The organism is Paenibacillus sp. 2003, assembly GCF_031455635.1.
GTDB lineage: Bacteria > Bacillota > Bacilli > Paenibacillales > Paenibacillaceae > Paenibacillus > Paenibacillus amylolyticus_B.
In genome coordinates, this window is the sequence record NZ_JAVDTB010000001.1 from 1,326,444 (window position 1) to 1,441,786 (window position 115,343).

At 44.8% G+C, this 115,343-nt stretch carries 100 protein-coding genes and 1 riboswitch (2 of these 101 cut by a window edge); of the genes, 85 read left to right on the forward strand and 15 right to left on the reverse strand.

What is annotated here, in order from left to right; all coding sequences use genetic code 11:
* Positions 1-74, forward strand: the 3' portion of a protein-coding gene (locus J2X75_RS05995; protein WP_310334988.1) for a bifunctional cytochrome P450/NADPH--P450 reductase. It extends 3,190 nt beyond the left edge of the window; the window shows 74 of its 3,264 coding nt (coding positions 3,191-3,264); its start codon lies off the left edge, out of view; its stop codon occupies positions 72-74.
* A gap of 303 nt (positions 75-377) precedes the next feature.
* On the opposite strand, the gene J2X75_RS06000 is transcribed toward J2X75_RS05995, so the two are convergent.
* A complete protein-coding gene (locus J2X75_RS06000) occupies positions 378-1,883 on the reverse strand; it encodes a right-handed parallel beta-helix repeat-containing protein (RefSeq protein ID WP_310334990.1) in 1,506 nt (501 codons plus the stop codon).
* A gap of 260 nt (positions 1,884-2,143) precedes the next feature.
* Here J2X75_RS06000 and J2X75_RS06005 point away from each other — a divergent pair, with 260 nt between their 5' ends.
* The 3 genes from J2X75_RS06005 (at position 2,144) to J2X75_RS06015 (ending at position 5,239) form a co-directional block, all read left to right on the forward strand.
* Entirely contained in the window at positions 2,144-2,731 is a 588-nt protein-coding gene (locus J2X75_RS06005) for a TetR/AcrR family transcriptional regulator (RefSeq protein ID WP_074094904.1), read from the forward strand.
* 68 nt (positions 2,732-2,799) lie between these two features.
* Complete coding sequence (locus tag J2X75_RS06010; RefSeq protein WP_307543165.1) at positions 2,800-4,281, forward strand: DHA2 family efflux MFS transporter permease subunit; 1,482 nt, start codon at positions 2,800-2,802, stop codon at positions 4,279-4,281.
* 310 nt (positions 4,282-4,591) lie between these two features.
* Positions 4,592-5,239: a protein kinase family protein gene (locus J2X75_RS06015; protein WP_307536964.1), complete on the forward strand. Its 648-nt coding sequence runs from the start codon at positions 4,592-4,594 to the stop codon at positions 5,237-5,239.
* 87 nt (positions 5,240-5,326) lie between these two features.
* On the opposite strand, the gene J2X75_RS06020 is transcribed toward J2X75_RS06015, so the two are convergent.
* Complete coding sequence (locus J2X75_RS06020) at positions 5,327-6,304, reverse strand: alpha/beta fold hydrolase (RefSeq protein WP_307536962.1); 978 nt, start codon at positions 6,302-6,304, stop codon at positions 5,327-5,329.
* 200 nt (positions 6,305-6,504) lie between these two features.
* On the opposite strand from J2X75_RS06020, the gene J2X75_RS06025 reads away from it, so the two are divergent.
* Complete coding sequence (locus J2X75_RS06025) at positions 6,505-7,482, forward strand: MBL fold metallo-hydrolase (RefSeq protein WP_091016640.1); 978 nt, start codon at positions 6,505-6,507, stop codon at positions 7,480-7,482.
* A 52-nt stretch (positions 7,483-7,534) separates the two neighbouring features.
* Here the strand turns inward: J2X75_RS06025 and J2X75_RS06030 are convergent, their stop codons facing one another.
* On the reverse strand, positions 7,535-8,116 hold the full coding sequence (locus J2X75_RS06030) for a LysE family transporter (RefSeq protein WP_310334995.1): 582 nt from the start codon (positions 8,114-8,116) through the stop codon (positions 7,535-7,537).
* 129 nt (positions 8,117-8,245) lie between these two features.
* Here J2X75_RS06030 and J2X75_RS06035 point away from each other — a divergent pair, with 129 nt between their 5' ends.
* Positions 8,246-8,800, forward strand: a complete 555-nt coding sequence (locus J2X75_RS06035; RefSeq protein ID WP_310334996.1) for a helix-turn-helix domain-containing protein — start codon at positions 8,246-8,248, stop codon at positions 8,798-8,800.
* Between the two features lie 131 nt (positions 8,801-8,931).
* Here J2X75_RS06035 and abnB read toward each other — a convergent pair whose 3' ends face one another.
* The gene (gene abnB / locus J2X75_RS06040; protein ID WP_310334998.1) at positions 8,932-11,349 is read right to left on the reverse strand and encodes an arabinan endo-1,5-alpha-L-arabinosidase AbnB; all 2,418 of its coding nucleotides are present in this window, start codon (positions 11,347-11,349) and stop codon (positions 8,932-8,934) included.
* Positions 11,350-11,734: 385 nt separating this feature from the next.
* On the opposite strand from abnB, the gene J2X75_RS06045 reads away from it, so the two are divergent.
* Positions 11,735-15,472, forward strand: a complete 3,738-nt coding sequence (locus J2X75_RS06045; RefSeq protein ID WP_310335000.1) for an alpha-L-arabinofuranosidase C-terminal domain-containing protein — start codon at positions 11,735-11,737, stop codon at positions 15,470-15,472.
* Positions 15,473-15,609: 137 nt separating this feature from the next.
* Here J2X75_RS06045 and J2X75_RS06050 read toward each other — a convergent pair whose 3' ends face one another.
* Positions 15,610-17,007 carry a TrkH family potassium uptake protein gene (locus tag J2X75_RS06050; protein WP_310335002.1) on the reverse strand — a complete coding sequence of 466 codons (1,398 nt, stop codon included), beginning with the start codon at positions 17,005-17,007 and terminating at the stop codon, positions 15,610-15,612.
* Positions 16,991-17,656 (reverse strand): potassium channel family protein, encoded by a 666-nt coding sequence (locus J2X75_RS06055; RefSeq protein WP_091016628.1) that lies wholly within the window; start codon positions 17,654-17,656, stop codon positions 16,991-16,993. Before J2X75_RS06055 ends, J2X75_RS06050 begins: the two co-directional genes overlap by 17 nt.
* Before the next feature lie 312 nt (positions 17,657-17,968).
* Here J2X75_RS06055 and J2X75_RS06060 point away from each other — a divergent pair, with 312 nt between their 5' ends.
* The 5 genes from J2X75_RS06060 (at position 17,969) to J2X75_RS06080 (ending at position 25,071) form a co-directional block, all read left to right on the forward strand.
* Positions 17,969-18,874 (forward strand): ABC transporter permease, encoded by a 906-nt coding sequence (locus tag J2X75_RS06060; RefSeq protein ID WP_310335005.1) that lies wholly within the window; start codon positions 17,969-17,971, stop codon positions 18,872-18,874.
* 15 nt (positions 18,875-18,889) lie between these two features.
* A complete protein-coding gene (locus J2X75_RS06065; RefSeq protein WP_091016624.1) occupies positions 18,890-19,780 on the forward strand; it encodes a carbohydrate ABC transporter permease in 891 nt (296 codons plus the stop codon).
* A 95-nt stretch (positions 19,781-19,875) separates the two neighbouring features.
* Positions 19,876-21,624, forward strand: a complete 1,749-nt coding sequence (locus tag J2X75_RS06070) for a sensor histidine kinase (protein ID WP_307536944.1) — start codon at positions 19,876-19,878, stop codon at positions 21,622-21,624.
* Positions 21,625-21,628: 4 nt separating this feature from the next.
* Positions 21,629-23,308 (forward strand): response regulator, encoded by a 1,680-nt coding sequence (locus J2X75_RS06075; protein WP_310335009.1) that lies wholly within the window; start codon positions 21,629-21,631, stop codon positions 23,306-23,308.
* Between the two features lie 119 nt (positions 23,309-23,427).
* A complete protein-coding gene (locus J2X75_RS06080) occupies positions 23,428-25,071 on the forward strand; it encodes an extracellular solute-binding protein (protein WP_310335010.1) in 1,644 nt (547 codons plus the stop codon).
* A gap of 81 nt (positions 25,072-25,152) precedes the next feature.
* On the opposite strand, the gene J2X75_RS06085 is transcribed toward J2X75_RS06080, so the two are convergent.
* Both J2X75_RS06085 and J2X75_RS06090 read right to left on the reverse strand, forming a co-directional pair.
* On the reverse strand, positions 25,153-25,413 hold the full coding sequence (locus J2X75_RS06085) for a hypothetical protein (protein ID WP_310335011.1): 261 nt from the start codon (positions 25,411-25,413) through the stop codon (positions 25,153-25,155).
* Between the two features lie 95 nt (positions 25,414-25,508).
* Positions 25,509-25,637, reverse strand: a complete 129-nt coding sequence (locus J2X75_RS06090) for a DUF4023 family protein (RefSeq protein WP_047842809.1) — start codon at positions 25,635-25,637, stop codon at positions 25,509-25,511.
* A 206-nt stretch (positions 25,638-25,843) separates the two neighbouring features.
* On the opposite strand from J2X75_RS06090, the gene J2X75_RS06095 reads away from it, so the two are divergent.
* From J2X75_RS06095 to J2X75_RS06110, 4 genes are all read left to right on the forward strand, one after another.
* Positions 25,844-26,596: a TrmB family transcriptional regulator gene (locus J2X75_RS06095; RefSeq protein WP_091030952.1), complete on the forward strand. Its 753-nt coding sequence runs from the start codon at positions 25,844-25,846 to the stop codon at positions 26,594-26,596.
* 126 nt (positions 26,597-26,722) lie between these two features.
* Positions 26,723-27,886 carry an MFS transporter gene (locus J2X75_RS06100; RefSeq protein ID WP_133384624.1) on the forward strand — a complete coding sequence of 388 codons (1,164 nt, stop codon included), beginning with the start codon at positions 26,723-26,725 and terminating at the stop codon, positions 27,884-27,886.
* Positions 27,887-28,105: 219 nt separating this feature from the next.
* Positions 28,106-28,672, forward strand: coding sequence for a sugar O-acetyltransferase (locus J2X75_RS06105; RefSeq protein WP_310335019.1), 567 nt, complete (start codon positions 28,106-28,108; stop codon positions 28,670-28,672).
* Positions 28,673-28,710: 38 nt separating this feature from the next.
* Positions 28,711-29,313, forward strand: a complete 603-nt coding sequence (locus J2X75_RS06110; protein WP_310336666.1) for a sugar O-acetyltransferase — start codon at positions 28,711-28,713, stop codon at positions 29,311-29,313.
* 189 nt (positions 29,314-29,502) lie between these two features.
* Here the strand turns inward: J2X75_RS06110 and J2X75_RS06115 are convergent, their stop codons facing one another.
* A complete protein-coding gene (locus J2X75_RS06115; RefSeq protein WP_150367382.1) occupies positions 29,503-30,936 on the reverse strand; it encodes a glycoside hydrolase family 1 protein in 1,434 nt (477 codons plus the stop codon).
* A 158-nt stretch (positions 30,937-31,094) separates the two neighbouring features.
* On the opposite strand from J2X75_RS06115, the gene J2X75_RS06120 reads away from it, so the two are divergent.
* Both J2X75_RS06120 and J2X75_RS06125 read left to right on the forward strand, forming a co-directional pair.
* Positions 31,095-32,063, forward strand: a complete 969-nt coding sequence (locus J2X75_RS06120; RefSeq protein ID WP_310335020.1) for a LacI family DNA-binding transcriptional regulator — start codon at positions 31,095-31,097, stop codon at positions 32,061-32,063.
* Positions 32,064-32,260: 197 nt separating this feature from the next.
* Positions 32,261-32,563, forward strand: coding sequence for a DUF3817 domain-containing protein (locus J2X75_RS06125; protein ID WP_306068467.1), 303 nt, complete (start codon positions 32,261-32,263; stop codon positions 32,561-32,563).
* Between the two features lie 79 nt (positions 32,564-32,642).
* Here J2X75_RS06125 and J2X75_RS06130 read toward each other — a convergent pair whose 3' ends face one another.
* The gene (locus J2X75_RS06130; protein WP_017688678.1) at positions 32,643-32,780 is read right to left on the reverse strand and encodes a hypothetical protein; all 138 of its coding nucleotides are present in this window, start codon (positions 32,778-32,780) and stop codon (positions 32,643-32,645) included.
* Between the two features lie 118 nt (positions 32,781-32,898).
* Between J2X75_RS06130 and J2X75_RS06135 the strand changes: the two genes are divergently transcribed.
* The 6 genes from J2X75_RS06135 (at position 32,899) to J2X75_RS06160 (ending at position 39,509) form a co-directional block, all read left to right on the forward strand.
* Positions 32,899-33,243, forward strand: coding sequence for a thioredoxin family protein (locus J2X75_RS06135; RefSeq protein ID WP_105598585.1), 345 nt, complete (start codon positions 32,899-32,901; stop codon positions 33,241-33,243).
* 180 nt (positions 33,244-33,423) lie between these two features.
* Positions 33,424-34,446 carry a LacI family DNA-binding transcriptional regulator gene (locus J2X75_RS06140; RefSeq protein WP_307536926.1) on the forward strand — a complete coding sequence of 341 codons (1,023 nt, stop codon included), beginning with the start codon at positions 33,424-33,426 and terminating at the stop codon, positions 34,444-34,446.
* 120 nt (positions 34,447-34,566) lie between these two features.
* On the forward strand, positions 34,567-35,556 hold the full coding sequence (locus tag J2X75_RS06145; protein ID WP_206099103.1) for an ABC transporter permease: 990 nt from the start codon (positions 34,567-34,569) through the stop codon (positions 35,554-35,556).
* A 15-nt stretch (positions 35,557-35,571) separates the two neighbouring features.
* Complete coding sequence (locus tag J2X75_RS06150) at positions 35,572-36,459, forward strand: carbohydrate ABC transporter permease (protein ID WP_076211802.1); 888 nt, start codon at positions 35,572-35,574, stop codon at positions 36,457-36,459.
* Positions 36,460-36,496: 37 nt separating this feature from the next.
* Positions 36,497-38,140, forward strand: coding sequence for a type 2 periplasmic-binding domain-containing protein (locus tag J2X75_RS06155; protein WP_307536923.1), 1,644 nt, complete (start codon positions 36,497-36,499; stop codon positions 38,138-38,140).
* 22 nt (positions 38,141-38,162) lie between these two features.
* Positions 38,163-39,509, forward strand: a complete 1,347-nt coding sequence (locus J2X75_RS06160; protein ID WP_310335023.1) for a glycoside hydrolase family 30 protein — start codon at positions 38,163-38,165, stop codon at positions 39,507-39,509.
* Positions 39,510-39,622: 113 nt separating this feature from the next.
* On the opposite strand, the gene J2X75_RS06165 is transcribed toward J2X75_RS06160, so the two are convergent.
* Complete coding sequence (locus J2X75_RS06165; RefSeq protein WP_310336670.1) at positions 39,623-40,027, reverse strand: hypothetical protein; 405 nt, start codon at positions 40,025-40,027, stop codon at positions 39,623-39,625.
* Positions 40,028-40,239: 212 nt separating this feature from the next.
* On the opposite strand from J2X75_RS06165, the gene J2X75_RS06170 reads away from it, so the two are divergent.
* Together J2X75_RS06170 and J2X75_RS06175 are read left to right on the forward strand one after the other, a co-directional pair.
* Positions 40,240-41,331 carry a CgeB family protein gene (locus J2X75_RS06170; protein WP_310335024.1) on the forward strand — a complete coding sequence of 364 codons (1,092 nt, stop codon included), beginning with the start codon at positions 40,240-40,242 and terminating at the stop codon, positions 41,329-41,331.
* A gap of 59 nt (positions 41,332-41,390) precedes the next feature.
* The gene (locus J2X75_RS06175; protein WP_310335025.1) at positions 41,391-42,476 is read left to right on the forward strand and encodes a glycosyltransferase WbsX family protein; all 1,086 of its coding nucleotides are present in this window, start codon (positions 41,391-41,393) and stop codon (positions 42,474-42,476) included.
* 26 nt (positions 42,477-42,502) lie between these two features.
* Here J2X75_RS06175 and J2X75_RS06180 read toward each other — a convergent pair whose 3' ends face one another.
* Entirely contained in the window at positions 42,503-43,348 is an 846-nt protein-coding gene (locus J2X75_RS06180; protein ID WP_310335027.1) for an AraC family transcriptional regulator, read from the reverse strand.
* Positions 43,349-43,470: 122 nt separating this feature from the next.
* Here J2X75_RS06180 and J2X75_RS06185 point away from each other — a divergent pair, with 122 nt between their 5' ends.
* The 35 genes from J2X75_RS06185 (at position 43,471) to J2X75_RS06355 (ending at position 87,849) form a co-directional block, all read left to right on the forward strand.
* Positions 43,471-44,928 carry an alpha-L-fucosidase gene (locus J2X75_RS06185; protein ID WP_310335028.1) on the forward strand — a complete coding sequence of 486 codons (1,458 nt, stop codon included), beginning with the start codon at positions 43,471-43,473 and terminating at the stop codon, positions 44,926-44,928.
* Positions 44,929-45,213: 285 nt separating this feature from the next.
* The gene (locus J2X75_RS06190) at positions 45,214-46,614 is read left to right on the forward strand and encodes an exosporium glycoprotein BclB-related protein (RefSeq protein ID WP_310335029.1); all 1,401 of its coding nucleotides are present in this window, start codon (positions 45,214-45,216) and stop codon (positions 46,612-46,614) included.
* A gap of 687 nt (positions 46,615-47,301) precedes the next feature.
* Positions 47,302-52,548 carry a S8 family serine peptidase gene (locus tag J2X75_RS06195; RefSeq protein WP_310335030.1) on the forward strand — a complete coding sequence of 1,749 codons (5,247 nt, stop codon included), beginning with the start codon at positions 47,302-47,304 and terminating at the stop codon, positions 52,546-52,548.
* 256 nt (positions 52,549-52,804) lie between these two features.
* Positions 52,805-53,977 carry a GntR family transcriptional regulator gene (locus J2X75_RS06200; protein ID WP_310336673.1) on the forward strand — a complete coding sequence of 391 codons (1,173 nt, stop codon included), beginning with the start codon at positions 52,805-52,807 and terminating at the stop codon, positions 53,975-53,977.
* 223 nt (positions 53,978-54,200) lie between these two features.
* Positions 54,201-55,502, forward strand: coding sequence for a glycoside hydrolase family 125 protein (locus tag J2X75_RS06205; RefSeq protein ID WP_310335031.1), 1,302 nt, complete (start codon positions 54,201-54,203; stop codon positions 55,500-55,502).
* Between the two features lie 78 nt (positions 55,503-55,580).
* Positions 55,581-56,960: an extracellular solute-binding protein gene (locus J2X75_RS06210; RefSeq protein ID WP_310335032.1), complete on the forward strand. Its 1,380-nt coding sequence runs from the start codon at positions 55,581-55,583 to the stop codon at positions 56,958-56,960.
* A 67-nt stretch (positions 56,961-57,027) separates the two neighbouring features.
* Positions 57,028-57,894, forward strand: a complete 867-nt coding sequence (locus tag J2X75_RS06215; RefSeq protein WP_101314027.1) for a carbohydrate ABC transporter permease — start codon at positions 57,028-57,030, stop codon at positions 57,892-57,894.
* A 22-nt stretch (positions 57,895-57,916) separates the two neighbouring features.
* A complete protein-coding gene (locus tag J2X75_RS06220) occupies positions 57,917-58,741 on the forward strand; it encodes a carbohydrate ABC transporter permease (protein WP_076211825.1) in 825 nt (274 codons plus the stop codon).
* Positions 58,742-58,759: 18 nt separating this feature from the next.
* Entirely contained in the window at positions 58,760-61,552 is a 2,793-nt protein-coding gene (locus tag J2X75_RS06225) for an alpha-mannosidase (RefSeq protein ID WP_310335035.1), read from the forward strand.
* 209 nt (positions 61,553-61,761) lie between these two features.
* Positions 61,762-62,409 carry a restriction endonuclease gene (locus J2X75_RS06230; protein WP_310335037.1) on the forward strand — a complete coding sequence of 216 codons (648 nt, stop codon included), beginning with the start codon at positions 61,762-61,764 and terminating at the stop codon, positions 62,407-62,409.
* Positions 62,410-62,508: 99 nt separating this feature from the next.
* Entirely contained in the window at positions 62,509-63,033 is a 525-nt protein-coding gene (locus tag J2X75_RS06235; RefSeq protein WP_310336676.1) for a DUF5412 family protein, read from the forward strand.
* 266 nt (positions 63,034-63,299) lie between these two features.
* Positions 63,300-64,304 carry a Gfo/Idh/MocA family protein gene (locus tag J2X75_RS06240; RefSeq protein ID WP_150367367.1) on the forward strand — a complete coding sequence of 335 codons (1,005 nt, stop codon included), beginning with the start codon at positions 63,300-63,302 and terminating at the stop codon, positions 64,302-64,304.
* A gap of 24 nt (positions 64,305-64,328) precedes the next feature.
* Complete coding sequence (locus J2X75_RS06245; protein ID WP_310335039.1) at positions 64,329-65,252, forward strand: helix-turn-helix domain-containing protein; 924 nt, start codon at positions 64,329-64,331, stop codon at positions 65,250-65,252.
* Positions 65,253-65,264: 12 nt separating this feature from the next.
* Positions 65,265-66,362 carry a Gfo/Idh/MocA family protein gene (locus tag J2X75_RS06250; protein ID WP_310335041.1) on the forward strand — a complete coding sequence of 366 codons (1,098 nt, stop codon included), beginning with the start codon at positions 65,265-65,267 and terminating at the stop codon, positions 66,360-66,362.
* Between the two features lie 151 nt (positions 66,363-66,513).
* Positions 66,514-67,227, forward strand: a complete 714-nt coding sequence (locus tag J2X75_RS06255) for a glycosyltransferase family 2 protein (protein WP_310335042.1) — start codon at positions 66,514-66,516, stop codon at positions 67,225-67,227.
* Between the two features lie 177 nt (positions 67,228-67,404).
* On the forward strand, positions 67,405-68,157 hold the full coding sequence (locus J2X75_RS06260; RefSeq protein WP_091016565.1) for a FadR/GntR family transcriptional regulator: 753 nt from the start codon (positions 67,405-67,407) through the stop codon (positions 68,155-68,157).
* Positions 68,154-69,365, forward strand: a complete 1,212-nt coding sequence (locus J2X75_RS06265; protein WP_091016564.1) for a M20 metallopeptidase family protein — start codon at positions 68,154-68,156, stop codon at positions 69,363-69,365. The genes J2X75_RS06260 and J2X75_RS06265 overlap by 4 nt, the downstream gene beginning before the upstream one ends.
* Positions 69,362-70,927, forward strand: coding sequence for an ABC transporter substrate-binding protein (locus J2X75_RS06270; RefSeq protein ID WP_310335047.1), 1,566 nt, complete (start codon positions 69,362-69,364; stop codon positions 70,925-70,927). Before J2X75_RS06265 ends, J2X75_RS06270 begins: the two co-directional genes overlap by 4 nt.
* Positions 70,928-71,030: 103 nt before the next feature.
* Positions 71,031-71,948: an ABC transporter permease gene (locus J2X75_RS06275; RefSeq protein ID WP_091016560.1), complete on the forward strand. Its 918-nt coding sequence runs from the start codon at positions 71,031-71,033 to the stop codon at positions 71,946-71,948.
* 16 nt (positions 71,949-71,964) lie between these two features.
* Complete coding sequence (locus J2X75_RS06280) at positions 71,965-72,894, forward strand: ABC transporter permease (protein WP_310335051.1); 930 nt, start codon at positions 71,965-71,967, stop codon at positions 72,892-72,894.
* Positions 72,895-72,915: 21 nt separating this feature from the next.
* A complete protein-coding gene (locus tag J2X75_RS06285) occupies positions 72,916-74,934 on the forward strand; it encodes a prolyl oligopeptidase family serine peptidase (RefSeq protein WP_310335053.1) in 2,019 nt (672 codons plus the stop codon).
* A complete protein-coding gene (locus J2X75_RS06290; RefSeq protein ID WP_310335055.1) occupies positions 74,931-75,407 on the forward strand; it encodes a hypothetical protein in 477 nt (158 codons plus the stop codon). The genes J2X75_RS06285 and J2X75_RS06290 overlap by 4 nt, the downstream gene beginning before the upstream one ends.
* Positions 75,408-75,570: 163 nt before the next feature.
* Positions 75,571-75,933 carry an Asp23/Gls24 family envelope stress response protein gene (locus tag J2X75_RS06295; protein WP_307536885.1) on the forward strand — a complete coding sequence of 121 codons (363 nt, stop codon included), beginning with the start codon at positions 75,571-75,573 and terminating at the stop codon, positions 75,931-75,933.
* A 32-nt stretch (positions 75,934-75,965) separates the two neighbouring features.
* Positions 75,966-76,574: a GNAT family N-acetyltransferase gene (locus J2X75_RS06300; protein ID WP_310335057.1), complete on the forward strand. Its 609-nt coding sequence runs from the start codon at positions 75,966-75,968 to the stop codon at positions 76,572-76,574.
* A 252-nt stretch (positions 76,575-76,826) separates the two neighbouring features.
* On the forward strand, positions 76,827-77,432 hold the full coding sequence (locus J2X75_RS06305; RefSeq protein WP_036608249.1) for a pentapeptide repeat-containing protein: 606 nt from the start codon (positions 76,827-76,829) through the stop codon (positions 77,430-77,432).
* 137 nt (positions 77,433-77,569) lie between these two features.
* Positions 77,570-77,953, forward strand: coding sequence for a hypothetical protein (locus tag J2X75_RS06310; RefSeq protein WP_310335061.1), 384 nt, complete (start codon positions 77,570-77,572; stop codon positions 77,951-77,953).
* A 122-nt stretch (positions 77,954-78,075) separates the two neighbouring features.
* Positions 78,076-78,588, forward strand: a complete 513-nt coding sequence (locus tag J2X75_RS06315) for a GNAT family N-acetyltransferase (RefSeq protein WP_310335062.1) — start codon at positions 78,076-78,078, stop codon at positions 78,586-78,588.
* A 376-nt stretch (positions 78,589-78,964) separates the two neighbouring features.
* Positions 78,965-80,443 (forward strand): Lsa family ABC-F type ribosomal protection protein, encoded by a 1,479-nt coding sequence (locus J2X75_RS06320; protein ID WP_310335064.1) that lies wholly within the window; start codon positions 78,965-78,967, stop codon positions 80,441-80,443.
* A 216-nt stretch (positions 80,444-80,659) separates the two neighbouring features.
* Positions 80,660-81,226 carry a TetR/AcrR family transcriptional regulator gene (locus J2X75_RS06325; protein ID WP_310335066.1) on the forward strand — a complete coding sequence of 189 codons (567 nt, stop codon included), beginning with the start codon at positions 80,660-80,662 and terminating at the stop codon, positions 81,224-81,226.
* A gap of 354 nt (positions 81,227-81,580) precedes the next feature.
* Entirely contained in the window at positions 81,581-82,735 is a 1,155-nt protein-coding gene (locus J2X75_RS06330; protein ID WP_124114559.1) for a glycosyltransferase family 2 protein, read from the forward strand.
* A gap of 37 nt (positions 82,736-82,772) precedes the next feature.
* Entirely contained in the window at positions 82,773-84,080 is a 1,308-nt protein-coding gene (locus J2X75_RS06335; RefSeq protein ID WP_310335072.1) for an aminotransferase class III-fold pyridoxal phosphate-dependent enzyme, read from the forward strand.
* A 42-nt stretch (positions 84,081-84,122) separates the two neighbouring features.
* Positions 84,123-85,154, forward strand: coding sequence for a zinc-dependent alcohol dehydrogenase (locus J2X75_RS06340; protein ID WP_091016533.1), 1,032 nt, complete (start codon positions 84,123-84,125; stop codon positions 85,152-85,154).
* Between the two features lie 80 nt (positions 85,155-85,234).
* The gene (locus J2X75_RS06345; protein WP_091030860.1) at positions 85,235-86,479 is read left to right on the forward strand and encodes an MFS transporter; all 1,245 of its coding nucleotides are present in this window, start codon (positions 85,235-85,237) and stop codon (positions 86,477-86,479) included.
* 95 nt (positions 86,480-86,574) lie between these two features.
* Positions 86,575-87,168 carry a DUF1349 domain-containing protein gene (locus J2X75_RS06350; RefSeq protein WP_149846595.1) on the forward strand — a complete coding sequence of 198 codons (594 nt, stop codon included), beginning with the start codon at positions 86,575-86,577 and terminating at the stop codon, positions 87,166-87,168.
* Between the two features lie 39 nt (positions 87,169-87,207).
* Positions 87,208-87,849 (forward strand): HAD family hydrolase, encoded by a 642-nt coding sequence (locus J2X75_RS06355; RefSeq protein ID WP_310335078.1) that lies wholly within the window; start codon positions 87,208-87,210, stop codon positions 87,847-87,849.
* Here J2X75_RS06355 and J2X75_RS06360 read toward each other — a convergent pair.
* Positions 87,846-88,661 carry an AraC family transcriptional regulator gene (locus J2X75_RS06360; protein ID WP_124114564.1) on the reverse strand — a complete coding sequence of 272 codons (816 nt, stop codon included), beginning with the start codon at positions 88,659-88,661 and terminating at the stop codon, positions 87,846-87,848. The genes J2X75_RS06355 and J2X75_RS06360 overlap by 4 nt on opposite strands.
* A 295-nt stretch (positions 88,662-88,956) precedes the next feature.
* Here J2X75_RS06360 and J2X75_RS06365 point away from each other — a divergent pair, with 295 nt between their 5' ends.
* The 3 genes from J2X75_RS06365 to J2X75_RS06375 all read left to right on the forward strand — a co-directional run bounded on the left by J2X75_RS06365 (position 88,957) and on the right by J2X75_RS06375 (position 91,832).
* Positions 88,957-90,099, forward strand: coding sequence for an NAD(P)/FAD-dependent oxidoreductase (locus tag J2X75_RS06365; protein WP_310335081.1), 1,143 nt, complete (start codon positions 88,957-88,959; stop codon positions 90,097-90,099).
* Positions 90,096-90,383: a hypothetical protein gene (locus J2X75_RS06370; RefSeq protein WP_124114566.1), complete on the forward strand. Its 288-nt coding sequence runs from the start codon at positions 90,096-90,098 to the stop codon at positions 90,381-90,383. The genes J2X75_RS06365 and J2X75_RS06370 overlap by 4 nt, the downstream gene beginning before the upstream one ends.
* A 213-nt stretch (positions 90,384-90,596) precedes the next feature.
* A complete protein-coding gene (locus tag J2X75_RS06375; protein WP_310335083.1) occupies positions 90,597-91,832 on the forward strand; it encodes a cytochrome P450 in 1,236 nt (411 codons plus the stop codon).
* Between the two features lie 97 nt (positions 91,833-91,929).
* Here the strand turns inward: J2X75_RS06375 and J2X75_RS06380 are convergent, their stop codons facing one another.
* A complete protein-coding gene (locus J2X75_RS06380) occupies positions 91,930-93,369 on the reverse strand; it encodes a DHA2 family efflux MFS transporter permease subunit (RefSeq protein ID WP_307543154.1) in 1,440 nt (479 codons plus the stop codon).
* Positions 93,370-93,651: 282 nt separating this feature from the next.
* Here J2X75_RS06380 and J2X75_RS06385 point away from each other — a divergent pair, with 282 nt between their 5' ends.
* From J2X75_RS06385 to J2X75_RS06440, 12 genes are all read left to right on the forward strand, one after another.
* The gene (locus J2X75_RS06385; protein WP_062834267.1) at positions 93,652-94,257 is read left to right on the forward strand and encodes a TetR/AcrR family transcriptional regulator; all 606 of its coding nucleotides are present in this window, start codon (positions 93,652-93,654) and stop codon (positions 94,255-94,257) included.
* Between the two features lie 212 nt (positions 94,258-94,469).
* A complete protein-coding gene (locus J2X75_RS06390; protein WP_347387416.1) occupies positions 94,470-94,763 on the forward strand; it encodes a GNAT family N-acetyltransferase in 294 nt (97 codons plus the stop codon).
* Positions 94,764-94,833: 70 nt separating this feature from the next.
* Positions 94,834-95,508, forward strand: coding sequence for a response regulator transcription factor (locus J2X75_RS06395; protein ID WP_124114570.1), 675 nt, complete (start codon positions 94,834-94,836; stop codon positions 95,506-95,508).
* Positions 95,505-96,875 carry a sensor histidine kinase gene (locus J2X75_RS06400; RefSeq protein ID WP_310335088.1) on the forward strand — a complete coding sequence of 457 codons (1,371 nt, stop codon included), beginning with the start codon at positions 95,505-95,507 and terminating at the stop codon, positions 96,873-96,875. Before J2X75_RS06395 ends, J2X75_RS06400 begins: the two co-directional genes overlap by 4 nt.
* Before the next feature lie 217 nt (positions 96,876-97,092).
* Entirely contained in the window at positions 97,093-98,103 is a 1,011-nt protein-coding gene (locus J2X75_RS06405; protein ID WP_397383171.1) for an alpha/beta hydrolase, read from the forward strand.
* Between the two features lie 193 nt (positions 98,104-98,296).
* A complete protein-coding gene (locus J2X75_RS06410; RefSeq protein ID WP_310336677.1) occupies positions 98,297-99,217 on the forward strand; it encodes an alpha/beta hydrolase in 921 nt (306 codons plus the stop codon).
* Positions 99,218-99,345: 128 nt separating this feature from the next.
* The gene (locus J2X75_RS06415) at positions 99,346-100,800 is read left to right on the forward strand and encodes an alpha/beta hydrolase family protein (RefSeq protein ID WP_310335093.1); all 1,455 of its coding nucleotides are present in this window, start codon (positions 99,346-99,348) and stop codon (positions 100,798-100,800) included.
* A gap of 35 nt (positions 100,801-100,835) precedes the next feature.
* On the forward strand, positions 100,836-102,926 hold the full coding sequence (locus J2X75_RS06420) for a serine hydrolase domain-containing protein (protein ID WP_310335094.1): 2,091 nt from the start codon (positions 100,836-100,838) through the stop codon (positions 102,924-102,926).
* A gap of 225 nt (positions 102,927-103,151) precedes the next feature.
* Positions 103,152-103,532: a hypothetical protein gene (locus J2X75_RS06425; RefSeq protein WP_310335096.1), complete on the forward strand. Its 381-nt coding sequence runs from the start codon at positions 103,152-103,154 to the stop codon at positions 103,530-103,532.
* A complete protein-coding gene (locus J2X75_RS06430; RefSeq protein ID WP_310335097.1) occupies positions 103,529-105,247 on the forward strand; it encodes an ABC transporter ATP-binding protein in 1,719 nt (572 codons plus the stop codon). The genes J2X75_RS06425 and J2X75_RS06430 overlap by 4 nt, the downstream gene beginning before the upstream one ends.
* Before the next feature lie 312 nt (positions 105,248-105,559).
* A complete protein-coding gene (locus tag J2X75_RS06435) occupies positions 105,560-105,982 on the forward strand; it encodes a MarR family winged helix-turn-helix transcriptional regulator (protein ID WP_310335099.1) in 423 nt (140 codons plus the stop codon).
* Positions 105,979-107,058: a threonine aldolase family protein gene (locus J2X75_RS06440; RefSeq protein WP_310335102.1), complete on the forward strand. Its 1,080-nt coding sequence runs from the start codon at positions 105,979-105,981 to the stop codon at positions 107,056-107,058. The genes J2X75_RS06435 and J2X75_RS06440 overlap by 4 nt, the downstream gene beginning before the upstream one ends.
* Before the next feature lie 168 nt (positions 107,059-107,226).
* Here J2X75_RS06440 and J2X75_RS06445 read toward each other — a convergent pair whose 3' ends face one another.
* Positions 107,227-108,144 (reverse strand): AraC family transcriptional regulator, encoded by a 918-nt coding sequence (locus J2X75_RS06445; protein ID WP_310335104.1) that lies wholly within the window; start codon positions 108,142-108,144, stop codon positions 107,227-107,229.
* A 371-nt stretch (positions 108,145-108,515) separates the two neighbouring features.
* Here J2X75_RS06445 and J2X75_RS06450 point away from each other — a divergent pair, with 371 nt between their 5' ends.
* The 9 genes from J2X75_RS06450 to J2X75_RS06490 all read left to right on the forward strand — a co-directional run.
* A complete protein-coding gene (locus J2X75_RS06450) occupies positions 108,516-109,502 on the forward strand; it encodes an aldo/keto reductase (RefSeq protein ID WP_310335106.1) in 987 nt (328 codons plus the stop codon).
* A 133-nt stretch (positions 109,503-109,635) separates the two neighbouring features.
* Complete coding sequence (locus J2X75_RS06455; protein ID WP_310335107.1) at positions 109,636-110,415, forward strand: class I SAM-dependent methyltransferase; 780 nt, start codon at positions 109,636-109,638, stop codon at positions 110,413-110,415.
* Complete coding sequence (locus J2X75_RS06460; RefSeq protein WP_307536819.1) at positions 110,412-111,041, forward strand: pentapeptide repeat-containing protein; 630 nt, start codon at positions 110,412-110,414, stop codon at positions 111,039-111,041. The genes J2X75_RS06455 and J2X75_RS06460 overlap by 4 nt, the downstream gene beginning before the upstream one ends.
* A 70-nt stretch (positions 111,042-111,111) precedes the next feature.
* A riboswitch (guanidine-I (ykkC/yxkD leader) is annotated at positions 111,112-111,212 on the forward strand.
* A 102-nt stretch (positions 111,213-111,314) separates the two neighbouring features.
* Positions 111,315-111,653, forward strand: coding sequence for a DMT family transporter (locus J2X75_RS06465; protein WP_150367338.1), 339 nt, complete (start codon positions 111,315-111,317; stop codon positions 111,651-111,653).
* Positions 111,653-111,967 carry a DMT family transporter gene (locus J2X75_RS06470; protein WP_105598630.1) on the forward strand — a complete coding sequence of 105 codons (315 nt, stop codon included), beginning with the start codon at positions 111,653-111,655 and terminating at the stop codon, positions 111,965-111,967. The genes J2X75_RS06465 and J2X75_RS06470 overlap by 1 nt, the downstream gene beginning before the upstream one ends.
* A gap of 117 nt (positions 111,968-112,084) precedes the next feature.
* Positions 112,085-113,491, forward strand: a complete 1,407-nt coding sequence (locus J2X75_RS06475; protein WP_310335112.1) for a DEAD/DEAH box helicase — start codon at positions 112,085-112,087, stop codon at positions 113,489-113,491.
* A gap of 142 nt (positions 113,492-113,633) precedes the next feature.
* Positions 113,634-113,993 (forward strand): MmcQ/YjbR family DNA-binding protein, encoded by a 360-nt coding sequence (locus J2X75_RS06480; protein ID WP_310335113.1) that lies wholly within the window; start codon positions 113,634-113,636, stop codon positions 113,991-113,993.
* A 62-nt stretch (positions 113,994-114,055) separates the two neighbouring features.
* The gene (locus J2X75_RS06485) at positions 114,056-114,748 is read left to right on the forward strand and encodes a hypothetical protein (RefSeq protein ID WP_307536809.1); all 693 of its coding nucleotides are present in this window, start codon (positions 114,056-114,058) and stop codon (positions 114,746-114,748) included.
* 163 nt (positions 114,749-114,911) lie between these two features.
* Positions 114,912-115,343: the beginning of an alpha/beta hydrolase gene (locus J2X75_RS06490; protein WP_307536807.1), read on the forward strand. 453 nt of this gene lie beyond the right edge of the window; only the first 432 of its 885 coding nucleotides appear in the window; it begins with the start codon at positions 114,912-114,914; the stop codon falls past the right edge of the window.

The window sequence follows — 115,343 nt, forward strand, 5'->3', positions numbered from 1 at the left end:
ACGTGTGGGCAGGTAAACGAACGGTTGAACCCTCTCAACTTCAATCAGTAGTTTACCAGAAAGTACACAAGTAGTACCTTACGCACAAAAGTATATAACTTGGCAAATCATTCTACCTAAGTCTCAATTTCCAACGCTTGGTGATATTCCGATGACAGCAAGTTATAATGTTGATCCATATCGGGGACAACTTACACTACAATCCGTTGATGGTCAGACAGGTTATACATGGACCGTGACCTACGGAGGTTATGTAACCTATTAATTAATAATGGAATAATGCTCTACTCATCCAAAAACAGCCGTTCGATCTGGAGTTCCACATCCAAATCGGCGGCTGTTTTGATTAGGCGCTTTGTAAGAACGAGTATTGATTCTTATCTGGAATCCTGAATCGTTGCTGTACTGTTGTTGGCGCTCAGGGCGGAAATCGGATCGAAAGGGGGCCCTGTTATTGTACCTACGAGCAGTGCAATATCCACCGCATTGACCGGGCTGCCCCATGAATTCCCAGAGAAGACCATGACGGCCCGGTCATTAACAAATCCTCGGGTATTATAAACAACATTGCTAATAACTTCTCCAGTCGTATTAGGGTTAAAGTAGGCAGGCTGACGTAAGGAATAAAAAATATTATTTTGTACAAGCAAACCAGTCATATTTCCAGTCTGAGTCACGAGACCACGATTGACAACCCAACCTGAAGAAGGGCCAGCTTGAGGAGGACCGAATATCGTATTATTTATTACGGTGTGGTTGGTTCCGCCTAATTGAATAAACTCAACAGCATAAGGATTATCACTCGTGATCGTTAATCCGTCTACAATTACTCCGCTTCCAATGATAGTGAAAGGGATAACAGCAGCTTGTAACAGGATGATTGTACTAGGATAGCCTTTTAGAGTTATTCCTGCTTTATTAATGGTAATGTTCGCAGTGATTGGGTATGTGCCACCAAGGATATGAACGGTTCCTGTTGGAGATACCGCGGTTACACCTTGTTGAATCGTTCCAAAAGGACTGGCCTGTGTTCCATTTCCGCCCACTGCGCCTTGTAAAACATATACATCAAAAGGATTTGGCTGGACTGTGCCCGTGGCTCCGGTTGCACCCGTGGTGCCAGTAACACCAGTCGCTCCAGTTGCTCCAGCGAGGCCAGTTGTTCCAGTGGCACCTGTATTGCCCGTAGTCCCCGTCGCACCTGTAGCTCCGGTAGGGCCCTCCGGACCGCCAGATGGTCCTGTGTCACCCGTGGTTCCTGTCGCGCCTGTGACTCCGGTAAGTCCAGTGGAGCCGGTAATGCCCGTAGCCCCGGTAGGACCTGTCGCGCCAGTGTCACCCGTGGCACCTGTCGTCCCAGTAATTCCACTGATGCCCGTAGCACCTGTAAATCCTGTAATGCCCGTGACTCCTGTATCGCCTGTAGAGCCGGTAATACCTGTAATGCCCGTGACTCCTGTATCGCCTGTAGAGCCGGTAATACCTGTGGCGCCTGTAGCTCCTGTAGCCCCGGTAGCTCCATTAAAATTCTCGCTGCCAAATAATTCGGAATAAACGAGCCGGTGAGCAGCAACCAAAGAGCCTGCGCTGTTTTTCCCCCAAAAAGAAACCAAAATGTCCTCAGGGGTTGCTCCTGTAACTGTAATAACGTATTCGAAACTGTTAAGATCGGCAAAATAAGTTCGTGTAGCAACAGCACCGGGTAAGATTGTGAATTGCTCACTTACGTATAAAGCTCTGCTTGTAATTAATGAATATCCCTGGACAAGTATAGTTGCGGCGTTCATGGCATTCTGATTTTCAACTTTAATGGAAACGATCTGAGTTGGCCTTACCCCATTTACGGGGCTATTATCAATAGGTCCAGTTAGCAGGATTGCCAAGTTTCTCACTCCTTTTCTCAAAAATCGAAATTAAGTGTGATTCGCACTGATGTATGTTTATTCGAAGACAGGGAAAAGTTCCCTACTTTCTCAGAATGAAATGTATAAAAGGTAATAATTAAAAAAGAGGATGTTACGATGACTCTGATATGAAAATGCTTTCAAATAAAATTTGAAATAAAAATGATTGACAGTCCTTATCTGAACGAGTTTAATTATATAGACCGATTGTTATAATTATTTGAAGGAAGTGGCTTTCGTTGAGTGAAAAGTCTAATGCTAGAGAGTCCATTGTCAGCACAGCAGCGAGACTGTTTTTTTCACAAGGATATCATGCGACCGGTCTGAATCAGATCATCAAAGAGAGTAGTACGCCGAAAGGGTCGTTGTATCATTATTTCCCGCAAGGCAAGGAAGAGCTCGCGCACGAGTGTATTCAAAAAGCCAATGAACAAATCTTGCAGACATTTGAGAAAACATTTGCAGCCCACGACAATACGGGGGATGCCATTCAGAGATTTATTCATGATTTGGCTCATGAAACAGAAGCAGCAGGGTTTACCGGATTTCTGCCATTCAGCTTCTGGGCAGCTGTGGAGACTTCGTGTATTAGTCAGCAGTTGCGTATTGCATGTCAGGGTGTATTTGCAGATTGGCAGGATGTCATTAAGAAACATCTGATTCTGGATGGCGTTGGTGAAGAGAAGGCGCGGGAGACGGCACTTCTGATCATTTCTTTGATGGAGGGAGCACTGATTATCAGCCTGACAAATCAAGATAAACAGCCTCTGCTGACGGCTGCTGAGTATTTGTCGGTTGTGACGAAGAACGCCAAACAGATTCAATAAGTTATAGCAAGAGACAGAGAAAAAGAAAGTTCGATACGTTTGAGGAGGATGGGATCGTGGAGGTTTCCATGAAGGCTGATTCTGCACAGAATCAACAAGAAACTAAGCAATACAAGGTATTTCCGATTTTGTTCGCAATGCTGCTGAGCGGCTTTATAGGTCTGTTTGGTGAAACGGCATTAAACGTGGCTTTGACACCACTTATGGGTCTGCTTGAAGTTGGACCTACAACGATTCAATGGTTAACCACAGGTTACTTGCTTGTGTTGGGAATCCTGGTGCCGGTATCCGGTATGCTGTTGCAATGGTTTACAACCAGACAGCTGTTCACAACGTCCCTGATTTTCTCCATTGCAGGAACATTTGTTGCTGCACTTGCACCTAGTTTCGAAATTCTGTTGGTGGCACGGGTACTACAGGCGATAGGTACAGCGCTATTGTTGCCACTGATGTTTAACACCATATTGGTTATTTTCCCGATTGAAAAACGTGGAGCGGCCATGGGATTGATTGGTTTGGTTATCATGTTTGCACCAGCAAGCGGTCCGAGTATCTCCGGTCTGATTCTGGCTAATCTGAGCTGGCATTGGATCTTCTGGATCTCCTTGCCGTTCTTCCTGATCTCACTGGTATGCGGCTTGTTGTTCTTGCCGAATATTTCGAAATTGACCAAGCCCAAAATTGACGTACTGTCCATTATCCTTTCTACCCTTGGTTTTGGTGGTATCGTATACGGCTTCAGTAGTGCAGGGGGACACGGGGAAACTGGCGGAGGCTGGACGAGTCCGGTCGTTGTTGCCACTCTCGTTATTGGTGTGTTGTCCTTACTGTTATTCAGTATCCGTCAGTTGAGAATGAAACAGCCAATGATGGATTTGCGAGCGTTCAAATATCCGATGTTTACGATTGGCTTGATCCTGATATTCATCTGTATGATGATGATGCTGTCATCCATGCTGATCCTGCCAATGTATCTGCAACAAGGTATGGCCGTTACAGCGTTAACTGCCGGACTGGTTCTATTGCCGGGCAGTTTGCTGAATGGTTTACTGTCTCCGGTTATGGGTCGACTGTTTGACAAGTTCGGTCCGAAGTGGCTTGTGATTATTGGTCTGGCTGTCGTGACGGTTGTACTCTTCATGTACACTGGGATTACACCAACAACGACACTGGCCAAAATTATTACGCTGCATGTGTTCATGATGGTCGGAATCTCGATGATTATGATGCCTGCACAGACGAATGGTCTGAACCAATTGCCACGTGAGTATTATCCTCACGGTACTGCCATCATGAATACGTTGCAACAGGTATCCGGAGCGATCGGTACGGCTGTTGCGGTAAGTATTCTGAGCGCAGGACAATCCCGCTTTTTGAGCGGAGTGGCGAATCCGGAAAGTCCAGAAAATCAACTGGCAGGTTTCACGTCAGGTGTACAGAATGCGTTTGTATTCGCATTGGTTCTGTCGATTATCGGTCTGATTACTTCACTCTTCGTGAAGCGGGTCAAAGTAGGATCAACGTCAGGACAACAAGGTCCTATGCATTAATCCATTCACTAACAATAATAATTAAATATGCAAAAAAGCGATGTGTCCCTTAACTCTAAGGACGCATCGCTTTTTTGCATATTTATTCTATCTTTTTTGGTGTTGACGTGAAACGGGTTACAGCCTTTAGAGTAAAAATGTAGCCGGAATATGGCGGTTCAAAGAATGAATTTCAGAGCAAATACTTCATGTTCCGGCAAAATTGTATATGTTCATACTAATATAAAAGGGTAATATAGAATGTATTAGTACAATTTTTAACCAATTCGAAAACGGTTTATATTTTATTTTTAATCAAGGAGACATCATTATGATCATCATCAATCCCATTGACAATAACATTGAAAAGATGCTGTTGCACTACGAAAAAAATGGCCATCTCACTCTACAGGCTTCGCTTATTAGTAATAGCTCGGTTGCATATAGATTGCAAGACTATTGTCTCAAGGTATATGCTTCACGTGCAAGATTGGATGGGGAGATGGAAAGTGAAGCACTTAGGGCATTGCAGAGTAATTCTTATGCACCTAAATTGTATGCGTATTCACCAGGTGAGTACACCCTGACAGAGTGGATTGAAGCATACAAACTGAAAGAGTACCGTGTGACATATGGACACATTCCTCCCAACTTGATATACGATATGTTTACGACGGAACTTCAGCAGATTCATGCTGGATATTGGGACTGGGATGTCATCCGATATGAGAATTTGCTCTGGACCAAGACAGGTGATGTGAAGAGAACGAACTTTTGGTTGTGTGAGCCTGTGAACTCCAGACGTGAGAGCTTATATAACCAAGTCATTCGAAGAATTGATAACATCTACAATGGCGATCGAACCGAAATGGAGGCGATGCAGCAGTACTTTTACCGTCACCGGCTCAGCTCATCTGAAATTGAACAAGCCTTCAGCGATTTCCGGTCTCAACGGCCAAGACTGGCGAAAGCACAATAAATCTCATACTTAAAACCCCAAAGATATTAGAGAATCTTTGGGGTTTCTTTCATGATATAACATAGCCCTACTTTAGTAGAGTGTACGTTACTTCTTCACCAGGGCCAATATTTCATCGGCAACGAGGTCAGGATGATATTGATGGATGTAATGGTCGGTATCTTTAATGGTTACCTGTTTCGAATCATCTGACCAAGATTTGAATTCTACTTGTGTTTTATCCCATTCGGGCTCACTTGCACCAAAGTAATCAGCCGTCAGTATGGTGAGTGGAAACGGTAAGGTTTGCTTGTGATCTACAACCACTTTGCCATTTTCAGCTATTTCACGTAATTCATCCAACGTGTTTGCATTGCCATAGTTGTGCAACAGCGCAGTTGTATCCAATTTTTTCAGATCGTCGGGTACAAGTTTCAGTTCATTACGATTGGCATTGGATGTTTCGACAACCAAGTCAGATTGCATGGAGAGGCGGAATAGTCCGGTGTGGATACGGAATTTATTCGCAAAACCACCAATTGTGTCTGCCAAAGAGTCATCGTCATTCGAATAATATTCGGGGCTTCCGCCATCAATCATGACGATACCCTTGACGAGATCCGGGTATTTTTGTGCGAAACGGATGGTTTCCAGCGAGCCGAGCGAATGCCCAACTAATACATAAGGTGGCTTCTGTCCAGATACCTGCAACAACTCGTGTAATTCTTCAGCTATGGTATCGACATCACGTTTCTTATCGGTCTGATCACTATATCCATAGCCAAATCGGTCATACACAGCGAATTTTGTGTTGGGAGCAAGCTTTTCATATAATGGATAATAATCTACATAAGGATTAGCGGTACCCCAGCCGGAGGCGAGCACGACTGTTACATCGCCTTCTCCACCAGTATATAGATGCATATTGTCTCCATGGACTTCGTACAGCTTTCCAGGGGGTACGAGTATTTTGGCATCCTGCCTTAAACCCACTTGTTGGTAGATCACGCCTGCACCCAGAAGCAACAGAATTACCGCGAGGTCAAATATCAAAAACTTAACTAATCTTTTACGCCATTTCTTCATGTTCTCTCACATACTCTCCATGTATTTTTCTCTATCATATATGCCCAATCTTATAGGAGAGAAAACAGAGTCTTAATTCTATCTTAATTAGCCGAAAATTGAATATCAACGGCCAATGAATTAATATATAGCTACGATATGAATAGTTCTCATCCAAATATTGAACCTAGATTGATTATATAGAACAGAAGGTATGTACAATGACAAAATACGAAAATCAGCTCCCGACATCAGCAGGCATGAACTTCAAGTCCCTGATCAGTATATTGAGAGATTCCATGCGTGGAAATGTAGAGCGGAGGCCATCTGGCACGATGCCTATGGAGATATGTGAACCCGCTGAAATCTTTAGTGCATCCGATAATCCACAGGTTACATGGTTCGGACATTCGGCTTTTTTACTCGAAATTGAAGGGCACAGGTTGCTCTTTGATCCGATGCTGGGCAATCGTCCATCCCCCGTGTCTTGGGTGGGCACCAAACGTTACAGCACCAATCTACCAATTCAACCGGAGGATTTCCCAACGCTGGATGCAATCATTATATCGCATGACCATTATGATCATCTGGATTATGACTCCATTCGCAGATTGAAGGATAAAACAAAGCGATTTATCGTGCCGCTTGGCGTCCGTCGTCGGCTGATTCAACTGGGTGTGCCTTCGGAACAGATTACCGAGCACAACTGGTGGGATGAGTTATCGTTCAAAGGTCTAACATTGGCTTGCACGCCAGCAAGACATTTCTCGGGCAGAGGATTATTCGACCGTAATTCTACCTTATGGTGTTCGTGGGTTATCGCTGGACAACATACAAAAGTGTTCTTTAGTGGGGACAGCGGATACGGTCCTCATTTCAAGGAAATTGGCAGTAAATACGGTCCATTTGACCTGACCTTGATGGAATGTGGGCAATATGACGAGCGTTGGTCCAACATTCACATGATGCCGGAAGAAACGGTACAAGCACATTTGGATGTAGGGGGTAAGTTGCTCATCCCGATTCATTGGGCCGCATTTACGCTGGCCTATCATGCCTGGAATGAACCGGTTGAACGGATTACGAAGGCTGCACATGCCTTGCAAGTTAAGATTGCAACACCTAAAATCGGCGAGAAGGTTGTGCTTCATACGGAGGAATACCCTACACATCCATGGTGGAGACCGGAATTAGGATAAAAAATAAAAGCGTTCAGCTCATCAAATGAGTGGACGCTTTTTCTATTGCATTTTACATCAGTATTGATAATGCACTGTAAATTAACAACATACCCATGACGATATTAACTGGACGTTCGTATCGCAATAGAAAGCTCTGGAATAACAGACCACCGAATGCCCAGGTCATATTGGCACTAATGCCGATAAAGGTGAGCAGCAAGGAAAATACGATTAATTGTACATGGGACTGCCCAAGAGGCAGAACAAAAACGGATATGACAGTAAGCCCATACAAAATGACTTTGGGATTGATGAATTGCAGGGTGAACCCAAATAGAAATGAATAATGATTGACCTTGTTTTCTTGCGAATCTGCAGGTTTACTTCGCATGATTTTGAGCGCCAGATAGAGCATGTACACACATCCTAACACGTTTAAGACGGGTGTGATCCTAGGAATATATTGATGAAGAATAAGGTTGAAATAACTGGACAGAAACATAATTAGCAGGCAGCCGGCTGCAACTCCACTGATAAACGGAAGGGTCTTGCGGAACCCCTGATTTTTGGCATGCGTCATGGAAATGATATTGTTGGGTCCGGGTGTAAATGAAGCAATAATTGCATAGGTCACTAAAGGTATAATGTTCATGGTTCCTCCACGTTTTCTTAGTTGTGTGATATAATGGCCTGAAATGTACGTTGTAGCGCACGGTCTTTATTATTGTACAATATGTGCGTTATAAAGCACAACATAAATATAAAATGAGGAGGATGGATTTTGAAAAACATTAATAGTATTCTTGCTCAGAACCTCAAACAGCTTAGGGAACAAAGAAAACTTAGTCTGGACAAGGTCGCCGAAATGTCTGGTATTAGCAAGACCATGCTTGGTCAGATTGAACGTGGTGAATCCAATCCATCCATTGCAACCGTATGGAAGATTGCTAATGGCCTGAAAACCTCCTTCACTGCTTTGATTCACGAGCCAAAGTCAGATACTACCGTTGTAACGGGGGATGATATTCAAGTATTGATGGAAGATGAGGGCAGGGTTCGGATTTATCCGCATTTTCCTTTTGAAGAGGGTCGTCGTTTTGAAATATATATGATGGAGATGGATCTTAAGTCTGAGTTGAATGCTGAACCGCATATCGAAGGTACGGAAGAATTTATTACGGTCTTTGAAGGGGAAGTTACGATTCGGGTAGGGACGGAAGAATATACGGTGAGTTCAGGGGAGTCGATCCGTTTTGGAGCGGACAAGCCTCACGCCTATGTTAACTCCGGTGCTAAGACAAACAAATTAAACATGGTCATTCATTATTCGAAGTGACAATAAAGCAGCCTGATGTAATGAACTGCAACACCGCTGTTAGTCGTCTCTAACAAATGGATGCAGTTCTACATTGGCTGCTTTATAGGTTTGTTCGCTATGGAGTCCAACGCCTATGATAGGACTCTAACTTATGGCTTTTCTTTGGCCTGACGCTGGATTTCCTTGGCTGTTAAAGCTTTATCATATACTTTTACATTATCCAAGCTACCTTTGTAGAACGGATCAGCCGTATAACGACTCTTGCCTACATAAGCTTCGGTTACCTGCAGATCTTTCGGGTTAAAGGTGATCTCAGTGCTGCTTGCAACCGATGTACCATTCACATACAGAGTACCCACATCACCCTGAAGGGTTACAGCAACATGAACCCACTCTTTAGAAGGCAGTGGATCTGCGGCAATGATGCTCTGATCCCGTCCCTCATTATGAATGGTGAATTGTAATGCCCCATTATGCTGGGATGGTGTAAGGAACATATGCCTCGTCAAGCCATTTCCAAAGTCGAAAATACGCTGCCAGGGCCCGCCGCCATCCCAATTAACCCAAGCGCTAAACGTGAAATCTGTTGTGTCTGTAACGAGTCCAGGTAACTGAATGTAACTGTCGGTTCCGTTAAATGTGGCAGCCTGATTTTTGCCACTTGCAGCAGAACTGACCACGTTAAAGGCTTGTCCGTGATATTCGTTTTTGCTGTAATCCTGTGCGACTTTGCCAAGTTTCTTGTGTTCAAAAGTATACTCCCCGAGCAATGGGCTTACCGCTTGCTGTGGAATGATAACGTTAAACGTTTTGGAGCTTACCGCAGTTCCTTTACGAATCGTGGCGGTTAATTTCACTTTGGCATCGCCCTTACCAGCGCGTGGTCGCTGCACTACACCTGTAGTGGATAGAGCCGAAGCATTGGAGCTTTTCCACGTAATGTCTGCATCACTTGTTCCTTTGGTAGGCAGAGACAGATTGAAGAACACGTAATCCGTATTGCTAATGTTCAGATCCTTTTTCACTGCATCTACAATGTCTTGATCACTCCGTTCAACACCTTGACTTCCCCAGATGGCAATCCCGGAGGAGGAGAGGGCGCTAAAGGTCAGAACCGTACTTTGAGATTCCGAGTTCCATTCATGTGTGAAGACGCCTTTGTACACAACGTTATTCGAAGTGATCTGAACCTTGTTGTCTGCACCAAGACTCCATGTTCCTGTCACGGCACCATGAATCTGCCCATCTGCCGTGAACTGAACAGTCTGGGATGGCTTGATGTCCGCTGTGATGTCCTTACCATGATTCACCCATTGGTACTGACCAGCGATCTCCTGAGTTGTCAGCTGCGTGGTATCTTCTCCCAAAGCCGCATAGCGATATGGAGAAACGACGGGCCAACCGTCTGCATTCATATGCATCTCATGTACGCGAACTTCATGCTCTTCGCCACGCCCTGGAAAGCGGGTATGGAAGATGAGAAATTGTTTGCCAGTCTCCGGATCAAAATAAGCAGAGTTATGCCCTGGCGATACATAGCCGCTACCCAGGCCTGTGCCCGGATCACCGATCTGTCTCTCGAACAGGAAGTTCCCCATCAATTTGACTCCAAAAGGCTCAATAGAACGATCATCAAACAACGGTTTATCCTTGTCCGCTTTAACGTTGATCATATCGATTCCTTCCGCATCGAGGAAAGGCCCGTCCGGTGATTGGGAGCGAGCAACACGAATGTTGTATCCTCCATCAGCACCTAGTCCACCGTAAGACAGGTACAGATAATAATAATCGGTTTCGGGACTGTAGAGCATATAAGGGGCTTCAATACGACTATGATTGCCTCCGGTCAGCTTCTTGCCATAACCTTGATTGGGCAGTGGTTTACCTGTCGTTGCATCCATCTCCAGAATGAAAATCCCTCCGGAATACGAGCCATACACCATCCATAACTTGCCGTTTTTATCATAAAAAACATCAGGATCGACCACATTGGGATGGATCGTTGCATCGTAAATGGTGCCATCCTCACTGATCTGATCCCACATGCCGGATTTCAACAGAATGCCTTGATCCTTATAAGGGCCTTCGATATTGTCCGCGACAGCAATGCCAAGCGCTGATCGCGGAGAGTCCCCTTTACAAGCATTGTAGTACATATAAAATTTGCCGTCCGCCAATTGAATGACATCTGCTGCCCATAACGTATCTGTCTGCGCCCATTCCAGCGCTTCAGCGAATTCCTTGGTTACATTGGGGACAACAGGATTGTTATCCGTAACACCCGATGCGACGAGATCCCAGTTCAGAAAGTCTTTAGACTTGGCCACTTGCAAGTGTGAACCAAAAATATAAAACGTATCATCCACCTTAATGACAGATGGGTCATGAACGGAAACATTTTTGAATGATGGAGCAGGATTTGCGAGAGGTGTGGTGGAAGTCTGCGAGTTAGCCACGGTTGCCCCTGAACCATTTGCGAACACCGAGACCGGTGCCAAAGTTGTTGCAGTAAGTAGAGTGGTGCTTAGCACAGAAATGTTAAGTACTTTAACCCAATAACGTTTCATACGTTTCCCCTTTCCTATTCCCTGGAATGAAAAATCAACCGATACTTGGCAGCACACGATAAAAGGTTCGGCAGACCTCCTTTGAGTATCTCATTATATCAAGCGCTTTCATTTGTTATATTATCAATTGATTTATATGTTTGTAAACCATAAATGTAATGTTTATAAGAGTAAAATGAAAAATAAATAAGAGACGGGAAGAGCCGATAAAGGTCATTACATTCAAATAAACCAGTTGTCTTTCTCAAATTTAGGATTGAAATGGGGATTGATGATGCGATATTATTACGTTTAAGAAATGTGTTTAACTATTTATCAATCATTTTATATTAATACGAATCAAAAGCGTGAACCGACAATTCCCAACTACATAGGAGGTAAGAACATGAGCACATATCAAAATCAATTAATCGCACAATACACGTTCGAAGATGCCGGTCAGATCGGGAAGGACAGCTCCGGTAAGGGACATGATGGTATAGCCAAAGGTGAGATCCTACCTGTGGTATCCGAGTTGAAAGGAAGATCCGCGGTGACTTTCAACGGGGGAGCGAATGGAACTTCTTATCTGCAACTACCCTCGAATCTGCTTCGGGATGTAAGCGATAACACAGGAGTTACGATTGCCACTTGGGTGTTTCTGGGCAAGGGGTCCAATGTGTGGGAACGCATTTTTGACTTTGGTAAAGGGGAGAAGGGACCGTATTTATTTTTGACACGTCAGCTTCTGGGTACGTTATATGCCGGAGATAATCTGGTCGTTCACCCAAGTGGGGGAGTTGCAAGCGGTGAATGGATGCATATTGCACTCTCCGTGGCAGGCAGCCAAGGGGGGACGCTCAGCAGTGCAGGTCCGATTGTGTATGTGAACGGGGAGAAGACCGCAGACGGTTCGATCAGTCAGACGTCCAGTGGCAATTATGCCAAACTGCGCAAATGGTTTGATACGTTCAAGGACCCTGAGAATTATAACCAGAATTATATTGGACGCTCCCAATACGCAGCGGATGTGGATTTTGCAGGTTCGTTGTCCGACTTTCGAATCTATGGGGCAGCGCTCACCATGGATCAGGTGATTGAAGTAATGTGTGAATCACTGACAGATGAAGCGATTGTGAAGCTTGCGGCAGACAAGTATTTGTCCTTCCCCAACCGAATTATCACCAAAGATGTGTCACTGCCTGCACATTTGCTGGGTGATAAAGTGACGGTTCAGTGGAGTTCCAGTAATCCGGAAGTCCTGTCCGAGAATGGAGAGGTTCAGGCAATTACATCAGCACAAGAGGTTACGCTCCGTGCGCTTCTGAACAGAGGTGATCGTAAGCTGAGCCAAAACTTTGACGTGTCTGTTGTGCCTGCGCATCTTCCTCCTTATACGGTCACCATCCATGGAGATCAGAAGGTGGCTGACATCAGTGAAGTGATGTATGGTTTGTTCTATGAGGATATTAATAACGCCGCAGATGGCGGTATCTATGCGGAGCTTGTTCAGAATCGATCATTTGAATCTTTTGCATTTGATACATACTCGCATGACTCTGGAGAGTGTGGTTGTTCGACAGGTCGAAATCGTGAGCCTTTGTTTGCCTGGTCAGGCGATACGGATAAAATGCTCGTGCAGCATACGGATGGACTAAACGTTCACTTTAACGTGGAAGATCCTGAAGTAAATGCTTATTATGTCACGGTTCAGGATGGGGCAACGATTCGGAATCGTGGATTCTCAGACTCTAACCTGCATTGTGCCATGTCCATCAAGCAGGGTGAATCATATGACTTTACCGTATGGGCAAAAGCAGAATTGGCAGGAACGATCACTGTTCAATTGCAGGATGGAAGTGACACTTCCATCAGTGATTCGGTAACGCTGCATGTTGAAGGCGGGAACACATGGAAGAAATACGGTTTGTCTCTGATCGGAACGGAGACTACACTTGGTCAACTGGCACTTACGTTTGCAGGTGACATCTCCGTTGATATGGTGTCCTTAGTCCCTCAGAATGTGTGGGGGGCTGATCCGACAGAAAAAGGAATATCCGCTACAGCACATGCCAACTACGCAGGTAATCCGAACTATCGATTGAGAAAAGATCTAATTCAGGCACTCGCAGATCTGCATCCAAAGTTCCTTCGTTTTCCGGGAGGATGTATCTCGGAAGGGTCCTTCATATGGGACAACGTATATGATTGGAAGGATTCTGTAGGACCAGTTGAGCTGCGCAAAGAGAATTATAATGTCTGGGGTTACATGATGACGATGGGGCTTGGTTATATGGAGTACTTCCAGTTGGCGGAGGATCTGAATGCTGCTCCGGTTCCAGTGATGGCTTGCGGTGTGTTATGTCAGGCACGTTCGGATTATGCTCATCCTGCGGGTGGCGCATTAAGGGATTATTATATCCGCAACTTCACAGACCTGATCGACTTTGCGCTCAGTACAGATTTTGAACACAACGAATGGGCGGGGGTACGAAGCCAGATGGGACATCCTGAACCGTTTGATCTTCGTTATCTGGGCGTAGGTAATGAGAACTGGGGCACTGAGTTTTTTGCCAACTTCGAAGTATTCAAACGTTCGATAGATGACTACATGAAACAGAACTATCCTGATCATGAGCTGCACATTATCTCGACGGTTGGTGCTCAGGCGGATGATAATGCGTACCAGGAAGGATGGAAATTCCTCAGCGGGAACCTCACCGGGTCAACTCAAGTGGCTTTTGCCGATGGTACTGAGGTGATTGAGGAGACGGTAACCTGGTATGAAAATCAGGACAATTATATGGACACCATCGCAGATGAGCACTACTACCGCTCCAATGAATATTTGCTGAATAACGTAGATCGATACAACTATTATGACCGGGCTTATCATGAAGATGGAAGTATCGATTGGAAAGAAACATCCAAAGTGTTTGTTGGAGAATATGCTTCCACGGACAAAAACACGCTGGCAGGTGCGGTTGCGGAAGCTGCGATCATGACCGGATTTGAAAATAATGCAGACGTTGTTCGTTTGGCTGCCTATGCTCCATTGTTCAACAAAGTACTAACGGACGGTACCTATCGCTGGACGCCAGACTGCATCTGGTTTGATGATGAAACAGTATGGTATACACCGAATTATTATGTACAGCAGCTTTTTGCAAAATATGTAGGGGATCAGGTGCTTGAAACTTCATTCTCCACCTATAGCAAAGGCAAACCGCTGAGTCTCATTCCGCGTGGCGGCATCGAAATTGCAACAGGTCATGCAGACATTGTGGTGAAACGTGTCACGGTCACGTCCAATGTGGATGGCAGTTTGATGTTTGATGAAGATTTCAGGGAACGTACAGAGCCTAGTGAGGCATGGAACCAGATTCCCGGATCGGAAGGATACACGTTAACCGAAGGGAAAGGGCTTATCTTGAGCGCACAAACAAGTGGACTGAACGGATTATACCTGCTGAATGACGAATGGAGCAACTACAAAGTTCACGTTGAGGCTGAAAGAATTTCAGGTGAGGATGGTTTTTACATCGGCGTGGGACTGACAGATATCTCGCCCGAGAACAAGGATGTCATTGAGTACGCAATCAGTTACGGCGGGAATGCAACAGGCGTGAAGGTGTACAAACAAGGGATTGAAGGTTATACACTGGGAGACTATTCATCCAGCTCGGCAGCAGGTAACCTGAGAGCGGCCAATTATGAACCACTCGAGAATGGGACCGATTATACAATCACGGTTAACTATGGTGGGGATACAGGAAAAAATCTGATTTGTTCCTATACAGACGGACGTAATATCAGCAAGGTTCTGGATTACAAGCTGGAAGCTTACAACCGGGAAGTATTCCACTCTGTTACGAAAGATGAACGTCATGTGTATGTGAAACTGGTCAATGCAGATGGTGTAGATAAATCAACCCGGATTTGCCTTCAGGATCTGAAGGTTGATGCTTCAGCCAGACTGATCACGCTTACGGGAGAAGATCATATGGTGCATATTCCAAATGTGAATCAGAAGAATGATGAGAAAGTGATTCCCCAAGAACAGGAGATAAAATTGAATGGTGAATCAGTGATCGTTGGTTTGTCAGCTCATTCGGTAAATGTTCTTATTATGGATCTTCTGTAAGCAAATATATAAATAAAGGCCCCCTTAAGCAGACATCTGTCGTTTGCGATAAGGGGGCGTTTTGCTATTGAACTTGTTTTGAAATAAAAAGGAATTACTTTTCCGCAATAAGATTAACATGTCAGTAGTCAGGAATGTTAACCAATAAGGACATGGTCCTCTGCATAACCGATTTTGGATGTGCGTTTCTTCTGAGCCAGTGCAAAAGCCAGAGTTAAGGGTCCCAATCGTCCTGCAAACATCGTAATAGAGACTATAATTTTACCGGTAACACTCAACTCACTTGTCAGACCCATCGAGAGTCCAGTGGTGCTAAATGCTGAAGTGGCTTCAAACAGAACATCCAGAAAATGATTTTCAAGAATGCCTTCGGATATGGATAGCAGAATGGAGATCCCAAGCACAAAGGCGAGAGAACTTAAGACAACAGCGAGTGCACGCATTACTGTTTCTTCTGCAATTTTACGCTCAAAAGCATGAATCTGTCCGCCGCCCCGAAATGTTTGTATGGTCGCAAGAACAAGGACCACAAAAGTATTGATTTTAATTCCTCCACCTGTTCCGCCGGAAGAAGCCCCAATGAACATTAGGATAATAATGAAAAATTGGGATGTGGCCAACATACTTCCAATGTCAATGGTATTGAATCCAGAGCTTCGAGGAGCAGTACCCTGAAATAGAGAAGCCCATATACGTTCACTGTAAGATAAATCAGCAAACGTAGAAGGATTCCAACTCTCGAGTAAAAAAATGGTGAGAAATCCAAACAAGTACAGAGAAAAACTACCGATTAACACAATTTTTGAGTGAAGGGAGAGCTTTCTCCATGAACGTTTGCGGAATACATCCACAACCACAATATAACCTAAGCCGCCAATGATAAAGAGCGTAATGACTGTAAGATTAACAATTGGGTCACCAACAAATGGGGTAAGGCTATCACTCCAAAGAGAGAAACCCGCATTATTGAAGGCAGAGATGGAATGGAATATGGCGTAATAGAAAGCTTGTCCCCATCCCAAATCGCTCTGCCAGCGCAATGTAAGAACCACGGTAGCCAGAGCTTCAAAAGCAAAGGCTATAAGTACAATATACATGGATAGCTTAACCAGACCTTGAGCAGAGGAGGTATTGGTGGCTTGTTGAATAAGAAGCCTCTGTTTCAAACCAATCCGTTTCCCCAGAATAATGGCAACCATTACACCTAGTGTCATGAAACCCAGTCCACCAACCTGAATTAAAATCATGATGATGACCTGTCCGAATGTTGAAAAGACACTCCCTGTATCCAAGACAATCAGCCCATTTACACATATAGCGGAGGTTGCTGTGAACAAGGCATCAAGTAAACCGATGGAATTCCCGGTACTTGAAGATATCGGCAGTGCAAGCAATATGGCTCCGATCCAGATGAGAGTGAAGAAGATCATCATGATGAGTTGTGGAGGGCTCATATTATTTTTCAACTTGTTTACAATCGATTCAATGTTTGTCAGAGTCGGAGTTCCCATCACGCGTTTATCTCTTTGGCTCATAATCGCTCTCCAGATTTCGAATGTCATCGTTACTACCTATTAACAAGAGCATATCTCCCGCACGGACTGTGTCTTCCGCCATGGGTGAGATATTCAGGTTATTCCCTGTTTTGATGGCGATAACAGTACATCCATATTCAGCCCGAATATTGAGTTCTAGCAATGTCTTCTGATTCATACTTAAGGGAGCTTTGATCTCGACCAGATTATAATCTGAAGACAATTCAATGGAATCAATAATGTTGTCTGAGCTAAGCTGATTTCCCAGCCTTGTGGCCATGTCACGTTCAGGATAAACGATCTGGTCCGCACCAATCTTGCTAAGCACACTGCCATGGTTATCATTTTTTGCTTTGGCTGTTACTTTGGGCACATTAAGTTCTTTCAATAACAAAGTGGTTAGTATACTTGCTTGCAGATCTTCGCCGATCGCGACAATAGCGTGTGAAAAGTTGCTTGCCCCAAGCTCCATAAGGACTGATTTGTCAGTGCAATCTGCTTGTACCGCATGGGTTGCCACCGTTGAAATCTCCTGAACAAGAGTTTCGCTTTTGTCTACAGCGAGCACTTCATGTCCATTTTTAATGAGTGTGTGTGTCAAGCTTGAACCGAATCGTCCAAGACCAAGTACCATAAATTGTTTTTTCATAATATCCCTCATTGTAATCAAAATAAATAACAGTTTCCTCTACACCCTAATGGTAAATATTACATTACGTACACTGGAATGTAAGGTTTCATATCGTAGTTAGCAAATCCTGTCCGCCATGTCTATGTCTAAGCATATCTCAAAAGAGTTCATTCTAATGGCTTAAGAATAGAATTGCAACTGATTCGTTTCTTTTTTTGGTATGGCGGTTGAACTGTGCAAAGGGTCAACAAAAGATACCCAAAGTAAATAGCCCACACTATTGCGGTGATCTGGCTGCTCCTATAATAAACGTTGAAGGAGGAGTCAGCTATGCTTTCCAACTACAAACAATTTATCCGAAACGTTCCGCTTCATCTTATGATTCTACCCGGACTGCTGATTATTATTGTATTCGGTTACATTCCGATGGCGGGGCTCTCTATTGCCTTTCAGAATTTCTCTCCCATTGCCGGATTCAAAAACATGAACTGGGTGGGGTGGGATAATTTCAGGTATCTGTTCGATCTGCCCGGTTTCTCGCAAGTTGTATGGAATACGGTGTTTATATCAACGATGAAAATTGTGTCCGGCTTGGTCATTCCGGTACTTGTAGCCTTATTGCTCAACGAGGTTCGCAAGACAGGTTTCAAAAGAACGATTCAGACTGTAATTTATATGCCTCACTTTTTCTCTTGGGTTATTCTGGCGGGAATCATCGTGGATGTGTTATCTCCCAGCACGGGGATCGTTAATATGTTGCTCAAAGCCCTCGGAATTGACCCGATTCAATTCCTGGCCAGTAACGAGTGGTTTCCATACATACTTGTCATCACAGACCAATGGAAAGAATTTGGATTTGGTACGATTATCTATCTGGCTGCCCTCACGAATATTGATAAGTCACTCTACGAAGCCTCTGTTATGGATGGAGCGGGAAGATGGAAGCAGACATGGCATATCACACTGCCAGGCATTCGCCCGATCGTAATTTTGATGGTAACGCTTAGTCTGGGGAATGTACTCAACGGCGGTTTTGATCAAGTGTTCAATTTGTATAATCCTTTGGTGTATGAATCAGGAGATATTCTCGATACGATGATCTATCGGATTGGATTGCAGGATGCACAGTATTCTGTATCCACAGCGTTGGGGCTGATCAAATCTGTCGTTTCCTTCATTTTTATCGGACTTGGTTATTTCTTGGCCTATCGGTTCGCGAATTATCGGATATTCTAGAAAGGAGGCAGAGTCATGCACCACGCTTCAAGAGCCTATCGGTGGTTTCTAGGGTTTAACTACGTCATCCTGACGATTCTTGCCTTGTTATGCCTGTTCCCGATTGTGAATATATTAGCGATTTCATTTAGTTCAAGTGATGCGGTCAAAGCGGGAAGTGTCACATTCTGGCCAGTGGATTTTACATTGTCCTCCTATCAATACATTCTGGAAAACCAACAATTTCTGAACTCATTTGGCACAAGCCTTCTTCGTGTAGTACTGGGGGTTACGACCAACTTGGTATTCACCATTCTGGTGGCTTATCCACTCTCTAAAGAGGCTACGAAATTCCGTTCAAGAACGTTCTATGCCTGGATCTTCGTATTCACCATGTTATTCAGTGGAGGATTGATCCCGGGTTACCTAGTGGTTAAGGAAGCGGGCTTGTTGGATTCCATCTGGGCTCTGATTCTGCCGGGTGCTGTTCCGATCTTTAATGTGCTATTAATGCTTAATTTCTTCCGGGGATTACCGAAGGAGCTTGAAGAAGCTTCCTGGATGGATGGGGCAGGACATTTCAGAACCCTATGCAGCATTTATCTTCCGATCTCTCTGCCCAGTATCGCGACCATTACACTGTTCGCCATGGTGGGACACTGGAACGCCTGGTTTGATGGCATGATCTACATGAAGAGTCCGGAAGGTTATCCACTTGCTACCTATCTTCAGTCCATGTTGCAGCAGGTGACGATGATTCAGAGTGAGATGATGACGCTGGAAGATGCAACGCTCTTAAGTCAGGTATCGGATAGAACCACCCAAGCTTCCCAGATCTTTTTGTCCGTTATTCCGATCCTGCTTGTGTATCCGTTCCTGCAACGGTATTTCGTTCATGGTCTTGTCGTCGGAAGTGTAAAGGGATAAGATCGATAGGAGGAAAACCGATCGATGGAAGGAGCCGATTTCTGGCTCCTTTTTTGCTATTGATGAGAGAGCGTGAGGAAAGGAGGAGGGAAACTTTGCGATTCATCCGGGGGAGATGGAGAGAGTCATCCATTGTTGTCAAACTGATGATTGCTTTTGTACTGGTCATTCTGCCCTTGTATGGGATAAGCATTATGATTACGCAAGTCAGCTCCAAACAAATGCAGACGGAGGTGGAGAAGGCGCATGAATCCAAATTGTACTTTTACCATAATCATCTGCAATTCGAATTGGAGCGAATGAGTGCGCTGGTTACCGAATTTTCATTTGATGAAACCATGTCCACACTAAGTACACGAGCCGCAATTATGAGCAGCTATGAAGTCACGTCCAGTCTGAACAATATCCACAATAAGCTGGGTCAGATCATGGTGACAAGTCCCTATATTAGTGATGTGGTGTACTATGTTCCTGCTCTACACAAACGGGTCAGTGCTGCGGACGGGATTCGCGACGTGGAGGATAACGAATGGCAGAATCTGCTCGCCACGATGGGGAATCTGAATGGCGAATTATCACATTCCAATAACGATCTCTATTTTCTGAAAAGTAATCCATATAACATGAACCATGAGGAACCACCCAATTTCATATTAGGGATACGCTTGTCTGCTGAAGAACTGAAACATCGTTTGCAGCAGCTGTCGGAAACAGGCGAAAGTGAAATTACACTGAGTTTTGGTGAACAGCAACATGTAGTGATTTCTTCTTCCGAGCAGCCAGCACCTGTTAAACCGCTTCGAACAGTTTCACCTGAACCGTCCGAATCCATGCAAGTTACAAAGTTTCAATCTGATCCATATCTCTATTATTCGTTGCATGATAAGAATCACTCGTTCACCCTGACAGCTACTATACCGCAGGATGTGCTGAGTGCGCCGCTGGAACAATACAACGTATGGTTATGGATGGTCACCTTCATGTCGGTTGTGATCATTATTGTCTTCTCGTTTTCGATCTACAGATCAATTCACCAACCGCTAGCGGTACTCATTCGAGGATTCAGGATGGCAGAGCAGGGCCAGACAAGCGTACATATTCCTTCATCCAGAAGGGATGAATTCGGCTATTTATACTCTCGATTCAACCATATGATAGAGCGCTTACATATTTTGATCGATGAGAATTATGTTGCGCGGATTCGAACAAGTGAGGCGGAACTCAAACATCTGCAATCCCAGATTCAACCTCACTTTTTATACAACAGTCTGTTCAGCATCAAGCAGATGGCTGAGGTAGAGAATGTGGAGCTCATTCAGGAATTCACCGACTATCTGGGTCAATATTTCAGGTACATGTCTCGGGATTCTCATACAGAGGTATCGTTGGGTGCTGAAATTGATCATGCGCTGGTCTATGCATCCATTCAGAAAATCCGGTTTGGCTCGAGAATTCAATTGCAATTGGGGGATCTGGATGCAAGGTACAGAATGATTTCGATTCCCAGAGTTATTATCCAGCCGATCGTGGAAAATGTGTTCGAGCATGCACTAGCCAAGCGTAGTCAGGGAGGGATTTTACAGCTTTCATACCAACAGGATCAGGACAACCTATCCATTCGCATTGAGGATGATGGGGATCAGTTAACCGACGAAACATTGAATTACCTGAAATCTGCCTTTGAGGAAATAGAGCGGAAACATGGAAACGAAGAGATAACCGGGCTCTTGAATGTGAATCAGCGATTGAGAATCAAATTCGGGGCTGCCTATGGTCTTACAGCGCAGCGAAGTGAGCTCGGTGGGTTGTGCATTATAGTGAAGATTCCATGGAAAGGGGAGTAGCGTTATGCAACGGATGCTTATTGTAGATGATGAACCCGTTATTTTAGATGGACTGTATGCTTTCTTTCAAAAGGCGAACTTTCAGGATATGGAGATAATCAAGGCTTACTCTGCCTATGAAGCTATCGATTGGCTGAACTCGGTCAAGATTGATATTGTACTCAGCGATATCTGTATGCCTGGTATGGATGGCATGCAATTGATCGAGCAGATTATGGATCGGTGGCCACGATGCAAAGTTCTCTTGCTGACCGGTCATAATGAATTCGATTATGCACACCAAGCCATTCGCAATCCGTGCGTTGTTGATTACCTGTTAAAGACAGAGGGCATGAATCATATTCGGGCCGCGGTAGAACGGGCATTAACACAGATCTCGGAAGAAAATGATTTTCGCTACCAAGCTGCCTGGTTTCGCAGTAAATTGCCAAGAGCGCTGCCCCAGTTACAGCGTCAATTGCTGCTGGATGTGCTTAAGCGAACGGATAGACATGATATCGTTTCACTTCAGGAAGAACTGGATGCTGTGCAGTTACCTTTCGAATCCGATCAACTCGTTATTCCTGTGATCATCCGGGTAGAAGAATGGAACAACTATCAGTCCCAGGCGGATCGCAGTCTCATCCGCTATGCCGTTGCCAATGTTGCGGAGGAGCTGCTGCAAGACAAGGCTAAGGTGAAGGCGATTGATCTGGACACTCAGGTCATTGCGTGTTTTATTCAATCGCAAGAGACGTATCCGTCATACGTATCTGATACACAAGGGGAACGAGGGAGTCAGCTGGAGAGCTGGGTACAGACCCTTCGTTTTGTCTATGGCACATTGGAGTCTGTGCAGCAATCCTGTGCGGTCTGCCTGAACCTGTCTGTATCCATCATGGTCAGCGAGCAGGCGGTAGAGTGGAGCAGGATTAATCAGGCGATCGCACAGTTGCGTCTGTCGATTCATGAGAGTCCCGGCCTTGGGATGGAGAAACTCATGCGTGTAAATATCCAGGATGAATTGCCTTACACCCCTAGCATTATGAATCAACAGGGTGTTGTAACACTGCATCTGGATCAGATCAAACAGCGAATAACCGCCGGGGATCGGGAATGGATAGAGTCCTTCCATAAATGGACCGAGGCTGCGAAGGAAGGGCTTCAAGATCCGTTCTTTCGCATGAAAACGTATACGGGTGCAGCCAATGTACTCATTGAAGTCCTGCACGAACTGGGGTTGTATGAATCGGCAATGGAAGAAATATCGCTTTCCCGAATGCTGCATTTTGACATCCATACCGCATGGTCTGATCTGGTCATCTTTTATCAATCGGCATACGAATGGATGATCTCCAAACGAAGTGATGCCCGCCTAAACGACCAATCACAGATTCTGATCACGATCCATCATTATATCAAACACCATCTGGAGGATGACCTCTCACTCACACGGATCGCACAAGAAGTCTCGCTTAACCCTTCTTATCTGTCGCGTTGGTATAAACGGATTACCGGCAAAGGCATATCTGACTACATCCATGACCGCAGAGTGGAGCGAAGCAAAGAGTTGCTTCTGGGTTCTTCCTGCAAGATGCATGAAATATCCGCGAAAGTTGGATTTAGCGATCAACACTATTTTTATCGTTTCTTCAAAAAAGCAACAGGCTGCACCCCTCAAGAGTATCGGGATCAGAAAAGTTAAATGATTTCTCAAATGGTAAATCAAAGATACCAGATGTCAACGGGATACACTCGAAGTGATAGCGCTTTCTTTGTAATATAAAATTATACCTCACGGGAGGAGAAAAAAGGGGGATTCGCATGAATATATCATTCAAGAAGTTCTCATTATTAACATTAACCATGGTACTGGCCACCACACTTGCTGCCTGTTCATCTGGTGCGGGAAGTGCCGAGAATGAAGCTGAACCGAACACACAGCAGGATGCGGGAGGACCACTTACGAAATATGACCCACCCATTAAATTGACTTCCACCATGAATGAAACAGGGAAAGAATCGCTTGCGCAAGGAGATACACACGCTAATAACATCTGGACCAGAGGGTACAAGGATGAACTCGGTATTGATGTCACGTATGAATGGATTGTTCCGGATGCCAATTATAACGATAAGATGAATGTTACGCTCGCGAGTGGTGATCTGCCGGATGTACTGAAAGTGAGTGCTGTTCAATTCGAACAACTGCATGAAGCAGGGATGCTGGAGGATCTGACCGAAGTATATGACAAGTATGCATCCGAACTGGTTAAGGAGTTTATGTCTGCTGAAGATGGAGCAGGTTTGAAGCCGGTAACCAAGGATGGCAAAATATACGCCATGGTGAGTTTCCCAGGCTCGCTGGATTCCTCAGATATGATCTGGATTCGTCAGGATTGGTTAAAAAGGGTTGGTCTTGAAGCGCCCAAATCCATGCAGGATGTCATCCAGATTGCGGAAGCCTTTACCTTCGAAGATCCAGACGGAAATGGCAAAGATGATACGTACGGTATCGCCTTAAACAAGGATTTACCTATCAACGCGTTCTTGCTTGGCTATCATGGTTATCTCGAAACCTGGATTAAGGATGCTTCAGGTCAAGTCGTGAATGGGACGATCCAACCCGAAGTGAAAGAAGGATTACGTGAGCTTCAGACTCTGTATCAGAAGGGTGTGCTTGATCCCGAATTTGGCGTGAAGGATTTTGCTAAAATGATGGAGGATGTGAATGCAGGCAAGTCAGGCATGTTCTTCCTGCCACAATGGGCACCTTTTCAGGTTAGCAGCATGATTAAAAAAGACAAAAACATCGACTGGATGGCTTACCCGGTTCAATCGATTGATGATCAGCCAGCCAAAACACAGAATCATCTTAGTCTGGGCGGTATATTTGCCGTTCGTAAAGGCTACGAGCATCCAGAAGCGTTGATTAAACTTCTTAATTTCCAGGCTGAAAAAATGTTCGGTGAGTCTGCCAAGGAAGAACGGGCTGCTTATTTGAATGGACTGACAGGTCTTGGTTTTCATAATGCAACGGTCTCCAACCTGCCAGCCAACAAAAATGTGAAGGCGCAGGATGAAGTAGAGCAGGCGCTCAAAACAGGAGATACGTCCGGATTGGAGCTCGAAGCGAAGCTGTTCTATGACGATATTATGGATTATCGGAATGGGAATCTCGACAAGTGGCATATGGAGCGTATCTTTGGCCCAGAGAGTTCACAAGGTGTGATTAAATATTATCGGGATAATGACCTCATTGTCATGAATGAATTCATCTATGCACCGACGAGAACAATGAATACGAAGCAAGCTACACTGGATAAACTGAGAGCCGAGACGTTTCTGAAAATCATCTATGGTAACTTGTCGATTGACGAGTTCGATAACTTTGTTGCGAATTGGAAGAAACTTGGCGGGGATCAGATCACACAAGAAGTAAATGATACCATCGCAGCTAACCAATAGAAGGACTAATTGATATAATCCAAGAATGAAAAATGAAAAAATGGTGCGCTCCTAAAGGGAGGCACCATTTTTTGATGCTGATCATTTGCGTTTCAATAACAGAACTCCACTGATCGCTGACGTTTTCTGGCGGTACACCACTTTGAATCCAATATCATTGTCCAACAAACAGTTTAATGCATTAATCAGTAATGCACCGGGAACCAGTGTGAATGTACATGGAGACGTATTACCAATCACGCGTACACTTTGGATTCTGCGCGCAGAACCGGGAATGAGCGGATTTCTAGACCAATAAATTAATGCCAGATCCGGTTGTGGAACAGCATTGACACGAGCCATACTAATCATCTCTTTTCTATTAAAGGTTCTTAATAGTAGATGAAAAGTAGAGAAAAGGGTGTTAGACGGAAGACATGATGTTTAATAAATAGACTCTACTTATTCGTTGAGTGCTGTTTGGATGGCAACTTGTCCCCTGGCGTTCCCTTGCCATTGTTTTTATTGTGACGCGCTTTTTCGGCATTTTCGTTAACTTTCTTCACAAAATCTTGAGTACTTTCCATTTTAAATTACAGCTCCTTCCACAAGCAAAATGTGTATTCCCGATTGTTAATATAACCACTGGAAAGTGATTTTATTTTGGTGACATCGCTAAATTTAATTTTGATTCCACATGCTTAGGTCAGTTGGGACATACTGGACATGGGAAGTTCATGCGTCTAAACTAGATAGATCAGACACACTAAGAAGGGATGCGCCGATCCAAACCATGTTGCAGAAATTCGGGTTTACACAATATGAAAGTCAGGTATACGAGGCTATATTTGCGCAGGATGAACCGCTTGATGCCACATCGATTGTAAATTACTCCAACGTTCCCAAAGCTAAAATTTATGAAGTACTTAATCGCCTGATCGACAAGGGAACGGTGCTGACAACGATGGATGGGAAGAAAAAACTATATATGGCTGTGGATTTACAGTCCATTATTCATAAGATCAAGGCTGATTTTGAGAAAGATATTGAGGAATTGAAGAGTTACAAAATCAAACGTACATTTACGGATGAACATATCTGGACGTTAAAAGATGAGTCGTCCATCGCATCGAATATCGAACAGCTTATCGAGGAAGCAGATTCATCGATACTTTTTCTGGCCTGGAATGAGCGAATGGAGAAATATCGTGAACTGCTGGAGCAGAAGGAAAGGCAGGGCGTGTACGTTGAAGTGCTTGCCGTTGGGGGAATGGAGACATCCTTAAACCGGATATACTCGTTGATTCCATTGCTTGATGCACCGGAACCTTCACAGCTGCTTATTGTGGATCATGCGTATTTGCTGTTTGCCGGTGTGGAGCACGATTCATGGCGAGCTATCAAGACGATGTCCAAACCGATTGTTAAAGCGATGACTGATTATTTCTACCATGATGTTGCCCTTACTCAGATTACCAAAAAATACGGTGACCAACTGTTACAGGATGCTGAAATCGAGAAACTGCTCACCAGATTGATTTATTAAAACTATTCTCTTGGAGGGTAGTTTTTTTGTTATATTTTTGTTTGAAAACAATTATGAAAATAACTATTGAAACTTTCAATATTATGGGTTACTATCGTAGTTGTAACTTTTGAGGAGGATTCAAAAATGAATAAGAAAGTATATGTGCTTGCTATCGCAGCATTTGTGGTCGGAACCGTTGAACTGATCTTGGGCGGAATTCTGGACCTGATTGCTACTGATCTTCATCTTTCCCTGGCGAAAGCCGGGTATTTAATCTCTATTTTCTCACTTGTCTATGCGTTGTCTGCGCCGATTTTATTAAATATGACGGCCAGATTCGAGCGTAAAAAAGTATATATGTGTACGCTGCTTGTATTTCTAATCAGTAATCTGATCTCTGCGTTCAGTACCAGCTTTTATATGCTGATGGCAGGTAGAGCACTCGGAGCCGCAACAGGTTCCCTTATTTTTGTGCTCTCCCTGACCCTTGCAGCGCGCATTGTGGAACCACAGTATAAAGGACGCGCCGTGGGGATTATTACGATGGGAGGCAGTGCATCACTTATCCTGGGTGTACCACTTGGTATCTTTGTAGGTAACTTGGCAGGTTGGCGTGAGGTGTTTATGCTGATTGCTATTCTGACTGCAGTGGTTATGGTAGCCATCTGGATTGCAATGGACCGTGTGCAGCCTATTCCTGCTGTATCCTTGAAGAAACAGCTTACGGCTCTGTGGAATCCAAAAATGTTGGCGATCCATGCTACGACTTTGCTTGTACTTGCTGGTCACTTGACTTTATATGCGTATTTCACACCATTTCTGCAAGAAACGCTGGGTGCCAGCGCGACGATGGTTACCTTTATCTATATGATGTTTGGGATCGCCGCTGTTGCAGGGGGAGGCATAGGGGGCATGTTATCCGATCGTCTGCACCCTGCTAAAGCAATAGTCATTGTGCTGATTCCCTTTATCGTGAGTATGGCTGTCATTCCGTTCAGTGTGGGCTTGCCTTTGATCGTCTTCTTGCTGCTGTTAAGCATCTGGAGTGCACTGAGCTGGACGGTTACACCTGTACAGAATAGTCTCATTATCAAAACGTCGCCGGAAACAGCTGAAACTCTAATCAGCACCAACTCAGGTATTGCACATGCAGGTATTGCACTGGGTACCTATATCGGCGGCATGGTGATTGATCATTCATCGATTCTGAACACCGGATGGGTTGGTTCTGTTCTGATTTTGCTTGGTTTGGTGTCTGCCATCTATGCCATTAGCGTTAAGGAAAAAACCGTTCAGGCGGTTGCTTAGAATAAAGAAATTAGACAAAAAGCTTGAACCTCTGCATTCCCATAGTTTAATGGGTGTAGAGGTTTTTTTGCTGTTTCGCTAGAGTACGCGTCAGTAGATTAAACCATTTTCATATCGAGCAAAACTTGCTTAATTCATGGTAATCTATATAATTAAAATAGTTTTTAAAAGTGTTATTTAATGTTGAATTACATGATGTGTATTGAGGGAGCGGTGATCATGACTACGAAAACAGAAAAACAAAAAATGCTGGATGGCGAGCTGTACTTGGCTTCGGATCTTCAATTGACTGAGGACAGAGAGTATGCAAGGAAAATGACGCGGACGTTCAATCAAACGACGGAAACGGACGGTGAGCTACGCACCAAGTTATTGAAGGAACTGTTGGGATCTACAGGTGAATACCTGAGTATGGAACCTAATATTCATGTGGATTATGGATATAACATTCATGTAGGCAATCATTTTTATACCAATTTTAACTGTACGATATTAGATGTGTGTGAAGTTCGTATTGGAGACCATTGCTTAATGGGGCCAGATGTACATATCTATACGGCTACTCATCCACTCCATCCGCATGAACGCAATACGGGTGCAGAATATGGCAAGCCAGTCACGATTGGCAATAATGTATGGATTGGTGGTAGAGCCGTTATTAATCCGGGTGTGACCATTGGAGACAACGTAGTCATTGCTTCCGGGTCGGTGGTTACAAAGGATGTTCCGGATAATATGATTGTAGGCGGTAATCCTGCTAGAATCATTAGAGAGATTGAGCTTTAATTTATTTTAGACAGAAGATGGGAAGTGCTTACGAAATGATGACTGAAAAAGAAAAATCCCAATTAGGGCTCTTGTATAACGCCAATTATGATCAAGAGTTAATTGAAGAGCGTTTACATGCCAAAGGGCTTTGTTACGAATACAACCAGCTTCATCCAGGGAAGATTAATGAAAGAGAAGCGTTAATCAAGAAACTGCTGGGGAAAACGACAGATCGTTTCCTGATTGAACAGCCATTTGTTTGTGATTACGGCTATAATATTGAAATTGGTGAGAACTTCTATAGCAATCATAATATTGTCATGCTGGATGGAGGAAAAATCAGTTTTGGAGATAACGTTTTTGTTGCTCCCAATTGCGGATTTTATACTGCAGGCCACCCTTATGATGTTGAGCAGCGCAATGAAGGTCTGGAGATCGTTGGACCCATCACGGTGGGCAATAATGTATGGATCGGTGGCGGTGTGACAGTTCTTGCCGGAGTGACCATTGGAGACAATACGATCATTGGCGCAGGGAGCGTAGTGACCAAGAGTATACCGTCTGGTGTGATTGCTGCGGGTAATCCTTGCAGGGTCCTCCGCAAGATAACGGAAGAAGACAAAACAAAGTACAGCAGGGATGTAGTGAAGAACATATAGTGAAGAATAAATAGTGAACAACGTGATAGTAGCTAATGAGAATGCCCGATGTGTATCATCGGGTGTTTCTTTTTGTAAAATAAAATCCCCCAGACAGAAAACATGCCATGGTATCGTATAACCGACACTCTTTCATGTGATATGTCTGGGGGATAGAAGAATGTATCTGTTACATTTGCTTAAGGAACCTTAACGCTGCAAACTTTTCCCGTTACTGCTGATCACTTCTTTGTACCAATGGAAGGATTTCTTGCGATAACGTTCGAGTGTTCCTGATCCATCGTCATGACGATCAACATAGATATAGCCATAACGTTTTTTCAATTGGGCAGAAGACGCACTGACAACATCAATGCAACCCCATGATGTATAACCCATAATTTCAACGCCATCTTCAATAGCTTCACCAACTTGAACCAGATGATCATTTAGATACTGGATTCGGTAGTCATCTTCAACTGTTTTCTCGCCGTCAGCACCCGTGATCAATTCATCAACAGCACCAAGACCATTTTCTACAATAAACAGTGGTTTTTGATAGCGGTCATAGAACATGTTAAGCACATAACGCAATCCTTGCGGGTCAATCTGCCATCCCCATTCACTTGCTGGCAGATAAGGGTTAGGTACACCCCCGAGCAGATTACCTTCACCTGCGATTTGTTTCTCCGGGTCTGCTGTCTGACAGATACTCATGTAATAACTGAAAGAAATGAAGTCTACCGTATTCAGCAACATTTCCTCGTCGCCAGCTTCCATCTGAATCTCAATTCCATTTTCACGGAAGTAACGTTTCATATAACCAGGGTAGCGACCTCTTACGTGTACATCACCGAAGAAATAGTTGCTGTGCTCGAATTCCATGACCTTGATCATATCGTCTGGATTCGGTGTCAGCGGGTAGGTAGGCATACTGAGCATCATACAACCAATCTGTGCCGTAGGAATGATCTCATGACAGAGCTTCACAGCGGAAGCACTTGCTACAAACTCATGATGGATCGCTTGATACAGATCTTGCTTGCTAAGCTTTTCCTTCGGCGTGTAGATGCCTCCACTCATGAAGGGTGCTTCAAGAATCGAATTGATTTCGTTAAAAGTAAGCCAATATTTTACTTTGTTTTTATAACGTTTAAATACGGCAGTTACATAACGCTCATAGAATCCAACCATTTTTCGGTTAACCCAGCCGTCGTATTCTTTGGACAAGTGAAGAGGTGTCTCATAGTGGGATAGCGTAACCAGTGGTTCTATCCCGTATTTGTGACACTCGTCAAACAGATCGTCGTAGAATTGCAGACCTTCTTCATTTGGTTCCAGCTCGTCCCCTTTTGGAAAAATTCGGGACCAGGCGATGGAAGTACGGAATACCTTGAAGCCCATCTCGGCAAACAGTTTTACATCTTCCTTGTAGCGATGATACAGATCGATACCGATCAGTTTCATGTTATCTTCGGTTGGTTCTTCCGTGATTGGACCCATGATGCCTTTGGGAGCTACATCCTGAGTAGATAATCCTTTGCCGCCTTGATTGTATGCACCTTCAGCCTGGTTGGCTGCAATTGCGCCACCCCACAGGAAATTTTCCGGGAATTGATAGATATGATTTTGAGAGTTACTCATGTGTATCGCTCCATTCATCAAATTTATATTTAAGATGATTCATGTATGACATAAAAAAAGCTTAAACGTTGTAACGGGTTACACGTCAAGTTTTACTTTTGACCTCAAATTAAGGCATACTATTATTCTATAGTTCGTTAGCAAGAAGGGAGTCTCCGATGTCCAAGTTTGATGAAATTATGAAGCGGTCCGGTTACTCAAAAGCGACAGTGTCACGAGTGATTAATCATTCTCCGCATGTTAGTGATGAAGCAAGACAGATCATAACGGATATTATGAAACAGTTGAATTATATTCCCAACCGGAATGCGGTATCGTTATCTACAGGGCAAACAAAGCAGATTGGAATTGTGACCTCTACCACAGGTGAAATCATTCTTACATTCATGAATCAATTCATTGATACAGCCATGGATTTTGGGTTTCAGACGATTATCTATACATCCCGTGGAGATCCGGAGATTGAATTGCAGGCATTCGAAGATCTGCGCAGTAAACGAGTAGATGGGCTAGTTATTATTGCTTGTGTCAATGACCCTCGGAAATTAAAGGCTTATATGGAGTATGGGCCCATTGTCTCCTGGCAGCGAATGGGGAATGACGAGATTCCGTCTGTTGCGATGGATCAGGCAGAGGGGTATAAGTTAGCTCTGGAGCATCTGGTAACAAGAGGATACACTCGAATTGCGAATGCATTCGGAAGGGCTGAAAGTCTGAATACCCAGAGCCGCCGTGAAGCCTATGAATCTTTCATGAAGAGCAGAGGGTTGCATGTGTGGACTGAAGCATATCAATATTCCGTATTTAGCTCCTCCGATGGCGAAGAAGCGATGCGAAGAATGGCTGAGGGGCCAGAACTTCCACAGGCAGTATTATGTTCGAATGATTATGCAGCTATCGGCATTCTGAGTGAAGCACGCAGACGGAATATTCAGGTACCGGAACAACTTGCCATTGTGGGGTTTGATGATATCGAGCTTTCCCGTGTTCTTGGAATCACGACCATACACAATCCGATTGCGGAGCAAGCCACCCAGGCTTTCCACCAATTGTGGGCCGTATTGGGTAAAACGGAGTTGCAGACCGAACAGCTGACATACCAGCTGATTGAGCGTGAGACGACTTGAATCCATAAGACCTGATGTGGGAATCTGGTTTTATGGATTCAATAATTATTCAAATTTGAAGCATCTTCGAGTCAAACTCATACGTTATACTGAAGATGAGCTTCTGAACGACATATCTGTACGGAGATGTGGCGTGAGGTTTTTTGTATCATGTTACAAGTTACATATTTCACAAACGATTAGCAGGAAAGGTGAGAATGGACTTTATGAAAACAGTGACAGGCCGATTCAGAATTGCGGGCATATGGGAGGGCGTATCCTTACTTCTGTTGATTTTTATTGCCATGCCTCTGAAATATTTTGCAGATATCTCTTCCGCTGTAGCCGTAATGGGCATGATTCATGGTATTTTGTTTCCTTTGTACCTTATTGCTCTAGTGCATTTGGCTCTTGTGAAAAAGTGGAAGATAACACGTTGGCTGATGGGTGGACTCGCCGGTCTATTGCCGTTTGGAACTTTTGTATTTGAATCTTATCTTCGGAAGAGAGATTGGAAATAAAAATCAATATGACTAAATGAAAGCAGGCGACTAATTCAGATGTTATCCGAATTGTCGCCTGTTACTTTCTGTACAAGTACTACTTTACAGTACCTTGCTGACGATCGGACAGCAGGCTTACTCCAATATCACCAGAGGCATTCGACACAGGCGTATACGCCGAGAAGGAAGTAACAACAACCAGGGCAGTGAACAGAAATAAGAATGATTTTTTCATACCATAACCTCTTTCATATGGGGATATATTCCATTTGATTCTAACGCACATAGGTTATACTTGAAAAGAAAAAGTTTAAACGAGCAAGCTACTGAATGACTGAAAGGGTTGAGCTTCTATGAAAGATATTCATGAGTTAACATCCATAGAAATGGTTGAAGAAACTATTCAACAACATGAATTGGTTTTTTTGTATGTATCTCGTCCAGAGTGTAGTGTATGTCATGCTTTACTCCCCAAGATCAGGACGTTGCTTGAACCTTATCCATCGATATACCTGGGTCACATTAATGCTAATGAAGTGGAAGAGGTTGCGTCCAAGTTTCTTATTTTTACCGTTCCAACAATGATCATGCTTGTGGAGCAGAAGGAATATATTCGAGCGGATCGTTTTGTTCGCTTGGAACGTCTGGAAGAGCAACTGCAACAGATTCACTCCATGTATGTCCAGGATGAGGAATAGAAAGCTAAAACTACAGGAACGGCGGCTCATACATGAGCCGTTTTTTTGTGCCCGCAGTGGCGTATAGCTATGAATAAAGTGCATGATGCCTGAGCTCGCAAATTAAAGTGTTGCCATGAAAACGGTTTTATGATAATTTAAACATTATAAAAACGTTTTTATAGTAAAGGAACAAAACTTATGGCAAAGATAACGATTAAAGATGTAGCAAGGGAAGCAGGCGTATCCATCTCTACAGTCTCCAACGCTTTAAATGGTGTAGATGTCTTGAACCCGGAGACAAAATCACATGTTCTCAAGGTGGCAGAGCGTTTAAATTATGTGCCTAATCTGAACGGCAAGCTGTTGAAGTCCGGTCAAACCAAAATGCTCGGTTTTTTCACTACAAGTGTATCGGGCCCGTATTTCTATAAGCTGGTTGAGTCGATGTCTCGCGAATGTGATCGTCTTGGGTACGGGCTGAATGTATTTGTGACCAAGGATAAACACGTTATTATGAGTAATATTCTGGGTCGGCGGGTGGATGGTGTCATTATCTACGAAGAGCTTCGGATCGATGAACAAGATATTATCGCCATGGAGAAAGATAAGATCAAGGCTGTTTTTCTGGATCGGGTCTATCAGAGCGATACGATGGGAAGTGTCATTTTTGACTCGTATGTGGCTGCTTACGAAGCAACCAAGTATTTGATTGGGCTTGGGCACAAGAAAATTGCTTATATTTCGGGTGTGGACACGATGTTTGATAGTGTGCAACGTAGAGATGGCTATCTGGCTGCCCTGCATGAATACCAGCTTCCAATCGATGAAGATTACATTATACAGGGGTATTTTGAGGAGGATAGCACATATAGTGCTATAAAATCTTTTCTTCATTTGCACCCCGGCAAGCGGCCTGATGCATTTCTTGCAGGGAATGACTTGAGTGCAATTGGCTGTATGCATGCGTTGAAGTCTGAGGGTTTTGAAGTGCCTCAAGATGTTAGTGTCGTGGGTTTTGACGATATTGATATCGCACAGTATTTCTCTCCACCGCTCACAACGGTAAGAAATCAAATTGCAAGACAGGGTATCCTGGCAATTAATCAACTGGTGGGTATGATCAAGGAGAATGAACAAGGGTCTGCGCAAAAATTGGCGGGTGAGTTGGTGGTGAGAGGTTCAAGCCATGTGAAGATCGACCGGAAAGACTACCGTACATAAGTTGATTCAGCGTCTTCTCCGGTCTTTTTTTACATAAATATAAATAAAGGGGTTTTTTGTGTCGAAAAATAAAAACGTTTTTATAAACATGCATGCATGATGGAGGGGAGTAAAAAAAACGTGGATAAATTAGCCGTAGAGACATCAACCGGTAAAAATGCGATCAGTCCCAATGGGAAGAAACCCATCGGGCAACGGATTAAAGAATTCATAGTCGATTATCGGAGACAATGGGAGATTCAATCGATGATTATCCCGGGCATTATCTTTATGATTATTTTTTGTTACATCCCGATTTACGGATTGACAATTGCCTTCAAAAATTACACGGTCATTGATACGCTGGCAACCGCTCCTTGGGTAGGGCTTGATAATTTCAGAATCATTTTATCAGATAAATACTTCTGGGATGCAGTCGTGAATACGCTGGGGATCAGTTTTTTGAAATTAGGTATCGGGTTTGTCATTCCCATCATTCTCGCGATCATGATCTACGAGTTAAACAGCGGACGATTCAAGAAGTTTGTGCAAACGGTTTCATACTTACCTCACTTTTTGTCCTGGATTGTACTTGGGGGAATGCTGATCACCTGGTTTTCAACAACGGGCTTATTTAACCAGTTGTTGCTTAGTCTGGGAGTAATCTCGCAACCGCAGAACATTTTGCTGGATGCAGGCAAGTATTGGTGGATTGCTACCTTATCGGATATTTGGAAAGAAGCAGGCTGGGGAACGATTCTGTATCTGGCGATCATGGCAAAGATTGATCCTACGTATTATGAAGCGGCCAAAATCGATGGTGCAAGCCGTCTCAGACAGATATGGAATATCACATTGCCTAATATGAGATCCATTATCAGCCTGAATCTGATTCTAACTGTAAGCGGTTTATTAGGGTCGAATCTGGATCAGACCCTGGTTCTCATGAACTCCCAAAACCGCGATAAAGCGGAAGTCATCAATTCTTACGTCTATCGTATGGGGATGTCTCAGGGTGACTTTTCATATGCAACGGCCGTTGGCTTGGGTGTCTCAATCATCTCTGTCATTCTACTCGTCACGGCAAACAAAATCACAAGCAAATTAAACGATAATCAATCTGTGTTGTAGAAGGAGGCATCCCGCGTGAATGGAAAGGTGGCAAAAGAAGATCTCGATAGTCGGATCTTTGATACCTTAAACATGATTTTGCTAATCATCTGTACGGTCGTTATTCTGGTTCCGCTCTGGAATGTCATCATCTCTTCCTTTAGTTCAGGAAAAGCGTTAGCGGAAGGTGGGTTCATCTTCTGGTCACCGGAATTCTCGTTGGAGAATTACAGAGCGGTATTCAATGATCAGGGCATCTGGCAGGCATTCTTCATATCGGTGTCCAAAACAACGATCGGCGTTGTTACACATGTGTTCTTTTGTGCCATGGTTGGTTACGGTCTGAGCAAAAAGTACATAAGAGGCCGTAAATTATATGTTGCCATGGGTGTTATTACAATGTTCTTCTCGGGCGGCATGATCCCGACATACCTATTAATCAAATCACTTGGCTTGCTTAACAGCTTCTGGGTGTACATTATCCCGGCATTGTTCAGCTTCTATGATGTCGTGATTCTGATGAATTTCTTCCGAAATGTCCCGGATTCTCTGGAAGAATCGGCCAAGATTGACGGCGCAGGGGATTGGCATATTTTCCTGAAAATCTTCATTCCACTCTCCATGCCGGCTATGGCTACGATTGCGCTATTTAATGGGGTGGGGCAATGGAACGACTTCATGACAACCAAGTTATACATTACGGATCAGTCACTGTATCCACTCCAGATGATGTTGTATGAGATTATCGTTCAGTCCCAGACCCAATCCATGCAAAATGTTGGGGGTTCGGCTGTAATCGAAACAACGACAAAAGGGGTGCAGTTGGCCACCATTGTCATTACAACACTCCCGATCGTGCTGATCTATCCCATTGTTCAGAGATACTTTATCTCGGGAATGATGCTGGGTGCGGTCAAGGAATAGAAGAAACAAATACCCCAATATGAGGAGGAACAAAAACATGTTGAAGTTGAACAAGGCATCAGGAAAAAAAGGGATTAAATTGTTCGCGACATTGCTTGCAGCAGTGATGATGATTACAGGTTGCAGTGGTGGATCGGGGAGATCCAGTGAAGGGAACTGGGTTTCCATTGAAGATCGTTATACGGTCGACCCGGAAAAGCCAGCTTGGCAGTTGGATAAAAAGGAAGAAGCTACAGACCTGACGTGGTACGTCAATGCTGACTGGTGGAACACCGATTTTGGCAAGGACATTGTAACGAAGAAAATCAAAGAGGACCTGAACATCAATATTAAATTCATCACGGGTGATGATACCAAGTTAAACACCTTTTTCGCCGGCGGAGATATGCCTGACCTGCTAACCGTATTTGACTCGAATTCTCCAGTGGTACAAAAAGCCGCTACCTGGGCTATGCCCCTGAACGATCTGGCGGAAAAATATGATCCTTATTTCAATAAAGTTGCGGCTGCCGATACATTGAACTGGTTCCAATTAGCGGATGGTAAAACCTATGGTTACCCGAACTATTCCAATACACAGGAGGATTATGATAGCGGTAACATTCCTGCAAAAACGGCATTTATCATTCGTAAGGATGTGTACGAAGCTTTGGGTAGTCCGGTCATTGGAACGCCAGAAGAATTCCAGAGTGTGATGAAACGAATTAAGCAAGAGTTTCCTGCGCTGATTCCGTTTGGATTCAACTCCATTGGTGAAGGAACAGGTTCACTCGGGGATACATTGCAAGATTTCATCGGCGTCCCGCTGGAGACCGAATCGGGAGAATTCTACGATCGTAATCTGGATGAAGATTACCTCACGTGGTTGAAGACATTGAACACCGTGTACAGAGATGGCAATATCAGTGATGACAGTTTTGCTGATGATGGAACGGCTTTTGAGGAAAAAGTAAAGTCTGGTAAATACGCGACCATGCTGCTTGACGGTACACCTCAACAAGGAGGAAACCTGCAAATCTACATGAGTGCGAATCCAGGCAAAGAATATGTTGCTATCGATGGACCGCAGAGTACCAAAGGCAATGCACCAACATTGAATCAATCCGGAATAACTGGGTGGATGATCAATTTTATTTCCAAGGACTGTAAAGATCCGGCCAAGGCCATTCAGATATTCACGTACTTGCTGAGTGAAGAAGGACAGACACTCATGAATTACGGGATCGAGGGGGAAACCTACCAAACCAAAGCCGACGGTAGTGTAGAATTGCTGCCAGCAGTGAAAGACCTGCAACTCAATAACGCGGATCAATTCAAAAAGGATTATCGGATGGGTGAATTTATGTTCTTCGGTCATGACCGCCACAAAGCACTCAGTGCAGATGCTTTTCCGGAAGCGATTAAACAGATGCAGGAGTGGGGCAAAGGCAAGCTGAAACCACATTTCATTCTGGAGAATATTAGCCCGGATCAAGGTACACCTGAAGCTCGTGCGTTGTCAGCAATCAATACGAAGTGGAATACAACGCTGGTCAGTATGGTGCGTTCCAAGGATGATGCCTCGTATGACAATGCACTGGCTTCTTACAAGTCATTTTTAGGTGAGAACCGCTGGGAAGAGATTGTGAAGGTACGCAGTGAAAAGATGAAATTGAACAAAGAGAAACTAGGCATTCAATAATAGAAATACAAAGGAGAATCCTATGACTACATTCAAAATGCACAAATCTACGGGTGAAGAAGATTTATTCGTATCTCTATCCCAGGAGAAATTAAAGCCTCTGGATGCCGATAAGGAGACAACGACCATCCATCTGGATGATCAACTAACATATCAGGAGATGGACGGATTTGGTGCTTCTTTTACCGATTCATCTGCCTATTTGATCAATCAAATCTTGAATGAGGAGCAACGGGATGAGCTCATGATCCGACTATTCCATCCGGAGAAAGGGATCGGGCTGTCAGTCATCCGTAATCCAATGGGGGCTTCGGACTATGCGAGAACGGTATACAGTTATAACGATATGCCAGAACAGCAGACAGACCCGGAATTAACCCAATTCAGCATTGCACATGATGAAGGGGATGTTATTCCTTTGACTCAAAAGGCGTTGGCATTGAATCCTGAACTGAAGCTGTTTGCTTCACCATGGAGTGCACCCGGCTGGATGAAAACGAGTGGATCGATGATTACCGGACAATTAAAGACTGAATGGTATCCCGTTTATGCTGAATATTTCGTGAAATACATTCAAGCGTATGGCAAGCATGGATTACCGATCCATGCCATTACACCACAGAATGAGGCGCTTTATGAACCCGGGCACTATCCGGGTATGTTGATGCCAGCCGAAGCGCAAGCAGATTTTATCAAAAACCATCTCAAACCAGCCTTTGTGCAAAACGATATTCAAACCAAGATTCTCTGTTACGATCACAACTGGGATCAACCGGACTATCCCCTGACCGTACTTGAACAAGCGGGAGAGGAAGTGGATGGCGTAGCCTGGCATTGGTACGGGGGCGATGCTTCTGCTCAAACGAAGGTTTATGAAGCTTTTGTTGGTAAAGAAGTGCATTTCACTGAAGGTTCGGGTGGAGAGTGGATTCCGCCATTTGAGCAAGCCTTCTCGAATGTGATGCGAACAGGGATCCACATTCTTCGTAATTACAGCAAATCCTTTGTACTTTGGAATATGGCGCTTGATGAGAACAACGGGCCAACCGTTCCTGGATTTGGCCGCAGTACGTGTCGTGGCATCGTGCAAGTGAATCAGCAAACCAAGGAGCTTACGTATACACTCGATTATTATGCCTTGGCACATTTCAGTGCTGTGATCCGCCCGAAGGCTGTTCGCATTGAATCAACGTCCAGTGATCATGCGATCTGTTCCGTGGCTTTCAAAAATGTAGACGGTTCCGTCGCACTAGTCCTCTTCAATGATGGAGATGGGACGGGTAACGTACAGGTTAAGCTGCGGGACGATACATTGATGAAGTTTCAGCTGGAAAGTAAGAGTGCCTTGTCTGTATTAATCAAAGGTTGATAAATGAATGAAGTTATAAATAGGTTTCATCAGAAACGAAAGCAAAAGAAGCGACGTCCGGAGAATACACGGACATCGCTTCTTTTGCTGACATTACCTGTGGATGGATCACCTTATAAAGGTTGAATGGCAAGATTGGGCGTTCCACTACTCTCATCAACGAACAGTATATATTGGTTGCCAGCAGTCCCTGTTAAGACCAGACCGGGTTGACCTGCAACACCAGGATTGTAATATCTGAATTGTTGCAAAACGGGTAGAGAGAGTGGAAGAGTAGGTTGATTGAGTGCCATTAATTGTGTAGTGGCCTTTATGCTATCTCCAGCTTCAATCACTCCGCCTACACCCAAATGGTTGACAATCGAGGAGCTGGCATTGATTTGAAGGCTACCTGTTATAGTCTGGCTACCATTGACTTGTAGATCAACGCCAATGGTTTCATTACCATTGACTTGCAGATCCTGGTTAATGGTCTGATTACCGGTGACAAGGATACTATCAAATGTTGGCAATGACATCATCTCCTATATAGTATTCTTATATTCTATGAGGACAAGATTTGAACCGACACGGGTGACCACACATTGTATATCTGGGATAAAGCCTCTTTTGGAATGAAGAGGGAGTGAAGTGGGCAACAGAAGAAACCATGCCACTATGTCGTGCATATTGTAGGCAGAGAATGTTTTCGTATGGAACGGGAGGGTTTGCTATCCAGAAGAAGTCAAAAATGCAGGTTAAGTCCACGAAAAAGAAACGTTCAGTTCATGATGCGAACCGGTTATTCCTGAAACAGATGAATGTGGTTCTGAACAGGAAACTCAAATCCATGCGTAAACATATGGAAGTACAGCAATTAGAACTGAATCAGCAATGGCTGAAAATGATAAAGGTGGGAAGCATACCTACCCGTGAAGTGCCAAAAGTGATCTATAAGGAGTTAAATGTGCTTCTGATTACTCCTTGTAATGACCGGGAAATGTCATCACATTGTGTACTCATTGAACAGAGTTTGAAACATCTCGTGAGAAATGTGAATGAGATTAAATATATCGAATCCGTGTCAGCCTGTTTATCTTCTTATGATGTTGACCTGATTATGGTCATCGGAAGCGAAGAAAACTTGCCGGATGAGAACATCACAGCATTAAGGACATCAACCATGAAGAAGGCAATCTGGTTGTCTGCCGATCAACATGTGATTCAAAGCGAAACTATTCTACCGATTTTTGATCACGTGTTTACACAACATTCAACGCAAATAAGCGATGTTCAGCATCATATGGGAAGCACTGGTAGTCATGAACTTTTAATGCCGCCTGATCCACATATATTCTGTCCTCAAGCTGTTCCTCCGGAGTACGAATCGGATGTTTATATCATCGGGGATGCAGAACCTGATGGCATCGTCACCGCTATTGCCAAATCGGGTCTTTTGAATAACAAAAACGTTCGGGTGGATGGGAAGGGTTGGGCACAGCTTGGAGATTTCTATCCCGTTCGCAGACATGAAGCTCGCCAGATTTTATTTAACGGAAGCAAACTGGTTATTCATAGTGGCGAATCAATCAAAAACGTGATGGAAATTGCCGCATGTGGGACGTTTCAGCTCATAGGACCATCTGTGAATCAGAGCAACGGGATAGATCTTAGTAACTTTCAACAATACAACTCTTGTGAAGAACTCACTCAGAAGTTTGAACATTACTGGCAGAGTGTTGATGCAAGGAGACTGGCCGCTAGCCATGCTCTGGCATACATGAAATATAATCAATCCCATCTGCAAAAAACATTGCGACTGCTGGATATCATATTCACATAAACCATCAAGAATCACACGAGTTTAGGCTGCATCATGTTCCTGCATTGGAGGAGTTCTGTTTGAAAGTAATTGCTCTGCATCTACCCCAATTTCACCGGATTGAGGAGAATGACCGATGGTGGGGGAATGGTTTTACTGAATGGACCAATGTAAAAAAAGCCACTCCCTTATATTCGGGTCATCATCAGCCTAAGCAGCCGTTTCAGGGGAAATATTATGATCTTTCCGATCCAGATGTACGAAAGTGGCAAGCGGAAACGGCTAAGCAGCATGGCATTTATGGATTTTGTTATTATCATTATTGGTTCAAAGGCAAGCGTTTGTTGGAAAAACCAGTGAATGAAATTTTGGATCGTGGGGAGCCTGATTTTCCCTTTTGTTTGTCTTGGGCCAATGAGACATGGACAAGAAAATGGGATGGGCAAGAATCCGATATTCTCATGGCCCAGAACTATGGGGATCGAGATGATTGGGAAGAACATTTTAATTATTTGGTTAAGGTATTTAAGGACAAACGATATATTCGAGTGGAAGGTAAGCCATTATTTCTGATCTATCGACCAGCCAGCATTCCCCAATGTGAGGAAATGATTCAGTTTTGGCGTGAATTGGCTTTGAAGCATGGCCTGAAAGGGATTCATTTTGTGCAGACCATTGGTGGATTCCCTACATTTAATCGTCAGATCTTTGAAGCGAGTATGGAATTTGAACCGCATTATACGTTTGCACATGGACATATGAATGGAATCTGGATCGAAATGAACATCAAGGGACAGCAGCATATTGCTGTGAATTACGACAAGGTATGGTCCTCCATTCTCGAACGAACACCACACCGTAACGGAGAAATTGTCTATCCAGGTGCTTTTGTGAATTGGGATAATACACCGCGGAGAGGCGTTGACGGACAGAGTACGCTCGGGTCCACACCAGAGAAGTTTGGGCTGTATCTATCCAGACAGATGGAACGAGCGAGGACGCTGTACAAAAGTGAATATCTTTTTATTAACGCCTGGAATGAGTGGGCGGAAGGGGCATATCTTGAGCCGGATCAAAACTATGGTTATGCTTATTTGAGAGAACTCAAGAAGGTAACTCAGCATGAATCGAACAGAAACAAGTCAATAGGAGGGAGTTCCGAATGAGGGAACTCTCTCTGCTTTGTGCTTATTTATAGACCACGTTTCGTTGTAAGTACCTTTTTTTGTTTGCGGTATTCCGTTGGAGTTAGCCCTGTATGCTTTTTGAACTGTCTGGAGAAATAATACAAATCACTGAAACCGAGATGCTCGGCGATGGCAGTTATTGTGTTCGGGGTGCAGGCCAGCAGTTCCTTGGCCTTATCGATTTTTTTGCCAGTAATATAGAGGATCGGAGGAACTCCGATCTGCTGCTTGAAGAATCGAATAAAATAATTTGGATGCATGTAGGCGATCTGGGCCAGATCCTGAACCGAAATATTCTCTTCGATGTTGGAATCAATATAAGCCAGAATGGTGGACAGTTTCTCCATGACAGGAACGTTAATAAAAGAGATCTGATCCAGATCCAGATTCATTAGATAGTGGGATAGTAACTCGGTCAGTTTGCTCTTGGCCATCATATGGGCATAGACTTCATCGGATTTTGCATATGTAAGGATGCTGCTGAAGATTGCTTGAATCAACTCAGGTTGATCTATCGCACAGATGTGTGGAAATTTCAGAATTTGGAACAAATTGATTCCACCAACCTTTGCGCTAAAGTGACACCAATATTTGAGAAAAGGACTTTCATTAATGGCAGAGTAAGACTGTTTGATCCCCTCTGGCATTAAAATAAGCTGATTAGGCGCAGGATAATACTCCTCATCCCCAATTTTGAGCCAACCTTCACCTTCGCATATGAAATAAAACTTGCTGTAATCGGGCGTGTAATTCAGATCCTTCCAATCCGTATCGCATCGATTGTAATTGACCATGAATAATTCGACTTGGAGATTGGACAGGTAGTTCGTAAGCAAAGTTTGGTGATTCATACTTTTCATCTCCATACAAGGTTATTATTGTCCATCTAAAAGTTAGTGTTCTGCATGTCTATCCTTCAGCCGTAGCACTACAATACAACTACAGACGATAACAGAAGGGATGAGAACATCTCATGGACAAAAACGAATATTTGCGACAGATTGAAGCAACGATTGAGAGCGGTAAATTCAAGGACAACTGGAGTTCGCTTAGCACCTTCCAAGTACCCGAATGGTACCCAAAAGCGAAATTCGGCATATTCATTCACTGGGGGCTATATTCAGTACCGGCCTATGATAGCGAATGGTATTCGCGAAATATGTACATACAAGGCACCAAAGCTTATGAACATCACCTTGCGGTGTATGGACCTCATAAGGAATTTGGATATAAAGATTTCATTCCGATGTTTCGTGCAGAGAAGTTCGATGCAGACGAATGGGCAACGTTATTCAAAAAGGCCGGAGCCAAATATGTTATGCCAGTGGCTGAGCATCATGATGGATTTCAGATGTACAAGAGCTCTATCTCTCACTATAACACATATGAAATGGGCCCCAAACGGGATCTTCTGGGTGAGATGAAGACTGCGTACGAGAAGCAGGGGCTGACCTTATGTGTGTCGTCTCACCGCGCCGAGCACTGGTTCTTCATGTCTCACGGGAAGGAGTTTGATTCCGATATCAAGGAACCCCTAGAGCGTGGGGATTTCTATTGGCCAGCCATGCCTGAGCCGGATCATCATGATCTGTATGGTTCGCCTCCAACCGAGGAGTATCTGGAAGACTGGTTGATTCGCTGCTGCGAACTGGTGGATCAATATCAACCGAAGGTCTTCTATTTCGATTGGTGGATTCAAACGGTTGCGTTCAAACCCTATCTTAAGAAATTCGCAGCCTATTATTATAACAAAGGCGACGAATGGGGCGTTCCTGTAGCTATCAATTATAAACATGAGGCCTACATGTTTGGAAGTGCCGTTCCTGATGTGGAGCGGGGACAATTCGCTGAGCTCAAGCCCTATTTTTGGCAAACCGATACGGCTGTCGCTAAAAACTCATGGTGTTATACGGAAAATAATAACTATAAAACGGCTGAGGAGATCATTCGGGATCTCGTCGATATTGTAAGCAAAAACGGAAATTTGCTGCTGAACATTGGACCTAAAGCAGACGGCAGTATACCGGATGAAGATCGCGACATTTTGCTCAGCATCGGCAAGTGGCTGGAAGTGAATGGGGAAGCGATCTATGACACGTCTTTCTGGCGTACGTTTGGTGAGGGTCCGACAGAGGTGAAGGAAGGGCAATTCACGGATGGGGATACGAAGATATTTACGAGTGAAGATATACGGTTTACGTTAAAAGAAAGCAGCCTGTATGCCACGGTTCTTGCCTATCCAGATAACGGGGTGGTACAGATTAAATCCCTGAAGGAAAATTCTCACCATTTTCAAGGGGTCATTCAAGATATTCAAGTACTTGGCTATGAAGAACAGCCGCAATGGGAGAGAACAGCGGACGCATTGACGATCACAACGACAACTGTAAAAAGTAATGCGCCTATTGTTTTCAAAATTAAATTGGACTAATCAACAAAGATAAATTAAATACTGTAAATATAAAAAGGGCGCATCCAGGAGTATTGTACTCATCGGATAGCGCTCTTTTGGTTGGGCTATACATAGGGCTGACTTCCATGCAAAATCCTCTCCATGATAATGGAGGTTCCTCCAAGCTGAAAACTGTAATTCGGAAATTTACTTATATAATAATCACGAAATTCTTTCTTGCTAATATACTGATATCATCAAACCAGTGATGTTCGCCTATTATGGAATGATTGAGACTCACTAAGGAGGATCTGCAAAAAAAAGATGAAACCAAAGAAACGCATCAGTTGGAGCGGATTTAAGAAAAAAAAAGCTGAGGACTGTGACCATCCCCAAGAGCAACACAAAGAACACCACCACGAGCATCATCATAACCACCACAATAACCACCATCATAAGTGTTTTGACAAAGAAGCCGAATTGCTTCTCAAATTAATTGGTGAGTTGAAGGGAGCAATTGTACAGGTTTTTGCCAATCCCACGCCTCATAATGTTTCACTTCTGATTGAGGTACTGCGTAAATTACTGGCTCTGGTTCATCATTCGGATTTGAAAAAGGGAACCAAGGCAGATCTCGAAGCGATCTTGGAGCTTACCATTGTATCTGCAGAGGCCGTTCCATTTTCTCCGATCAGTGTGGGAACCAATTTGCAGCAATTGCTGGATGTGCTCCTATCTGTCATTTTACAGGGGAATATCGATTCGGCTGAGAAAGATCAACTGGTCATTTTGATCCGGGCGACCGAATTGGCTATCACAACAGGGCTCAGAAACATAGGGAGTCAAGGTCCGGCAGGACCTGCAGGACCTGCAGGACCAGCGGGTCCTCAGGGAGTACCTGGTCCACAAGGCCCGGTAGGCGTTGCTGGTTCTCAGGGTGGTGTAGGTCCAGCTGGTACACCGGGAGCTGCTGGTGCCCAGGGACCAGCAGGTGCGACAGGTGTTACTGGAGCAACGGGTGCGGCAGGCCCAGCAGGTGGCGCAACAGGAGCGACAGGTGCAACGGGGAGTACAGGAGCTGTTGGGGCAGCTGGCGTTACAGGAGCAACAGGTGATCCTGGCGTAGCAGGAGCCACCGGAGTCACCGGGGCAGCTGGACTTGCGGGAGTAACTGGCAGCACTGGTGTTACAGGAGCTACGGGTTCGGGCGCCATCATACCGTTTGCTTCTGGCGGACCTGCCATATTAACAACGGTTCTTGGTGGACTGGTCGGAACGACAAGCCTTATCGGTTTCGGCAGCTCGGCAACAGGAGTCAGCATTCTGGGTGGCACGATTGATTTAACGGGAACGATTGTCGGACCACTCATTAACTTTGCGTTCTCTGTCCCACGGGATGGCGTTATAACTTCAATTGCTGCCTATTTCAGTACCACAGCTGCCTTGGCCTTGGTCGGTTCAACGGTGACCATCACTGCGCAATTATTCAGTTCACCTACTCCTGATAATGCATTTACTGCGGTTCCGGGGGCGGTCGTTACACTGGCACCTCCACTCACCGGTATTATTGCATTGGGTAGTATCTCCAATGGCATAACAACCGGATTGGCTATACCTGTGACTGCACAGACACGTCTTCTGCTTGTATTCTCCGCAACGGCAACTGGACTTAGTCTTGTGAATACCGTTGTTGGCTATGCAAGTGGCGGCGTGAACATTACATGATGAGATATAAATTTTGATATGAACGACATGAGAGTTCTCATGTCGTTCTTTTTCTTGATTTGGAATTTTGAGTATCAGGTCTTGGTTATATAGAACTACTACAAACTATCATTTATCAAAAACATGCAGGAATGCGAAAAATAAGTTGAAATGTGTAAGCGACATGAGACACATAAAAGCATTAAATAGACTTATTTTCTATATTTTTCAATAAAGTGCTTGTATATATCGAATAATGATTTTATACTATACCAATAAAATCCAATTAAATTCCTAATCGACTATTATATGTAATTAAAATGTTTAACTACTCACTCGAATCACGATCGAAAGTCATATCCACCACTCCTTAGCAAGCGTTCTGCTAACGCTCCAGATTACCCTTCCACATGAATGCTTACAGACATTCACTCTCATTGCATTATTCAAACACCCAAACTATTCACTCACATGGTTTAATCCGATTCATTCAATCTCCTAAACTTCCAAGTAAAAAAACATAGACTAATCTGTTATCTCTTCTGACTCATATTGATCCCTAACCAGACCTGTAAAGGAGGTGAGGCTTTATGTGAAATCCAGGGTATCTATCTCGTCCGCAATAAAGGTTATTTACCGTTTTATTCTGCTGAGAAGGGCATATGTACCAGACTAAATTAAAAAACCGGGTAAAAGGAGTGGAAAAGTTTGATAAAGATTAATCGGTTACGCAAGCCCATCTCTATAGGGCTCTCGCTTCTCCTTGCATTTTCGATCATTCATCCGGTTTCAGCCGAAAACTCCACATCATCCAAATTGGATATGAAATCTGGACTTGCCAAAGTTACGGAGTCCAAAGTAAACGCCAAGTTGAACAAAGAATTTGAGGGCAGTGAATATGTTACCTATCTGGTGAAAATGAAGGAACAGGTGGATACAGCAGCAGTCTCCAAACAGGCCCTTGAAAAGGCGACCATAGCCAAACAAACGGCTTCAGCCACAAAGCTGTCCGTTCGTAATTCGGTCGTCAGCTCTCTGCGAGAAACGGCCTCACGTACACAATATCCATTGGAAACTTATCTGGAAAAGGAAGTTGACCTGGGTAAGGTCAAAGAATATAAAAGCTATTTTATTGTCAATTCACTGGCAGTAACGAGTACCAAAGAAGTCATGGAACAGATTGCGCTGCTGCCTGAGGTGGAGAAGATTCTACCGAATGAGACACGATACTTACAGAAAGCCGAAGTGAGTAAAGAACCGGCGAATGCGGCACCAGGCAAAGATGCTGTACAAACGCCAGCTAAAGACTCTTCAGTCGGAGTTAAAGACAAGGAGCCTGCTGCCAAGGACAAGCTTGCGACTGAAAACGTGGAATGGAACCTGGATTACATCAATGCGCCAGCCGTGTGGGATCGGGGCATCGATGGAACAGGGATTGTTGTTGCTAATCTGGACAGTGGTGTGGATTATACCCACCCGGCGCTTCGCAGCAAATGGCGGGGACTGGATGCTTCGGGCAATATCGTTGATCCCGAATTAAGCTGGTATGATCCGCACAGTAATGCTTCCCTCCCTGCGGACGAAGACGGACATGGTACTCACACGATGGGTACGATGGTTGGCTCTGAAGCGGATGGCACCAACCAGATCGGGGTTGCTCCCGGTGCGAAATGGATTGGTGTACGGATATTCAATCCGGAAACAACGGATGCCATTATTCTGGATGGCGGACAGTGGTTGATCGCTCCAGTGGATGCGGAAGGCAATCTGCATCCTGAACTTGCACCGGATGTGGTAAACAACTCGTGGGGCGGAGGTGCCGGACTGGATGAATGGTTCCGTCCTATGGTGCAAGCCTGGCGTGATGCTCAGATTTTTCCGGAATTCTCAGCAGGAAATGTGAGACTGGGTAACCCGGGCGGACCTGGTTCTGTTGCTAACCCGGCTAACTATCCTGAAAGTTTTGCTACAGGAGCAACGGATATCAACGGAAATCTGGCTTCGTTCTCCCTACTGGGCCCATCCCCTTATGATGAGATCAAACCGGAAGTATCTGCCCCTGGTGTGAATATCCGTTCATCAGTTCCGGGCGGTGTATATGAGGGAGGCTGGAACGGAACATCCATGGCAGGTCCGCATACAACTGCCCTTGCTGCACTGCTGCTTCAGGCCAATCATTCCCTTACAGTGGATCAGCTGGAGCAGATCATTACAGATACAGCCACGCCGAGAACAGATAGTCAGTATCCGACCTCTCCTAATAACGGCTACGGTCACGGCATTATTAATGCCCTTGATGCTGTGGGTTCTGTACTCGAAGGAATCGGCACAGTATCCGGCAGAGTGGTTACAGCCGGAGATGATCTGGAAGAGCCAGTACTGGCACATACCCCTGTCAATTCAGCCTTTACAGGCATTGATATACCATTAACCGCTCATGTGACAGATAACGTCGCGGTAGTCTCCGTCGAGGCTTTTGCCAAAACGACAGGTACCAACCAGTACGTTTATCTGCCGATGGATCGAATTGCTGGAGATAACAAAGATGGGACGTATACAGCGACAATCCCTGCTTTTCTTATTGAACCGCAAGGTGTGGAGTATTATATCCGCGTAAATGATTACGGCAACAACGGATTCGAAAGTCAGGTATATAAAGTGGCTGTGTCCAATGGTGTGCAGCCAGGATACCTTCAGGATTTTGAAGAAGATCAGCTGGGCTTCACGACTGGCGGAACCGGAAGTACCTGGGTATGGGGAGCACCAAGCAGTGGTCCTGGAAGTGCATACTCCGGTGACAAGGTGATTGCAACCAATCTGCAAGGAACTTATGTGGCGAATAGCAATGCATATCTGCTTGCGCCGCCAATTGATCTTACCGAGAGTCCCGAAGGGGCATTGTTATCCTTCAAGCACTGGTATGACCTGGAGAATAACATCGACTTCGGCAAGGTATACATCGCTTCCGAGGATAGCGATTATGTGTTCGAAGAGCTGTTAACCTTCACGGGTACAGGTGGCAATTGGAAGACACAATATGTGGATCTTCGCGAATACGCGGGACAGCAGGTGTTCATCAAGTTCAATCTGACGAGTGATAATTCATTGCAAAAGGCTGGCTGGTACATTGATGATTTCGCTGTAGAAGAGCTGGATGAGATTGCTCCGGGCGCACCTGCCGGATTGTCTGCGACGGCCGATATTCTTGGTAATGTAGCCTTGAGCTGGACTGGTCCGAACGATGAGGATCTTGAATCCTATATCGTATATCGCTCCACAACCGCAGGTGCAGGTTATGAATCCATTGGAACTGCAACCGGAACAACGTTTACAGATACGGCTACGGTGACAGATTCGACGTATTACTATACCGTTGCCGCACTTGATTATAGTGGCAATGAAAGCGATAAATCGAATGAGGTCTCCATTACAGTAGAGGTGCCTCAGGATATCTACATCGATCATTTCGATGGCAGTGATGATAATGGCTGGACTCATTCAGGAACCAAGGATGAGTGGGAACGCGGCATTCCGGTAACGGGACCTGCCAGCGCGGTTTCTCCGCCGAATGTCTGGGCGACTGATCTCGACAATACGTATGAGAGTGGCTCCAACTATTCACTCGTATCTCCGGTCATTGATTTGACGGATGTGTCCGAAGGAACACTCACGTTTAATCATTGGTACGAGATTGAGAGTGGATACGACTACGGATATGTGGAAGTCACCAAGGATGGTGGAACCACATGGTCAGAACTGGGCAAATTCTCACATAGCACAAACGGTAAACAATGGACACCCGTATTTTATGATCTGGATGCACTTACCGGTAATGAAGTTCAATTCCGGTTCCGCCTGACCTCAGATAACAGTGTTGTGAAGACAGGCTGGTTCATTGATGATTTCCGTGTACTGGGAGTTGCTGCTGAGACGGTAACGGAGGACAGTGCGGTTGTGCTTAACAATGACAAACCTAAACCGTCCTATGATAATCCATGGTACAAAATTTCGCGGACTGACAAAGCGGAATTTAACAAAACGAAACAGCAACAACCGGAAGTTGAAAAACCGGAAACAGGTTCGGTTAATCCACAAAGCCTGCCTGCTAGTGCAACGGTTACCGTACTGGAAACCGGACGTTCGGTGAAGACAGATCCAGCTACAGGCAAGTATAACTTCACACACGTAGCAGGTGATTACACGTTAAAAGCTGAAGCATATGGATATTATCCTCGAACTCAGCAGGTAACGATCACCGATGGCAGTGGAGCCAAAGCCAACTTTAATCTGGAGGCAATCCCGCATGGGCAGATTGAAGGTGTGGTAACGGATGAGCGGACAGGACAACCTCTGGCTGATGCTTCCGTTCTCGTGGTGGAAGATGCCAATGTAGGCGAAGTCCACACAGGTTCAGATGGAAGCTTCGTTATTCAGGTACTGGAAGGAAGTTATACTCTGTCCATCCGTGCTGCTGATTACTACAGTAAAACCGTTACTGTAACTGTACCTGGTAATGGTACGGCAGAGGCGAATGTTGCCTTGAAACCGTTCATCGGTTTTCCAGGGGAAATTGCTTATGATGATGGAACAGCAGAGAACGCACGAGCTTTTAACGCTGCGGATAACGCCTGGGCAGTTCGAATGACACCAGAGCTGGAGACCGCTCAACTGACAGGTGCATCGTTCCGATTTTGGAACACAGAGTGGCCTGTGCCTGGAGGTACAACGTTCCAATATGCCGTATATGATGCATCGGGTGCGGGTGGAGCTCCGGGACGACAGCTGGCTGGACCATTTGATGGCACTGCACTTCGCAATGATCAGTGGACAACTGTCGAATTCCCGGAACCGGTCATTGTAACGGGTGATTTCTATATCGTGTATGTACAGAGCGTAGCCGGAACAAGCGCTCCGGGACTCGCTACCGATGAGAATGGTACGAATGCTGGTCGAAGCTGGCAGCGTGTAAGCGGAGCATGGAGTACTTCACCGATAGAAGAAGGCAACTACATGATTCGTGCAGTCGTTAGATATCCGGTAAATGCACCTGTGCTCACAGTACCTGCAAACACGTATACGAATCAATCTACCTTCACTGTGTCGGGAACGTCTCCGGCATCTGGAGCTCAGATCAAGATCTACAACGGCAAGGATCTGGCTGGCACCACAACGGTGGCAAATGGGAAGTTCTCATACGGGGTGAAGCTCCGTTCTGGCATTAATGCGATTACTGCTGAGGCAGTGGTGGACGGAAAAACAACCGACCGTTCACTCCCGGTTGTCATTATTCTGGATCAGACCAAACCGCAGTTGACGATTCTCACGCCAGCTCAAGGGGATCGCATCAATGCAGAAGTTGTTCACGTAACGGGTAATGTCGTGGAACAATTCCTCGATAAAGTAGCCGTTAACGGACAAACCGTACAAGTGGGTAAAGACAGAAGTTTCAGTCACCGTGTATTGGTCAATGAAGGCGAGAACACAATTACCATCACAGCAACCGATATCGCTGGTAACAAAACGACCGTAACCCGCACCGTCTATGTGGAAACGGCGTTGCCAGAACTTACGAATATTACTCCGGCTGAGGATGTTCGAATCACATCAGGGGAGAGTGTTACCGTTTCATTTGACAGTAAACCTGGTCTGCAAGCCTCTTTCAGTATTCAATTACCTTTGAATCTGAATGCCCAAGGGGCAGGAGAGATTCCATTGGTAGAGACTGAACCTGGTCGTTACACGGGGACGTACACAACACCTTCATCCCTTGTTCTGGATGGTGGAGTCATTGTGATTCGCGCTCAGGATGCAGCAGGCAACAAAGTAGAGGCGGAAGCAGCTGGACGATTGTTCGTCAGCGCAGCACAAGAACAATCAGTTCCAGAACCAGATTCCAGCCCTGAAGAGACTGAAACGGAAGTGGGTCCACCGTCCGCTGAGGGTCTGCAACCTTAATTATGCAAAGTGTGACATGGATGAAAACTACGTTTTGACCATTTAAGCAAGAAGCCGATAAGCCGAGGTATCAGGGCTTGTCGGCTTTTTGTTGTATCTCGATTCACATCTGACGCCTAAGATTAATGAAGCATCCATCGGGATGCTTTTTCTTTTGCTCTCACATGGCAGCAGGTGAGTCGTCTCTTTCTTCACATTAATGATATAACATGATATATTAGGATGTAGAACATGAGAAGTATGGGTATTTATGGAGGTGTTTGTATTGGGGAAAGACTCGGCATCCAAGCCGATGTATGAACAGATCTTTGAATCCTTGCGCGAACGGATACAGCTTCATCAATATCAAGTGGGTGAGCGTGTTCCTTCGGAGAAGGAATTATGTGATGAATTCGGAGTGAGCCGGATTACGACGAAAAAGGCACTTGAGATGCTGGCGAGTGAACAATTAATTGTTCGTCAGCCGGGACGGGGTTCTTTTGTAGCCGACACAGCAGATGTGTTACAAGAAATATCTAACAGGCCTGCTCCGCGTGCTGCGATTAAAGATTCAGAGAAGAAGCTGCTCATTGGTCTGGTCATTACTAACTTCAGCGACATGTATGGTACAGAACTGTTATATGGTATGGAAGAAGCTTCGCGAGAGCATGATTGTTTTCTCGTACTTAGACGCTCCTTCGGGATTCCGGAGCAGGAGGAACAGAGCATTCAGGAACTGCTGGAACTGGGTGTGGACGGATTGATTATTTTCCCGGCACAGGGTGAATACTTCAGCGATGAGATTCTTAAACTGGTCGTTAACAAATTCCCATTTGTCCTGATCGACCGGTACCTGAAAGGCATTCCGGCTTCATCTGTCAGTACGGATAATGTAGGCGCGGCGCGAGAAGGGATGAATTATCTATTCGATCTCGGTCACCGACATATCGCTTTTCTGACGCAGCCTCCGGCGAACACTACACCGATTGAAGAACGAATTGAAGGAATCATTGAGGCTCATCACGATCAAGGGGTGCTGGTGAACAGGGAACTGTGGTTAGAATCGTTTCTTTCGACACTGCCAAGTGTGTTCGATCCTCAAGTCGAGGTCCGTGATGTGGAGACACTGGTGGAACATTTACAGAAATACCCCCAGATTACTGCACTCTTTGCTGCGGAGTATCATATTGCTTTACTTGCAGAACAGGCAGCGGATCGGCTTGGTCTGAGGATACCGGAAGATATGTCCATCATTTGCTTTGACAGTCCAAACGCTGCCGAAGGAAGCCGTGTAACACATATGAGACAAAGCCAGTTTGAGATGGGAAAACAGGCGTTCGAGATGGTGCTTCAGAGTATGCAGAACAACGAAATGGCAGTGAACAGGGTTATTTTGCCTGCCCGTTTGGTGAAGGGTAAGTCAACGAGTATGGTGAAACAAAAGGGTTAATTTTAGCAACTTAATATTCATTGTGTTCAATCAGGGACTTCGTGTAAACGAGGTCTCTTTTTTATGCGGATAAAATGGGGAGAATTGCTTTAAATGGTATACTATTTAGTGTCCTTAAATTAAAATAACATGCTAATATACAAATAAATATATTGACATAACATTATATTCGTTTTAGGATGATGAAAGCGGTTAACAAATTGGATTACATAAGGAGGACAACATGCTGACACCCAGAGATGATCAAGAAATTTCCCCCTCGATATACGACATGATTGATCAGGTTAACAAACGTATGCCGGACCATCCGGAACTTAATCAAATGTTCAAAAATTGTTTTACCAATACGATGGCGACCACAATTCAGCGCAAAGAAGATGGAACCACTTTTGTGATTACGGGAGATATCCCTGCCATGTGGTTACGAGATTCTGCCGCTCAGGTCAGACCTTATCTGGTTCTCGCTTCAGAGGATGAAGATATCGCCGACATGATCGCTGGGCTGGTTGAACGTCAACTGAATTATATTCTCCTGGACCCTTATGCAAACGCTTTTAATGAGACGGAGAGTGGAAAAGGACATCAGGAAGACCTGACGCAGATGAATGATTGGATCTGGGAACGGAAGTATGAGATCGACTCACTGGCTTATCCGATTCAGCTCAGTTATCTCTTGTGGAAGAACACGGGAAGAACAACTCAATTCAATAATACGTTCCGTAAAGCAGCCCAGATCATCATGCAGTTATGGCAAGTGGAACAGCATCATGAAACGAAATCACCCTACACGTTCCAACGTCTGGATGCTCCCGAAACCGATACACTCAGTCGTGAAGGACGAGGTACTGAAACAGTCTATACCGGCATGACCTGGTCGGGATTCCGTCCTAGCGATGATCGCTGTGAATATGGTTATCTGATTCCATCCAATATGTTCGCTGTTGTGGCGCTTCGATATCTTCAGGAAATTGCTGAAGCTGTGTTCGAGGATGAAACGCTGGCAGCGAATACTAAGCAGTTGGAGGAACAAATCAACAAAGGAATTCAGGATTATGGCACCGTTGAACATCCGGAATATGGAACCATATATGCATACGAAACGGATGGGAAAGGCAATCACAATCTGATGGATGATGCCAATGTGCCGAGTCTGCTGTCTTTACCTTATCTCGGATATGTGGAGGAGAACGACGAGGTGTATCAGAATACACGCCGTTTCATTTTATCCACGAACAACCCGTATTTTTATGAGGGAACAGCAGCAGCGGGAATCGGTAGTCCGCATACACCAGAAGGGTACATCTGGCATATCGCTTTATCGATGCAGGGGCTGACTACAGCGGATCGCAATGAAAAACTACGATTGCTTCAGCTTATCCAACAGACGGATGCGGGCACCGGACTGACCCATGAAGGTTTTTCGGCCAACAATCCACATGAATATACACGTCCATGGTTTTCATGGTCCAACATGCTCTTTAGTGAACTGATGATGGATTATTGCGGATTCCGCGTACAGAAATAGATAGGGAAGCAAGAGATAACCTGCGAGTACATCATAACGTTCGGAGTTCGTTGAATTCCGACAAGAGGAGAGCGAATCATGAGAAAAATATCATTGAAAATGCCGGTAGCAGCAGTTATGACATCCTTGCTCATTCTTACTACAGCCTGTTCGGGCGGAAGCTCAAGCACAGGCACAACCAGTGACGGTAAGAAGGAAGTAACTGTATCGTTCCGTTCTTCAGGATCTGAAGATACACTTACGAAGTTTTTCCAATCAGGTTTGGTGGATCAATTCGAGAAAGAAAACCCGGATATCAAAATCAACATTGCGCCTGTACTGGCAAGTGAGGGTGATTATACGTCCAAAATGGTTTTGCAAATGAAATCTCCGGATACGGCACCTGATGTCATTGCCGAAGATACATCCATCATCAAATCCGATGCTGCTGCGGGATATCTGGAGCCACTGGATACACAGGTTCAGGGATGGTCCGATTGGGAAGAACACATCATCGACAACCTGAAAGCAGGGGTTACTGGCGAAGACGGCAAGGTGTACGGCGTTCCGGCTACCTCGGATACACGCGGAATCTGGTACAACAAGGAACTGTTTCAACAGGCGGGCCTGGAAGTTCCATTCAAACCTGCAAGCTGGGCAGAGGTACTCGAAGCAGCACGTACCATCAAGCAAAAGCTTCCGGGTGTGACACCACTTAATATGATCGTGGGCAAAGCAAACGGTGAAGGTGTCACCATGCAAACACTGGAAATGCTGCTCTATGGTACGGCGGATACGCTGTATAACGACACGAGCAAGAAATGGGTCGTTAACAGCCCGGGCATGCTGGATTCTTTCAAATTCATAGATCAAGTGTTTAACACGGATAAAACAGGCCCGACCATGCAGGTCGCTTTGAATGGACAAGCTGGCAGTATTGCATTCCAGCAACAGTTCCCGCAAGACAAACTGGCGATGGCTGTAGATGGCAGCTGGGCAGGTTCAACATGGGCCCAGAACGGTGCTGCTCCAATTGCCAACGTCGAAGAGAAAATAGGCTTTGCACCATTCCCAACACAAAATGGGGAAGCACCTGGAGCAACGACGATGTCTGGAGGATGGGCTTGGTCTGTTCCTGCACAAGCGAAAAACAAGGAAGAGGCGTGGAAATTTATCGAGTTTCTGATGAATAAGGAAAATGCGACTGCTCGTGTCGTAGCGGAAGGCAGCCTCAGCCCACGTAATGATTCCACTGAAGTTGAAGGGTATACGGATCGTCCATATACCAAAGAAGCACAGGAACTCTTGAATGTGGCCCACTTCCGTCCAGCGAACGATCAATATGCAGCGGTATCCGCACAATTGCAAAGCATTGTTGAGAGTATTGCCTCTGGCAAGCTGACGCCGGAAGAGGGAATTACACAATTGAAAGACAACGTATCCCGTTCCCTTGGCGCGGACAGCATCGAAGAGAAATAAGGATATCGATATATTCGGAGGGGGAGGCATAATCTCCCCTTTTTCCGGTTCGAATGGAGAGTGACTTATGAAAAGGAAAGCACCAGGCTCATTTCTGTTTCTCATGCCTTCCGTACTGTTATTACTTGTGTTTTTCATTGTTCCCATCATTCTGACGATTTGCTTTGCCTTTACGAATATGGCTCTGACCGGTGCGGCAGCCAAGAGCTTGGAGTTTGTCGGATTCCAGAATTTCATTAATATGTTCCATGATCCAGACTTCCGGATTAGTGTCTGGCGCACGCTGGTCTTTCTCATCTTCTCCGCAGTGATTGGTCAGGTGTTGCTTGGGTTCATTCTGGCCCTTCTAATGAAGGAGAAAAACGTGACGTTCCGCCGGGTCATCGGCATCATCGTCATTGCCGGTTGGGTGACACCCGAGATTGTTGTGGCATTCTGTATGGTGGCCTTTTTCAGTGACAATGGTTCATTGAATCAGATCCTCGGCTGGTTTGGAGCGAATCCGGTCTCCTGGTTGTTCAGTTTCCCTATGGTGAGTGTCATTATCGCGAATATCTGGCACGGCACAGCCTTTTCGATGATGGTCTATCAGTCGGCACTGGATGATATCCCGAAGGAAGTTGAAGAAGCTGCGATTATTGACAGTGCCACCGGGTTCCAGATTGTCAGACACATTACGATTCCAATGGTAAAAGGGTCCATCGTGACCAACATGATGTTGGTCACCTTACAGACACTGGGTGTGTTCACGCTGATCTATACGATGACCGGTGGTGGCCCGGGTACTTCGACACAAACCTTGCCGATCTTCATGTACAATCAGGCCTTTGTGAACTACCAATTTGGATACGGCACAGCCATATCTCTGGTTCTGCTGTTCATCGGTATTGTCGCCAGCCTGTTCTACATGCGATCCATGAAAGTGAAAGTGTAACCATGAAGGAGGTTCGATCCCTATGGTCAAACATGGGCTTCAACGCAAAATCCAGTACGGGATTCTAGTTTTTCTAGGACTCTGTTTTTTATTGCCGCTGCTCTGGATCATTCTGGCTTCATTTGACCCGAACGCGCAACAGGGTATCAAAATGCCCAGTACCTGGACCATTCAAAATTTCAAGGATGTACTCGGGGATTCGAGCAATCTTCGTTCATTCGGTGTGGGCCTGATTCTGTCGGGAGGGCAAGCGATATTGGTTGTTCTGGTATCTGTTCTTGCTGCGTATCCATTATCCCGTTATGAAATGAGATTCAAAAAAAGCTTCTTGTTATCTATTCTGTTCATGACAGCACTTCCGATTACTGCCGTGATGGTTCCGGTATTTCAAATGTTTCTGTTCTTCAAAATGCAAAATAGCATCATTGCCACGATGCTGTTCCTGACCGCATCCTCACTTCCTTACGGCATCTGGATGATGAAAAACTTCATGGATTCGGTGCCCATCGATTTGGAAGAATCGGCATGGATTGACGGAGCGTCCGTCTGGAATGGCTTGAGACGAATTGTAGCGCCATTGATGCTGCCGGGAATTGCAACAATAGCGATATTTACCTTTTCGGGAAGCTGGGGCAACTTTTTCGTGCCATATATCCTGCTCCAGACACCGGAGAAACTTCCGGCATCGGTCACGATTTATCAATTCTTCGGCAGCCACGGTATGGTTGAATACGGCAGACTAGCTGCATTTTCACTACTTTATACGATGCCTTCGGTTGTGCTATACATCTTCTCCCAGCGTTACATGTCCAAAGGTTTCAGCATGGGCGGGGCAACCAAAGGTTAATGACAGGAGGTACGCAACATGACAACCAAAAAGACGGCACATCTCATCTCGCATACCCATTGGGACCGCGAATGGTATATGCCTTATGAACACCATCATGTTCTTCTCATTGAGCTGATGGATAAACTGCTGGATACGCTCGATCAGGACCCGGAATATCGCTATTTCCATCTGGATGGGCAGACGATTATTCGTGAAGATTATTTGCAGGTTCGGCCCGAACAGCAGGAGAGGCTCGACCGTTATATTCGTGAAGGACGCATTCATTTTGGTCCATGGTATGTGTTACAGGATGAGTTTCTGACCAGCAGTGAGGCCAACTTGCGTAATCTGCTCATCGGTCATCGTGATGCTCGACCTTTGGGGGTGATATCCAAGACGGGGTACTTCCCAGACTCGTTCGGAAATATGGGACAGGCACCGCAGATTCTGCAACAGGCGGATATTCATAACGCGATCTTTGGGCGTGGGGTAAAGCCTACGGGATTCAATAATGCGGTGGTTGATGCAGACAGTTACGAATCTCCCTATTCCGAGATGATCTGGCGTTCGCCGGATGGTTCGGAAGTGCTCGGCATTTTGTTCGCGAACTGGTACTGTAATGGGATGGAAGTTCCGGTTGATCCGGAGAAAGCACGGGTATATTGGGATAAAAATCTGGAAGATGCCGAGAAATTTGCCTCGACTCCACATCTGTTGTTCATGAATGGTTGTGATCATCAGCCGATCCAGACGGATCTGCCAGAGGCTTTACGTACGGCGGCTGCGTTGTATCCTGATGTAGAATTTATCCACTCCAATTTTGACGATTACATTGAGGCGGTTACGAAGGATGTGCCTGAGCATCTGGCGACTATTGAGGGCGAGCTTCGCAGTCAGCACACGGATGGTTGGGGGACACTGGTGAATACGGCATCTGCCAGGGTTTATCTGAAACAGTTGAATCAGCAGGGGCAGACGTTGCTTGAAAAAGTAGCCGAACCACTCGCTGCCATGGCCCATATAGCCGGGGTAAAAGATTATCCGCACCATCTGTTGGCGCATGCATGGAAGATGCTGATGCAGAACCACCCACATGATAGCATCTGCGGATGCAGTGTGGATGAGGTTCACCGTGAGATGGTGACCCGCTTTGCCAAGAGCAGACAGCTTGCAGAGAAACTGGTTTCCCAGAGCGCGCAGGCGATTGCTGAGTCCATTCATGTGCAACCTGCTGAGGCTTGGGGTGAGGAAGCGGTGCTGTTCACTGTGTTTAACACGAGTGGGTGGAATCGAAATGGGATCATTGAGATGGATCTGATTGTGAACAAAGCATTTTTCCCGGAGGGTCCTAACCCTCAGGCACTTGCGCAGAAAGTGGAAAAAGATGCACTGCCCGTATATCAGCTGATCGATTCGGATGGACACGTGTATTCGGCAGAAATCAAGGATCTGGGTGCGCATTTTGGCTATGAACTTCCGAAGGATCGCTTCCGCCAGCCTTATATGGCTCGTAAAGTAAGAGTGACTTTCCAGGCGGCGGATGTACCTTCGCTGGGTTATAAGACTTATGCTCTCATTCCAGTAGAGAAACAAGCAGAGATTGCTGAAGTACCCGATACGAGCGAAGTCATCCAGGTGCAGGGAATGATGATGGAGAATGGTTATCTGCGCGTGACGGTTGAAGAGAATGGTACGGCAACGATTGAAGATAAGATCTCCGGTGCTGTATACAGGGGATTGAATTCATATGAGAATACCGGTGATATCGGCAATGAATATGTTTACCGTCAACCGGAGGGAGAGACAACGCTGACCACGGAGCATCTGAAGGCTGATCTGCGGATTGTGGAGCAGTCTCCGTATCGGGCAGTTATGGAGAGTGTATTACGCTGGGATATTCCTGCTGGAGCAGATGAACTGTTCGAGCTGGAGAAGCGACAAATGGTTCCTTTTACAGAACGGAAGGCGCAGCGAGCCCCGAACACTGTTCCGTTGGTTATTACGACAACGTATACATTGGAAGCAGGCAGTAATATGGTCAAGGTAAAATCTGACTTTAACAATCAGGCCAAGGATCATCGACTGCGGGCACTCTTTCCATCGGGATTGGTGACAGAGGATCATTATGCAGATTCCATCTTTGAAATTGCCAAACGTTCCAATACACCGGCCAAAGAATGGGTGAATCCGAGTAATGCGCAGCATCAGCAAGCATTTGTACATGTGACCGATGGTGATCATGGATTAATGATTGCAAACAAAGGGCTGAATGAATACGAGATTTTACAGCATGAAGAAGGTAGTACGATTGCGGTTACGCTGCTGCGCGCCTCTTCGGAACTAGGAGATTGGGGTGTGTTTGAAACACCGGAAGCCCAATGTCTGGGACCTCAGAGTGTGGAATATGCGATTATTCCGTTTGCAGGTGATGCGGCACAGTCAGGTGCATGTGCATCCGCATACGTGTATCCGATTCCGTGGACGACTGTACAGCTAGGGGTACTCGCGTATACATTTGAGCAAGAAGGTCATGCCGGAGCTAATGGGCAGAAGGTTGAATTACCTCTAACGAAGCAATGGTTAGCGTGGAATTCGCAAGGTTCGACACTGGCCTTCTCCACATTGAAGATCGCAGAGGAAACCGGAGATTTGATTGCTCGTTGGTATAATCTGAATTCCGAACCGCTTGAATTGAACGTACAGCCTGGATTTGAATGTGCCTCCGTATATGAGAGCGATGTGCTGGAACGGGTTAAGGACACGTTGGAGGGGTACAGCCAGACGGTATCTGGACACAAGATTGTTACACAAGGGTATGCGTTACGTTGAGTTGATAGTTGAACATCATAACTATAGAAACCTCCTGTTCACGGTAGTGTGGACAGGAGGTTTTTGTTAGTCAAATATTGTCTTACTGAAGGATGCTATAGGGGCTTTATTACTCGGCATAAGTTCTTTTTATCCAATAAAATAATTAATTTCCAAGATAGAAAAATGTGATATTATTGTGCTAGTTTGTTGTAATGGAGGTAGATCTCATGATCTATATTTTATTTGTATTATTCGTAGTAGTTATTGTTGTACTTAGCCTTTGGATGCTGAGTTTAACAAGTAAACACAAGAGATCAGGGGGATTCACTGAGGAAAATTACGACTTAAAATCCATTACTATCGCTGATATAGACAAGATGGAGGATGGCTCTGGTTTCGAGATGTACTTGTACAGATTGTTAATTGAGTTGGGCTATTCAGGGGTTTATAAAACTTTAGGAAGTCGCGATTTTGGTGCTGACGTAGTTTTCACTGATCGGGAAGGTGTTAGAAATGTCATTCAAGCAAAGCGATACTCAATAGAGTATCCAGTCGGCATCAGCGCTGTACAAGAGGTGTTTTCTTGCTTGAGATATTACAAGGCTAAGAAAGCAATCGTAATTACTTCATCCCACTTCACAGAGTCGTGTGAGACATTAGCTGGTATTAACTTTGTAAAGTTGATTGATCGAACTGACTTAATTCATGTGATTGAGGCTTTTAGAGACGGTGATATGATTGAGGCGCGTGACCTCATTGAAGCGGAACCGAGGATGATACTTGAATCCTGGTCGGAAGCGAATAGCAATACGCTACATGAGGTTCGAAAAGATTACAAGGCAGAAAAGTTTGTGAAAAAAGTGATGAGTAAGTGAACATACATATTATTCAGTAGATATCGTGATGAATGATTAACAAACGAGTGTCAGTGTGATCTATAAGTGAGAGGAGGGGGTTCAATTTTAGTGAAAAAAATGAGCTGGATTGCTTTGTTTTTAGTCCTAATTTTGTACTTTGTTTCGATGTACTCACTATATTCTCATATGAATAATAAATGGCTAATTAGTCCTCCCAACTATGTAATTCTAATTCTCTCTATTTTAGGACTAGCTCTAGCTATACTTGGTTTTAAAGATACATCGAACAAGTCTACGAAGGTAAGAAGTTGGATCTCAACAGTTCTATCCTTAGTATTGATCTTCATCCTTTTGGGTGCTATGTCATTTACATCGATATTTTCTGGATCCAAACAATTACTTACGACCACGCATTCACCAGATAAGCACTATACAATAAGTTTCTATAAAACTGACGCTGGAGCCATGGGATCGTTTGGCGTTATGGGGGAATTAAAAGGCCCACTTTGGTTTAAAAGAGTATTTTATTATGAGGGAAAGACGGATCAGGTAGACTTGGAATGGGTTGATAACCATACAATTTCAATTAATGATCAAAAAGTTAATTTATTAAATGATGAAACTGTACGCCGTAGCCCTTAAACTCTATAAGATTTTCTTTAAAAGTTAACTGATAGCTAAAGCGAAGTTCCTTTGCGGAGTTTCGCTTTTTTTGCGTTTCGAGAAAAAGATGGAGAGAAGTGCTCATCATCAGGAATCCTTTGAGGTTTTATATGAATGAATAGAAGAAGTTGAACATGTCGTGATTTTATACATTTATTGTCGTGAGTTTCTATTAAAAATAGATTAAGTCTGTGATAACTTATAGATAAATGTCAGAATATTATATAGTATGGAGGTAAGATACATTGACCATTCGAATTGGGAAAATTAGCTTGTGGCATGTTCACGCATGGGATTACATCAAACAGGCACAGGAACATGAAGATACAGTCATCGCAGCGGTGTGGGATGAAGATGCCAAGCGGGGACAGGAAGCGGCTGAACGTTTAAACGTACCCTTCTATGCTTCACTCGAAGATATGCTGGCCAAGGATGACATCGATGCCGTTATTGTAGATGCGCCAACCCGCATCCATGAAGAAGTGATCACCGCTGCTGCAAAAGCAGGGAAACACATCTTCACGGAGAAAGTTATTGCAGCGACACAAGCGGAATCCAACAGAATCCTTCATGAGGTAAAGGCAAACAAAGTCAAGATGACAGTCTCCTTACCACGTCTGAATGCAGGGTATACACTCACGATTCAGGATGTACTTAACCAGGGATTGCTTGGCAAAGTGACTTATGTTAGAGCGCGTTTATCGCATGATGGAGCGATTTCGAACTGGTTACCTGAACACTTCTATGATCTGAAGGATTGTCAGGGCGGTGCACTGATTGATCTGGGCTGCCATCCAATGTATCTGGCCAAACTGTTTCTGGGTCAGGAAGTAACAGCGGTTAATGCAAACTTCGGATACATTACAGGCAAAGAAGTTGAAGATAATGCCGTTGCAACCTTGTTTACGGATTCCGGAGCAGTTGGCGTTGTTGAAGCTGGTTTTGTGAATAGCCATTCTCCATTTACGATTGAGGTTCATGGTACGGAAGGTACCCTTCTGTACGGAACACCTGATGATAAGCTGTTGATTCGTACAAAAGCAGCACAGGGACAGTATGAAGAGTGGACTGAACTTCCTTTGGCAGACAAAAGGGAAAGCGCATTCAATCAGTGGGTCGCACATATACAAAATGATACGGATGCAACTGAAAACGTGCAAATCGCTATGGAGCTGACCCGTTTGATGGAAGCAGCGAATCTCTCTGCCAAAGAAGGGCGCAGAATCACTCTGAATGAATTAAAGGGTTAGGTTTTATTAAGGAGGTGTGCAATCTTGAGCCTGTATCCTTATGAGAAAATGCTTGAACGGCAGGATCTCCTGGAGAGACTGGATATTCTAATGGTTTGGGGACATTATGAGATTCGTGTGATGCGATTTCATCTGACTTCTTTTCCAGCGGGCCGAGTTGTGGATTTCCATAATCATGCGGAGTTTGAGTTTCATTTTATCCCGAGAGGTAAAGGTAAAGTTATTCTGGATGATCAGACACATGCACTCTCGGAAGGTATGCTGTATTTGACTGGACCGGGTGTCGTTCATTATCAGGAGGCTGATGCTAAAGAGGACATGGATGAACTATGTCTACATGTGGATATCGTTCACAAGCCAAGGGAACATGTCGATCCCTGGGAAGCAGCTGAATCGGAGGAAACGATTGAAAAGCTGAGAACGCTTCCGCTTACTCCAGTGAATGATTATCATCGGGCGATGCATTGTTTTTTGGAAGCCTACGAGGCATGTGATCAGAAACTGTTAGGTTATTATACGTCGATCAAGCAACTGGTTATTAGCATATTACTCAAAACCGTGCGAGCATACGACACCGGGGGGAATCGACCGGAAGCCCCTGTCCGGGATATGTCGGTATATCGCTATGAGTATGCAGTGCAGTATATGGAAGCGAATCACCCTACAGCGGTCACGCTGGAGCATGTAGCTGAGAAACTTCATATTAGCAGCAGACAATTGCAGCGAATCTTCTACCAAGTACAGCCGGAGATGCCGTTCAGCCGCGTACTGGAGGATATTCGTCTGCGCGCCGTGTGCCGCAATCTGGAGGAAAGTAACGTATCCATTGAACAGATCGCTCTTGCTTCAGGCTTCAATAACGCCAACTATTTGCATGCTGTATTTCGTAAACGTCTGGGGATGACCCCGTCGGCTTTTCGCAAAATGAAACAACCAATACTTAAGTGAGGGTGAATATATATGAGTAAAGTATATCGTATCGGAATTATTGGCTGTGGTGGAATCGCAAATGGTAAACATCTGCCGAGTTTGAGTAAACTGGATAATGTTGAACTGGTGGCTTTCTGCGATATTGTTCAGGAACGTGCAGATGAAGCCAAGCAGAAATATGGCTCTACCGATGCTGAAGTCTACACGGATTATCAGGAATTGCTTAAGGATGAGTCTTTGGACATTGTGCATGTACTTACGCCGAATATTTCTCATGCCGAGATTTCCATTGCCGCCCTGGAAGCGGGGAAACATGTCATGTGTGAAAAGCCAATGGCGAAGACATCTGCTGAAGCACAGCTCATGCTGGAAGCGGCAGAACGTACCGGCAAAAAACTGACCATCGGATACAACAACCGTTTCAGAGAAGACAGTCAGTATTTGAAGAAGGTGTGCGAAGCTGGTGAACTGGGTAATATTTATTTTGCCAAAGCACATGCGATTAGACGTAGAGCGGTACCGACCTGGGGTGTTTTCCTGGATGAGGAGAAACAAGGTGGCGGTCCATTGATTGACATTGGTACGCACGCACTCGATCTGACGCTCTGGATGATGGATAACTATCAACCAAAAGTTGTGCTGGGTACGACCTATCATGAGCTTTCGCAACGTGAAAATGCGGCCAATGCCTGGGGCCCATGGGACCCGAAACAATTCTCCGTCGAGGACTCGGCCTTTGGCATGATTGTGATGGAGAATGGGGCAACAATCATGCTGGAATCCAGTTGGGCACTGAACTCACTGGATGTGGATGAAGCGAAATGTAGCTTGAGCGGCAGCGAAGCGGGTGCGGATATGAAGAACGGACTGCGCATCAATGGCGAGAAATTCAGCCGTCTATACACGAACGAGATTGAACTAAGTGCAGGCGGGGTAGCATTCTACGATGGTAAGAGCGAGAGCGCACCGGATGTTGAGATGAGAAAGTGGATTGAAGCGATTGAGAACGATCAGGAGCCGGTGGTCACACCTAAACAAGCACTGGTTGTATCTCAGATCCTGGAAGCACTCTATGAATCTGCTCGCACAGGCAAGGCTGTGTACTTGAATAACGGTAGCGAAGTATAGAAAAGGCATAAATAATAGATTACAGAACCCTTTGTCCCGTTATTTGCGGACGGAGGGTTTTTTGGTGTTTTAGTTACTAGCTATTGGTCCATACCAGACTCTATTTCAGCACATATGATGAGAGAAAACTGAACTGAAAAGAGGGTATGTCTTGACTAAACACAAAACGGGTCATGGTGTTTCCATTGTTGTATGTACCAATCGGCCGCAATTTTTTGATAACATCCTGCAAAATTACAATCGGCAGCTTTATAAAAGCAAAGAATTGATCATTGTCCTGAATCATGACAGTATGAATCTGGCATTATACCAAAACCGGGTTCGAAATCTTGCCAATGTTCATGTATATCAAGTTCCGGAGAGCATTTCGCTAGGACAAAGTTTAAACGCCGGAATAACAAGGACTCGCTTTTCGTTGATTGCCAAATTTGATGATGATGACTACTATTCGCCATATTATTTGACTGAACAGGTGAGAGAACTTAGACGGACCAAAAGTGATATTGTGGGTAAACATTCGTGCCTGGTCTATTTGGGCGCATCCAAGACATTGTTGGTCAGATCTCCTGCTGAAAAAAATAAACCGGTTGAATTTGTTCAAGGGGGCACTATTTTATTCAAAAGAGAGATCTTGAAAAAAGTCCGCTTCACGGACCGTTCAATAGGGGAAGATGTGACCTTCCTGAGACAATGCAGGAAAAGAGGATTCAAAGCGTACGCGACCTCTCCTTATAATTATGTCTATCACCGCAGACAGAACAAAAAGAGTCATACCTGGAGAGCGGATGACAGCTTTTACCTGGAGGGAAGCAAAAAACTTGCGGTTACAGAGAATTTCAGACCTTTTGCTAATAAAAAGGTATAGAGGTGAAAGAGATGCTTCTGCCAAATGCAGATGCGTCTTTTTTGTGCCAAAATGCTTCAATTTGGAGGTGGTGAGAAAAAAATATGAATTTACTTGAAAAAAAGTATTGCATATAAGTTTAGTCGGAATTATATTAATGGTATAAGGTCTAGACCATATACAGATCGGAGTGTTTAGATGTCCAGTACGTTTTCATTTCGTTTTGAGAAAGTATCCACCAAAAAGGTTAGTGAATTCATTAGGGAACAACTGGAAGAAGCCATTATTTTGAAAGAATTGATGAGTGAAGAACAGCTTCCAGCCGAGCGAGATCTGGCAGAAATTTTTAACGTAAGCCGCATTACCGTTCGTGAGGCACTCTCTTCACTGGAAGAGAAAGGCTTGATTGAGAAAAGGGTGGGTGCCAAAGGCGGAACATTTGTATTGCCTCTGACAGCCAATTCGCATAAACGGACCAGAGAAGAAATTAAACGGGATTGGTCACAGATGCTGAAGGTGTTTGAATATCGAACCATCATCGAGCCGGAGGGAGCTTTCCTCGCTGCTGAGCGGATCACCGCAGGCGAACTGGAGCTGCTTGAGGGCTACATGGAACAAAGTATAGAGCCAGACTGCACAAGGGAATGGTTCAGAGCGCTGGATGTGAAATTTCATCTGGCCATCGCCAAAGCGTCTGGGAATCCATACTGCGAGAGAGCCGTCAGACAGATCCGGACGAAAATTAATCCGGCGCTCGACTTGATGCCTTATGATGACCGGATACGTACCGTCAATCACGGTGTACATATGGAGATTCTTGAAGCATTGAAAGCCCATGATAGCATCAAGTCTAAGGAGACGATGAAAAGGCATATCGAATTCTCGGCGGATGCAATCTATGCCCGTTTGGTTTCTGAATCGGACAAAAATGAAGGGAATGACAGCGAATGAATCGTTCAGAACTAATACAGCTGGCTCAGCCACTACAAGCCCAGTTAAGTGCTTGGCGCAGAGATTTACATCGCCATCCGGAAATCGGTTACGAGGAGCATCGCACATCCGCTATCGTAGCTGAGCATCTGGAAAGCCTGGGGCTGGAAGTTACACGTAATGTCGGACAGACCGGGGTTACAGGCCTGCTTCGCGGAGAGACCGATGGACCAACCTTTGCTTTGCGCGCGGACATGGATGCCCTACCAATCCAAGATCAGAAAGCGGTGGAATACCGCTCGCAAGTGGAAGGCAAAGCGCATCTGTGTGGACATGACGCTCATACCTCCATCCTGATGGGTGCAGCCCAGCTGCTTACTGGTCTTGGAAGACCGAAATCAGGCAATATCAAATTTATTTTCCAGCCAGCAGAAGAGGGACTTGCAGGTGCAAGAGCCATGATCCAGGACGGTGTTCTGGAGAATCCGAAGGTTGATGCCATCGCAGGATTACACATGACACCTGGACAGAACACGGGAACCTTGGGTGTAAGTCAGGGCGTTGCGTTTGCGTCAGCTGATCCCTTGATCATCAAGGTGTTTGGTAAGGGTGGCCACGCAGCTCGTCCGCATGAGGGCATTGACGCGATCGCGGTATCCGCTCAGGTCATCACCGCATTGCAAAATATCGTCAGTCGGATGGTTGATCCACTTGAACCGGCAGTAGTCACGATTGGCAAAATCACCGGAGGTTATATGGGAACAGCCATCGCCCCGGAAGTGGAGATGATCGGTACGGTTCGTACACTCTCACCTGCCATTCGTGAGCGGATGCCAGCTTTGATCGAGCAGGTTGTTAAAGGTGTCTGTGATTCTTTTGGAGCAGGATGTGAAGTTGTCTACGGCGATGGATACCCTGTTGTCGTGAATGATCTCGGCATGGTTGACCTGCTGACAGAGACTTGTGATCAGGTTAATGCGGAGAAGGGATGGACTTATATCAAACCCTCCACAGGGGGCGAGGACTTTGCCTTTTATTGTGAACAGATTCCGGGTGTGTTTTTCAGACTAGGATCTGGGAATGATGAGGAACGTACTCGCTATCCACTCCACCATCCCATGTTTGATCTTGATGAGACAGCGATGCCTTATGGTGTGGGCATGTTGTCTGCAGTAGCACTTGAATTTTTGGCAAGGAATACAACTTCTGAGGGGGAGCAATCACAATGAAAAAAAGACAATGGACAGGCTTGTGGATCACGTTACTGGCAGTCGTAATGGTACTCAGCGCCTGCGGAGGAAAATCGACAAGCACGAATGATAGTTCCGCAACAGAAGGAACGGGCGGTGGAAGCGCAAGTACAACACTGACCGTTGCTGCAGCAACAGATATTGAGAGTTTCGATCCGCACAACAACAACAACACCTCCAGTGAGGCAGTTCTGGTCAACGTTTTTGATTATCTAATCAAAAATGACAGTGAACAGAAAAAAGTGGCGGGACTTGCGACAACATGGGATCAGGTTGATGATACAACATGGAGATTTAAGCTGCGGGAAGGTGTAACCTTCCACAACGGCGATCCTTTCACTTCAGCAGATGTAAAATACACGCTGGAGCGCGTAGCCAAGGATGAGACACTCAAACAAAACAGTTATTTCAAAAATATCATAGAAGTTAAAGCGGTGGACGACTATACCGTAGATATTATCACGGATGGTCCAGATCCGTTGCTCCTGAATCGTTTGTCCAAAATGGGAGCTGGTATTCTGCCGGCAAAATATATTGCGGATAAAGGATTCGATGCTTTCCTGAAACAACCAGTAGGCACAGGTCCTTACAAGTTTAGTAAATGGACCAAAGATGATCGTGTGGAATTGGTGAAAAACGAGAACTACTTCGATGGTGAAACAAAATGGAATGAAGTGGTATTCCGCGTTATTCCTGAAGCCTCCACACGTGTATCCGAATTGCTTGCTGGTGGTGTAGATGTGGCGTCTTCCATTCCGTCCACCGACATTGCCCGGATCGAAGGCGAAGCAGATAAAAAGATTGTCAAAGCACCAATCCAACGTGTGCTTCAGTTGATCTTCCGTCAGACAGAAGGCAGCATCACGGCTGATCCGAAAGTACGTGAAGCGATTGACCTGGCTATCGACAAACAAGGAATCGTGGACAGCATTGCCGGCGGAGCAGGTATCGTAACCCGCACGTCTGTAACTCCAGGCAACTTCGGTGCTGATCCTTCATTGTACAAAACGTCACTCTATGACCAGGAAAAAGCCAAACAGCTCCTGCAAGAAGCTGGCTATGCAGAAGGTGAAGCCGAGATGACCATCTCCGTTTCTGCACAGTACAAAGAACAAGCTGAAGTTGTTGCAGCCATGCTGGAACAAGCCGGATTCAAAATCAATCTGGATGTCCTGGAAGCAAGTGCTTTCAGTGAACGTTACAGCTCCAAATCATTCAAAGAAATCTTCATGATTGGTATCGGTAACTCCTTGTTCGATGCTTCGAATAACTACAATCGTTATATGTTGGAAGAAGCAAAAGGCGAGTCGGATTACAACAATCCTGAAGTAGAAAAACTGCTTCAATCGGCATTGGTGAACATGGACCCTGCGTCTCGTGAGAAAGAGTATCAGCAAGTACAACAGATCTTCTCTGAAGAACGCCCAGCCGTATATCTGTACCAAATGGAAGGTGTCTACGGAACAAATGCGAAAGTGAACTTCGCGCCGCGCAGTGACGAGATGTTCTATGCTGACGAGATCACACCTGTTGCACAGTAACATCGAGCATAACAACCGGTCATTGAAAAGATAAGGCCGTGAACGGCAGGGACTGGATAACCATGTTCCTGCCGTTCTTTTTTAAAAGGGAGGTGAACAAGGAATGGGCAAATACGTACTTAAGTCATTACTACAGATCATTCCGGTGCTGTTCATTGTTTCATTAATTGTGTTCATTTTGGTTCGAGTTACCGGTGATCCGGTTGCGCTAATGTTGCCTGAAACGGCTACCGCTGAAGATCGTGCTGTCTTGACGCAGGCACTTGGTTTGGACCAGCCTTTATATACGCAATACGTGAAGTTTCTGGGCAGTGCGATACAGGGAGACTTTGGTCAGTCTTTTCGCTACAATCAGCCTGCGTTAGAGCTGGTGCTGGAGAGATTGCCTGCCAGCTTTGAACTGGCTGTAGCCGCCATGTTTTTTGCCGTACTTATGGCTGTGCCACTTGGAGTCATTTCAGCTGTGAAACGCAATACGTTTACCGATCTCATCATTTCAGGAATATCCGTCATTGGTAAGGCGATGCCAAACTTCTGGATGGGGATTATGCTTATCCTCTTGTTCTCCGTCATGCTGGGCGTATTGCCGGTATCTGGTCGCGGAGGGTTGTCACATCTGATCTTGCCGGCATTCACGCTTGGCGTTGGACTGGCCGCGCAGATGACCCGGCTGATTCGCTCCAGCATGCTGGAGATTCTGAATCAGGACTATATTCGAACAGCCCGCAGCAAGGGGCTTGGCCGAATGGTTGTCATTGTGAAACATGCATTTCGGAATGGATTGATTCCGGTCGTGACAATTATGAGTTTGCAGTTTACAAGTCTGATCGGGGGAACCTTGATTACGGAAACGGTATTCTCTTGGCCTGGACTGGGTCAATTGCTGGTCGTTGCAGTCAACACACATGATATGGCGATTGTACAGGCAGCTGTGTTTGTCATTGCGGTTATCGTTGTGGTAATCAACATCTTGACGGATGTAGCTTACAGGCTACTCGATCCACGCATCAAATACGACTAGAAGGAGGTGCAATCATATGACAGGCAGCAATGAAATGCCAATTCCGGGTACGGAACAGGAACAAGACAATGGGCGTGCACCAACGGGATTTCGTTATATCTGGCAACAACTGATCATCAGCAAGACCGGAATGTTTGGTGCTGTGCTTGTATTGTTGGTTGTGTTAATTGCCATAGGTGCACCTCTATTGACGAGTCATGATCCGGCGGCGGTTAATCCGCTGGGCCGACTTAAACCACCAGCGTGGCTTGAGGGCGGAACGGCCGAATACTGGCTGGGTACCGATAATCTGGGTAGAGACATGTGGAGTCGAATTGTATATGGTGCCCGAGTTTCATTAATCGTGGGGATGGGTGCCGTGATTGTGTCAGGAATCATTGGCGCGATTCTGGGGCTGGTATCCGGATTCTACGGGAAATGGCTGGATGCAGTCATCATGCGTGTAGGTGATGCATTCATGGCGATTCCAACCATTCTGTTCATGCTTGTTGTGATGGCGATTGTTGGCCCGGGTATTACAACGTTGATCTTTGTCATCGGGGTGACGAACTGGGTTCCATTCACCCGTGTGGTAAGAAGTGAAGTACTAAGTATCAAAGAGCGGGATTTTGTTCATGCGGCCAGATCAATTGGCGCGAAGAATGGAAGATTGATTCTGAAACACATTCTGCCGAATATCCTTTCATCTTTTATCGTGATCTGTGGTATGAATGTCGGCACGACAATTATTATGGAAGCTTCACTCAGTTTCCTGGGTCTGGGTATCAAACCACCCGATGTATCCTGGGGAGGGATGCTCAGTGATGGCAGACAATACGTTGCTACAAGCTGGTGGGTTGCTACATTCCCGGGACTAGCCATTACATTTACCGTACTCGGTGTTATTTTCCTTGGAGATTGGCTGCGTGATGTGCTTGATCCACGTACGGAGACAACCCAAAAATAAACAGGGAAGGGAGCCATGAAGATGAATCAAAGACCAATTATGCCGGAGGATCTGGTTCACTATCGTTGGATAAGTCAGCCTGTTGTCAGCCCGAACGGACAAGTGGCTTATGTGGAACAGACCATTGATCAGGATAAAAACGAATATAATACACAAATTCGAGGGATTTCGCTCGATGGTGATAAAGATATTGCACTTTCGAATGGTACGAAGGATTCATCGCCTGCTTGGTCGCCGGATGGGACACAGCTCACATTCATTCGCTCAGAGGATGGAGGTAAAGGACTATGGACGCTCGATTTAGATAAAAAAGAGCCTGTCATGCTGATATCTCCCGCACGTAAAATATTGAGTTATATCTGGTCTCCGAATGGGAAGTACATTGCTTTCACCAGTAAAGTTCAACCCGAGGAGCAACAGAATAAGGCTGAAGTGCATCAAGAGTCTGCACCTCTGCTGCGAGGTAAGGTCTTCGAACGAACAACGCCGAAGGCGGAAGGTTCCGGATGGTGGGATGGTCAATACAGCCATTTGTTTGTATATGAGATCGGAAGTGGGGAGATCACACAGATGACTTCCGGGCTATGGAATATCAGTGCTCCGGCGTGGTCGCCAGATAGCAAGCAGCTTTCTTTCATTTCGAAGCAAGTAGAGGATGAGGAGCTTGATGCGGATCTGCTGTACTTTACGGATATATACAGCGTTCGATTGGGAGAGCGTGATCTGTTCAAAGTGACGGATTCCAGTCTGGCGATAAGTCAATTCTCCTATTCATCCGACGGGCAGCAGTTGATCCTGATCGCCAGTGATCGTGAGTATGGAAGCGGGAGCCACAACAGCTTATACGCTGTCCCCGTTCATCGAGGTATACCCAGGCCAATCGCACCTCAATTAGATATGCAGATTGGTAACGCGGCGCTTGGAGATATGAAGTCGGCAGGTGCGTCACCTTCTCCTATCTCGGATGCCCATCATCCGGAACGTGGTGTGTATGTACTTGGGACGCAGAACGGGAATGTGGATGTGTACCGTATTCAAGATAATGGAGAGTGTCAATCCGTTACGGGTGCTGGTGAAAAGGATGTGTATCAGTATACCTTAACGCCAGATGGTACGTCGCTGGTTATCGCTGCGTTAACTGCTGAACAACCCGGAGAGTTATATCGCGTGGATATCAACAGTGGTGAGATGTTCAGGCTCACCCGGCGAAATGATGAATTCATGGCTGAATTGGCTGTAAATGTGCCAGTCCGTGTAGAGTTTACGTCCTCCGATGGATGGCCGCTTCAAGGTTGGTTAGCCACACCGGCAATACGTGACACCAATGGGAAACTGCCACTGATTTTGCAGATTCATGGTGGACCCCACGCAATGTATACGGGAACATATAGTCATGAGATGCAGACACTCGTTGCGCAAGGTTATGCTGTGCTGTGGATCAATCCTCGCGGGAGTATGGGATACGGTCAGGAGTTTGCCAGAGCTTGCCGTGGTGACTTTGCCGGAGGGGATTACCGGGATCTGATGGAAGCTGTTGATTATGCCCTGGCTACATACGATTTCCTTGATGCATCACGTCTGGGTGTAGCGGGTGGCAGTTATGGTGGAGTGATGACCAACTGGATTGTAGCACATACACACCGCTTCAAGGCGGCTGTAACCCAGCGTTGCATCTCCAACTGGTTATCCATGTATGGAACGAGCGATATTGGAATTTCCTATGTCGAGGGAGTCATTGGGGGTAATCCCGCGGAAAACGCCGAATTCCTGTGGTCCCGCTCACCACTAGCTCATGCACACGACATTGAGACGCCACTTCTGATTATGCACGGAGAGCAGGACTATCGGACACCGATTGCGCAAGCGGAAGAAATGTATACCACGCTAAAACGATACGGCAAAAAGACCAAACTGATACGTTATCCGGGTTCCAACCACAGTTTGCTCAAAAGCGGTAAACCTTCACTTCGGATCGATAGCTTCGAACAGGTGAATGCCTGGTTCAATCAGTACCTCGGGGATGAGGAGGGCGAGCAATGAGTCGAACTCATCTGTCCATTCCTGTAGGGCTTCTTGTAGAGAATGTTCTGACAAGTGGGGAACCCAAAGAAGTGATTATTGAATGTTTACAACGTCGAGACTATTCCCGGTTGCTGCCTCTGGTTAAGGAATCCGCGATGGATTTTGATGAAAGACTACAGACAGCAACTGATATCGGAGACGATTGGGAAAAGGCGATACGTCAAGGTTATGAGTTCAAGTTTTTGCATATTAACGGGTTGAAACGATTGCTCGATTTCCGGTTTGACCGTAAGGTGGATCGGGATTACGTTCAAGATGAGTTGTCTCTGAAGCATATTCGTCTGACGGCACAAGAGATTGAACTGCTACAATCGTTAATTGGCAGACAGTGGATCGTACAAGCAGAAGAAACAGAGGTAGCAGAAGAAGGCAGAACAGATAGCGAGTCATCCTCCTGCATTCCTGTCCGTATTCAATTGAAATTCCCATAGTATGACCAGAAGAAGCCGCGATGATCGCGGTTTTTTTGCTATGTACAGGTAGAAATGAGGATGACTGAATTCAAAAGTTGAAATCGGACTTTGCATGATTTATAGTTATATTAAATGATACTGTTTTCTATCGAAAATGCAGGTGTAAAAAGGAGGACATGGAATGTCCATTCAAAATGTTCTGGGTAAAATTCAAATATCGGATGATGTGATCTCCAAAATTGTCGGCAAGATTGCGAATACCACCAGTGAGATTTCCTCCATGTCGACAGGACTTATAGAAGGGGTCACCAAAAAGTTCAGCGGGAAAAGTCTGCAAAATGGCGTAGCTATCCGCAAGGTAGAATCAAGACTGGAGATAAACTTAAAGGTTGTCGTTTGTTATGGAACGAAAGTGCATGAAGTCTGCAGGGAATTGCAAAACAATGTGAGATTACATGTGGAACTGCTGACCGGATTAACCATTGATACGGTGAATGTGATCGTTGAGGGGTTATCATTCAACCAACCTGCTGCGAGGTTTTAGTCCAATTTCAACTACCTAGAGGAGTGACAGCGATGAATAAAATTTCCATAATAAAAGCCAGTCCACAATCATTAGTCGGCGGGCAACTAAATCAGATGGCACTTGAATATATGGCCTATTCGCTTGCAGGTACCAAGGATAAAGGCATTATAGAAAAAACATTCAACAAGTTATGGCGTTCAAATCAGAACCGATTCAGTCACCAATTCGCCTTTGAAGCTAAAATGGGTAACCAAACGCTGGGCATGATCATGTGTTATCCGACCACTATAATGAACAAACTTGCTTTGCCAACGTTCTCCAAACTGTTTGAACTTCGTAAATGGAGCCTGATTAAGTATAATCTCCAACACTGGAAAGAGTTTTACTCCATGGTGACATTAAAAGAAGCGGAGGACGACGAGTACCACATCGGAACATTGGCTACCTTGCCTGAAAGCAGAGGACTTGGTGTAGGGACACACCTCATTCATTTTGCTGAGGAGCAAGCTATAACACAAGGTCTGTCCAAATCTTCACTTACGGTTAAAAAGGAAAATCTACTAGCTATTAAACTCTACGAGCGTTTGGGATACCAGAGAGTAGGGGAAATCAATAAACCGTCGTTATCCCTGTACAGGATGTCCAAAAAACTGGTGTAATGTTTTCTGATACGAATAGAAAAAAGCAGCAAACTGGAGAGTTTCACATATATAAGCCTACATTGGAACAGTTAAAAGTGTGAGCTGGAGGGGCGCTTTATGCGTCCCTTTTTTAGTTTTCAGATTTTTCTCATAAAAAAAGTAACTTGACTTTTGTGGGTGATTAAGCAGGTACTTGACAGGGGTGTGGTATAGTATAAAAAGTTCTTTAATGAAGTAAGACGGAGAAATATACAATGTGGGGTGTAACCAGTGTATCAATATAAGGATCAGGAATATGAAGCAGTACATTTTGAGGGACGTGATCTGCGCTATGGAGAACTCATAAGCTGTGTTTTCAAGCAGTGTACATTTATGAACGCTTCTATGGAAGAAATCGAAACGAGTAACTGTCGTTTTATCGAGTGTGACTTCAAAGGGGCTTCCATGAATGGTTCGATTCATACGGAATCGGCTTTTGAAAACTGCACCTTCGGTGGTGCAAATCTCTTTGCTTCCAAATTCAGCTCCTGCAAGATGACAGGCTCAGACTTTTCAGGTGCGCAAATGGATGGCATCACACTAAGTCACGGCGATTGGTCCTATACAAATCTGAGACATACACGTTTGGGGAAACAGGATCTGCGAGGAATTCGTTTCTTTGAGGCTGACTTTACGGACACGGATTTCACCAAAGCGGATTTGAGAGACTGTGATCTTACCCGAGTTGTATTAAGCAGAGCTAAGCTGCAAGGGGCCGATCTACGAGGGGCTAACCTGGAAGGAATCGATCTGAAATCACTGGATATCAAAGGTGTACGTTTGGATCGCGAACAAGCCGTTCTGTTTGTACGCTCGTATGGTGCGAAAGTAGATTGAGTTGAACATACACAGCAGCAAGCCGCCCTTAAGGCGGCTTTTTTGACGTTAAAGCTTTCCCATTCAAGCAAATTGGCAGGAATAAGAGATCTAAACAAGAAGTAGTTAACATAAGTTTCAACTAAAAGGAGGTTATCATGACCGTCACATTAATTATTATTGTTGCTATTATTGTCTTTGGGCTTATAACAGGCACAATCACTACAATTATGGCATTTAAACTGCTACGTAACAATAAAGAGAATCAGCATCTTCGAAAGAGCATTCTGATGGACGGAATTCCAGCAGAAGCGATTATTCATGATATTGTACAGACATCATCCAGTATGGATGGAAGGCCGGGGGTACGATTGGATTTGACTGTAACCCAAGTTGACGGCCGCACCTTCCCAACAATTGTAGAGACTTATATTCCAATCACACATATTCCCCATTTTCAGAAAGGAAATGTCATTAACGTAAGATACATTGCGATGGGGAATGAACGAAAAGTTGAGGTAGAGGATGCCTACCTTCCGTGAGGCAATCATGACGATTACATCATGAAGATTTGCGTAAAGGTAAGTAAGACTGATAACGATAGTAAAGGACAGAATCACTTGGTTTAGGAGGATTTTTTCTGAAATTAATTAAAACATATGATGTGGATCTGAGTGAAGAATGGTCAACTCTTCTTCAAGAATTACTTGTTGCCAGTTTTCCGGAAGTTTATCCGAAAGACAGATTGTTTTTTAAGCAAATACCACAGGGCAGAGTATTGGCATTTACGTCTGATAACCAATTAGTTGGGCATGTAGGAATAGATTACAGGATGATGAATTTAAATGGAAAACCCATAAGAGTGTTAGGGATAATCGATTTGTGTGTTTCTCCTGCTATTCGCTCTCAGGGAATCGCTTCATTGTTAATTTCCGAAGTAGAAAGGATGGCCAAAGCGCGTGTTGATTTTATCCTTTTATTTGCGGATCATGAGGAATTGTATAGTAAAAATGGATTCAAAACGGTAAGCAACACATGTAAGTGGTTGAAAATTGATCATGAAACCTTAACCACAGTTGGAGTTGGGACTGAAAAGATAGAGGGGTTAATGATTAAAGAAGTTGGAACCCTGCCATGGGAAGAAGGAGAACTCGATTTTTTGGGATATTTATATTAATCTTTACTCGCCAAGATTGAAGAAGGGCGCCTTGACCCATATCGTATTCCATGTTACGTTTTCTGTATTCAAATTGTGAGCTTTCAAAGGGGTGATAAAGTGATGACTGAACTGGAGGTTGTAGATGTTTATGTGGACCTGTCAACGAATATGAACAATGGCATGGTTCACAATATAACTAATCAGAATCCGGCACTTTGTCCTCCTATGCATAAATCTACTTGGCGCTGAGTGGTTTATCGCCAGGTATCTTTATTGTATAAGCGAATCTAAATTCTGATTATGTTCAAATATTAAAGTGAGGGAATCCATGCCATGATCGATGGTGAAATCCCGTCAGTTTACTTTTATATTTCACATAAAAAGGATGATCTGCATGTCTTTAATCAACGTTACCAATCTGACCTTTGCTTATGAAGGCAGTTACGATAATATATTTGAAAATGTTAGTTTTCAGTTGGACTCCGATTGGAAATTGGGTTTTACCGGAAGGAACGGCAGAGGCAAAACAACCTTCCTCAATCTGTTACTCGGCAAATATGAATACAGCGGACATATCTCTGCGAATGTTAGCTTTGAATACTTTCCTTACCAGGTAGAGAATAAGGGAGCTATGACCGTCGATGTCATCGGCGAGATTCATCCTGAATATCTGCACTGGCAAGTTGTGCGCGAGCTTAACCTGTTAAAAGTGTCAGAAGATGTGTTGTATCGGCCTTTCGATACGTTATCCAACGGAGAACAAACAAAGGTGATGCTGGCTGCTTTGTTCCTGAAGGATAATCGGTTTCTGCTCATTGATGAACCTACCAATCATCTTGATCTTCATGCAAGACAAATTGTCAGTAATTATCTTGGCAGCAAGAGTGGATTTATTTTGGTATCTCACGATCGGGCGTTTCTGGATCACAGCGTGGACCATATCCTTTCCATCAATAAGAGTAACATCGAGATTCAGAAAGGCAATTTTTCCGCTTGGTGGGAAAATAAAAGAAGGCAAGATCAGTTTGAACTTGCGAGTAATGAGAAATTAATAAAAGATATCAAGCGTTTATCCGATTCTGCCAAACGGACCGGTGGATGGTCGCATGAAGTGGAAAAGACCAAAAATGGTACGAGAAACTCCGGTTCCAAGGTGGATAAAGGATATATTGGGCACAAGGCCGCCAAAATGATGAAACGTTCCAAAAATATCGAACAAAGGCAGCAGTCTGCGATTCAAGATAAGTCTAAACTTCTCAAAAATATCGAGAGTGCAGAACGACTGCAGATCCATCAGCTGGATTTTCACAAGAATGAACTTGTCGAATTGGAACATGTGTCGATATCGTACGGGGCCAATACGGTGTGCAAGGATGTCAGTATCACGGTTGAAAAAGGAGATCGTATTGCCCTTTACGGTAAAAATGGATCTGGCAAATCCAGCATTCTTAAACTGATCTGTGGTGAAGATATTGCTTATACAGGTCTTTTCCGAAAGGATCATCAGCTTAAAATCTCGTATGTATCGCAGGACACGTCCGATCTCGGAGGGCATTTATCTGAGTATGCGGCCACACAGGGAATTGATGAAAGCCTGTTTAAATCAATACTTCGAAAGTTGGATTTTTCCAGACTGCAATTGGAGAAAGATATCTCAACGTTTAGCGCAGGTCAAAAAAAGAAAGTGCTCATTGCCAAAAGTCTTAGTGAGAAAGCTCATCTGCATATTTGGGATGAACCACTCAACTTTGTAGATGTCATTTCACGTATGCAGATCGAAGATTTACTGCTGGAATACTCGCCAACCCTGCTGTTTGTAGAGCATGATCGTGAATTTTGTACCAATATTGCAACGAGAATCATTGAACTATGAGTATTAACGAAGAACAATTCCTTGTTAGGAGCCGCCATATGGCGGCTCTTAAACTTTACATAATCTCATATCTCGATCAACCATATAAAAGTTGTTTGTTACACGCACACATTGGTATGGTGAGGAAGTATGCTATAATTTTATAGTCTAATCCAATCATATGATGGATGAACAGATCAAATTGTTGAACTATACTCGCTAAGAGGTGTAATACCAATGAAAAAGGAAATGACTACAATCAAACAAACCAGGCTTCATTCCATTTTGGACGAGGCCACCAAATTATTGATTGAAAAACCGAATGCTTCCATGAATGAAATTGCAGAATCTGCAAAAATCGGGATCGCTACGTTACATCGCTACGTGGAAAGCCGCGAACAGCTCATGGTTCATCTGGGATTACGCGCAATCGAGGTGGTCAGTGAGACTATGCAACAAGTTCAACTGGATGAAGAGCACTGTGAAAAGTACATACCTGAGCTGATTGAGGCGCTGATTCCATTAGGCGACAAAATATATTTTCTGGCTCATGACACCACCATTAACTATAATCCAGAGATTGAGGGAGCAGATCTGAAACTGAGACAACCGGTACTGCATGCAGTCGGTCTGTTACAACAAAAAGGTTATTTCCGCTCCGATCTTGATAAAACCTGGATTGTCGATGTGCTGTATTCCATCATGTTCCTGACGTGGCAGCAGGTTGTAAGTGGTCATATCGCGAGAAAAGCAGCCCCAGCGCTTGTAGTAGACACGTTTTATCATGGGTTTAAGCAGCACTAGGTCAGCGCCAATTGAAGGAAAAAAACAATAGATTCTAATACGAAAACACCCCCAAACAGTCAATCGTATCGTTTGATACGCAGACTATTTGAGGGTGTTTTTTTTGTTCGCACCAGCGTTTCTCAATGCAACAGCATCATGGACTTGATTTTCTCACATATTCAAATATTAGCAGAGTTCAGAATTTAAGATTTCCAGTTTACAAAAAATGATATAAATTTCTAGTAGATTCAAATCATTACCAAATAAAGACAAAATATTCAAGCAAGGGAGGCCGGACAGAAACACCAGCAATTGTGCAGTTCAAAATCAGCTTATGTACTCATTCCATCAACCCAAATCAGGAGGGATTCCATGCTTTACACCATTATTGTGCCAGTCAACCAGGACTATAACATTTTGAACTTGTTCACAGATTCGCTGCTCCGGACGGTAAGTCCATCCACCCAGATTATTTTCATCAACGATGGTTCCGGCTCAGCAGTCTTTCAACATCTGGATAAACTGAAGCAAGAAGTAAGAGAAGGTGTGACCATCGAGATTCTTCAGCATGATTTTCCACTCGGTTGCGCCGTGTCGATTAATAGCGCACTGAGTCTAGCCAAGGGAGAGTACATTTTCTTCCTGGATTCTGACACCATTCTTCAACCGAACTGGCAACCGATGATGAAAGAGACACTGGATAGCGATATTACGATTGGCATGATTGGAGGGGTTCTGTTGTATCCGCAAACAGGAGGCGTGCAGCATTGCGGCATTGCTTTTGCGGACACCATCGGCCGACACCTTTTCCTGAACGCATCTCCTGATGATATCCCAAAAGAAACCTTCTCTGTTCAACTGGTGGTGTTCGCCATGTTTGGCATGAAGCGGGAGGTGTATGAGACCATCGGCAACCTCGATGAGAAGTTCTTTAACGGATACGAGGACTTTGATTATCAGATGCGGGCACGAGCTGCCGGATACGATACGGTCATTAACCCGAATATTCAGGCGTATCACTGGGAACGCAGCAGCGGTATTCACCGCAACTTCAACCGGAAGAACAATCTGGCACGCTTCTGGAAAAAGTGGGGCGGTCAAATCGAGGCTGATGTGTGGCCATTCGTTTTCAGTCATCTGAAAGCACAGCTGGAAAGCCAAGGGGAATACCAGCATCTGCCGATTGTTGGAATTGACCTTGCCGAGGTTCGAAGTGATGCTGATACATTCTGGACTAAGCTGGAGGAAGCCGATTTTGCAAATGTAGCCGAAGTACGTGACTATTCAAACCGCTTTAATTCCAATGGGGCCATCTGGCTGCCACAGGTACTGGGCAAGGAACTGATTCATAGTGAGAACCGATTACTGTTTTTGGTGGACAATTTCGCCCGTTTGCTGGAGAACCGCTACTGGATTGAGATGAGACATGCTCATCGAGCCAAGGATCTGATCATTGACCTGTATGGCAATGTGATCACGATGGATCGCATCTACGATGGATGCTGGCCTGGAACCAAAGTTCGGTAATTCACTCACAACGAAAATAAACAGGGAGGTACTTAAGGTGAAAGAAAAAGAGAGCACGCTCGATCGTGCCGTAAGATTTACCCGTAATCTGGAGTGGTTGGAACAAGTCGAAAAGGTAATTCCGAGCGGATGCAGCACTTTAGCCAAAGCACCTGAACGTTTATTTCCGGGGCATACCCCCGTATGTTGTGCAGAGGCTTATAATTCCCGATTTACAGATATCGACGGGAATGAATGGCTGGATTGCGAAATGGCCATGGGTACGGCGCCGTGGGGCCATGCCAGACATGAAGTCCAATTAACCGTCATTCACCAGTTGAAAAAAGGGACAAGCTTTTCTTTACCTGCCGACATTGAGCTTGAATGTGCCGAGTTGATTCTGGAGCGGTTCGAGGGTCGTTATCCATCGCTGCGCTTCACCAAGAGTGGTGCCGATGCAGTGAGTGGGGCCGTGCGTCTAGCCCGTGCCGCTAGCGGCAAAAGCAAGGTTATTGCAACAGCTTATCATGGGTGGCACGATTGGTCTGCCTACGGTTATTATGGTGGCCAGACGAAAGAACGTGGCATCCCGGTGGATATCGAGCGTTCAACAATCTGGATCAACAAACCTACTGCGGAGCGAATTGAGGCCCAGATTACCTCATCTCCCGAGGATATCGCATGTATTGTTCTATGCCCCAACGAGTGGAAAAGGGACGCGCTGGAGAAAGCCGTAAACCTATGTCGGTCTCTGGACATTATTATCATATTCGATGAGGTAACTTCCGGTATTCGAATGGGCAAGCAGGCTACTGCAGGAGAATATGACATCTGGCCTGATCTGCTCTGTATCTCTAAAGGTATGGCCAACGGTTTACCACTCGCAGCGGTTATGGGGCCTGAGCACTTGATGTCTTTGTCAGGACAGGTCAGATTCAGTAATGCCCATTCCAGCGAAACGACAGCGCTCGCGGCAGCCATTGCCTGTGAACGATTAATGAAAAATGCGAAAGTGTGGCCGACTTGGCGTGATCCGGCAACCCGGATCATGGATCGTCTGGAATCTGAACTTGTGTTACTCGGATTGACGGATCAATTGGAAGTGAGAGGGACGTATGCAAGCTTCTGCATTCAATCCTTGGCTGAAGATAACTTTCAAACAGATCCTTTCCGCGAGTTCATGGTGAAGAGAATGGCTCACTTCGGCATTTTCACCAAAGGATACTTTATTTTCTCTGATGCCCATACACGGGAAGAATTGCTGTGGGTCGAGGAAGCGCTGTTGCAGATCCTGTCAGACTGGAAAGAGAATCAGAAGCAGGAACATCTTCATGCGATGCAACTTTCGAAAACGTTTGAAGCTTAATCCATAGATCATAATCGACAATCGACTAGGAGGAATTATTCAATGAAAGCACTCGTATATCAGGATCTCAAACAGGTGACTTACCAGGAGATTGAGGAGCCAACCATTCAAAAACCAAACCAGGTAAAAATTAAAATCTATGGTTCAGGCATCTGCGGTACAGATCTGAATATTGTCAAAGGCAAAGTGCCAGCAAATAAAGGCACGATCATTGGTCATGAAGGCGTAGGCACAGTGGTTGAGGTGGGCGAAGAAGTTCGTGGTTTCAAGATCGGTGATCGGGTATTGGTTGATCCCACGCAATCTTGCGGTACCTGCTCATACTGCCGTGAGGGTCTGTTCATCTACTGCGAGAATTTTGATGACTATCAAGTAGGGATGACGACACACGGAACCTTTGCTGAATATTTTGTTGGGGACGAAAAGTATATCTATGCTATCCCGGATTCCATGAGTTGGGAAACGGCCATGATGATCGAACCACTGGGATGTGTACTTCAGACGTTCATGAAAGCAGGGACTAAGCCAAGTGACTCTGTACTGGTCCTCGGTTCTGGTGCAATCGGTTCCCTGTGTCAGCTTGTGAGCAAACGATTAGCAAGACTTACTGTAGGCACGGAAGTTGATCCATACCGCAAAGAGTTCGCTTCAGGGATCGCGGATCATGTGTTCTATCCTCAGGATCTGACTCTCGATAAAGTATACGAGATCAATAATAACAAAAAGTTTGATATTGTAGTGGACGCGGTTGGTAACCAGCTTCATGTAGGGTTTGAGCTGATTGCCAAAGGCGGCAAAATTATTCCTATGGGATATGACGACAGCTATGAGGTGACGTTCAAATCAACAGCCGTGATTAATGATGGCATTAGCATCATCGGTGCGGTTGCTAATCACTCGATGATCAGTACGGCACTGAAATTTGCCCAAAGCATCCCGGAACTGGAACAGATGGTGACAGCCAAGGAACTGCTGAGTGATTATGAACAGGCCTTTAATGGAACGATTGGTTATGACATGCATACTGGAGAGAAGTTGCCGATGAATTCGGTCAAAACAGCTCTTATCCTATAAGCATGTAGACATTAGCGGGTTTGCCGCTGCGAAAAGTTTGAATTCGCAGCGGTAAAAACCGCAGAAGGAAGGGATATCGATTGAAATTGCTTCAAGATTTGCCGAAGAATCCACGCTACTCCATTTTACTCGAACCGGTATGGGCCATTCCGGGCACGATCGTTCTATTCTACGCTCCTTTATATATGAAGGAAGCCGGACTTTCGGACATAGAAATCGGTTTAATCAATTCGGTGAATCTTTATTTTGCCTTTATCTTTCAATTGTTTGCGGGTTCCATTACGAATAAGCTGGGCCGGAAACGAACAACGCTGATCTTTGATCTGCTTGCCTGGAGTGTTCCCATGTTCATCTGGGCATTCTCCCAGAACTTCTGGCTGTTCCTGATCGCTTATTTACTAAACGCAACATCAAAGTTTGTAACGGTCGCCTTTAACTGTCTGATCATAGAGGATGTGGAGGAACACAAACGATCCAAGGTGTTTGCCATTCTCAACATGATTATTACAGGGGCTGGGGTACTCACGCCGATTGCCGGAGTTGTCATTGCTGACTTTGGTATCGTGCCAACACTGGCCAGCATTTACTTTGTCGGGGGCATCCTCATGACCGCCATGTTTTTCATTCGTAACCGATATACGGATGAGACCGAGGTCGGCAAGGAACTTATGGGATTGCATAGTAAAACCCGCGTGCTTCAGAGCTTGGGTTCCAGTCTGCGCCTGTTCGGCAAATCGTTCTACAAACGGAGACTTTTTCCGATTATTCTGATCACGGTGTTGTCCAATCTAATCTTGCAGCTGAATTTCTTTCAGGTCATTTTCTTCAAGGAACAGTTGAAATTTGATGACCGTGTCATTTCGTTTATCCCAGTAGTGACTGCGGTAACCGTCATGCTGCTTTATCTGGTCATCATTCCGCGACTGAAACGGCGTTCGGAGGAAAAGTATGTAGGTTTTTCCATTGTGCTTAGCACGGCCGGAGCCATTCTGTTTCTATTGATCCCTGTGGGGAATATAGGAATGTTGTTTCTCACGCTAATCGTGCTCGCTGCGGGTAACTTCATTTTGCAGACGTACCGGGATTCCCTGTTGATGAACCGATTGGGTACGCATGAAAAAGCCGATATGTTCTCGGCCGTGCAGACAGTCATGACGCTTACAGCCATTCCATCCGGTTACCTGACAGGCCTGCTCTACCATCACAATCCAACGCTGTTGTTCAGTGTCATTCTTGGTCTATATATCGTACTCATGGTCATTATGTTCTTCCTGCCAGATCCGCAAAAGCACTCCCAAGTGCTGGAACCTTACAAAAATATGTAGAAAAAGGGGTTTACTGTATTTGGGGCGAATATGTAGTACAGAAAAAAACTAGAACTACCTCTAGAACATATTTTAACTTGGGAGGCTACTAACAAATGACTAACGTAATGACAACAGAAGCACGGAAGCAATGGAGCTGGATGAACGAACCCGAAACCTGGTCCTACACGGATCAGGGAGGTGTGCTGGTGGAAGCGAAGGCGGACACCGACTTTTTCCAAGATCCAGCGGGGAAACACATTCGTGCAACTGCTCCTTTCTTGTCCATGCCTGTGCCTGGCGATTTCGAAATTACAACCCAATTAACCGTTGATATGAAAAATCAATATGATTCCGGATGCCTGATGGTGATGGCAGATGATCTTAACTGGTGCAAAATTTGTTTTGAATATGATGGAAAAGTGCCTACCATCGTGTCGGTGGTGACACGTGATGGTTCATCCGATGATTGCAATTCGGTGGAAGTCTCCGTACCTAATCCTTATCTGCGTATACGCAAAGTAGAGGACTGCATATCATTCTTTTATTCACCCGATGGGGATGAGTGGAAACTAATTCGTTATTTCGGCATGCCGATACAAGGGGAACTTCGAGCTGGATTAGTTGTACAATCGCCGACTGGAACGGGCTGTACGTGTCACTTTTTATCCGTGAACGTTACTCATCCGGACTTGACCGCACGTTTCTAATCCGCTCCCCTGGCCGATCATTGGAGGGAGAACAGGTTCATGGTAAAAGCATTTATATTTGATTTTGATGGACTCATTGTGGATACAGAGACGCCCTGGTATTATGCATTTCGCGATATTTATGAAGAGCACGGAGTAGAACTTGGTCTGGAGCTTTGGTCGAAAAATGTGGGGACATCCTTTGAGGAGTTTCATCCATTTCTGTATCTGGAGCAGGCGCTCCAAAAAAAGATAGATCATGATCATATCAAACTTCTCTCTGAACAGAAATACGAAGTCTATTTGGGACAGGCCGCCATTCTTCCAGGGGTGTATGAATTGCTTCAGACTGCGAGGGAGAAGGGGATTCAACTTGCGGTTGCTTCCAGCTCCACACGGGACTGGGTGCATGGTTACTTGCAGAAATTAGGCATTTTCGATTATTTCACAGTCGTTCATACATCCGAGGATGTGAAGCGAGTGAAACCGGACCCTGAACTGTACCTTCTTGCTCTCCAGAGTCTTGGGATCGAGGCTTCCGAAGCAATTGTGTTCGAAGACTCACCTAATGGCTTGAAGGCAGCCAATGCTGCTGGTATTCGTTGCATCATCGTGCCTAACGAGGTAACGCGTGGTCTGGAATTCGCCATGCATGAACTGCGGTTATCCTCGCTGGCCGAGATTGATATGGAGGCGCTTTAATCCAGATACTGCTTGCGTAGCTCGATAGGGGAGATCCCTTCGTATTTTTTAAACACTGATCCAAAGTAACTGGCACTATTGAAACCAACGGCTTTGGCTATTTCATGAGCGGTAGTAGCGTTATTTTCGATGAGCATTTCCTTGGCTTTCAACAGCCGATATCGCATCAGATACTCCAGTGGAGTCATTTGAAATTCTTTTTTGAATATCCGATTGAGGTGCTGCTCGGTAACATCCATCTGCTCAGCCAACATGGGGAGAGAAATATCCTGATGATAATTTTGTTTGATAAAAGTAATGAGTTCATCCAATCTTAATCGGGCATCAGAACGTTCGTAAGCACTATAGCGTTCACCTTCAATGGTTAATCTGACCAAAAGCATGTACAGTAATGCGGAGACGTGCCAGATCTGATCCTTGTGCCGGGACTGCAGCGCCAACGTAATTTCACGCAACAGGATATGAAGCATTCCATCCGGCTTGAAGGCGCGCAGCTCCCCGATCTGCAAGGAATGCAAGAACCGTGGCAACAAATAGCCATTGAAAGACAGACAATCAAATCGTAATGAATCACTCAGATTGTGGTAACGGTAGGTTACCTCCGGGAACAAAATGAGAGCGGTCCCTTTTTTGATCGAAAATTCATGATTCTTTGCTGCGATTCGCCCTGTTCCTCCGATGCACTGTACAATGCTGTAATCCCGTGAATGGTCGCTCCAATTCATCAATTCATCAACGGTCAACTGGTTTTGCCCTGTAATCATGAGCGGCATATCGGTATCCAGCGGATTCCCCATGCTAGGTTTCGGCATCGTTGTGTTATTCCTCTTTTCGTTAAAGGATCATGTGCGTAAGTGGCGTGGTTACAGAGTTAAAAGAAACCTAGAAAGAATTATATTACATAAATGGAATAATTTTAATTGAATGACGGGCAATATATAAAACGTTTTCATATAAATGCTTCAACAATTCTTTATTGGATGAATAAGTATGAGCTGTAGTCTGATCAGCCTCTATTTGTGGATCCAAAAGTATGCCTGCCTTGCCAACAGAATGCGAAACGATATACGCTATAACGAATGAGTGATTAAAGAAAGGAATGCAAACATGAAGAAAGTCATCGTAGTTGGATCGGGTATTCTGGGGGCATCAACAGCCTATCAATTAGCCAAACATGGCGCAGAGGTCGTCATCATAGATCGAAAAGATATAGGACAGGCGACGGATGCAGCTGCTGGGATCATCTGTCCATGGCTGTCACAGCGACGTAATCAGGACTGGTATCAGCTCGCCAAGGCTGGTGCGCGGTTCTATCCGGGCATCATAGCGGAGCTTAAAGCCGAAGGAGAAACGGAAACCGGTTATGCTCAAGTGGGCGCGCTTAGTATTCATACGGATGTGGACAAAATCAACAAGATGGAAGAGCGGGCCCATCTTCGCAAAGCAGATGCACCGGAGATTGGCGACATTACACCTCTTAATGCCAAAGAAACCCGTGATCGTTTTCCTCTACTGGATGAACGTAATCAATCGGTACATATCAGCGGTGCTGCACGTATAGATGGAAGGGCGCTGCGCGCTGCCTTGATCCGGTCTGCACAGCGAAATGGAGCGGAAGTGATCCATGGAGACGCCACGCTTCAATTCGAAGCGGATCGGGTCATTGGTGTGAATGTTAATGATCAGAGTTTCCTGGCAGATGAAGTCGTTGTCTGTGCAGGTGCATGGGCCAACGAACTGCTGAAGCCGCTTGGCATACACTTTAAAGTGCATTATCAAAAGGCACAAATTATGCATCTACATGTCGCGGATGGGGAGGATACAGGCCGCTGGCCTGTGATCATGCCACCTTCTGATCAATATCTGCTGGCCTTTGATCAACAGAAGATCGTGATTGGTGCCACTCATGAAAATGATGTGGAGGGTTATGATACAAGAGTAACTGCAGGGGGCATGCAGGAAGTTTTGAATAAAGGTCTGGAACTGGCGCCTGGGCTAGCCAATAGCACATTCCAGGAAGTAAGAGTTGGGTTCCGTCCGTTTACACCGGGCTTTCTACCAGTAATGGGGGCTGTCCCAGGCTGGCAAGGTCTGATTACCGCGAATGGACTTGGTGCCTCTGGATTGACCATGGGTCCTTTTATCGGGAGTCAACTGGCGAAACTAGCTCTCGGCATGGAGCTGGATATCGATATTGAGCCCTATACTGTTGGCAAAGCAATGGATGATATTAAAAGAGGTGAGTCATGACATATTCACAACGTTTATCCGATGGAGCGAACTTGTCCGACATCATATATCTGGAGCATCAGATCGGTACGACGAAAGAAAAACTGCGCATAGCTTTGGAGAAACAAGAAACATACAAACGCGAATTGTCGGAATTGAAGTCATCACCAATCAGGAATGCATCGGAAGACAGTTCTGAAGAGCAAATCTTAATGGAGAAGGCAAGCCAAACGAAGAACTTGATTGAAACCCTGTCTGAACAACTGGAGCAACTACAGGAAACATTGGCGAAGCTAGGCGATTGATCGGTTCGTATGGCTTATTTCTCTGAAACACCGACAGAAATAATATACGATACGTATAAAAAAAACCCCTTATATAAAGGGGTTTTTCTGATTTAGTTCAAATGGTTTATATCAATAAATGAACGTATGGTATAAAATGGAATCAGGTGCTGAACTGTCAATTCAGGTACCCATGTAACCAATCACGAAACTATGCTGAGAGGTGGATTCCAAATGTATAAAGAAGTGATACGTGTTGAGGACATCACGGGGTTTCAGTCCAGGTCTGAAGAGTTTTTCCCACTGCACTGGTTTCGAAAAATGCTGTCCGAGCATCCTGTGTACTATCACGAAGATACAGACACCTGGAATGTGTTCAGATACGATGATGTGAAGCAGGTTCTGAGTAATCATGAATATTTTTCGGCCGAAGGAACCCGGACGACAATTGCCGTTGGAGCGAAGAACAATGAAGGCACACCTCCAGACAAATTAAACATATCAAGTATCGATCCTCCCCGTCATCAAAAAAGTCGTTCGTTGTTATCTGCTGCTTTTACACCGCGTAGTCTGAAAAACTGGGAGCCACGCATTCGCAACATTGCAGAGCAGCTGGTAGCAGATATTGAGCCGAATACAACCATTGATATTGTTCAAGCGTTGGCTGCTCCGCTGCCTTCGATGGTTATGGCTGATCTGCTCGGCATCCCTCTCACAGACAGTCATCGCTTCAAGAACTGGGTAGATATTCTGTTTCAACCTACCAATCCGAAGACTGCTGAAGAGAGTGAACTGAAAAAACAAACTGCAGCGCAAGAGTACTATCAATTCCTGTATCCTATTGTGGTTCATAAACGGACTCATCCTGGTGAGGATATCATTACCGATCTGTTGAACGTTGATGTTGAGGGGGAGAAGTTCACGGAGGATGAGGTTGTTCGCACGACCATGCTTCTGCTTGGAGCCGGTATAGAGACAACGAGTCATATGGTTTCAAATACGTTCTATTCCTTCCTGTACGATGACCCGAGTCTGTATGATCAACTAAGACAGAATCCCGAATGGGTTCCGCTCGCAGTAGAAGAAATGCTTCGTTATCGGTTCCATAATGCCAAACGGCATCGGACAGTGAAGCAGGATAACCAACTGCTCGGAGTGGATTTAAAAAAAGGAGACGTCGTCATCTCTTGGATGAGTGCAGCCAATATGGATGAGCAGATGTTTGAAGACCCGTTTGAGCTGAATATTCATCGTCGTAATAACAAAAAACATCTTACCTTTGGTAATGGCCCACACTTTTGTCTAGGTGCCCCGCTGGCAAGAATGGAACTAAGCATTGCCTTGACAGCATTTGTGGAGAAGATCGCTCGGATTGAACCGGTGGAGTCCTTTGATCTGGAGAATAATCTGGCCACTTCAGCTCCGGGGCAGTCGTTGACCCATCTGCCAGTGAAGATCGTTGCCGAGTGAGAAGGAATCATACGGGATACAACCTAAAAAGCGGCAGATCAGACGTAACGTCTTGATCTGCCGCTTTGTTATGCAAGCAAGTATGAGGCTGGAGACCTTAATTTGAATTCATAGAAACTTTTTGTCTTACAACCTGTTTGATTTCTTCCTCTTTGGCTTGTTTGGTACGTTTGATAAAGAAGGAAAGAACCAATCCCACAACAGCGATGCCGATGATAACAACATACGCATCATTGATACCCTGGATCATGGATTCTGTAGCAAGCTGTTTTTGACTGAGACCATTGGCTGCTCCAGTCGCCATCATATCTTGTACGTGTGCCGTTGTACGGGAGGTCATGACACTTACGAGCAATGAAGTACCTACAGCGCCAGCCACTTGTCTGACGGTGTTGGAGATAGCTGTACCGTGTGCACCAAGTCTTGGTGGCAGTTGGTTAAGCCCCGCAGTCTGAATCGGCATCATGAGCAAAGCCATACCAATTCGGCGGCCGGTTGACATTAATACCAGGTATCCATAACTGGTTGAATCCGTTAAGTCGATGAAACCAATTGTCGTTACGATGGTGATCACCATCCCGATAACAGCAAGCCATTTCGCACCAAATCGGTCAAATAATTTTCCGGCTACTGGCATCAGGAAGCCCATGACAAGCGCACCCGGCAGAAGCAATAATCCGGACTCCAGTGCAGTGTAACCACGTGCGTTCTGGAGATACAAGGGAAGCAACATCATGTCAGCATACATGATCATTGTAATCGCGATACTGATAACCGTGGTCAGGGAGAACATGTTGTACTTGAAAGCCCGCAGATCAAGCAGCGGAGTTTCGGAAACGAGCTGACGCCATGTAAACAGGGCAAGAGAAACAATTCCAGCCGCAATGCAGATAAGAACTTCTGCACTTGACCATCCCAGACTTCCTGCTCTGCTGAAACCATAGAGCAATGCGCCAAATCCGATCGTGGAGAGCACCACACTGATTGTGTCGAACTTTGTGTTGACCCGTTCGGATACATTCTTCAGGTATACAAACGCAAAAGCAATGACAATAAGAGTTAATGGAATCATGCCGTAGAACATCGTTTGCCAAGAGTAGTTCTCTAGGATATAACCGGCAAGGGTAGGCCCGATTGCAGGGGCAAAAATGATGGCAAAACCAACCATGCCCATCGCAGATCCTCGTTTTTCAGGGGCAAACAAGGTCAAAATAACGTGCATCAAGAGCGGCATGATAATGCCGGCGCCCGCTGCCTGAATCATACGTCCTGTCAGCAGTGTGCCAAAGTTGGTTGCAAGAGCGGATACGATGGTACCAATCAGGAAAATAAACATGGAAGCTTGGAATAATTGCTTGGTTGAAAAGCGTTGCATGAAGTAGGCCGTGATCGGGATAAGCACCCCGTTCACCAGCATGTAACCTGTCGTTAACCATTGTGCTGTTGCGGCGGAGATGTTAAAATCACCCATCAGTTCCGGTGTAGCGACACTCATGATCGTTTGGTTCAACGTTGCAAGGAAGGCTCCCAAAATCATGATAAACAGGATGGGGCCTTTCTTTACGGATAATTCTTCTTGTACTCTAGCGTGACTCAATCCTTTTCATCCTTTCAATCCACACGTGACTAAATTTACAACGTGTTGTATAGTTTACATTGTATTTATTGAATTATATACATATTCGGACAGATTACAATTTACGTTATGGCGTGTTTTCGTCGTTTATTTTACAAATAAAATGAATTTGTTGTGTAAATCAAAAATAAACGACTGATTGTTTAAAATTGTAATGTTTAAAATTTGATAGGAGGGATACACGTGAAAGACGAGAAGAAATCAGCTGTGGACCCAAGAATATTGCGAACGCGTCAGTTAATTCGAGGTGCATTTGTTGAATTGCTGCAGGAAATGGATATTGAGAAGTTGTCAGTCAACAAAATTGCCGAACGAGCGACGATCAATCGGGTAACCTTCTACCTGCACTATCGTGATATTACGGATATGATGGAGAAGATGGCCGATGAGATGATCGAGCATATTGAACGGATCGTGGATGAATATGCTCCTCATTTTGAGAAGCAAAGGACGGAAGAGGCTTGGCCTGTTCTGGTCAAGTTACTGGAGCATTTTGCAGAGAACGCCTCGTTCTATCAGGTGGTACTTGCTACAAAGCGCACACCGATTTTTACCGAAAGATTGCTCAAATTGTTGAGTACGCTGGTGAAAGCCAAAATTGATCGGGTAGAAATGGAAGATGAACTCGAAGAATCCGGCATTCACAAGGAGATTGCAATCTGGTACGGTTCTTCCGCTCTGATTGGTACCATCGTTGCCTGGTTGCGTAATGATATGCCTTATTCACCACATTTCCTGGCGAAACAATTCTCGTTGATTCGCTCGTACTCTTATAATGACCTGATATAATTAGACTATAATACTCACACGGTAAACTGGGTCCAATGAATCGCAAAGACCAGCTCTGTGCACCCATACATAACAGAGGAGGACTAATGTAATGAAATATAGTGCAGAACGTATCTATGTACGATTTTGGAAGGTGGAAGATGCCTCACTGCTTCTGGATCTACAGGTTCGCAATCGTGCGGAAATCGAGAAAATCTCAGCGAGTAATCGGGATGAGTCTTTCTACAGATTGGAAGGGCAAAGGTCACTCATCAAAATGGATTGTTGGTTATGTGACGGATATTTTGCATCAAGGAAAAGGGTATATGAGCGAAGCCCTGCAATGCGTGCTTGAATTTGCCAAACATGAAACTGAAATTACACGCATCGAGGCTGGCGCGGTACCTGATAATACAGGGTCCATCCGTGTACTTCAAAAGGCAGGATTCTCAGCGTGCGAGTCACAGTCTGTCCCGATCCAGGGAACGTTAAAGGAACATACGATGTTTGCTGTGGATATACAATGAGCAGGATGTATCAGGATTAACTATAATTTGAACCATATATTCATACGTATTGGAGAGGACAGAAAAACCTATGGCTACTATACTCGTTGCTGACGACGATCCGAACATTCGCGAACTCGTCTGTCTCTTTCTCAAAAACGATGGATTCACGACGGTGGAAGCTGCGGACGGTAAGGAAGCTCTCACCGTGTACGGCGAGACGCCAGTGGATCTGGTCGTGCTCGATATTATGATGCCTGTTATGGACGGCTGGGCATTATGCAAGGAACTCCGCAGAGCCAATCCCGATCTCCCGTTACTCATGCTGACGGCGAGAGGTGAGACGTGGGAGAAGGTGAAGGGATTCGAACTGGGTACGGATGATTATTTGACGAAACCGTTTGATCCATTGGAACTGACCGCCCGTGTCCGAGCATTACTGAAGCGTTACAAAATTGGCTCCACACATACAATCCAGTTTGGCAACGTTATTCTGGACCGTCAGACTTATAAGGTGATGAGAGGCACAGAGTCGCTTACGTTACCGCTTAAGGAGTTCGAATTGCTGTATAAGCTTGCTGGAACACCTGGGCAAGTCTACACACGTGAGCAGTTAATTGATCAGATATGGGGTATTGATTACGCCGGAGATGATCGAACGATAGACGTACATATCAAGCGCCTGCGCGAACGATTCGCGACGACACCTGATTTTCGGATTGAAACGGTGCGTGGGCTAGGATACAGACTTGAGGTCCATGAATGATCAGATCATTATACATTCGTGTGGTGCTCACCTTTCTGATTTCTGTCATCGCTGGTACAGTTATTTCTTTTTTTATGTCAACCTGGATATTCGAAGATAAATTGAACGAAAATGCCCGAATTAACATACGCAACTTTGGCCAAGACGTAGTGCAGATATATAAGACGATGCCTCTGGATGAAGCAGAATTATTCGTTAGCAATATGAAACAGCTTGATTCATATCATATTCGAATTTATGATGCAACGGGCAAACTCCAGACATATGGGAAGCTTAATGGACATAAATCATCACCTGTATCGACGGATCAACTCAAGAAGGTGTTAAACGGAGGGGTTGTGCAGGCCACACCTAAAGGTATCGCTACCGTGCTTTTGGGGCTACCGATTAAGACGGAAATGGGCACAAAAGCGATGTTTTTGGAAACTCTCGCACCGCCCTCCGCCTCTTTTGTAGTCCAGTTTGGCTTAATCTTTGCAAGCTGTTCGTTGATTGCAGGAAGTCTGTTGATTCTGATTGCTTCTGTATACCTGGTGAGACCGATCAAGAAATTGACCAAAGCGACCAAACGGATTGCAGCTGGAGATTTCAATGTCAAGCTGAACATCAAGCAAACGACTGAAATAGGCACATTGGCCCGCAGCTTTGAAGAAATGATGCATGATCTTCAGCAGTTGGAGCAGATGCGCAGGGAATTCGTTACAAATGTTTCGCATGAGGTTCAGTCTCCGCTCACCTCTATATCCGGTTACGCTTCGGCACTGAAGCAAGTAAATCTCTCCGAACAAGAACGAAACCGTTACCTGGATATAATCATCTCTGAAGCGAAACGAATGTCCAAAATGAGCGATAGCCTGCTCAAGCTGAGTTTGCTTGAATCGCAGTCACAGCAACTACGGCTTAACACCTTAAGCCTTGATGAACAGATCAGGAGGGTCATTGTGGCGCTTCAGCCGCAATGGTCTGGGCGCAACATTCATTTCGAGCTTGATTTGGAGAACGTGAAGGTAACGGCTGATCACGATCAGTTAAATCAGGTATGGACCAATATCATCGGAAATAGCATCAAGTTTTCCAGGGATGGCGGTATGATTAAAGTCCGTATCGAAGAGGATTTCAACCATGTAAGTGTCAGAATATCCGACACGGGCATTGGAATTCCCCTGGAAGACCAGAAGCGTATATTCGACCGTTTTTTCAAGGCAGATCGTTCCCACAGTCGTAAATACGACGGGAGTGGTATGGGACTAGCAATCGTTAAACAGATCGTGTCCCTTCATCAGGGTGACATCCGAGTGGAAAGCGAACCTGGTCAAGGCACGACCTTTATTATCACGTTGCCCATCCATCCACCAACGGATAGTTAGGCTAACAGGATAGGGCCAATGAATAGAATATCCATCGGATTATCTAAACCGAATGTTCATGTCCTATGTAACATGCAAGCTTCTTTGTATGTTACATAGGACATTTTTTTTGCTTGTTCATACTCCGTTCATATTCCGGTCATGGGGAGTACATCTTTCTTGATTAGGATTTCTTAAGCAGCCTGCCAGGCTAATATACAGATGAGGATAGGAGCAGATGAACGTGAAACATCAAGGAGACAAAGGAGTACAGAGTCAGAGTCAGAGTCAGAGTCAAAGTAAAAGCAAAACAAAGAAAGTGTTAGGCATTTTGCTTAAAGTGCTTGCCGCAATCCTTATAGCAATCTTACTTTTTGTAGCTACCGTATATACCGTCAACAAAATCAGCAGTTATTCGGAGCAAAAAAGAATGGAGCCGTACGGACAACATGTATCCGTAGATGGGAAAAATATGAATGTGTTCATTCAAGGCGAAGGCGAGGAAACGATTGTACTTCTGCCGGGTTTTGGAACAGCGTCACCTGCACTTGATTTTAAGCCGCTCATTTCTGAATTATCTCCCGATTATAAAGTCGTCGTGGTTGAACCTTTTGGTTATGGATTGAGTGATCAGACCGAAAAGGAACGCAGTACAGCAAATATCGTCAGTGAAATTCATGAAGCGTTAAAGAGTCTACATATTGATCGTTATATCTTGATGGGTCATTCCATCTCGGGGATCTATAGTCTGGATTATGTGAACAAATATGCAGATGAAATAAGTGCATATGTTGGGTTGGATACCAGTGTTCCAGCGATTAGTGAACAGAAGGTTGAAGCATCAGAAATCGTACCGATTCAATGGTACCGTAACTTGGGTTTCCCACGTTTGCAATTGAAAATGAGTGATGATCCATATGCTGGGCTACCGTATGATGAACAAACCAAAGAACAATTGAACATTTTGATACAAAAGAACATGTTTAATCCCACCCAATTGAACGAGATTGTAAGCATGTACTCCAATTTTAAAGCAGCTGAACAGTTAACATTCCCTGTTGATCTCCCGGTTCTTTTCTTTGTTCAAAAGAATCATCCGGCAGTGGACAATTGGGTTCCCGAGCACGAGAAGTTAATAGAGGACTCTACACGTGGTGAACTGGTGCTGATGGAAGCAAATCATTATTTATACCGTTCCCATGCCAAAGAAATCGCTGAAAAATTCAGGGGATTTATGACGCAGCAGTAAATATGAATGAATTAGCTTGTTCATATTCAGTTCATATTGACGTCACGGGGAGTACATTTTCATTGGATAAGATTTCATTAGCAGCAAAAAAGACAACCGAACTACCAGTTCAAGACAGGAGAAGATAACACTGACGACGCAGCCAGCGGAAAAGAAAACAAAGAATAGATCAAGGGCCAAAAAAGTGAGAAACATGATACTGAAAATAGTAGGAGCAATCGTAATCGCCATTATTCTATTTCTAGGTATTGTTTATATCACAAATGTGGTCAGTAGTAATTCAGAGGCCAAGAAAATAGATTCCTATGGTCAGCATGTATCTGTAGACGGGAAAAATATGAATGTGCTCATTCAAGGCGAAGGTAAGGAAACGATTGTACTTCTGCCTGGTTTTGGAACAGCTGCACCAGCGCTTGATTTTAAACTGCTCATCGATGAACTATCACCATATTACAAAGTTGTTGCAGTTGAACCTTTCGGTTATGGATTGAGTGATGAGACTGAAAAAGAACGAACCACAGAGAACATCGTAAGTGAAGTTCATGAAGCTCTACAGCAACTTGATATTAACAAATACATGCTGATGGGCCACTCCATTGCAGGCATTTACGGCATTGATTATGTGAACAAATATCCGGATGAGGTGACAGCATTTGTCGGAATTGATAGCAGTGTTTCAACCCAACCGGGTATGGATGCCAAATTACCTACAAAAATGTTCGCATTTCTTAAAAAATCAGGTCTCCAAAGATTGGTGGTCAAATTTAGTAGTGACCCCTATGCTGGACTCGCATTTGATGAACATACCGTAGAAGAGATGAAAATGCTGTCGAGTAAAAACTCAAATAGTCCCACGATGTTAAATGAGATGGGTCATATCTCTTCCAATTTTAAAGGAGTTCAAGGTTTAACCTTCCCTAAAGACCTTCCACTTCTTCTCTTTGTACAAGCCAATAATGAAGGTGTAGAAGGATGGATACCGCTGCATGAAGGGCAGATCAAAGATTCAGTACATGGGAAAGTAATCACAATGGATGGCGAACATTACTTGCACCATACGTTATTTAAAGAAATAGCTGAAGATGTAAGAGCATTCATGAACGAAGCGAAGTAAAGATCCTTTAAAAGTACACTCGTGATTTAAGAGATGTGTGTGAATGAATTTGGAAAACAGTCCTGAGAGGCTGTTTTTCCATAATACGATTAATTTGGCCGTTGCCGTGATGAGAGAGAGGAATTCAAATGAGATTATTTGAGATACTGTTAGTTCTATCCTGTTTCGCTTTACTCGTAGACCTACTATTTATTAAAAGAAGTGCAAAGAAAACAGGCTGGGGTTTGGGAATAGGAAGTAGCGTTATACTCGTAGTTCAATTGCTGGTTGAGGGATACAGATGGCAGTTGCTTGTGGTATATATCATGACGGCTTTATTCATAATCATCGTTTTATTCAGACACTCCGAAAAGATGATGAATCTAAAAATAGGGAAGTTCTTGAAATATAGTTTATCTTCCCTGATTGTCATTCTGCTGGTTGGTTCTACTGCCTTGTCTGTATACTTACCTGTCTTTAATTTGCCGAAGCCGGATGGTCCAGAGAAAGTGGGTACTCAAACCTTTCATTTTACAGATCAGAACAGAGATGAAGTCTTCACTGAAGATCAAAGTGATAAGAGGGAACTAATGGTTCAAGTTTGGTACCCTACTGAGAACATGAATAACAACAAGCGTGACACGCTGTTTCCAAAAGATAAAGAAATGTTCAAAAAGTATATTCAGAGCTTCTCTGCTTCTTTAAAACTGCCTGAATTTGTGCTTGACTACTGGAAGTATAGCCAAACCAACTCTTATGAAAATGTAGAAATATTACCTTCTACAAGTCCTTATCCCTTGGTACTGCTATCTCATGGTATGGGAACCAGTAGAGTTCTACATGCATCACAGGCCGAGAATCTGGCCAGTCATGGGTTTATCGTGGTCACCATCGATCATACGTATAGCACCTTTGCTACCCTTTTTCCAGATGGCCGTGTAACGGATTATAAAAAAAGTACGACTACACTAGATGAACGTACAAAAACAGGGAATATATGGACGAAAGACGTGGAGTTAGTAATTGATCAAATCGAAAAGCTGAATTCAGGTGCAATCGAAAGTCAATTTAAAGGGAAGATCGATTTAAATAACATAGGCGCGATGGGGCATTCTTTTGGGGGTGCAACCGCGTTTAATGCAACGTATTTAGATCAGAGAATCAAGGCCGGGGTTAATATGGATGGCTCACTATATGAAGTGGAAAATAGAGATGATATAAACAAGCCGTTTATGTTCATCCGATCGGGAAATTTTGAAGACTGGTTAGCCAATTTTGAAGCGGATAGAAATTCGGATGATGAAGTAACTAAATTTCTTTCAGATGAGCTGCACATTATGAAAAATGTTATCAATCATGGGGGAAATGTGATTTATGTAGAAGGAACCCAACACTTCAATTTCACGGACCTTCAATTCTATTCGGAGCTGGTTAAACTGTCCGGGATCACAGGAGACATCAATGGTAAAAGAGGATCAAACATCGTAAATCAATATGTACTCGATTTCTTTAACAAGCAATTGAAAGGAACGGGCGGAACTCTGATTCAGGGGCCGAGCGACAAGTATCCAGAGGTGAAATTTGTAGACCCAGAGGAACTCTAATAACCAAAACACTTAAAATTCAGGAGATGATGTGAATGGGACGACAAAAGGGAAAACGAACTTCAATCGCCGTGTTAACTCTGGTGTTAACGATGTTAGCTCCAATGTCTGCAATGGCCGCGCCTGCTACAAGTAGCAGCAGTTTTACGTATGAACCAACCAAGAAAACAGTGATGGAGAAAGCCAAGTTACTCACCGAGAAACATGGAATTACAAGCCTGCAATATGCCCTTATCGATGGTGGCGAGATTGTGGTGTCCGGTCAGACGGGTAAAAACGATAAAAACAACAAGGTGCCTCTTACGTCGGATACGTTCTATGGCATAGGGTCAACGAGTAAAATGTTCCTCACAGCTTCTGTTATGAAGTTAGTTGACGAAGGCAAGGTGGATTTGGATCTGCCTGTTGTGAACTATATACCTGAATTTCAGATGAAAGATCATCGCTACAAACAAATCACACCACGTATGCTGTTGAATCATTCTTCCGGTCTGCTGGGCAGCACTGGCAGCAATGCCACATTGTACGGAGATAATGATACGTACTCACATGATACGTTTCTCGAGCAATTGGCGAGTCAAAACCTGAAGGCAGATCCCGGCGCATTCTCGGTGTATAGTAACGATGGGTTTACGTTATCCGAGATTATGGTTGAACGTGTTAGCGGCATGAGTTTTACAGCTTTTATACACCGATATTTTACGGAACCTTTGGACATGAAACATACCAAAACACCACAGGATGTGGTTGACACGGCAGCAATGGCGGGAATCTATTCTCCTATGTATGAGGGTCAGCTTCCACAAGAGAATTATAATGTTATCGCTACTGGAGGCATTTATTCCACCGCTGAAGATCTTGCGAAGTTTTCACAAATCTTCACTGGAGAGGTCCAAGGCATTCTTACCCATAAGTCTGTAGAAGCCATGGCGCAAGAAGAATACAAAAGAGGCATGTGGCCAGAGTATGGCGATACGTCTATATCTTACGGTTTAGGGTGGGATAGTGTAAATCTGTACCCATTCAGTGAATACGGTATCAAGGCAGTAACAAAAGGTGGAGATACCATATCGTATCACTCATCATTAGTCGTGCTGCCGGAATACAATCTGGCTGCAGCCGTTACCTCATCAGGTGGGACAAGTGCCAAAGATCAGTTCATTGCGAGTGAATTATTACTCAGCGCCCTTGAGGAAAAGGGCATTATTACAGAACGGAAGCCAGAAAAATCGTTTGGTGTGCCAGTGAAGGCAGATATACCTAAAGAAATAGCCACGAATGCAGGTATATATGGCGGCAATAATTCGGTTAAGAAGATCGAAATGAATACTGCTGGACAAATGACTGTATCCACACCAGCAGCTCCAAGTGATCCGGCTCAAAAATACACCTATACAGCGGATGGTACTTTTGTTAATGATGAAGGCACGGAAAAGTTGAAATTTGTTAAGGAAAAGAATGGAAGGACTTATCTGTGGTATCGATCTTATATATCCTTGCCAGGACTTGGACAATTGGCTTTCTCCGAATATAAAATGGAGAAGCTGGAAGCCAATGAGTTATCCCAGGATATTACGGCCTCATGGGAGCTGCGTGAAGGTAAAAAATATTACTTGGTGAATGAGAAATATACATCAACGGTTTATCTCAATTCGGCACCAATTCTCCCGATTCATTTGGACAAAGAGACCCCGGGATATATATCCAATATTAAGATTATTGGAGCAAACGAAGCAGTCACGGAGCTGCAAATCCCTGGCCTGGCTGGACGTGATACAAAGGAGATTTATTTTGCTGAAAAGAACGGAGTAGAGTACATTACAGCCGTTGGTAGCATATACGCCAGTGAGGAAATGGTACAACCACTCTATTCGGGTAAACAATCTCTAGTAACGATTCAAGCAGATGGATATGCCAGATGGTATTCGATACCAGCAACGGTGAAAGGAAAAGTCATGACGGTTAAAATGCCTGCAACTGGCGACTTTGCCGTATATGATCAGAAGGGTATTTGTATTAATCACACCGTAGTCAGCGGTCAGAATGAGGTTGTATTACCAGAAAACGGCCGCATTGTATTTGCAGGTGACGTGGATTCCACATTTGAAATTTCATTGAAAAAGTAACAATAGATTTGGTGCAGTGAAGGATGATGATTTTCGGAGGAGATTAAATAGTGTCGCCAACAAAAGAAGTCGCGAAATCGCGGCTTTTTTCTGTTGAGGAGAGGGTGAACATACATACTTCGTTATCTATTGGAAAATTTAGGTTGACACTTCTTTTTGTCGCGTATACAATCGTATACATGAATGCGCTGTATACATATGTATACACGCAATGGAGGTGGCAGGATGAGAGATCGACAGATCGAAGAATCGGATGGAAGTGTACGTCAAGGTGAGCGTCCGAGACGTGATATGAGTGATAGTGAGCAACGTGGAGAACGTTCCAAACGTGGCAGAGGGCATGGTGAACATCAGGGAAAACGGGGCCATGGTGCGCAAACATTCCGTCGCGGCCGGATTCTTGTATTTCTGGAACAAATGCAGAATCGAAGAACAACGCTTGTCCGACAACTTGGACAGGAGGAGTACGAACATATTCGCCCGATGATCAGTGGAGAGTTGAAAGCTATTGATCAGGTCATCGACGAGTATATCCATCTTTTCGAGCTGCAAAATGAAGATGTAAGTCCCAATAAGGATCTGGAGAGTGAGAGTGAACAAGTATGATTCGTCGTTTTTTTTCGTATTATCGTCCTTATAAAAAACTGTTTTTGATTGATTTTGGATGTGCTGTACTCGCAGGTCTTCTGGAATTGGCTTTCCCCCTTGCCGTCAGCAAATTCATTAATGAGTTATTGCCTGGTCAGGATTGGCCTCTTATTTTGCTTGCCTGTATTGTGCTGTTATCCATCTATGCACTTAATACGGTATTGAACTATGTCGTTACATACTGGGGACATATGCTTGGCATTAATATTGAGACCAACATGCGTGAGAAGATGTTCGCTCACTTGCAGAAGCTGTCCTTCCGTTTCTTCGATAATCGTAAAACAGGCCACTTAATTGGTCATCTTACGAATGATCTGAACGATATCGGCGAGGTTGCTCACCATGGACCTGAAGATGTATTCATCGCAGTGATGACATTAATCGGATCGTTCTGGTTGATGGCTAACATTAATCTTGAGCTTGCGCTGCTTACCTTTATCATTATCCCAATTATGGCTTGGGTCATTATTGTATTTGGTGGCCGCATGACAAAGACCTATCGGCGACTTTTCGGAGACGTCGGCAATTTCAATGCGCGCATTGAAGATAACGTTGGTGGCATGCGTGTTGTGCAATCGTTCGCCAACGAAGAGCATGAGAAAGAACTTTTTGCGGTGGATAATCAGAATTTCCGTAAAACCAAACTGCTTGCCTACAAAACGATGGCGAAAAGTATCTCGGTCAGTTATATGATGATGCGACTGGTTACGGTATTTGTCATGATCAGCGGGGCTTGGTTTTATATTGATGGCAGAATCAATATGGGTGACTTTATGGCCTTCCTGCTTCTATCCAATATCTTCTTCCGTCCGATTGAGAAAATCAATGCCGTCATAGAAAGTTATCCAAAGGGCATTGCTGGTTTCAAACGTTATCTGGAGATCATTGATACGGAACCTGAAATTGCGGATAGCAAAAACGCCGTTGAATTCGAAAGTGTGAAGGGTGATATTCGCTTTGAGAACGTCTCATTCGGATATGAATCCAGTCGGCGTATTCTGAGTGATATCAGTCTGTCTGTTCGACCAGGCGAAACTATTGCTTTTGTTGGTCCTTCGGGTGCAGGCAAGACGACGATCTGTAGCCTGCTGCCAAGATTCTATGAGGTAGAAGAGGGACGTATCACTGTGGATGGCGTCGACATTCGTAACGTTAAGCTTCAATCCTTGCGCAAGCATATCGGAATCGTTCAACAGGATGTATTTTTGTTCTCGGGTACCATTAAGGAGAATATTGCTTATGGGGATTTGAGTGCAACGGACGAACAAATCTGGGATGCCGCTCGCCGTGCATCATTGGAGGAATTGATTCTTACGTTGCCGGACGGTATGGATACGGTCATTGGCGAGCGTGGAGTCAAGCTATCCGGAGGACAGAAGCAACGGTTATCCATTGCTCGTATGTTCTTGAAAAATCCACCCATTCTTATTCTGGATGAGGCAACCTCTGCACTGGATACGGAAACGGAAGCACTTATTCAGCAATCACTCGCTGAATTGTCGGTGGGTAGAACGACACTTGTGATTGCACACCGATTGACAACGATCAAGAATGCGGATCGAATTATCGTAGTGAACACAGATGGTATCGCTGAACAGGGTAACCATGAGGAATTGGTCGCCGCTGGAGGCATATATAGCCGTCTTCATCAGGTGCAATATAGTCACTCTTAATCTTTATAAATTGAATTTACACTGGCCACTTCGATGACAGAACAACCTTCCGATCGCTGTTATCCCCAGATTTTTTTTAATTCCTTCTATAAAGGGGAAATCCGGGGATCAAGTATCTGGATCAAGTAAACCTTGCCGCGCATATGCGTGGCTTTTTTCTGTTAGGATGTTAAAAATGAGGTTATCAAATGCTAAGCAAAAGATAATGTTGACAACGTCCACTAACGTGATTATTATAATGTTGACAATGTCCACTAAAAAGGAGGGTTTGACATCAACTCTCAGTACATAAATCCAGATATTCTGGCTGACATGCGACGTTTTAACCGTTTTTATACCAACATACTTGGTGTACTCGACAAGCATATTCTCGGAACGGGGTATTCCTTTGCAGAAGTACGGGTCATTATTGAAATTGGAATTCGGGGAGAGAGCATTGCGAACAATCTGGTAGATACATTGACCATTGATCGCAGTTACATGAGCCGAATTGTGAACAAGCTGTCCAAGGAAGGACTGCTGGTGAAAGTGGATTCTGCTTCCGACAGCCGGGTTAGTCTGATTCGTCTGACAGCCAAGGGTGAGGAACTGTATGCCCAATTGAATGATCGATCCGATCAACAGATCCTGAAGCTGATGCAAGAATTGAATGAAGAAGAGATTCAAGAGGTATACACCTCCATGATGAACATACAAGAGAAGTTGAACAAGAAGGCAGGAGAGACAACAAGATGATACGATTTGAATGTGATTATAACGAAGGTGCGCATGAACGAATTTTACAAAGACTGATGGAAACCAATATGGAACAGACGAGCGGGTATGGCACGGATGAGCATTGCGAACGGGCGAGAATGCTTATTCGTCAGGCATGTGACAATGAGCAAGCTGATGTTCATTTTTTGGTTGGCGGTACACAGACAAATACAACGGTGATTGCATCTATTTTGCGTCCTTATCAAGGTGTGATTGCAGCGAGCTCAGGACATATTGCGGTTCATGAGACGGGGGCTATTGAAGCAACGGGTCATAAGGTACTCACGGTTCCAAGCGAGGACGGAAAGATCACGCCTGAGCAGGTTAGAGCAGTCTACGATGCGCACATGAATGAGTCGTCGCCGGAACACTGTGTTCAACCAGGAATGGTCTACATTTCCCAACCAACGGAGAATGGAACGATGTACAGCAAGGCAGAACTGCAAGCATTGCATACAGTGAGCAGAGCATGTGGTCTTCCGTTTTTCGTGGATGGAGCACGTCTTGGATATGCACTCGCTTCACGCAATTGCGATATGACACTTGCTGACCTTGCACGCTTGTGTGATGTATTTTACATCGGGGGAACCAAGATTGGCGCATTGATGGGAGAGGCGGTTGTCATCCTGAATGATGCACTGAAACCGGATTTTCGTTATATGATCAAACAAAAAGGTGGCCTGCTTGCCAAAGGCAGATTGCTGGGAATCCAATTTGAAACGTTGTTCGAAGATGGTCTGTACCTCGATATTTCTCGCCATGCCGTAGATATGGCCTTGAGAATTCATGACTCACTTGAACAGCAGGGGGTGCGCTTCCTGTACGATTCACCAACTAACCAGCAGTTTCCGATTCTACCTGATCGTTTGCTTGAGAAATTACGCAGCGATTATACGTTCACCTTCTGGGAAAAGGTTGACGATACACGCAGTGCGGTACGGTTCTGCACCAGCTGGGCAACTCGTCAAGAGAATGTGGATGCACTGACTCGTGATATCGCTCAATTATTGCACGAAGAGATCAAGGTTCCTGAACGGGTCGAAGCATTGGTCTAATCTTGTTCAAAAATTAAGGAGAACAGTTCCGATTTCCTTCTCATAAATACGAGTATTTTGAAAAATTCCAAAAGCAATTACGCAGAATTCTGATACTGAAAAAAGGACAACCCATTGTGGTTGTCCTTTTTGGTTTGCCTTTTTGTGAGATAGAGAGTGCATACTCGGTTACTCACTCAAGGCCATGTCATATTTCTCTTTCAGCCGTCGGATATCGGTTCTAGGCGGCGCACCGAACATGCGTGCATATTCGCGGCTAAATTGGGAAGCACTCTCGTAACCAACCCGAAATGCTACATCTGCCGCATCAGCAGATTCGGCCATCAGAAGTCGCCGGGCTTCCTGTAATCTTAATTGTTTCTGGAATTGTAATGGGCTCATGGCTGTAATCTCTTTGAAGTGACGATGGAATGAAGAGACGCTCATACTGGCGGTCTCAGCCAGATCTTCAATGCGAAATGGCTGCTCCCAATGATGAACGATGTACTCAATCGCTTCTCTGATCCGATAAGTGCTGCTACCTTCAACCGCAATCTGCGCGAGTTCTCCTCCGTAAGGCCCTTGAAGGAGGCGGAACAGGATTTCTTTAACGTACAACGGAGCCAGAAATGGAATCTCTCCCGGCGTATCCAGCAATCGAACAAGTCGGAGTACAGCGTCCTGAATGGACGATTCCATCTGACCTACAAACATGGCTCGTCTGGCATTTTCGTTGAATGTTACCTTGATATTGCATTCGTTAAGTACTTCGAGAATTTGGTTCGGTGTGAATTCGAGTTTGAGACTTAAGTAGGGTGCATCAGTGGATGCCTTGATAATCTGGCCGATGACCGGGAGATTCATGGAAGCAATCAGGTAATTGGAAGGTCCGTATTCATAACGCTCCTGTGCGAGCAATACTTCTTTCAACCCTTGAACAATCACACAAAATGAAGGTTTATATACTCTGTATGCCGGTTCACTAATCTTGGAATGGTGATAGACAAACAGGGAAGGAATCGCCGTTTCCATTGCACCGTTATGGTGGGAATGGCGTTCGATTAGGTCACTCAATTCCTGTTTTGATTGAAATAATTCTTCGGTCATACGTATCCTCCTCACGGATTTAACCTGCTTACATTATAAAGCTTACCGTACAGAACCAAAAGGGGGCCTGAGAGGATCAGGCAATCAATTAAGACGATTGATATACCGCTCGAAGCCCATGACTCGGCATACTAAGAGTATATTAACAGAGCCAAGCGATTAAAGTTTATTCGAAAAGTTGGGTGAACAAGGTGATGAAGTGGTTATCAAACCATGTGAGGCAAATATTGATTGACAGGCTCGAATCACAGATCAAGTTCGAAGAAAATTCCGTACATCGAGAGATATACTTCACATGCTGGTTAGAGCTAGTTACCGAAGAGGTCGAGACAACATCAGTCTACAGAACAAATTCAAGGAGAGTGTGAAATATGGAATATGTGAAATTAGGACGTACCGGTCTGGATGTCTCCAGATTATGTCTAGGTTGTATGAGTTACGGTGTACCGGAACGCGGAATGGCTCCATGGTCCCTGAATGAAGAGCAGAGTCGACCGTTCATCCAGAAAGCATTGGATGCTGGTATTAATTTCTTCGATACGGCCAATATCTATTCGGATGGAACCAGTGAGGAAATTGTTGGACGTGCGTTGAAGGACTTTGCCCGTCGGGATGAGATTGTGCTGGCGACCAAATTGTTTTTCCGCATGAATGAAGGACCCAACGGGGCGGGGCTGTCCAGAAAAGCCATTATGAACGAAATCGACAACAGTCTCATGCGTTTGGGCACAGATTACGTAGACCTGTATCAGATCCATCGATGGGATAATACAACTCCTATTGAGGAAACCATGGAAGCTCTTCATGATGTAGTTAAGGCCGGAAAAGTCAGATACATTGGAGCTTCTTCGATGTACGCCTGGCAGTTCATGAAAGCCCAATATACAGCTGAGCGTCATAGATGGACGAAGTTTATCTCCATGCAGAACCATTATAACCTGTTGTATCGCGAAGAAGAGCGTGAAATGCTCCCATTATGTCAGGAAGAAGGCGTCGGCGTTATTCCGTGGAGTCCCCTTGCCAAAGGACGTCTGACAAGGGATTGGAATGAACAGACTGCGCGTTCAGGAATCGACCCTGCCGGGAAGGCATTCTATGAGAATGCAATGGTCGATGCTGATCGTCAAGTGGTGGAGCGAGTCTTGAAAGTAGCAGAACAACGGGAGATTCCTCGTGCTCAGGTGGCTCTGGCCTGGTTGTTGCACCAGGAGGCAGTAACTGCACCAATTATCGGCGCGACCAAAATTCACCATCTGGGGGATGCAATAGCAGCCCTTACGGTGAAGCTGACTGTGGAAGAGATCGGTTTCCTCGAAGAAGCGTATGTACCGCATCCGGTAACTGGAAATCTCAGTTGATCCGAATTCTTAATGTTAAAGTCGCCATTCGGCGGCTATTTTTATAGTTATCTATTGAGTGAATTGACACTTCTCTTATATTAAAGTTATTATAGATACATTAGATCCTTAATTGAGAAGGAGATTATTTTCTATGAACAACGGACATTCATCCGGTCAGACGAACGAATCGTGGAGTGGTCATTCTGCTCCTTTTACAGCGTTACAGGAAACACCTATCTTATCCTTGCTCCAGCCGTCCCATGGAGAACGAATCCTTGATGTGGGTTGTGGCAATGGGGATCTGACAGCCAAAATTGCAGTCGCAGGAGCGCTGCCAACAGGTATAGATTTTTCAGAAGAGACGATTAGGCAAGCTAAACAGAAATACCCTGATATGAATATTCATGTAGCAAATGCTTGTCATTATCGGACAGAAGAACCTTTTGATGCTGTCTTCTCTCATGCCGTTCTGCATTGGATAAAGGATGCCCCGGCAGTAGTACAATCAATACAGTCAGCGCTCAAGACGGGCGGGCGATTCGTGGCTGAGTTTGCTGCAAATGGCAACACGGCTATATTAATAACAGCGGTAAGGGAAGAACTGCATGCCCGTGGATACAAATGGGAAGGTCGGAATCCATGGTATCACCCTACCATTGGCGAATATGCTAATCTACTGGAGCAAAACGGATTTCGAGTTAGTCTGGTCCAGCATGTTGACCAATTTACCCCGTTCAAGCCAGGTGCCAGAAAGTGGTTGGACAGCTTCGCGGAGTATTTATTCAGTGGTATCATACCTGCGGAACAGGATGTTATTATGGAAGCTGTAGAGAAAAAAGTACAGCCACAACTGATGCGGGATGGACAGTGGTATCTGGACAGAAGCCGACTGCGAGTCGTAGCTATGAAGGAATCGGGGAATACGATATGAAAATGGACAAACCCAAGATTCAGGAGCAGTTGCTCGAACCGGAAACGATTGCATTCCTGGAATCCAAAGTTGAGTACAAACACAAACTGATCGAGAATATCATGCTGGATCAACAGGAAGCGAGTAAGGTTTCCTTTGAAAATGTTGTATTTAGATATGTGACAATCTCGGAGTCTACCTTGGAACAATTTGAATTCACCGATGTCCGGTTCGAACACTGCGACTTCTCCAATGTCAATCTCTCTGGTGCCTTCATGCATCGGATCGAATGGCATAACTGCAAGTTTGTCGGAACTGATTTTTCCAATAGTCGATTGCAAAATGTCAGTTTCCTTCATGGTCTAGGTGACTACAGCAATTTCCGTTTTGCCCATTTGAAACAGGTCTCCTTCTCGGAATGTACCTTGATTGGTGCGGACTTTGCCTATCTGGCACTGCAAAAAATGGAGTTCAGTCAATGTAACATCGACCAAGCTTCCTTAACGGGGACCAAAATGAAGGATTTGGATCTTAGCGATTGCGAATTTGACTCCTTGGTACTGACCATGGAAGATCTCAACGGTTGTGTGATTTCACCACATCAAGCCGCCACATTTGTAGGATTAATGGGTTTGATTATCAAATAAAGGGCATGATCACATTTACGGGGTTGCCAAGATAGTGGAAGTGTGTATAATTGGAGTCACTTTAGAATAAAAACAGGTTTTCTAGGGTTCCGCGATGGATGTGTCGGTCTGGTCCGAGAGAAAACCCGCAACCTGTTGGTTGTGCCACGGAGGGATAAAAGCCTGGGAGATGAACTGCTACATGCAGTTTGTTTCCCGGGCTTTTTTTGTTTTTACGCTAATGTACCCATACTGGGTGTAAAAAAAATGAATTAGAGAAAGGGAGTTACAGGAATGAATAAAACGTGGATGTCGGTTGTGATTGCTGCATTGTTTGAAGTGGGTTGGGTCATTGGATTGAAACATGCCAGTAGTCTGCTGGAATGGGGGTTTACGTTGGTTGCAATTATCATTAGCTTCTCCTTGATGATTGCAGCTTCACGGACACTGCCTGTGGGAACCGTGTATGCAGTATTTGTTGGCCTGGGTACCGCAGGTACAGTGCTTGCAGAGATTGTTCTGTTTAATGCACCTGTCCAAACCGGAAAAATGGTACTCATTGGTGTACTTTTACTCGGCGTAATCGGGCTTAAAATGCTGAGCAAAGAGAAGAATAAGGAGGTGCAACTATAATGAACTGGGTATTTCTTATCTTGGCAGGGGTATTTGAGATGGTCGGAGTGCTGATGATAAACAAGTTGCACAAAGACCGTAATCTCATTTCACTGGTTCTATTGGTAGCCGGATTTGGTTTAAGCTTCCTGTTCCTGTCCATTGCAATGGAAACTCTTCCGATGGGGACAGCATATGCCGTATGGACGGGAATCGGGGCCTCCGGTGGTGCTATTCTGGGCATGGTGTTTTATGGAGAACCTCGAAATGCCCTAAGAATTCTGTTTATCGCTATGGTGCTCGGATCGGCAGTCGGTCTTAAATTGGTCAGTTAAACAAAGTGATATTAAAAAGATAATGTACAGATTACGTTTTTAATGGTATCCTTATACGTTACGTGTGAAATAAAAGATGCGTCTTATTGATAGATGTGCGTAAATGAAGGAGACAACATGACATTTAAGGACTTAAATATTATTCCCTCTATTATGGAAGGGTTAAGCAAAGCAAACTATACTAATCCTACCCCTATACAGGAACAGGCCATACCAGCTGTATTAGCTGGCAGAGATCTGCTGGGATGTGCACAGACAGGAACAGGCAAGACAGCAGCATTCTCGGTGCCGATCATTCAATTATTAAGCGAAAGATCCAAAGGACAAGGATCAAAGTCCGCACGACATATTCGCTCATTAATTTTGACACCAACACGAGAACTGGCTATTCAGATCGCGGATAACATCAAGGTATATAGCCGGTATACGGACATTCGTTGTACGGCAATCGTTGGCGGCGTTTCGCAAAAAGTACAAGAGCGTGCGCTGAATCAAGGTGCAGATATTATTATCGCGACACCTGGCAGATTGAACGATCTGATTAACCAGAAACGTATTGATCTGAAGATGGTTGAGATTCTCGTTCTGGATGAAGCAGACCGGATGTTGGACATGGGTTTCATTCATGATGTGAAAAGAATCATTGCCAAAATGCCGAACAAAAAGCAGACGCTGTTCTTCTCAGCTACGATGCCTCCTGAAATTACCAAAATGGTTAAAACCCTGTTGGTTGATCCAGTCAAAGTAGAAATCACACCGGTATCTTCAACGGTAGACCGCATTGAGCAATCTATATATTTGCTGGAGAACGGCAAGAAGCAACATATGTTGAATCAAATTTTGGAGGATAAATCCATCGTCACGGCATTGGTGTTCACACGCACGAAGCGCGGCGCTGACCGGGTTACACGTGATTTGGCCAAAGTGAATGTTACAGCACAGGCTATTCATGGCAACAAGTCTCAGAACGAGAGACAACGGGCACTGAACAACTTCAAGAGTGGTGCAACACGTGTATTAGTTGCGACGGATATCGCGGCAAGAGGAATTGACGTGGAGGAACTGTCACATGTCATTAACTTTAACCTGCCTAACATTCCGGAAACGTATGTTCACCGTATTGGCCGTACAGGTCGAGCAGGCAAAAGCGGGATGGCCATCTCGTTCTGTGAGAAGGATGAACTTCCATTCCTGAAGGATATCGAGAAAGTAATCAAAAAGACGATTCCTGAAGTGAAAGGTCATCCGTATCCAATGACAGGTGTACCTGTGTTTGATAAAACCAGCAAAGCATCAGGCAGTAAACCTTCGTTCAACAAATCGGCTGCAGGCAAACCGGCGAAGTCCAAAGCTAACCCGGCACGCAAGCCCAAATCCGAATGGTTTGCCAAGAGTGGTAAATCAAACAGTAGCCGTTCAAACGACGGTAGACCCAATAGCAATAGATCAAACAACAGTAGCAGTAAATCAAACCATGGCTCATTCAGCCGCAGCAGCAAAACTAGGAATGATAGAGCCAATTAAGAGTTAAATAAATTCAGATAAAACCTTCTCCATTCATTTGGAGGAGGTTTTATTATGTGCCTTTATGTGCAACGAGCTTATTTACATACGAACTTACATTCGGTATCATTATATCGTCCACTGGTGAAAGGGAGGTACTGACTTGAAGGATACGATGATTGAATACAGTTTGAACAAGAAAGGTGCGATCAAGGATTATCCATTTGGGCCTGATCCAGTCGCGATCAAGGTTGCGGGTAAGATGTTCGCCCTTATTTTTGAAAACAAAGAAAAGCACTGTCGTTTAAACTTAAAATGTGATCCCATTATTGCAGAGAACCTGAGAGAGCAACATGAAGCAGTTCAACCGGGATATCATATGAACAAAAAACACTGGAATACCATTACGCTGGATGGTTCATTGTCCGATGAGGATGTCTACGTCATGATCGATCACTCTTATGATATGGTTGTCCAATCCCTTCCGAAAAGGATTCGGGATTCTCTGAACGGTAAGAGATAAGAAGAAATATATGAGGTAGGTAAAAGGCTAATGGTCTGCTTCTCTAACAGAATGAATATCCTATGAAAATGAAGACATATTTGAAGTCCATTTGGTTCCATTACCTTGGAAATAAACAAGATCGAACAGCCTTGTTTAATGTGGCTTCCCTTGTTATCAATGCTGTAACAGGGATAGGCAAGTTAATCCTGGGCATATATCTGCTTTCGGGATGGTTCATTACAAATGCTGTATATTATCTGATTCTGTGTGTGGCAAAAGGCCAAGTGCTCCATAAATATACAGTTACCAAGAGGATGGGCTCTCCCGAAGAAAGATATAGATTAGAGCTTACGGTATATAAACGCGGAGGTCTGTTCCTGTGTTTACTGGGCGCGTCCTATTCGATGGTCTGCCTGCGAATGTATCTAATCGGCGATGCCTTCATATATGAGGGTATCATCGTGTATATCGTATCTACAGTCGCTTTTACGAAGCTGGTTTTTGCCGTGTATGGTACCTGGGCGAACCGTCATCTCCATAACCCAATCATATCTACATTGAAAATGATTAACTTCACCGATGCGATGGTATCCATCGTGGTGACCCAAGCGACATTACTTACCATGCAGGGCTCACCTCTTGCATTAAAAACAAGTAGCTTGTTTGGCATGGGGTGCAGCGTTTTATTTTGTTTGATGGGTGTCTGGATGATGTTCCACAAAAAAAAGGAAACAAGCACGGATCCAAACCGATCTCCTGGCACTGAATGCTAACATTGAAGCATCAAGAGCAGGGGGGGGGGATTTTGGTCCACGTTTGAGCATGTTGATCAATACATATCGAATGAATTGCACATGACGGAATAGACGAGTGTCATCTATACTTAAGTGACAACGGAAGAAGGCGTATTGGCAATCCACTAAAGGAGTGATATCTATGGATCAACAACAACAACTGGCAATGGTACAACGTATGCGTCAAAATGTCGTCGGTACAGGTGCAGCTCTTCAACCCGGTTCCACGTATGCTGTCACAGTAAAAGAAGTCATGATTCCTACGACTAAAGGTGATACACGTGTACTTGTGTATACACCGGATAGGGACCATTCCGCTCCTCTGCCGGTCTTCTTCAATATGCACGGGGGTGGTTTCATCTTGGGACAAGCAGAGATGGATGATCCATGGTGTCGCCTGATCGCTGATCGATCTGATTGTGTGGTCGTTAATATCGATTACAGTCTTGCACCAGAGCACAAGTTCCCAATAGCGGTCCATGAATGTTACGACGTTGTACAGTGGGTCCACGCCAATCCGCAATCTTTCTCGGTTAACCCGTCTCTATTCGCTATTGGGGGGCATAGTGCTGGT

What these genes read in the sequence shown, in the direction of transcription:
- J2X75_RS06010 (WP_307543165.1), top strand. Translation starts at nt 2,800, where the DNA reads ATGAAGGCTGATTCTGCACAGAATCAACAAGAAACTAAGCAATACAAG.
- J2X75_RS06015 (WP_307536964.1), top strand. Translation starts at nt 4,592, where the DNA reads ATGATCATCATCAATCCCATTGACAATAACATTGAAAAGATGCTGTTG.
- J2X75_RS06020 (WP_307536962.1), bottom strand. Translation starts at nt 6,304, where the DNA reads ATGAAGAAATGGCGTAAAAGATTAGTTAAGTTTTTGATATTTGACCTC.
- J2X75_RS06025 (WP_091016640.1), top strand. Translation starts at nt 6,505, where the DNA reads ATGACAAAATACGAAAATCAGCTCCCGACATCAGCAGGCATGAACTTC.
- J2X75_RS06030 (WP_310334995.1), bottom strand. Translation starts at nt 8,116, where the DNA reads ATGAACATTATACCTTTAGTGACCTATGCAATTATTGCTTCATTTACA.
- abnB (WP_310334998.1), bottom strand. Translation starts at nt 11,349, where the DNA reads ATGAAACGTTATTGGGTTAAAGTACTTAACATTTCTGTGCTAAGCACC.
- J2X75_RS06045 (WP_310335000.1), top strand. Translation starts at nt 11,735, where the DNA reads ATGAGCACATATCAAAATCAATTAATCGCACAATACACGTTCGAAGAT.
- J2X75_RS06050 (WP_310335002.1), bottom strand. Translation starts at nt 17,007, where the DNA reads ATGAGCCAAAGAGATAAACGCGTGATGGGAACTCCGACTCTGACAAAC.
- J2X75_RS06055 (WP_091016628.1), bottom strand. Translation starts at nt 17,656, where the DNA reads ATGAAAAAACAATTTATGGTACTTGGTCTTGGACGATTCGGTTCAAGC.
- J2X75_RS06060 (WP_310335005.1), top strand. Translation starts at nt 17,969, where the DNA reads ATGCTTTCCAACTACAAACAATTTATCCGAAACGTTCCGCTTCATCTT.
- J2X75_RS06065 (WP_091016624.1), top strand. Translation starts at nt 18,890, where the DNA reads ATGCACCACGCTTCAAGAGCCTATCGGTGGTTTCTAGGGTTTAACTAC.
- J2X75_RS06075 (WP_310335009.1), top strand. Translation starts at nt 21,629, where the DNA reads ATGCAACGGATGCTTATTGTAGATGATGAACCCGTTATTTTAGATGGA.
- J2X75_RS06080 (WP_310335010.1), top strand. Translation starts at nt 23,428, where the DNA reads ATGAATATATCATTCAAGAAGTTCTCATTATTAACATTAACCATGGTA.
- J2X75_RS06085 (WP_310335011.1), bottom strand. Translation starts at nt 25,413, where the DNA reads ATGGCTCGTGTCAATGCTGTTCCACAACCGGATCTGGCATTAATTTAT.
- J2X75_RS06090 (WP_047842809.1), bottom strand. Translation starts at nt 25,637, where the DNA reads ATGGAAAGTACTCAAGATTTTGTGAAGAAAGTTAACGAAAATGCCGAA.
- J2X75_RS06095 (WP_091030952.1), top strand. Translation starts at nt 25,844, where the DNA reads ATGTTGCAGAAATTCGGGTTTACACAATATGAAAGTCAGGTATACGAG.
- J2X75_RS06100 (WP_133384624.1), top strand. Translation starts at nt 26,723, where the DNA reads ATGAATAAGAAAGTATATGTGCTTGCTATCGCAGCATTTGTGGTCGGA.
- J2X75_RS06105 (WP_310335019.1), top strand. Translation starts at nt 28,106, where the DNA reads ATGACTACGAAAACAGAAAAACAAAAAATGCTGGATGGCGAGCTGTAC.
- J2X75_RS06110 (WP_310336666.1), top strand. Translation starts at nt 28,711, where the DNA reads ATGACTGAAAAAGAAAAATCCCAATTAGGGCTCTTGTATAACGCCAAT.
- J2X75_RS06115 (WP_150367382.1), bottom strand. Translation starts at nt 30,936, where the DNA reads ATGAGTAACTCTCAAAATCATATCTATCAATTCCCGGAAAATTTCCTG.
- J2X75_RS06120 (WP_310335020.1), top strand. Translation starts at nt 31,095, where the DNA reads ATGTCCAAGTTTGATGAAATTATGAAGCGGTCCGGTTACTCAAAAGCG.
- J2X75_RS06125 (WP_306068467.1), top strand. Translation starts at nt 32,261, where the DNA reads ATGGACTTTATGAAAACAGTGACAGGCCGATTCAGAATTGCGGGCATA.
- J2X75_RS06130 (WP_017688678.1), bottom strand. Translation starts at nt 32,780, where the DNA reads ATGAAAAAATCATTCTTATTTCTGTTCACTGCCCTGGTTGTTGTTACT.
- J2X75_RS06135 (WP_105598585.1), top strand. Translation starts at nt 32,899, where the DNA reads ATGAAAGATATTCATGAGTTAACATCCATAGAAATGGTTGAAGAAACT.
- J2X75_RS06140 (WP_307536926.1), top strand. Translation starts at nt 33,424, where the DNA reads ATGGCAAAGATAACGATTAAAGATGTAGCAAGGGAAGCAGGCGTATCC.
- J2X75_RS06155 (WP_307536923.1), top strand. Translation starts at nt 36,497, where the DNA reads ATGTTGAAGTTGAACAAGGCATCAGGAAAAAAAGGGATTAAATTGTTC.
- J2X75_RS06160 (WP_310335023.1), top strand. Translation starts at nt 38,163, where the DNA reads ATGACTACATTCAAAATGCACAAATCTACGGGTGAAGAAGATTTATTC.
- J2X75_RS06165 (WP_310336670.1), bottom strand. Translation starts at nt 40,027, where the DNA reads ATGTCATTGCCAACATTTGATAGTATCCTTGTCACCGGTAATCAGACC.
- J2X75_RS06170 (WP_310335024.1), top strand. Translation starts at nt 40,240, where the DNA reads ATGCAGGTTAAGTCCACGAAAAAGAAACGTTCAGTTCATGATGCGAAC.
- J2X75_RS06180 (WP_310335027.1), bottom strand. Translation starts at nt 43,348, where the DNA reads ATGAATCACCAAACTTTGCTTACGAACTACCTGTCCAATCTCCAAGTC.
- J2X75_RS06185 (WP_310335028.1), top strand. Translation starts at nt 43,471, where the DNA reads ATGGACAAAAACGAATATTTGCGACAGATTGAAGCAACGATTGAGAGC.
- J2X75_RS06190 (WP_310335029.1), top strand. Translation starts at nt 45,214, where the DNA reads ATGAAACCAAAGAAACGCATCAGTTGGAGCGGATTTAAGAAAAAAAAA.
- J2X75_RS06205 (WP_310335031.1), top strand. Translation starts at nt 54,201, where the DNA reads ATGCTGACACCCAGAGATGATCAAGAAATTTCCCCCTCGATATACGAC.
- J2X75_RS06210 (WP_310335032.1), top strand. Translation starts at nt 55,581, where the DNA reads ATGAGAAAAATATCATTGAAAATGCCGGTAGCAGCAGTTATGACATCC.
- J2X75_RS06215 (WP_101314027.1), top strand. Translation starts at nt 57,028, where the DNA reads ATGAAAAGGAAAGCACCAGGCTCATTTCTGTTTCTCATGCCTTCCGTA.
- J2X75_RS06220 (WP_076211825.1), top strand. Translation starts at nt 57,917, where the DNA reads ATGGTCAAACATGGGCTTCAACGCAAAATCCAGTACGGGATTCTAGTT.
- J2X75_RS06225 (WP_310335035.1), top strand. Translation starts at nt 58,760, where the DNA reads ATGACAACCAAAAAGACGGCACATCTCATCTCGCATACCCATTGGGAC.
- J2X75_RS06230 (WP_310335037.1), top strand. Translation starts at nt 61,762, where the DNA reads ATGATCTATATTTTATTTGTATTATTCGTAGTAGTTATTGTTGTACTT.
- J2X75_RS06235 (WP_310336676.1), top strand. Translation starts at nt 62,509, where the DNA reads ATGAGCTGGATTGCTTTGTTTTTAGTCCTAATTTTGTACTTTGTTTCG.
- J2X75_RS06250 (WP_310335041.1), top strand. Translation starts at nt 65,265, where the DNA reads ATGAGTAAAGTATATCGTATCGGAATTATTGGCTGTGGTGGAATCGCA.
- J2X75_RS06260 (WP_091016565.1), top strand. Translation starts at nt 67,405, where the DNA reads ATGTCCAGTACGTTTTCATTTCGTTTTGAGAAAGTATCCACCAAAAAG.
- J2X75_RS06265 (WP_091016564.1), top strand. Translation starts at nt 68,154, where the DNA reads ATGAATCGTTCAGAACTAATACAGCTGGCTCAGCCACTACAAGCCCAG.
- J2X75_RS06270 (WP_310335047.1), top strand. Translation starts at nt 69,362, where the DNA reads ATGAAAAAAAGACAATGGACAGGCTTGTGGATCACGTTACTGGCAGTC.
- J2X75_RS06275 (WP_091016560.1), top strand. Translation starts at nt 71,031, where the DNA reads ATGGGCAAATACGTACTTAAGTCATTACTACAGATCATTCCGGTGCTG.
- J2X75_RS06280 (WP_310335051.1), top strand. Translation starts at nt 71,965, where the DNA reads ATGACAGGCAGCAATGAAATGCCAATTCCGGGTACGGAACAGGAACAA.
- J2X75_RS06285 (WP_310335053.1), top strand. Translation starts at nt 72,916, where the DNA reads ATGAATCAAAGACCAATTATGCCGGAGGATCTGGTTCACTATCGTTGG.
- J2X75_RS06290 (WP_310335055.1), top strand. Translation starts at nt 74,931, where the DNA reads ATGAGTCGAACTCATCTGTCCATTCCTGTAGGGCTTCTTGTAGAGAAT.
- J2X75_RS06295 (WP_307536885.1), top strand. Translation starts at nt 75,571, where the DNA reads ATGTCCATTCAAAATGTTCTGGGTAAAATTCAAATATCGGATGATGTG.
- J2X75_RS06300 (WP_310335057.1), top strand. Translation starts at nt 75,966, where the DNA reads ATGAATAAAATTTCCATAATAAAAGCCAGTCCACAATCATTAGTCGGC.
- J2X75_RS06310 (WP_310335061.1), top strand. Translation starts at nt 77,570, where the DNA reads ATGACCGTCACATTAATTATTATTGTTGCTATTATTGTCTTTGGGCTT.
- J2X75_RS06320 (WP_310335064.1), top strand. Translation starts at nt 78,965, where the DNA reads ATGTCTTTAATCAACGTTACCAATCTGACCTTTGCTTATGAAGGCAGT.
- J2X75_RS06325 (WP_310335066.1), top strand. Translation starts at nt 80,660, where the DNA reads ATGAAAAAGGAAATGACTACAATCAAACAAACCAGGCTTCATTCCATT.
- J2X75_RS06330 (WP_124114559.1), top strand. Translation starts at nt 81,581, where the DNA reads ATGCTTTACACCATTATTGTGCCAGTCAACCAGGACTATAACATTTTG.
- J2X75_RS06340 (WP_091016533.1), top strand. Translation starts at nt 84,123, where the DNA reads ATGAAAGCACTCGTATATCAGGATCTCAAACAGGTGACTTACCAGGAG.
- J2X75_RS06350 (WP_149846595.1), top strand. Translation starts at nt 86,575, where the DNA reads ATGACTAACGTAATGACAACAGAAGCACGGAAGCAATGGAGCTGGATG.
- J2X75_RS06355 (WP_310335078.1), top strand. Translation starts at nt 87,208, where the DNA reads ATGGTAAAAGCATTTATATTTGATTTTGATGGACTCATTGTGGATACA.
- J2X75_RS06360 (WP_124114564.1), bottom strand. Translation starts at nt 88,661, where the DNA reads ATGCCGAAACCTAGCATGGGGAATCCGCTGGATACCGATATGCCGCTC.
- J2X75_RS06365 (WP_310335081.1), top strand. Translation starts at nt 88,957, where the DNA reads ATGAAGAAAGTCATCGTAGTTGGATCGGGTATTCTGGGGGCATCAACA.
- J2X75_RS06370 (WP_124114566.1), top strand. Translation starts at nt 90,096, where the DNA reads ATGACATATTCACAACGTTTATCCGATGGAGCGAACTTGTCCGACATC.
- J2X75_RS06375 (WP_310335083.1), top strand. Translation starts at nt 90,597, where the DNA reads ATGTATAAAGAAGTGATACGTGTTGAGGACATCACGGGGTTTCAGTCC.
- J2X75_RS06380 (WP_307543154.1), bottom strand. Translation starts at nt 93,369, where the DNA reads ATGATTTTGGGAGCCTTCCTTGCAACGTTGAACCAAACGATCATGAGT.
- J2X75_RS06390 (WP_347387416.1), top strand. Translation starts at nt 94,470, where the DNA reads ATGAGTCTTTCTACAGATTGGAAGGGCAAAGGTCACTCATCAAAATGG.
- J2X75_RS06395 (WP_124114570.1), top strand. Translation starts at nt 94,834, where the DNA reads ATGGCTACTATACTCGTTGCTGACGACGATCCGAACATTCGCGAACTC.
- J2X75_RS06400 (WP_310335088.1), top strand. Translation starts at nt 95,505, where the DNA reads ATGATCAGATCATTATACATTCGTGTGGTGCTCACCTTTCTGATTTCT.
- J2X75_RS06405 (WP_397383171.1), top strand. Translation starts at nt 97,093, where the DNA reads ATGAACGTGAAACATCAAGGAGACAAAGGAGTACAGAGTCAGAGTCAG.
- J2X75_RS06410 (WP_310336677.1), top strand. Translation starts at nt 98,297, where the DNA reads ATGATACTGAAAATAGTAGGAGCAATCGTAATCGCCATTATTCTATTT.
- J2X75_RS06415 (WP_310335093.1), top strand. Translation starts at nt 99,346, where the DNA reads ATGAGATTATTTGAGATACTGTTAGTTCTATCCTGTTTCGCTTTACTC.
- J2X75_RS06420 (WP_310335094.1), top strand. Translation starts at nt 100,836, where the DNA reads ATGGGACGACAAAAGGGAAAACGAACTTCAATCGCCGTGTTAACTCTG.
- J2X75_RS06425 (WP_310335096.1), top strand. Translation starts at nt 103,152, where the DNA reads ATGAGAGATCGACAGATCGAAGAATCGGATGGAAGTGTACGTCAAGGT.
- J2X75_RS06430 (WP_310335097.1), top strand. Translation starts at nt 103,529, where the DNA reads ATGATTCGTCGTTTTTTTTCGTATTATCGTCCTTATAAAAAACTGTTT.
- J2X75_RS06435 (WP_310335099.1), top strand. Translation starts at nt 105,560, where the DNA reads ATGCGACGTTTTAACCGTTTTTATACCAACATACTTGGTGTACTCGAC.
- J2X75_RS06440 (WP_310335102.1), top strand. Translation starts at nt 105,979, where the DNA reads ATGATACGATTTGAATGTGATTATAACGAAGGTGCGCATGAACGAATT.
- J2X75_RS06445 (WP_310335104.1), bottom strand. Translation starts at nt 108,144, where the DNA reads ATGACCGAAGAATTATTTCAATCAAAACAGGAATTGAGTGACCTAATC.
- J2X75_RS06450 (WP_310335106.1), top strand. Translation starts at nt 108,516, where the DNA reads ATGGAATATGTGAAATTAGGACGTACCGGTCTGGATGTCTCCAGATTA.
- J2X75_RS06455 (WP_310335107.1), top strand. Translation starts at nt 109,636, where the DNA reads ATGAACAACGGACATTCATCCGGTCAGACGAACGAATCGTGGAGTGGT.
- J2X75_RS06460 (WP_307536819.1), top strand. Translation starts at nt 110,412, where the DNA reads ATGAAAATGGACAAACCCAAGATTCAGGAGCAGTTGCTCGAACCGGAA.
- J2X75_RS06465 (WP_150367338.1), top strand. Translation starts at nt 111,315, where the DNA reads ATGAATAAAACGTGGATGTCGGTTGTGATTGCTGCATTGTTTGAAGTG.
- J2X75_RS06470 (WP_105598630.1), top strand. Translation starts at nt 111,653, where the DNA reads ATGAACTGGGTATTTCTTATCTTGGCAGGGGTATTTGAGATGGTCGGA.
- J2X75_RS06475 (WP_310335112.1), top strand. Translation starts at nt 112,085, where the DNA reads ATGACATTTAAGGACTTAAATATTATTCCCTCTATTATGGAAGGGTTA.
- J2X75_RS06485 (WP_307536809.1), top strand. Translation starts at nt 114,056, where the DNA reads ATGAAAATGAAGACATATTTGAAGTCCATTTGGTTCCATTACCTTGGA.